This is a genomic window from Bacillus sp. FSL R5-0447, from assembly GCF_038606125.1.
Classification (GTDB): Bacteria; Bacillota; Bacilli; order Bacillales; family Bacillaceae; genus Bacillus; species Bacillus velezensis.
Map to the genome: position 1 here is coordinate 1223210 of NZ_CP152012.1, position 113472 is coordinate 1336681.

A 113472-nucleotide genomic window follows, 5' to 3' on the forward strand; every position below is an offset into this window, starting at 1 on the left:
GTTTGAGGCAAAGGGCGTGCATTGCGGTCTGCGCTATTCAAAAAAAGATCTCGGAGCGATTATCAGCGAAGCGCCTGCAGTCAGTGCAGCGGTATATACGCAGAGCCATTTTCAGGCAGCGCCGCTGAAAGTGACGCAAGCCAGCCTGAAAAAAGAGGGTGTGCTTCAGGCGGTTATCGTCAACAGCGCGATTGCCAACGCCTGTACGGGAGAACAAGGATTAAAGGACGCCTATGAAATGCGGGACGGCTTCGCGAGCCAGCTCGGCATTGAGCCGGAGCTTGTTGCGGTTTCGTCAACCGGGGTGATCGGCGAGCTTTTAGACATGAAAAAAATTCAATCGGGCATTGAACAGCTCGGTCAAGCGCCATCCGTGTCCGGAGCATTTGAAGAAGCCATTTTGACGACGGATACAGTGACGAAACAGACGTGTTATGAACTGGTGATCGGCGGAGACATCATCACGATCGGCGGAGCGGCGAAAGGCTCCGGCATGATCCACCCCAACATGGCGACAATGCTCGGCTTTGTCACAACTGACGCCGCCGTGGAAGAACAGGCGCTCAAAAACGCGCTCAGAGAGATTACGGACGTTTCATTTAACCAAATCACCGTTGACGGAGAAACATCGACGAATGACATGGTGCTTGTGATGGCAAACGGCTGCGCGGGGAATGATTGCCTGACGGAGCAGCACCCTGACTGGCCGGCTTTTAAAAAGGGATTAAAGCTTGTATGCGAAGACCTTGCCAAAGATATAGCCAGAGACGGTGAAGGAGCGACGAAATTAATTGAAGCCAGAGTCGAAGGCGCGAAAAACAACCTTGAGGCGAATATTATCGCCAAAAAAATCGTCGGCTCAAGCCTTGTGAAGACCGCCGTTTACGGCACAGACGCCAACTGGGGGCGCATCATCGGCGCAATCGGGCACAGTGCGGCAAGCGTAACGGCCGAACAAGTGGAAGTTTTCCTCGGTGGCCAGTGTCTGTTTAAACACAACGAACCTCAGCCGTTTTCGGAAACTGATGCCAAGGAGTACTTATCAGGTGATGAAATTACGATTGCAGTCCGCCTGCAGGAAGGCTCCGGCAGCGGCCGGGCATGGGGCTGTGACTTAACCTATGATTATATTAAAATCAATGCGAGCTATCGCACATAACAAAGGGGAGCGGCATGAAGAAAACGATCGTTTTTAAGTGCGGCGGCAGCGTAATCCGCGAGTTATCCGCCGATTTTTTTCAAAATGTAAAAGAGCTTATGCAATCCGGCTGGAACATTGCCGTCGTGCATGGAGGCGGTCCGGACATTTCAAGAATGCTGAAAACATTGCAGATTGAAACGGAATTTGTCGATGGACAGCGGAAAACGACCAAACCGGTGCTGGAAACAGCGGAAATGGTCTTGTCAGGGACGATCAATAAATTTTTCGTAACCGAACTCGCGAAAAACGGGCTGAAAGCCGCGGGAATATCAGGAAAGGACGGCGGTCTCCTTCAAGCATCCTATCTTAATCAAGACAAATACGGAGAAGTCGGCGAAATACAAAAAACCGATCCGTCAATCATTCACGCATTAATGAAAGAAGGCATCATTCCCGTTATCGCTCCGCTTTCCATGACAAGTGATTTCGAAACGCTGAACGTCAACGCAGACGCCGCGGCATCGGCCGTCGCTTCAGCCTTACACGCCGACAAACTTTTATTTGTCACGGATGTCGAAGGAATTATGGACGGAGAGAGCAGGCTGGATACTTTGACGCCGCAAGAGACTCACGCCCTCATAGATGACGGCGTGATTTCAGGAGGGATGATTCCGAAGGTAAACTCGGCATTATCGGCACTGAGTGAAGATGTCGAGGAAGTGATGATCGTAAACGGAAAAGGAGCGTTTTTTACCGATCAAGCCTTCCAAGGAACAAAAATTGTCAAAGAAAAGGAGAGCGTGTCATGAGCAGTCTATTTCAAACCTACAGCCGCTGGCCCATTGATATCAAAAAAGCGAAAGGGACAATTGCAGAGGATGAAAACGGAAAAACGTATCTCGATTTTATTCAGGGCATCGCCGTTTCCAATCTCGGCCATTGTCATGATGAGGTCACAGAAGCGGTGAAAGAACAGCTTGACAGTGTATGGCACGTTTCCAATCTGTTTGAAAATGATCTTCAGGAAAAAGCCGCGGCAAAGCTTGCCGAACATAGCGCGGGGGATCTCGTTTTCTTCTGCAACAGCGGGGCCGAAGCGAATGAAGGCGCCATTAAGCTTGCCCGTAAAGCAACGGGAAAGACAAAAATCGTAACGTTCCATCAATCCTTTCACGGACGGACCTATGCGGGGATGGCCGCCACCGGACAAGACAAAATCAAGATTGGTTTCGGACCGATGCTTCAAGGCTTTCACTATCTTCCGTTCAATGATCCGTCGGCATTCAGCACGCTTTCAAAAGAGGATGATATCGCCGCCGTCATGCTTGAGACGGTGCAGGGAGAAGGGGGAGTCAATCCCGCCGATCCGGAATTCATCGAAGCCTTACAGACATTTTGCAAAGACAAACAGGCGCTGCTTATCACAGACGAGATTCAAACCGGAATCGGCCGGACGGGCAAGGCATTCGGCTATGAGCATTTCGGCATCTCGCCGGACATCATCACTGCTGCGAAAGGGCTTGGAAACGGTTTTCCCGTCGGAGCCGTGATCGGCAAAAAGAAGCTTGGCGACGCCTTTACGCCGGGTACGCATGGTACGACTTTCGGCGGCAATAAACTTGCCATGGCAGCTGTGAAAGCAACCTTGGATATTGTGTTTCAGCCGGACTTTCTTCAGGCGGCGGCAGACAAAGGATCATTTTTAAAAGCGCAGCTGAACCGTGAACTGACAGGACCTTTTGTAAAAGAAATCCGCGGAAAAGGGTTATTAATCGGCATTGAATGCGCAGGTCCCGTGTCCGGCCTCATCGGAGATCTGCAGGAACGCGGGCTTCTCGTGCTTCCGGCCGGACCGAATGTCATCAGGCTGCTCCCGCCGCTTACGGTTTCTGAAGAAGAAATGCTGTCGGCCGTCAGTATGCTGAAAGCAGCGATCGAAGCGCATTCGGCAGTGAAACGGTAATTTTTTTTCGATATAAAAGTATAAAAATTCATATTTTTAATTAATTATTCATCAAGAGGTGGGCTTTAGATGAAAGGCTATTTAGTATTGGAAGACGGAACATCATTTGGCGGTGAACTTGAAAAAGAGGCCCGCTGTGTTGGCGAAGCGGTTTTTTTCACCGGAATGACGGGCTATCAGGAAGTGCTTACAGACCCGTCATATAAGGGTCAGATCGTCGTCTTTACGTATCCGCTGATCGGAAACTACGGAATTAATGAAAAAGACCTTGAAAGTAAGATTCCTCAAGTCAAGGCTGTTGCCGTCTATGAAGCGTGTGAACATTTTTCTCACCATGAAGCAGTCTCAAGCTTGAGAGAGTATTTAAATAAATGGAACATCCCGCTCTTAACCGAAGTGGACACACGGGCCGTCGTCAAAACCATCCGCTCCGGCGGCACGATGAACGCTGCCGTGTCAACAACAGGAGAAATTCCGGCAGCATCCGGAACGGAAAACCCGGCGGAGCTGGCGCAGTCTGAAGACATCACGTCAATGGGGAACGGAGACCGGCATATTGCGCTGATTGATTTCGGTTATAAAAAATCAATCGCCTCGTCACTTGTAAAGCGCGGCTGTAAAGTAACGGTCATTCCGTATCAGCAGATGAACGCTGTTTACGACATTCAGCCTGACGGAATCGTGCTCTCAAACGGCCCGGGCGACCCGAAAGCGATTGCGCCGTACATGAACCGGATTACATCATTACTCAGTGATTTCCCCGCACTCGGCATTTGCCTCGGGCATCAGCTGATTGCCCTGGCTTTCGGAGGAAATACGTATAAGCTGCCGTTCGGCCACAGGGGTGCCAACCATCCCGTCATTGACCGGAAAACGAAACGGGTGTTTATGACAAGCCAGAACCACAGCTATGTCGTTGATGAAGCATCAATTGACGAAAACGAGCTGTCCATCAGATTTCATCATGTCAATGATACATCGGTGGAAGGGCTCATTCATAAGCGCCTTCCCGTATTAAGCGTCCAGTTCCACCCTGAAGCTCATCCCGGACCGGCTGAGAGCGAGTGGATATTTGATGAATTTCTAGAGAAAGTGATACCAGCAAGGAGAGAAATCGCTCATGCCTAAAGATACAACCATTTCCAGCATATTAGTCATCGGCTCCGGCCCGATCATCATCGGCCAGGCGGCAGAATTTGATTATTCAGGAACGCAGGGCTGCATGGCTCTGAAAGAAGAAGGATACCGCGTTATTCTAGTTAACAACAACCCGGCAACGATTATGACGGATGAGGCGTTTGCCGATGAAATATATTTTGAACCGCTCACAACCGACAGCATCGAGGCCATTATTGAAAAAGAAAAACCGGACGGTCTGCTTGCCAATTTGGGCGGCCAGACGGCATTGAATTTAGCCGTTAAGCTTGAAGAAGCAGGCGTGCTGAAGAAGCATCACGTCAAGCTTTTGGGAACATCGGTGGAAACCATTCAAAAAGGCGAAGACCGGGAGCAGTTCCGCGCCCTGATGAAAGAGCTCGATCAGCCCGTTCCGGAAAGCGAAATCGTCGACAACGAAGAAGATGCCCTCCGTTTCGCCGAGTCTATCGGATTTCCGGTTATTCTGAGACCGGCGTATACGTTAGGCGGAAAGGGAGGCGGAATCGCGAAAACGAAAGAAGCGTTTCAGACGCTGATTAAACAGGCGCTGTTAGCAAGCCCGATCAGCCAATGCCTCGTCGAAAAAAGCATCGCCGGATTTAAAGAAATCGAATATGAGGTCATGCGTGACAGCAATCATACATGCATCACCGTCTGCAACATGGAAAACATCGATCCCGTCGGCGTGCATACAGGAGACTCCATCGTCGTCGCACCGTCCCAGACGTTAACGGATGAAGAATATCAGATGCTGCGTTCAGCAAGCCTGGCGATTATTTCGGCGCTGGATGTGGTCGGCGGCTGCAACATTCAATTTGCGCTGGATCCGTTCAGCAAACAGTACTATGTCATTGAAGTGAACCCGCGTGTCAGCCGCTCTTCAGCTCTCGCGTCAAAAGCGACCGGCTATCCGATTGCCAAAATGGCGGCGAAACTTGCCGTCGGCTATACGCTTGATGAACTGAAAAATCCGCTGACGGGCTCTACTTATGCAAGCTTTGAACCGGCGCTTGATTATGTCATCGTCAAATTCCCGCGCTGGCCGTTTGATAAATTTAAACATGCCGACCGCACGCTCGGAACGAAGATGAAAGCGACGGGAGAGGTCATGGCGATTGAAAGAAATATGGAAGCGGCCATTCAAAAAGCGGCGGCCTCCCTTGAGCTGAAAACGATCGGCACCCGCCTGCCTGAACTCGGCGGCTGTACGATCAATCAGCTGTGGGAATTAGCGGTAACGCCGGATGACCGGAGATTTTTCGTCGTCATGGAGCTGTTAAGCCGCGGTGAAACGATAGAAGACATCCATGCCAAAACGAAAATTGACCCGTTTTTTCTCCATGTATTCCGAAATATCATCACATTGGAAAACAAGCTGATGGAAGAAGGGGATCATCTGTCAATGCTGCTTTTAAAGCAGGCGAAGGTAAAAGGCTTCACGGATGTCATGATCGCATCTCTCACGGGAAAAACGGAAGAAGACATCCGTGCTCTCAGAAAGAAATCAGGCATCGTCCCGTCGTTTAAAATCGTAGATACATGCGCCGCTGAATTTGATGCCAAGACGAATTATTTCTACTCCACCTACCTCGGGGAAAGCGACGGAGATATCAGCCGGAAAGAGAAAAAACGCGCCCTCATCATCGGCTCAGGCCCGATCCGCATCGGTCAGGGAGTGGAATTTGATTACAGTGCCGTCCACGGCGTTCTGACCCTGCAAAAGCTGGGGTATGAAACGATTATGATCAATAACAATCCGGAAACAGTAAGCACGGATTATGAAATCGCTGACCGGCTTTATTTTGAACCGCTGACGACAGAACATATTTTGAACGTGGCGGAACATGAAAACATTGATTTTGCCATCGTCCAGTTTGGAGGGCAGACCGCGATCAATGCCGCTGAACCGCTGGAAAAAGCGGGCATTCCGCTGCTCGGAACATCCTTTGAAACCCTTGATGCGCTGGAGGATCGGGATCTGTTTTATCAGCTGCTTGATGACCTTGACCTGAAACATGCCAAAGGCGAAACCGCTTATTCAAAAGAAGAAGCAACGGAAAAAGCAAGCCGAATCGGCTACCCTGTGCTGATCCGTCCGTCTTATGTCATCGGTGGGATGGGCATGATCATCGTTGATTCAGAAGCGCAAATGTCAGAGCTGCTGGCAAATGAGGCGGGCATGCCGTATCCGATTTTGATCGATCAGTACATTACAGGAAAAGAATTGGAGATCGATCTGATTTCCGACGGACATGAAGTATTCGTGCCGACTTACACAGAGCACATTGAACGCGCCGGCGTCCATTCGGGCGACAGTTTTGCGATTCTTCCGGGTCCGTCTGTCACACCTGATATGCAGCGGAATATAAAAGAGGCCGCCGAAAAAATCGCGGTAAAACTGGCTTTTAAAGGCATCATGAACATTCAGTTTGTCATTGATGACAAAGGGGATATTCTCGTTCTTGAAGTGAATCCGCGGGCAAGCCGCACGGTTCCTGTCGTGTCTAAGGTGATGGGGGTGCCGATGATCCCGCTTGCCGCCAGATTGCTGGCCGGCGCTTCCCTTAAAGACATCAAGCCCGAGGTTCAAAATCAGCACGGAACGGCAGTGAAATTCCCGGTTTTTTCTTCGCACGCCATTCAGGATGTGGATGTAAAGCCCGGGCCGGAAATGAAGTCGACCGGAGAAGGCATGTGTGTCGCGTTTGACGCAGAAAGCGCCCTGAAAAAAATCTACGCGCACGTCTGGGAGAAAAAAGGCAGCATCTATCTGGAAGGCTGTGATGCGGAATTGGAACGTCAGGCTCAAGAGGCGGGATTTACGGTATGCAAAGATGCGTTCCCGGCATGGGCAGAGCGAAAGGATAAAGCGGTCCACATCAATTTCAATCACTCTGAAGAAGCGCGTAAACAACGGATTGAAGCCATGACGCACGGTGTGACGGTCTTTACTGAACCGGAAACCGTAAAGGCATTTTTAGCAAGCGGCTCCGGCGAACCTCAGCCTGTATCGCTCAAAGATCTTTATCAAAAGGAAGTGGCATCATGCACACAATAAAAGCGGAACACACATTAACCCATTTGTACGGCAAAGATTTTCTTTCCTTAAAAGATGTCAGCCCGTCAGACATCAATGCGCTTCTGACAGAAGCTTCATTATTAAAACAACATCCGATACAGCCGATTTTCCAAGGGAAAACATTGGCGATGATTTTTGAAAAATCTTCAACCCGCACACGTGTGTCTTTTGAAGCGGGAATGGCCCAGCTCGGGGGAACGGGACTATTTCTTTCAAGCAGCGACCTGCAGCTTGGGCGGGGGGAGACAGTCGCGGATACGGCGAAGGTGCTGTCCGGCTTCGTTGATGCCATTATGATCCGCACCTTTGAGCATGAAAAAGTCGAAGAGCTTGCCGAGCATGCTGATATTCCCGTCATAAACGGGCTGACCGACCGGTATCACCCGTGTCAGGCACTCGCGGATCTGTTAACGATACAAGAAATAAAAGGAAAATTAAAAGGAGTAAAAGCCGCCTATATCGGTGACGGAAATAATGTGGCGCATTCACTAATGATCGGCTGCGCAAAAATGGGCTGTGACATTGCGATTGCTTCGCCGAAAGGCTATGAAGTAGAGGAAGAGGCGGTAAATGCCGCAAAAGAAGCGGCGGCTGTTTCCGGAGCGAAAATCACCCTTACCGAAAATCCGCAGGAAGCGGTGCGGGATGCAGACGTGATTTACTCCGACGTCTTCACGAGCATGGGGCAGGAGGAAGAGACGCAGCAGCGGCTGCATGTGTTTGCCCCGTATCAAGTCAACGCCTCACTCGTCAGTCTCGCCAAACCCGACTATACATTTTTGCATTGCCTGCCCGCGCATCGGGAAGAAGAGGTCACGTCCGAGATTATCGACGGTCCGAACTCTGCGGTATTTCAGCAGGCGGAAAACCGGCTTCACGCGCAAAAAGCGCTCCTGAAAGCTCTTCTTTACAAACAGGATGAACAAAAAAACCGCTGAATCTCATTCAGCGGTTTTTAATATTTCTCCGCATACAAGCGCATACTACATAAAAAAGAAAAAGGAGGAAATGACGTGGGACAGCAGCATCAATTCCGCCCGGGACAAAAAGCGCCGAATAACGGTGTGTACGTTGAAATCGGCGAAACGGGAAGCATGGTCAAAAATCCGCAAAAAATCAAGCTTACGGTTGGAGAAATGTTCCCTGAAACTTCAAACCACAACAGATTGTGGACGTATCAACGAAAACCGTGAACACAAAAAAACCTGCTGAATAGCAGGTTTTTTTATTTAATGCTGGTTTGCATCCTGTTTGACAGGCATGATCTCCGCAAGAACAAAGACTAGCACCGCAATAACCACGGCAATAACGGATGATTGCTTGAAATTGTACGCCGCGCTGTTCATGGAGGCGACCAGATAACAGGCCATATGTGTTAAAAGGAACGTCCAAATAAAACCGATAATAAACCGCACGTTTCCACCTCGTCCTTCATTTTATTCTACGTTGTATCATACCATACATAAAGCGCGGGCGGAAGGTCATTTTCTCATCAAAAAGCGCGCCTGAAACTGACATGTGCCCGCCTGTCCGGCCGTCTGATGGAAAATTCGGTTCCTGTGCTTGGGATAATAGCCAAAACATAGCAGCAAATAGGAGTTTATCCGATCCGTTTTCATTCTTCTTACATATGATAGCCAATAGAGAGATTAGGAGTAAAAGGAGGCGGGCAGGCATGGGGATTACGGAAAGATTTTTCCAATTCGGATCTGAGCTGAACGTCATCCATCTGCCGTATCGGCCGAATGGCTTCTGTATCTTTATTCTGGGGGACAGAACCCACTTTGTCAGCCGGGACTCAAGCTTTTGGCTCGAACATGAAGGGAGAAACCAGCTGTTACATGTGCTGCTTGACAGAGGGTACACCATTATTAACAGCAATTTATACGGGCGGCATTGGGGTTCGGAAAAAGCCGTCCTTTACGCCAGACAGCTGATGCATTATGTGCTGAAACAAGAAACCCTCAATCCGAAAATACACTTGCTCGCAGAAGGCATGGGCGCCCTTATCGCCGATCAATTGCTGCAGTCTTCAGCGGAGCATATCCGTTCAGCCGCAATGTTAGATCCTTGTCTTGACCTTCAAGCCCATTTTGAATCAGAGAAAGAAAATAAGTTCTTTTATAAGCAGTTTCTGAGGGAAACGGCACAGAGCTTCGGTGTTTCTGAAAAAGAGGCAAGCTCACTGAGCTATCAGACCATTACCGGCTGCCGCACCCGGGCGCCGGTACATATATGGCAAAGAACGACCGGAGCGCTGTACCCGTACACCCTGCATGCGAACGCGTATAAAGAAGCCCGGGAAAAGACCGGAAGCAAGACTGATATCACGTATCACCTGCTTGAGAACCCTGCGCGTATTTACAGAGCCATCTGCCGGTTTTTCCGCAGTCATGAAAAAGACCTGTAATGAATAGAATACAACAGCCATCTCTTTTCAGAGGGCTGTTTGGCTTGTGTGTGAATGAAAAACCGGAAAGGCGGCAGATGTGATGAAAACAGCGCTGATCATTGGAGCAGATGAATTTCTCGGCCTTTCATTGTGCGAACGGTTGATGGAAGAGGGTGTGCACGTTGATGTCATTTTGGCAGAACCGGAGGACAAAACGAGGCAGCTGTATTTAGAAGAACGTTTAATGTGGCTCGCGAGAAACGGGCTTTTTCAAATAATAGATGAAATCGGTGAAAAGGAATACGATCGTATCTGCGTTCAATACGGGAGCGGGTGTCTGCCTGAAGAAAGGGCTGAGCCCTTATATTGGATTGTTTACAGTGAGGATCACGGAGACTGGGAGAAAAACGCTCAGCGGGATACAGCCAAAGCGATTATCCTTCCTCCCCTTTACGGTCCGTGGACGGGAGAAAAAGAAGATGGCGAAAGCAGGATCTTTTTAGAAGACGCGGTCTGCGGGCTGATGAATCAGCTTGAGGCTGACGGCACAGAAGATGAAAATCAGATTATTACCCTGGAAATAAAAGAAAAAACGCAAAAAACGGAAGCGGAAGAAAAAATTAAAGAATGGAAAAGACAATTTTCATCAATATTCGACATTTTTTAAGAAATACCTTCCATGTTATGTGCATTACCGCTACAATAAACGTATATCAATTATACATGTTATGAGTTTGAAAAGGGGTTGAACATGGCTTGATCACCAGGCTTGTCATGATCTTTTCTGTCCTCCTTTTATTGAGCGGATGCGCACAAACTCCGTTTAAAGGAAAAATTGAGAAGGTCGGAATGCTTTTTCCCGATACCATCAGTGACTTGGTATGGGGCACAAAAGGTTACAAAGGTTTATTAGCGATACAATCTGAATTTAACGTTGACGTTTATTATAAAGAAAATATCAGATCCGATGAAGATATTTTAAAAGCGATAGATGATTTTCATAAAAAAGGAGTCAATCTTTTATACGGGCACGGAAATGAATACGAGGAAATCTTCAATATGATCAGCAAGGATTATCCCGACATGGAATTCGTCGTCGCAAACGGAACGGCGAAAAGCGATAATGTCACAAGCGTTCATCTTATGGGAGAAGCAATGGGTTTTTTCGGGGGAATGACAGCCGCCCATATGTCAAAAACCAATGAGGTCGGCGTCATCGCCTCCTTTTTGTGGCAGCCTGAAGTAGACGGCTTTATCAAAGGGGCGAAATATGAAAAGCCTGATATCACCGTCAATACTGAATTTACGGACCACTGGGATAACGGCAATGAAGCGCTGCATCTTTACGAGAAGTTAAAAGCGGAAGGCACGGATGTTGTATATCCGGCCGGAGACGGGTATAATGTTCCTGTCATTCAGCAAATCAAAAAAGACGGGCTTTACGCCATCGGCTATGTCGCCGAACAATCGAATCTCGGCAAAAACACGGTGCTGACAAGCACGGTGCAAAACGTAGATAAAGCCTATACATTAATTGCCGAGCAATATAATAAAGGTTCGCTCAAGAGCGGAGATCACAACTTTGATTTCAGGGAAGGAGTCGTTGAAATGGGGACGTTCAGCCCTCTGGTGGACAAAGCATTTCAAGACAAAATCTCAGACCTTGTAAAAACGTATAACCGAACAAATGAACTGCCGTCAAATGAATAGAGGTGGATACACATGCAGCATGAAAAGTCTCTTGAATTTATGCAGATCGCGATGAAATACCTGCCGAAAGCAAAGGCGGAGCTTGAGAAATCCGGCATAGATCTGTCTATGGAAATGATTCAGCCGTTTATGGACCTGTTTACATCGGTCATGGCGGAAGCGTATGAGCTTGGCAGATCTGATGCCGGGGAGCTGAATAAATAAAGAGAGCCACTTTTCATGAAGTGGCTTTTCACATGATTTTTTTCTTTATAGCGGACACCATCGGCGCGAAGTCTTTAAATACGGGCTTTAATTGATCCAGAGAGTTCATGATGGACCCCAGCTGATTCATCACGTGGTTGTAATCGATCTCTTCTTCGTTTTCAGCCTGAGGCTGCTCCGGGTTTTCTTCCGGTTCTTTATCCCGGTCTCTGGAATCGCCGAACATCATTTTGGAGAAAATATCCATTGTGAAGCCTCCTTTCGTCTTCCTTTTATTCTATGAGGAGCAGCGTCCGATAGTTTAGACGAATATATTGCCAACAGAAAAAAAATAGGGTAGAATTAGTACCTGATACTAATAATTGATCATAACTAATTAGTTTTAAATTCATTATAAAAAAGGAGTCTTTTCCAATGAAAGCTGGAATTCTTGGCGTCGGCCGTTACATCCCGGAAAAAGTGCTGACAAATCATGATCTTGAACAAATGGTAGATACATCGGACGAGTGGATTCGTACGAGAACAGGTATAGAAGAAAGAAGAATCGCCGCGGAAGATATGTATTCATCCGGCATGGCCGCTGAGGCTGCGCAAAAAGCGCTTGATCAGGCCGGCATTTCCGCTGAGGAGCTTGATATGATCCTAGTGGCGACGGTTACTCCTGACCAGTCTTTCCCCACCGTTTCCTGTATGATACAAGAGAAGCTCGGGGCCAAAAAAGCGTGCGCGATGGATATCAGCGCCGCATGTGCGGGTTTTATGTACGGTATCGTAACCGCCAAACAATTCATTGAATCGCAAACATACAAACATGTCCTCGTGGTCGGCGTGGAAAAGCTCTCAAGCATTACCGACTGGGACGACCGCAATACGGCTGTGCTGTTCGGAGACGGAGCCGGAGCGGCGGTCATCGGACCGGTCAGCGACGACAGAGGCATACTGTCATTTGAGCTCGGAGCAGACGGTACAGGCGGTCAGCACTTGTACTTAGATGAAAAAGGGCATACAATCATGCATGGAAGAGAAGTATTCAAATTCGCCGTCCGGCAAATGGGTGAATCGAGTGTAAATGTCATTGAAAAAGCCGGCCTCTCCAAAGAGGACGTAGACTTTTTGATTCCGCATCAGGCAAACATCCGCATCATGGAAGCGGCACGGGAACGTTTGGAGCTTCCGGTTGAAAAGATGTCTAAAACAGTCCATAAATATGGAAACACATCCGCAGCATCCATTCCGATTTCATTAGTAGAGGAACTGGAAGCAGGCAAAATTAAAGACGGCGACGTCATCGTCATGGTCGGTTTCGGCGGAGGATTGACATGGGGCGCCATAGCAATACGCTGGGGACGATAAAAAAAGGTGAGGTGCACACAAGATGAGTAAAAAAAGAGTAGTCGTTACAGGGCTTGGAGCCCTGTCTCCGCTTGGAAACGACGCCGAAACAAGCTGGAAAAATGCAATCGGCGGCGTATCCGGAATCGGACCGATCACACGTGTGGAATCGGACGAGTATCCGGCGAAAGTAGCTGCTGAACTGAAAGATTTCAATATTGAAAATCACATGGATAAAAAAGAAGCGCGAAAAATGGACCGCTTCACGCAATATGCTGTCGTAGCCGCGAAAATGGCCGTTCAAGATGCCGGTCTGAATATCACAGACGAGATCGCGCCGAGAGTCGGCGTTTGGGTCGGGTCCGGAATCGGCGGTCTTGAAACGCTTGAATCCCAATTCGAAATCTTCCTGACTAAAGGGCCGAGAAGGGTCAGCCCGTTCTTTGTTCCGATGATGATTCCGGATATGGCGACAGGCCAAATCTCAATCGCTCTCGGAGCAAAAGGAGTCAACTCCTGTACGGTGACGGCATGTGCGACGGGAACGAACTCTATCGGTGACGCGTTTAAAGTCATTCAGCGCGGCGATGCCGATGCGATGATTACGGGCGGAACGGAAGCACCGCTGACAAGAATGTCATTTGCGGGCTTCAGCGCAAACAAAGCCCTTTCTACAAATCCTGATCCGAAAACGGCAAGCCGCCCGTTTGATAAAAACCGTGACGGCTTTGTCATGGGAGAAGGCGCGGGGATCATCGTGCTTGAAGAGCTTGAGCATGCCCTTGCCCGCGGTGCGAAAATCTACGGGGAAATTGTCGGCTACGGCTCAACGGGTGATGCCTACCACATTACCGCGCCTGCCCAAGACGGGGAAGGCGGTGCAAGAGCGATGCAGGAAGCAATCAAAGATGCGGGCATCAAGCCTGAAGAAATTGATTACATCAACGCTCACGGCACAAGCACGTACTACAATGATAAATACGAGACAAAAGCCATTAAGACCGTTTTCGGTGATCATGCGTACAAGCTTGCCGTCAGTTCGACAAAATCAATGACGGGTCATTTGTTAGGCGCTGCCGGAGGAATTGAAGCAATCTTCTCCGTCATGGCCATTAAAGACGGCATTATCCCGCCGACGATTAACATCGAAACACCTGATGAAGAGTGTGATTTAGATTATGTACCGGACAAAGCGCGCGAGCAGGATGTCAACATCGTTCTCAGCAACTCGCTCGGCTTCGGCGGACATAATGCCACTTTGATCTTTAAAAAATATCAATAATACAGTTTTTGACCGGCTGCCTGAAAAAGGTGGCCGGTTTTTTTGTGTGTGCATATGATAACAACAAGAGGAGGCGAACCGTATGAGCGTCAAGCAGACATATCAATGGATGGAAAAGGCGGCATCCGTAAATGATCTGGCTCCGCATCTTTTGCCGCTTTTTTCAGGGGCCGATAAGAAAGAGTGGAAGCCGATACTCGGGATGCTGCAAAACCACGGCATGTTCCGCCATTTGAAGGACGGCGTTAGGACCAGTAAACGGCTGAAAGAAAAAGGATGCTACAGCCATATTCAAAAGGAGGAAGCCTATTTAAAGGAGAAGTGGAACGGGCCGGACGTGCCGATCGTAGTTTTGCCCGTCGATGAACGAAACCGGAAAATCCGTCAGGAATTCGGATCAAAATCCGGTCTGGCCTTTCGGGACAAAATGTTCCTCTTTCTATCGTCGGATAGTTCCAATTCAGCTGTATCCGCCCTTATGACACATGAATATAATCACGTCTGCCGGTTAGAACATGTGACAAAGGACGAAAAAGACGAGACATTTCTTGATACAATCATGATGGAGGGGCTGGCAGAATATGCTGTATATGAGCGGTTCGGCTCAAGTCTTACGGCGGAATGGACGTCCTACTATACGCCCGAGCAGCTTGATTTTCTGTTTGAAAAAAGAGTCAAGCCGAACCTCCGCTTAACGAGAGACAGCAGAATGTTTTCCCAGCTGTTATACGGAAAAGGATACTTCCCCTCAATGCTCGGCTATGCTGTCGGATTCAATATAGTAAAAAAATATTTAACCGGCCATCAAAAAACAGTAAAAGAAGCATTGGCCATCCCTTCAAAAACCTTTCTGGAGGCAACGCTTTAATAGATTAAAAGAATGGAAATTATTTAAGGATATTACATTTATCCTAAAAAATTCTTGCATTTGTAATAATGATGTAATAATATACAACTATAAAATTTTTCGACTATTCTATATTTTGTGATAGCGAAACGTATGTTTCCCTCTGCTTCAGCGGAATGAGAAAGGGGCGTATCATGAGCACACTATTAGAAGTGAATAATTTAAAGACCTATTTTTTCAGAAAGAAACAGCCGATCCCCGCAGTCGACGGGGTTGATTTTCACATTAACAAAGGCGAAACCGTCGCTCTTGTAGGAGAATCCGGCTCGGGCAAAAGCATCACCTCGCTTTCTATTATGGGACTTGTCCAAGGCTCGGGCGGAAAAATTATGGACGGCTCGATTAAGCTTGAAGGCAGGGACCTGGCCTCCTTCACCGAAAACGAATATTGCAAAATCCGCGGAAATGACGTCTCTATGATCTTTCAGGAGCCCATGACTTCCCTGAATCCGGTGCTGACCATCGGCGAACAAATTACCGAAGTGCTTGAATACCATAAAAAAATGAATAAAAGAGAAGCGTCCAAAAAAGCCGTTGAGCTTCTGGAACTCGTCGGATTCTCCAGAGCGGAACAAGTAATGAAAGAATATCCGCACCGTCTTTCCGGAGGGATGAGACAGAGGGTGATGATCGCCATTGCGCTCAGCTGCAATCCGAAGCTTCTGATCGCTGATGAGCCGACGACGGCGCTTGATGTGACGATACAAGCCCAAGTATTGGAGCTGATGAAAGACCTCTGCAAAAAATTCGATACTTCCATTCTGCTGATCACTCACGATTTAGGTGTGGTTTCCGAAGCCGCCGACAGGGTGATCGTGATGTACTGCGGACAAGTCGTAGAGAGCGCGAGTGTGGAGGACTTATTTTTAAACCCTCTTCATCCGTATACCGAAGGGCTGTTAAACTCCATACCGGTGATAGATGGAGAGATTGATACATTAAAAGCGATCAAAGGCAGTGTCCCGACACCGGATAATCTTCCGGAAGGCTGCCGATTTGCCCCGAGGTGTTCAAAAGCGATGGACAAATGCAAAACAGGGCAGCCGGAGCTGATAACGCATGAAAGCGGCCGTTCTGTAAGATGTTTTTTATATGAGGAAGAGGGTGCCCAATCAAAATGACAGCTGCAGGCCAAGAAACGATTTTAGAGCTGAAAGACGTAAAAAAATATTTCCCGATCCGCTCCGGTTTTTTTCAAAGGAAAGTCGGTGATATAAAGGCTGTTGACGGCGTTTCTTTTTCACTGAAGCGCGGGGAGACGCTCGGCATCGTCGGTGAATCAGGATGCGGCAAATCAACGGCGGGAAGGACGATGATCCGTTTATACAAGCCGACAGACGGCCGTATTCTTTTTAAGGGTCAGGATATCTCCGGATTATCTGAAGAAAAGCTGAGAAAAAGCGTCCGCAAAAACATCCAGATGGTCTTCCAAGATCCCTTCGCATCCCTTAACCCGAGGAAAACGCTGCGTTCCATTATTAAAGAGCCGTTCCAGACTCACCATATGTACAGCATGAGCGAGCGGAACGAGCGAGTGGAGGAGCTGCTGGCGAAAGTCGGCCTTCACCCGAGCTTTGCAAACCGCTATCCGCACGAATTTTCCGGGGGACAGCGCCAGCGGATCGGGATTGCGCGGGCTCTGACGTTGAATCCCGAGCTGATTATTGCGGATGAACCCGTTTCCGCACTCGATGTCTCCATTCAGGCCCAGGTCATCAATCTGATGGAAGAACTGCAGGATGAATTCAACCTGACCTATTTGTTTATTTCTCATGATTTGAGTGTTGTCCGCCATATCAGCGACAGAGTCGGCGTCATGTATCTGGGAAAAATGATGGAGCTGACCGATAAACACGAGCTGTACGGCAATCCGCTTCACCCTTATACGCAAGCGCTTTTGTCTTCAGTGCCCGTCACGAGAAAAAAAGACGCCGTCAAGCGGGAACGAATCATCCTGAAAGGAGAACTGCCAAGCCCGGCAAACCCGCCGAAAGGCTGCGTGTTCCACACGCGGTGCCCGATGGCCAAACCTATCTGCAAGGAACAAATCCCGGCATTTGAAGAAGCCGCTCCCGGCCATTACGTCGCCTGCCATTTATATGCCTGAAATGACAAGCATCGAGAGGGGGTATGCCGGATTACATAACCAGTTTGCTGCATATATATCACAAAGGGGGAATTGATATGAAATTACGTAAAAGCGCACTGATGATGCTAAGTGTTTTTATGGCGCTCGCCATCTTCCTGTCAGCCTGCTCCGGCTCAAAATCCACAAGCAACGAATCCAAACCGGCAGGAAAACCGCAAAAAGGCGGAGATTTGGTTGTCGGGTCAACCGGGGAACCCACACTTTTTAATCCACTTTATTCTACCGATGTTGCAAGTTCTGATATTGAAGGAATGCTTTACAGCACATTATTGGAAACTGATGAGAAATTAAACGTCAAGCCGTCGCTGGCTGAAAAAGTGACAGAAGCTGACGGGGGATTAACGTATGATGTAAAACTGAAAAAAGGCGTTAAATTCCATGATGGAAAAGAGCTGACGGCCGATGATGTTGTTTTCACCTACAGCATCCCTCTTAACAAGGATTACAACGGTGAGCGTGGCTCGGGTTTTGAGTCCCTTAAATCCGTAACGAAAAAAGGAAAATATGAAATTCAGTTTAAAATGAAGAAAAAAGATGCCTATTTCTATAATGTCGTTCTCGACAGTTACGGCATTTTGCCTAAACATATATTGGGTAAGGTCCCGGTTGCTGATCTGGGAGAGAATGAATTTAACCGTAAAAATCCAATCGGCTCCGGTCCGTTTAAGTTTGTTGAGTGGAAAAAGGGCGAGTATGTCAAACTGGAAGCAAATGATGATTACTTTGGCGGCAGACCTTACCTTGATACAGTGACAGTCAAAACGATTCCTGATTCTAACGCTGCCGTGGCTCAGTTAAAAGCGGGGGATATTGATTTCTTCGTTGTGCCGGGCACAGATTTTGATACAGTTAAAACGTTTGGAAATGTGAAGGTCAAATCTGACCTTGGCTTAAACTACAGCTATATCGGCTGGAATGAGAAAAAAGAGATCTTTAAGGACAAAAAAGTGCGTCAGGCATTGACTTACGCTCTTGACAGGCAGGCAATGGTGGATCAAGTGCTGAACGGAGACGGTAAGGTAGCGGATGTTCCTGAGAGTCCGCTGTCATGGAATTATCCGAAGTCTAAAGTGCCGACATTTGATTATAATCCGAAAAAAGCAAAGCAGCTGCTAAAAGAAGCCGGATGGGAAGACCATGACGGTGACGGCTACCTTGATAAAGACGGAAAAAAATTCTCATTTGAAATTAAAACGAATCAAGGCAATAAAATTCGTGAAGATTTAGCTGTTGTCGTTCAGCAGCAATTAAAAGAAGTGGGAATCGAGGCTAAACCGCGAATTGTTGAATTCAGTGCGTTAATCGAACAGACAAGTGCCCCTAAATGGGATTATGACGCTCTTCTTCTCGGATGGAGTCTTGCAACGTTCCCGGATCAGTTCTCTATCTTCCATTCAAGCCAATCGAAAAACGGGCTGAATAATATCTGGTATAAAAACCCGAAAGTCGACAAGCTGCTTGAAGAAGCGAAGACAATTACAGACAGAAAAGAATACCAAAAGAAGTATGAAGAGATATACAAATTGATTGCTGAAGATCAGCCGTACAGCTTCTTATTCTATTACAATTACCACAGAGCGATGCCGAATAATTTACAAGGCTATGTATTCCACCCTAAAAATGACTTGTACAATATTGAAAAATGGTGGCTGGATCAAAAATAGCAAAAGCCCTGGAGAGGGAAGGAGGTTCCTTTCCTCTCTTATCCTATTTAAAAAGGGGACAAGAACATGGTTACATATATTTTACGGCGAACATTAATGTCCTTGCCGATTCTCTTAGGCATTACAATTTTGTCGTTTGCCATCATGAAAGCAGCGCCGGGAGACCCGATGTCACTTATGATGGACCCTACAATCAGTCAAGCGGACAGGGCGAAATTCATTGAAAAATACGGGCTGAATGATCCGGAACCTGTTCAATATGTGAAATGGCTGGGGAATATGCTGCAAGGGGATTTCGGGACTTCTATCGTCAAGAAAGGCACTCCAGTTTCTGAACTTATCTTATCCCGCTTACCGAATACGATTGTGCTTATGCTTTTCTCAACCCTTGTCGCTCTTCTTATTTCTATTCCATTTGGTGTTCTGTCAGCGAAGCGTCCTTATTCAAAATTGGATTACGGGATAACTGTTACTTCATTTTTAGGGCTTGCCATTCCGAATTTTTGGTTCGGTTTGATTTTAATCATGGTTTTATCTGTAAATCTGGGGTGGTTTCCCACTGGCGGAGTAAGCACTTTGAATGCTGACTTTAACATATTTGACCGATTGCATCACTTGATTCTGCCTGCTTTTGTGCTCGCCACGGCAGACATGGCAGGGATAACGAGATACACAAGATCCAGTATGCTTGATGTGTTAAAACAGGATTATATACGAACGGCGCGTGCGAAAGGATTCCGAGATAATAAAGTGATTTTTAAACACGGTTTGAGAAACGGACTTCTTCCTGTCATCACTATTTTTGGTCTGATGATACCGTCATTTATCGGGGGAGCGGTAGTGGTAGAACAGATTTTTACTTGGCCGGGTCTCGGCAAATTGTTTATTGATTCAGCCTTTTCGCGGGATTATCCGGTTATCATGGCCATGACGGTCATTTCAGCTGTTTTGGTTGTGGTGGGGAATTTAATTGCGGACATCTTATATGCGCTGGTTGATCCCCGCATTGAATATTAACAAAGAGAGGTGAGAGGTCAAATGTTACAGCCAAATACCGGCACACCCCCCAGCGAAGTAAAATTAAAGGAAAATATTCAATCCAAACCGGAAACAATGACGAAGATTTTTTTCGAAAAGTTCTTTCAAAATAAACTAGCTGTAATCGGAGCCGTTATATTAACCATCATCATCTTGTCAGCCTTATTCGCTTCGGTAATCGCTCCTTACTCTCCGGAGAGTCAATCTCTTATCAATCGTTTGAAGCCGCCGAGCTTAAAACATCTAATGGGAACTGATAAATTCGGAAGAGACATCTTTACGAGGGTTCTGTACGGGGCGCGCGTCTCCTTGCTTGTCGGATTCGCTTCTGTGATCGGCGCGATTACAATCGGGACAGTTGTCGGAGCCGTTGCCGGATATTTTAAAGGGATTGTCGATGCCGTTCTCATGAGAACCGTTGATATCGTATTATCCATACCTGATATATTTTTGCTTATTACACTTGTTACGATTTTCCAGCCCGGAATGGATAAATTAATTTTAATTTTCTCCCTTACAGGCTGGACAACAACGGCACGCCTTGTCCGAGGGGAGTTTTTATCGCTTCGTTCCAGAGAGTTTGTATTAGCTGCAAAGACGATCGGTACAAAAAATCATCACATCATCTTTTCTCATATATTGCCGAATGCGCTCGGACCGATTATTGTCTCAGCCACATTAAAGGTGGGAACGGTTATTTTGGCGGAATCTACATTAAGTTATCTCGGTTTCGGGATCCAGCCGCCGATCGCAAGCTGGGGCAATATGCTTCAGGATGCACAGAACTTTACGCTTATGATTCAGGCTTGGTGGTACCCGTTATTCCCAGGTTTGTTGATCCTTCTTACCGTATTGTGCTTTAACTTTGTCGGAGACGGGCTGCGTGATGCGCTTGATCCGAAAAATGTGAAATGATCTCCCGGACGGAACGGGAGATTTTTTTGTTGCGATGCAGTCGGAAATCCAGTTCCGTATTGCGGAAATCTCATATTGAAATGGAATAATTTATCTATCCCTTGCCTATACTGTGGACAACAGTTTTTATAAAGTGAGGGGTCGAATATGTTATTTCTTCATGATGTATGGGTCAATTGGTTTGAAGGGGAAGAAAACGGCTACAATGTATGCCATTTTCATGAATGGCGGAAGGAAGACACGGTTGAGCTTTTGGATCAGACGCCGCTGCTCAGAGTGCCGTCGGTATTATTTCATTACATAGAAAACGACTTATCAGAGCTTCCGAAAGAACTGCTTGACCAAGTCCACCAAAAGTCATACGTGCGAAAAAATCATGAGCGGACAAAGCTGGAGTATTGTTTTGTCGTGACAGACGGGATCGGCATCATTGCCGTGGATACGATCGGGTATACCATTCCGGTCAGAAAGAGCCGCCTGATTCCGAGACAGGAGCAGCTTGTTTATGAAATGGTAAAGGATGTAGAACCGGAATCGTTTCAATTTGAGCCGGCGCAATTGGAGTCTTCAAAGGAATATCACATTTTGTCATTGGCGCCGGAGCATGTCAGAGGGCTGACGAGAAAAGAGCGGCAGATCAAGCAGCTGATGTTTATGGCGCTCGACCAGCTGAAAGGGCTGAAAAACCGTGCGGAAATTGTGTATTGGTACACGGAATGGAATCCGCATATGTACGAGCAGATCAAACGGATGAGCTTTGAAGAGATTTGGGACATGCTTTACAATGAAACAATTGAAGGCTGGTCAGATAAACATCTTGCGTTTTGTGAGAATTTGATTAAAGGGCAGCCGTTTTTCGAAAAGCTTTGGGAAATGGAGCAGGAATCAAAAGTGAACTAAAAAAGAGGCGGGGATTCTCCCGCCTCTTTTCTTTATCTTCTTTTCCGTCCGAGACCCATGGCGTTTTCCATTTTCTTCACCATCTTGCCGGCCGTTTTGTTTGCGCGCGCCGCTCCTTCGTCGAGAATGCGGTCAAGTTCGTCGCTCTCAATTAATTCACGGTAGCGCTCTTGGATCGGTGTCAATGCGCCGATAACGACTTCGGCTAAATCGCTTTTGAATTCACCGTACCCTTTGCCTTCATATTTAGCTTCTAATTCTTCAATTGATGTGTTTCCTAAAATAGAATAGATCGTCAAAAGATTAGAAACGCCCGGTTTGTTTTCTTTATCATACTTTACAATGCCTTCAGAATCAGTCACGGCGCTCTTGATTTTCTTTTCGAGCTGCTTCGGCTCATCAAGCAGCGTGATGTATGCCTTTTGGTTCGGATCTGATTTGCTCATTTTTTTGAGCGGATCAGCCAGTGACATGATGCGCGCGCCTGATTCAGGAATTTTCACCTCAGGAATCGTGAAGATGTCATTGTATTTTTTATTGAAGCGTTCCGCCAGGTTGCGGGTCAGTTCAAGATGCTGTTTTTGATCTTCTCCGACCGGAACAAGATCCGTTCCGTACAGTAAAATATCGCCGGCCATCAGCGGCGGATAGGTTAACAGTCCTGACACGACGGCTTCTTTGCCCTTTGACTTATCTTTAAATTGCGTCATCCGCTCAAGCTCGCCGATATATGCGACGCATTGGAGCATCCACCCCGCCTGGGCATGAGCGGGAACCTCCGACTGGATAAAGAGGGTCGCTTTCTCGGGATCAAGTCCGACGGCCAGGTAAAGAGCCGCGAGATTGCGGATGTTCTTCCGCAGCTCAAGCCGATCCTGCGGTACCGTAATCGCATGCTGATCGACAATACAGAAGTAGCCGTTGTAGTCATGCTGCAAATCGACAAATTGTTTCATTGCGCCGATGTAGTTGCCGAGGGTAACGGAACCGCTCGGCTGAATGCCTGAAAAAATCGTTTTCTTCATATTTCTTACCTCATTTCTTAAAACATAATAAAAAAAGCCCATTCTTCCCGTAGAAAAAAGGGACGAATGAACCGTGGTGCCACCCTGATTATTCCATTACAATGGAATCGCTCGAGACGTTGGTAACGGAGGCTGCTCCGGCTGGGCCTACTAACGTTCGGTCAGCTGCTCAGAAGTCCATTCCACATCGCCCGTTACCTGCTCCCAGCACCGCAGACTCTCTTCAAACGGATGAAAATGTGTACTACTCTTCATCATCGCAATCACAACAAATGTATTTGATTGATCTATTATAAATCAATTATAGCCAAATGTCATCAGAGGAATACAAGCTTATTTCCAGTTTGCTTAAGGGCTGGAAATCCTCAAAAAGAACTGAAAATGCTTAAATGATAACGTATATCAACATTTCGTATAACGAATATTATATGTAAAAAGCAATATGAACTGGAAATTGCAATAAAAAAATTTAGTTAGGTCATGCTTTAAACTATAGAAGTGTATCACCTTTTTGACAGAAAAACTGACCAAATTTAAATATTTTAAATTGAGAAAATAGTATTGCAATAAATTATTCATTTCATTATAATGAACTTGTTCACTCTATTGTTACAGCTTCTTTACATAAAATAATCAGAAAAGACGGAACACAATTAAAGTTTAGAAAAATATTAAGTTATTTTGTCTGATATTTCTGAGTATTTAGTAGTAAAGGCTGAAAAATTTGATTAGGGGGTTAGTGCATGAAAAAGCGTTGGTCTATTGTAGGTTTGATGCTTATCTTCTCGCTTGTATTAAGTGCGTGCGGCGGATTCAGCGGCGGATCAGGCGGCGGTAAAAAAGACACAAAAGGACAGACTTCACTTAATATCAATATTAAAACCGAGCCGTTCTCACTGCATCCGGGTTTAGCGAATGATTCCGTGTCAGGAGGCGTAATCCGCCAGACTTTTGAAGGATTGACACGCGTAAACTCCAAAGGTGAGCCTGAAGAAGGAATGGCATCTAAAATTGAAACAAGCAAAGACGGAAAGACCTATACATTTACGATTCGTGACGGTGCGAAATGGTCTAACGGCGACCCTGTGACGGCGCAGGATTTTGAATATGCGTGGAAATGGGCGCTTGACCCGAACAACGAATCACAATACGCTTATCAGCTCTACTACATCAAAGGCGCTGAAGCTGCCAATACAGGAAAAGGCAAGATTGATGATGTAGGCGTAAAAGCCGTAAATGACAAAACATTAAAGGTTGAACTGAATAACCCGACACCTTATTTCACGCAATTAACTTCATTCTATACGTATATGCCGGTCAACAAGAAAATTGCTGAAAAACATAAAAACTGGAACACAAACGCGGGCGAAAATTATGTGTCAAACGGCCCGTTCAAAATGACGGCCTGGAAACACAGCGGTTCCATCACGCTCGAAAAGAACGATCAATATTGGGATAAAGACGCTGTGAAATTGAAGAAAATCAACATGGTGATGATTAACAATAACAACACCGAACTGAAAAAATTCCAGGCCGGTGAGCTTGACTGGGCAGGAATGCCGCTCGGACAGCTTCCGACTGAATCTCTGCCGACATTGAAAAAAGACGGATCTCTTCACGTTGAACCGATCGCAGGCGTGTATTGGTACAAATTCAACACAGAAGCGAAACCGCTGAACAATGTTAACATCCGTAAAGCCCTTGCTTATGCGATCGACCGCTCGTCCATCGTGAAAAATGTAACGCAGGGCGAACAGATCCCGGCCATGGCTGCGGTGCCGCCGTCAATGAAGGGATTCAAGGATAACACAAAAGGTTATTTCAAAGACAATGACGTCAAATCAGCTAAAGAATTCTTAAATAAAGGACTGAAGGAATTAGGCGTCAAGAATGCCTCTGACCTTCCGGCGATCAAACTGTCCTACAATACGGATGACGCGCATGCGAAAATTGCGCAGGCCGTACAGGAAATGTGGAAAAAGAACTTGGGCGTCAAAGTTGAGCTTGATAACTCCGAATGGAATGTTTACATCGACAAGCTGCACAGCCAGAACTACCAAATCGGGCGTATGGGCTGGCTCGGCGATTTCAACGATCCGATCAACTTCCTAGAATTGTTCCGTGATAAAGAAGGCGGAAACAATGATACCGGATGGGAAGATCCTGAGTTTAAAAAGCTGCTGAACCAATCTCAGCTTGAAACGGATCCGGATAAACGTATCGAAGAGCTGAAAAAAGCAGAAAAGATCTTTATTGACGCAATGCCGGTCGCGCCAGTTTATTTCTATACGGATCCTTGGGTGCAGGATAAAAACCTCAAAAATGTGATCTTGACAGGAACAGGCGAAGTTTACTTCAGAAATGCTTCTTTTGAATAAAAGACGGTTCTGAAAACAAAAGACCCAAGGTATATGGGGAGGATGTCCCCATATACCTTTCTTACTGATTAAGTATAAAATTGTAAAAAACATGGAGGTGTTCACCTTGCTGAAATATATCGGTAAACGATTCATTTACATGATCATCACGCTGTTTGTGATTGTGACCGCCACATTCTTCTTAATGCAGGCAGCGCCGGGCGGACCATTTTCCGGCGAAAGAAAGCTGCCGCCTGAAATTGAGGCAAACTTAAACGAACACTATGGCCTGGACAAGCCTCTTTTCGTTCAATATGTCAGCTACTTAAAATCTGTGGCGATGTGGGACTTCGGACCTTCTTTTAAATATAAAGGCCAAAGTGTTAATGATTTAATCAATTCAGGCTTCCCCGTCTCATTCACTCTCGGTGCAGAAGCTATTCTCCTCGCTTTAGCGTTCGGTGTGCTTTTCGGGGTGCTTGCTGCCCTGTACCATAATAAATGGCAGGATTATACCATTGCGATTTTAACGATATTTGGGATCTCAGTTCCGAGCTTTATATTGGCGACGATTTTGCAATATATTTTCTCAATTAAATTAGAACTGTTCCCGGTCGCAGGGTGGGAATCCTGGGCATACACCTTTCTGCCCTCTATTGCGCTCGCTTCCATGCCGATGGCGTTCATTGCCAGACTCTCCCGTTCAAGCATGATTGAAGTGTTAAACAGCGATTACATACGGACTGCAAAAGCTAAAGGACTTTCCCGTCCGTCAGTCACCGTGCGCCATGCGCTGCGAAACGCGCTTTTGCCGGTCGTGACATATATGGGGCCGATGGCGGCATCCATTTTAACGGGGAGTTTCATCATTGAATCCATTTTCGGAATTCCCGGTTTAGGCGCGCATTTTGTAAACAGCATTACAAACCGTGATTATACGGTCATTATGGGAGTTACCGTGTTCTTCAGCGTGCTCCTGCTTTTATGCGTATTAATTGTAGACGTGCTGTACGGATTAATCGATCCGAGAATCAAGCTTTCCAAAGCAAAGAAAGGAGCCTAGACCATGCAGAACATTCCTAAAAATATGTTTGAACCAGCTTCAGCTAATGCCGGCGATGCCGAAAAAATAAATAAAAAAAGCCTTTCCCTCTGGAAAGACGCCATGCTCCGCTTCCGCAGCAATAAGCTTGCGATGGTCGGGTTCGTACTGATCGTTCTTATTATTCTGATGGCGATTTTTGCGCCTGTCTTTTCAAGGTATGATTATGCCACTACCAATCTATTAAATGCGGATAAAGCGCCGTCGAAAGATCATTGGTTCGGCACGGATGACCTTGGAAGGGATATATTCGTCCGGACATGGGTGGGCGCGCGGATTTCCATCTTTATCGGTGTCGCAGCTGCCGTGCTTGATTTATTAATCGGCGTAATCTGGGGCAGCATTTCCGGATTCCGCGGCGGACGCACAGATGAAGTGATGATGCGCATCGCCGACATTCTGTGGGCTGTTCCTTCATTATTAATGGTTATTTTACTGATGGTTGTCCTGCCGAAAGGATTGCTGACCATTATCGTCGCCATGACGATCACGGGCTGGATCAATATGGCGAGGATCGTCCGCGGACAGGTGCTGCAATTAAAGAATCAGGAGTATGTGCTTGCTTCACAGACACTCGGCGCCAAAACCGGCCGGCTTTTGTTTAAGCATATCGTTCCGAACGCGATGGGCTCTATCCTCGTAACGATGACACTGACGGTTCCGACGGCGATTTTTACAGAAGCGTTTTTAAGTTATTTGGGCCTCGGCGTACCTGCGCCGCTTGCGAGCTGGGGAACGATGGCCTCAGACGGATTGCCTGCATTAACCTATTACCCTTGGCGTCTGTTCTTCCCTGCCGGCTTTATCTGCCTGGCGATGTTCGGCTTTAACGTTGTCGGCGACGGGTTAAGAGACGCGCTGGATCCTAAGTTACGCAAATAAGGAGTGATATGAGTGACACGTTTGCTAGAAGTAAAAGACTTAGCCATTTCATTTAAAACATACGGCGGAGAGGTACAGGCAATCCGCGGCGTGAATTTCCATTTGAATAAAGGAGAGACGCTGGCGATCGTGGGAGAGTCGGGTTCCGGAAAAAGTGTGACCTCCCAAGCGATTATGAAGCTGATCCCGATGCCGCCGGGCTACTTTAAAAGAGGACAGATTCTTTTTGACGGACGCGATATCGTGCCGATGTCTGAAAAAGAAATGCAGGCCATCAGGGGAAAGGACATCGGAATGATTTTCCAAGATCCGATGACCTCTCTGAACCCGACGATGAGAGTCGGCAAACAAATTACGGAAGTGCTTTTCAAACATGAAAAAATCTCAAGTGAAGCCGCGAAAAAGCGCGCCATAGAGCTGCTTGATCTCGTCGGGATTCCGATGCCCGAAAAACGGATCGGCCAATTCCCCCATGAATTTTCAGGCGGGATGAGACAGCGTGTCGTCATCGCGATGGCGCTTGCGGCAAATCCGAAACTGTTAATTGCCGATGAACCGACAACAGCGCTTGATGTGACGATTCAGGCACAGATCCTTGAGCTGATGAAAGATCTGCAAAAGAAAATTGATACGTCTATCATTTTTATCACGCATGATCTCGGCGTTGTCGCCAATGTCGCCGACCGGGTCGCTGTCATGTACGCGGGTCAGGTCGTCGAATCGGGCACGGTGGATGAAATCTTTTATGATCCGCGCCATCCGTATACGTGGGGGCTGCTTGCCTCAATGCCTAGCCTGGACAGCACCGATCAGGAAAAACTGACGGCTATCCCGGGCACGCCGCCTGATCTGACGAACCCTCCGAAAGGGGATGCATTTGCGCTCCGCAGCTCATATGCGATGAAAATTGACTTTGAACAGGAACCGCCGATGTATAAAGTGTCTGATACGCATTTTGTGAAATCGTGGCTTCTGCATCCTGATGCGCCTAAGGTCGAGCCGCCTGAAGCGGTGAAGGCTAAACTCCGTCAGCTTCCGAATACGTATCAGCATCCTGTTTTAATGAAGGAAGGTGAAAAAAATGACTGAGAAGCTTCTCGAAATCAAACACTTAAAACAGCATTTTTTCACGCAAAAAGGAACGGTAAAGGCCGTAGATGATTTGTCATTTGATATTTATAAAGGCGAAACGCTCGGCCTTGTCGGAGAATCGGGCTGCGGTAAATCAACGACGGGCCGCAGTATTATCCGGCTGTATGAGGCAACCGGCGGGGAAGTTCTCTTTAATGGGGAAAATGTGCACGGGAAAAAATCCCGCAAGAAACTGCTGGAGTTTAACCGGAAAATGCAGATGATTTTCCAGGATCCGTACGCATCTTTAAATCCGAGAATGACAGTCGCCGACATTATTGCCGAGGGAATAGATATTCACCGCCTGGCAAAAACGAAAAAAGAGCGGATGCAGCGGGTTCACGAACTGCTGGAAACGGTCGGTTTAAATAAAGAGCACGCCAACCGCTACCCGCATGAATTTTCGGGCGGACAGCGCCAGCGTATCGGAATCGCCAGAGCGCTGGCGGTTGATCCGGAGTTTATCATCGCGGACGAACCGATTTCGGCGCTTGATGTCTCGATTCAGGCGCAAGTCGTCAATTTAATGAAAGAATTGCAGAAAGAAAAAGGGCTCACTTACCTGTTTATCGCCCATGATTTATCAATGGTCAAATACATCAGCGACCGCATCGGCGTCATGTATTTCGGAAAATTGGTGGAGCTTGCGCCGGCGGATGAGCTTTACGAAAACCCGCTTCACCCATACACGAAATCATTGCTGTCCGCTATCCCGCTCCCTGATCCGGACTATGAAAGAAATCGTACGCGAAAGAAATACGATCCGTCCATTCATCAGCTGCAAGACGGAGAAAAGATGGAATTCAGAGAAGTGAAACCGGGACACTTTGTTATGTGCACTGAAGATGAATTTAAAACCTACCTATAAACGTATCATCCTCCAAGACTCAGTCTTGGAGGATTTTTTTGCGCACATTCAAGTTTATTAAGCCTGCTCCCGTTTTTCTATAATGGAAAAAAAGGGGGAGATCAGTATGAAAACCATTTTGTGCGCCATTTGTGCGGGACTGTTTATCAGTGCAGGTGCTTATCCGGCCCACGCCGCTGCGAAAGAGGAGCAGCCGCTTGTAAAAATAGCGCTGGCCGAAAAAGAACTGCCGAAATCAAATGCACGGTTCGCTTATCCGTCAGGGCTGCATTTTTCACATCCTGATAAGGTGCGGGGCATTTACGTCACAGGGCATTCAGCGGGAGGAAGCAAATTCGGGGAGCTGACAGACTTTGTGGACAAAACGGAGCTCAATACAATGGTGATTGATGTCAAGGATGACAACGGAAACCTCACCTTTAAGCCGGACGGCCATTCTGAGTATGCCAAAATCGCCAAGCCGTACATCAAAGACCCAAAAAAGATGATGAAAAAGCTGGAGGAAAAAAAGATCTATCCGATCGCGCGTATTGTCGTATTTAAAGACAGCGAACTCGCGAACAAAAAGCCGGAGTGGTCCTTTAAAGAAAAAAACGGAAGTGTCTGGAAAAACGGCCGCGGCGAATCGTTCGTCAATCCGTTTATGAAAGAAGTATGGGATTACAATGTAAAGATTGCAAAACAAGCCGTAAAGATGGGTTTTCAAGAAATTCAATTTGATTATGTCCGTTTTCCTGAAGGATTTGAAAAACGTGATGACGAACTGACATACGGACACGGCGATTACGGAAAAACAGCAGACAGCAATGTGCAAAAACGCGTTCACGCCGTCACCGATTTTGTCGGTTATGCGAAGAAAAAACTCAAGCCGTACGGCGCGGATGTGTCGGTTGATATTTTCGGCTATTCAGCCACGCTGCCGGAAGCGCCTGGGATCGGCCAGAATTTCAGCAAAATTTCAGAACAGGTCGATGTCATTTCATCCATGATTTATCCGAGCCATTGGACAAGCTATTTCGGCATTGATAAACCGGATCTTGAGCCTTACAAAGTCGTCAAAGAATACGCGAAGGTGGAACATAAAAAACTGTCTAAGCTGAAACACCCGCCTGTATCGCGTCCGTGGCTTCAGGACTTCACGGCATCATATCTCGGCAGCGGAAATTATCAAAAGTACGGAAAACGCCAGGTGGAAGACCAGGTTAAAGCGCTGCATGATGAAGGAATTGACGAATTTTTATTGTGGGACGCGGCAAACCGCTATACCAAAAACGTCGATTACACACCATTTTAAAAAAATTGAAACCATGTTAAAGGATCACACGTCTTAATAGATGTAAGATTGTTTAAACAATCGGAAATGGGGTATATCTAAAAGTGTGAAGACAACGAACCCATAAGGAGCAAATGAATGAACTGGTACGAAAAGCTGAGTGAATATTTTCCGATTGAAGAAATGAAATCAAAAGCGCATATGGAAGCTCTGTTAAAGGAGCAAAGCGATGTTTATCATAAAGAAGAGGGGCAGTACCACGTGCTGATGTATGCGGAATTTGACTCTTTCATCTTTATTGATTACCTGTTTGTGTCAAAGAAATCCAGAGGACAAGGCCTCGGAAGCAAGCTGATCGGCAGGCTGAAAAAGAAAAACAAGCCGATTCTGCTTGAGGTGGAGCCTGTTGACGAGGATGACACGGATACACAGAAACGCTTGCGTTTTTATCAAAGAGAGCATTTCAAGCACGCGCAGTCAATCGGGTATCGGCGCCGGTCATTGGCTACGAATGAAGTGAACAAAATGGAGATTCTGTACTGGTCACCTAAGACGGAATCAGAAGAAGAAATGTTTGAAGCGATGAAACAGACATATGAAAACATTCACACTTATAAAGATGAAAAATGGTACGGAGAATCATACGAAAAAACGGATGAAGTTCTCAAAGTCATTGATGAGAAAAAACGAAAAAACATTTTCGATCAGCTGAGCTAATTGAGAATGGGGAAACATCCGCCAGCCGTAAATTTGCCGGATTGACACATTTTTTTCTCAGGAGACTGTTCACACTTACTTTTTTATAGTATAATACCTATAAAGATTCCTTTTTTAAAGTTATTTCAATTTGAGAATACAACATGTTCATCCTACTAATTAGAGGAGTGAAGATTAATGGTTACATTATACACATCACCTAGCTGTACGTCATGCAGAAAAGCAAGAGCTTGGCTTGAAGAGCACGAGATTCCGTTTGTAGAGAGAAACATTTTCTCCGAGCCGTTATCAATTGATGAGATCAAGCAGATTCTGCGTATGACTGAAGACGGTACGGATGAAATTATCTCTACCCGTTCTAAAGTATTCCAGAAACTGAACGTAAATGTTGAATCTATGCCGCTTCAAGACTTATATACTTTGATCAATGAGCATCCGGGACTGCTCCGCCGTCCGATTATCATTGATGAAAAACGTCTGCAAGTCGGCTATAACGAAGATGAAATCAGACGATTCCTGCCAAGAAAAGTGCGTTCTTTCCAATTAAGAGAAGCACAGCGTCTTGCCAACTGATATAAGCTTACGATAAGCATGGAAAAAAAGCCCAAAACCATCGCGGTTTGGGCTTTTTGTTATTTTTCAGTCTGCTGGTAAATCATACTGGCGAGGATAACAAATACGACGGTCAAAATCGGCAGCGTCATTTGTATAATGCCGTGTTCTGCCATGAAAAATGACAGCTTGCTGTCTCCGGCAATCATTTCACCGCCGGTAAATGCGAGAAGGCCGCTCCCGGCGTACATCAATAAAGGCATTTTGTCCATGGCGGCATGAACGAGCTTGCTGCCCCAAATGATAATCGGCACCGAGATGAAGAGACCGATCACTACAAGTGTCAGCTCACCGTGAGAAGCGCCGGCTACTGCGATGACATTGTCAAGCGACATAAAGATATCAGCCATAACGATTGTGCGGATGGCTTTCCAAAGAGAAGAACTGCTTTTCACATGCTGCGCATCTTTCTTCTCAATCAGAAGCTGATAGCCGAGATACAATAAAAATACCCCGCCTGCGCATTGTAAAAAAGGAACATTCAATAAATAGACCGCAGCGCTCGTCAGAACGATTCTCAAGACGACTGCGATAAACGTTCCGAAGATGATCGCTTGCTGTCTTTGTTTATGGGCCAGGTTCCGGCTGGCCATCGCGATGACGACGGCATTGTCACCGCCGAGAATAAGGTCAATCCCGATAATAAGCAGAAGGGACAGCAGGTAATCGTGCGGCATGGTAACACCTCGCTTATAGATCGATTGCTTGTACAGCTAATATATGAAGCAGTGCGCTATTTATGATGGGAACCGGGAGAAAGCCTGTTTTTCGGTGTGAAAATGCTTTTTTATTTCTTTTATAACTGTTTTATCATAAAATAGAAATATAAAGAATTTGCGCTGTCCTCTATAAGGTTAAGATGTGGACGGAATGGGTAAAGTGTAGTAAAGTACTATTCATCGGGAGCTTAGATGTCCCTTCAACATCTTATAAAGAAGGGAAGGTTGGCAAAATGGAAATAGAAAGAATTAATGAGCATACTGTAAAATTTTATATGTCTTATGGTGATATTGAAGATCGCGGTTTTGACAGAGAAGAAATCTGGTACAATCGCGAGCGCAGTGAAGAACTGTTCTGGGAAGTCATGGATGAAGTGCATGATGAAGAGGAATTCGCTGTCGAGGGTCCTCTTTGGATTCAGGTTCAGGCATTGGACAAAGGACTGGAAATAATCGTAACAAAAGCCCAGCTTTCCAAGGACGGACAAAAACTCGAACTGCCGATCCCGGAAGATAAAAAACAAGAGCCGGCAGATGAAAATCTCGATGCTTTACTTGATGATTTCCAGAAAGAAGAGCAGGCCGAGAGCCGGGAAGATAAGGAGCAAAAGCTTCAGTTCACTTTGCGGTTCGATGATTTTGAGGATCTCATCTCGCTATCAAAATTGAATCTTAACGGAATCAAAACGACCCTGTATTCGTTTGAAGACCGATATTATTTATATGCAGATTTTTATGAGCAAACTGATGAAGAGGTTGAAAATCAGCTAAGCATCCTGTTGGAGTACGCGCACGAATCATCAGTCAGCATTCACCGTCTTGAAGAATACGGAAAATTGGTGATCGCTGATCATGCGTTATATACAATAAAAAAACACTTTGCATCATAACAAACCGATTTCTCTCAGCAGAAATCGGTTTTTTTTGTTCTGAATGACAGGATGAACGGCTGAAAACCGTATAACGGCTCTCATCCGCAAACAGGATTATATCTTCTTCCTGCTGAATATAACAAGATTCAGGAAAGGAGAAGATGCAACATGTTCAGTGCTGTGACTGCCGACGGACGGCTCATTCAGCTGGCCGGAAGCTATTCAAAGGAAAAAGCGGCGGAGCTGAGAAAGAAACGCTGGTTCTGCCCCGTTTGCAAAAGTGAGCTTGATATCAAACTGGGGCGGGAGAAACTGCCGCACTTCGCTCATAAAAAAAGCAGGCTGTGTCCCGGGGAATCCGAACCTGAAAGCGAATACCATCTGGAGGGAAAAAGACAGCTTTTTCTCTGGCTGAAGACACAAGGGTGCAGCGTCAGCCTGGAACCGTATCTGACTTCCGCTGGACAGCGGCCTGACTTGACGGCGGAAAGCGGAGAAGAGAGGCTGGCTTTTGAATTTCAATGTGCGAATCTTTCGGCGGACTCTTTAAAGAGCCGGACGGCAGGCCTGAAAAACGCCGGGTACCGGCCGGTCTGGATCATCGGGGCAAAACGGTTAAAACGGATGGCCGCGCAATTTTTCCGGCTTTCTGCTTTTCACTGGCAGTTCTTTGAAGTCCATTCATTTTCCTCCTTACTGTTTTACTGCCCCGACGCCCGCTCCTTTTACAGGCTGCATTCCATCACTCCGTTTTACACCGGCTATTCTTATGCCGGCTTAACCACAATCCCTCTTCACAAAGCAAACCTGAAAGACATCTGTCATCCGGAAGGGCGGCACAGCGTCAGACTTCCCTCGTGGGGACGTGCCGTAGCCGGCTTCCGCAGCAAAAGCGGGCGGTTTTTATCTGAAGATGCCGGTCTTATCCGGCGTCTTTTTTACGAAAGACATCAGGTTGCATTTCCATTTCTCCCATCTGAAGTGTTTATTCCCGTTTCAGCGGGCTTTGTGTTTGCAAGTCCCGTTTTTGTGTGGCAGAGCCATTTATACTTGCGGCTTGCGGAACTTTCTAAAAAAGGCGCGCCGATCCGATTATCCGGCATGGTTCATGATTTGCGGCAAAAAATCAGGCGTAAGGAGATTCGGATGCGGTATGGTTCACAAGATAGCCTTATCAGAATGGCGGTAAAACAATATGCTGATTTCTTATGCTTGCAGGATTTTTTAAGGGAAATTGAGAATGAAGTATATATGCCCTCATCTCAACGGAAGCTCCCTCAAACGGCAGAAGAGCTGCGCCGGAGGGATCTGCTCTTTTTTGGGGAATGAGAATGCTTCATTTCGTTCACCCTAACGTCAAGGTGGTGGCGAATGTGAGGGGCGTACAAGCATTTTGTTTTCGTTTTTTCACTGTATTATTGGTATGCTCGGTCTTATATGCCGCATATGATTTGACAAAAGGCAGTGAAAAGCCGGAAGATAATCACAACACAAGTTTTTGGAGAAACAATCGTTTTTTCAATTGGCTTGAAGTAAAGAAAACGAGGGGGATCACCATGACTGAGGAAAATAAAGCAGCACAGCTGCCTGACAGAAGTGAAGTAAAGGCAGAGCATACATGGAGACTAGAGGATATTTTTCCTAGTGATGAGGCCTGGAATAAAGAATTTCAAGCAGTTAAAGAATTAATCCCGAATTTATCTTCTTTTAAAGGCACGCTTGCTCATTCGGCTGATAATTTATACGCGGCGCTTACGGCACAGGATGAAGTGACGAACCGCCTTGGGAAACTTTATGCATACGCGCATATGCGCTCAGACCAGGATACGGGAAATTCTTTCTACCAAGGGCTGAACGACAAAGCCGCAAGCCTGTATTCCCAGGCTGCCAGCGCGACTGCTTACATTGAACCGGAAATTCTGGCGATTCAGGAGGACAAGCTGCACCAGTTTATTCTGGAAAAAGAGGAGCTTAAACTTTACTCCCATGCAATTGAAGAAATTACAAAACAGCGTCCGCACGTGCTGAGCGAACAAGAAGAGGCCCTGCTTGCGGAAGCCTCAGAAGCGCTGTCGTCGCCTTCCAATACATTCAGTGTTTTAAATAACGCCGATATTACATTTCCGTCGATTAAAGATGAAAACGGCAAGGAAACTCAAATCACACACGGCAACTTTATTAATTTCCTGGAAAGCAGCAATCGTGAAGTCCGCAAAAACGCATTTGAAGCCGTATATAAAACATACGGACAGTATAAAAACACGATGGCGACTACACTCAGCGGCACTGTGAAAAAAGATAATTTTTACGCCCGTGTGAAAAAGTATAAATCAGCACGGGAAGCGGCTTTATCCAATAACAGCATCCCTGAAGAAGTTTACGATAACCTGATTAAAACGATCAATAAACATCTTCCGTTATTACACCGTTACATTGACCTGCGGAAAAAGGTTCTCGGCCTTGATGAAGTCCATATTTATGACCTGTACACACCGCTCGTAAAAGATTCGGGAATGAAGGTCACATATGAGGAAGCGAAAGATTATATGCTCAAAGGACTTGCTCCGCTGGGCGAGGAATACGCGTCTATTTTAAAAGAAGGACTTGAAAACCGCTGGGTCGATATATACGAAAATAAAGGAAAACGCAGCGGTGCTTATTCGTCCGGTACATACGGCACGAATCCGTACATCTTGATGAACTGGCATGACAATGTCAATAATCTGTTTACGCTCGTTCATGAGTTCGGCCATTCCGTGCACAGTTACTATACGAGAAAATATCAGCCGTATCCGTACGGTAACTACAGCATTTTTGTCGCTGAAGTCGCTTCAACGACTAATGAAGCGCTGCTCGGTGAATATATGCTGAACAGCTTAAAGGATGAAAAACAGCGTCTGTACCTGCTCAACCACATGCTTGAAGGATTCAGAGGCACAGTGTTCAGACAGACGATGTTCGCTGAATTTGAGCATCTGATTCATACGAAAGCGCAGGAAGGCGAGCCGCTAACGCCTGAACTGCTGAACGAACTTTATTATGATCTGAATAAAAAGTATTTCGGTGACAACATGGTGATTGATAAAGAAATCAGTCTGGAATGGTCAAGAATTCCGCATTTCTATTACAATTATTATGTGTATCAATATGCGACAGGCTACAGTGCGGCCCAAGCGCTGAGCAGCCAGATCTTAAAAGAAGGCAAGCCTGCGGTGGAGCGCTATACCGAATTCTTAAAAGCGGGAAGCTCGGAATATCCGATCGACATACTGAAAAAAGCGGGAGTTGATATGACATCGCCTGAACCGATCGAGGCGGCCTGCAAAATGTTTGAAGAGAAACTGAACGAAATGGAAGAGCTTCTTTCGAAAGTGAACCCTTCGTAATTCAAAAAAGCCTGTGCATTAGATGCGCAGGCTTTTTCTAAAATCCCTTAAACGTTTTTCGGTGATTCAGCCGGTACAAGGCAAACAATATGGAAAGAAACAGCAGGGGAGATGTAATGTAAATCGGCAGCATGTGCATCATGGCCAGCAGATTTAAAAAGAAGAAAAACACAATCATTCCGATGATTAATACGGTGCGGAGCATTGAATTCCCTCCTTGTTTTTCATTGATATATTCTATGAAAACAAGCAGTCAGTTATGTTTTGTGACAAAAATATGAACATTAATCTTATGGCTTGTCAAAACTCGACAAGATTTGATATGATAAGGATGTGAAATTGATCACAAACAAACATTACCCCTTTGTTTGACCGTGAAAAATTTCTCCCATCCCCTTTGTTGTCGTTAAGACATATGAAACCGCGCTTATCCCGGCGCGGTTTCTTTATTTGCACAAAAAAAAGCCGGCTCCGTAAGGAATCAGCTTTTTTTAATGATCACAACAGGTGACATCCTCCTGGGTGCCGGTCAGAGACTTCCAAAACAGACCGTGCTTTGCTTCCACTCTGGCGACCTTTTTGGCGAATGCCAGTTTTTTCATTTCTTTTTCAACTTCTTCTAGACTCAAATCATAAACGAGTGCGATTTCTTTCGATGCGACAAACCGGAAATATTCAATGAAACATTCCAAAGGCGGCGTTTCAGAAGGCTTCGGTTCATCCCCGAGCATTTCGAATAAAATCTCTTCGTATACGTCATAAGAATAGTTCCCGGGAACCTTCAGCCCTTCATCATCATGCAGGCTGTTAAAGAACGTCAATGTCGGGTTGACGGTAACGTCCATTTCCGCCGCGATTTTCATATCGCACTGAAGCGCTTTTACCGCGCTTTGCGAATGGAGGTCACGCTTGAATTCTTCAACATCCAATTTCGTCTTTTCGGCAATTTCTAAAAGAACGTCTTCATCCGTAATATTCTGCTTGGAGACAAACAGGCTTTCCTGCATGCTGCGGAGAAACAGAATGCCCGCTTTTCTTCCCTGCAGTTCAGCCGCTTTTAAAGCGAGTGCGGCAAGGTAGGGCGATGAAAGAGGCTGATCCTGCTCAAGCCAAAGGCTTCCGTCACAGGGCATCCCGGAACGGTTCGCAATTTTTTCCCAAGCTTCGGCAAGAAGGTGTTTTTTCCGCTTTTGCTTATTCAGCGATGTAATGCTCGCGGAAACAATGATCCGCAGCGTAAAAAAACGTCCGTATTTGATTTTTAATTTTTTTATGGCGGGCTCCAGCGACCAGCATTCAGGACATAAAGGGTCGACAAACATGTAAATTTCGAGCGGTTTTTTTGGATGTCCGTGGCAATGGGCGAAGTATTGCTCATGCTGATAATTCGTCAATATGATCGATCCTCCGCTTCTGACTGGTTTACCATATGCCTGGCCGTCAGTTCCAGACGCCCGTACAGAAATTCACGAATATCGCCCTCCAGCCCGACCTGATCCATCGCTTTGCTCATACAGCTTAGCCACGCATCAGCCCTCTCGTCCGTAATCGGAAAGGGGAGATGCCTTGCCCTGAGCATGGGGTGTCCGTGCTCTTCAGTATAAAGAGGAGGTCCGCCCAAATACTGGGTTAAAAATTGCTTTTGTTTTCTGGCCGTTTCAGTCAAATCACTTGGAAATATCGGCTTCAGCAAGGGATGAGACGAGACACGCTCATAAAAAGTATCAACAAGTTGCGATAGAAGTTCCTCTCCAATCGCTTCATATGGTGCGTTAAACGATTGTCCCATGTTGACTACTCCTTTATATGGCTAATAGGAATCATAATTCCCATTGCGAATTTATCTTTCAGTTTTACTATCTTCAGTTACTGTATATTTTAGCAATAACATTTTATTTCTACAAACAAAGTGCCTTTCTGTCAGGCGCTTGTATTTCATATCATATCACATCGCCTTCATTCATGTGTAAGATTTCACTCCGCAAAAAAACCAGAGGGCGAAGGAAGCCTCTCTGGTTTACGCGTAATACTGTTTGGTTATGTTTTTGACATATTGCTGTGTTTCCTTAAACGGCGGAATGCCTCCGTACCGATCTACGTTGCCGGGGCCTGCGTTGTAGGCGGCTAACGCCAGAGATACATTTCCGTCGTATTTCGTGAGCATCTGCTTTAAGTACTTTGTGCCGCCCTCAGCGTTCTGGACGGGATCAAGCGGGTTTGACACCCCGAGTGATTCTGCCGTGGAAGGCATGAGCTGCATCAGTCCCATTGCCCCCGCACCGCTGACCGCTTTCGGATTAAAGCCTGATTCCTGTTTAATAACCGCGCGGATCAGCTTTTCGTCCACTCCGTATTTTTCGGCTGCTTTCTGAATGGCGCTGTCTATTGAAAAGTTTCCGGTGCTGATATCAGAAGCCGCATCCGGAGACTTGATGCCCGGGGAAGCGGTCTGTGAAGCAGCCGCGGAGCCGGATGAAACGGGAATTCTCGGTGAATATGAAGCGTGAGCGGTCCGCACACCGTTTAAAATTCCTGATTCCGGCTGCTGCCGGACGGCTGTGTCCGTATACTGGCTGAGAAGCGCGCTGAAATTTCCAAGCGGGCTTTCTGAAGATTGTCCGCCTGAAGCCGTGCTTGTATGAGAGATTGATTGCAGCGCCATTGATTGCAGCTGGAGAAGGGCCGCCCAATTCGTGATATTCACTGTGTCATTCCACCTTTTTTTGTTTCTGTTCATAAAAACGCTGGATTTTATTTTTCGTGATTCGCTCTGGGATGCCGAATTGCTTGAGCAATTGTTCAAACGCCCGTTTTCCTTCATCCCAGTCAGCAGCCTCGAATTCCAATTCAAAGTCTTCTTTCTCTAAATATCGGCTGTGATCTAAAATGATTAAGCCTTTTTCTGATTCTTTTTCCGCGCGTGCGGTCGACAGCGTCCCGAAATAGCAAATGTGTTCTGAGTTGATTCCGAGACCTTCCAGCTGACGTTTGACGGGGCCATCCGGAATCTTGAAGACGTCAAGATCAGGTGCCGCAAGCTCTTGGTGGGTTTCCAGCAGACCGACCGCGGCAGGCTCTTTTAACGTCAGAACGAACGCGCCGTCTTTTTCTCGGATGCGGAGTGCTGATTTTTTTTGTTTCAGGGAAAAATCTTTCGTGTCGAAATAATGATTGACCTGCTGTTTAAAATCATGTTCTTTCATGCAGAGTGCTTCACTCAGCTTCAGAAATTCTGATTTTGTCAGCAGGTTTTTGAATTCAATTTCTATTTCTTGGGTCATGACAGTCTTCCTTTCAGGACGAAAAATTGTATAATTCCCATTATCTCTTTAGAGGTTACGTTTATCAATATCGACCTTGATATGATAAAATAAATGCTGTACTTTGTTAAAAAAGGAGAACATTATGCAAAAGAGAATTGAAATCCAAAATGCATCATTAACAGAAGACGCGCTCCGCTTGAAGTGCGGAGAGGACTTAAGCGGAGCGGAACGCAAAGCCTCAGGTCAAATGCTTGTTGATTCCGATCACTTTGCTTTTGTATACATACTTGAATCAGCTGACTCTTTTGAATATGTCATTATAAAAGAACATATCTGGCCGGATCTGAAAGAAGCCTTAGACCAAAGAAAACCGGCGGTCCTTGAGGCCGGCGGAAAAACGGTTGAACTTTCAGGGCTGCATGAAGAACTCGATTATCTTCTTGAAAATATTAAAGATAATGCAAACTACGGAGATATGGAAGAAAAAGTGAAAAACGTATTTCTTTAGAACAGGTTCGGAATTGGGGGATGTACGATGGATGACAAACAATGGGAGCAATTTCTAGCGCCATACCGCCAGGCTGTTGAAGAATTAAAGGTGAAGCTGAAAGGCGTCAGAACCCTTTATGAGTATGAAGATGACCACTCACCGATTGAGTTTGTGACAGGCCGCGTGAAGCCGGTGGCGAGCATACTTGAAAAAGCGAGACGAAAAAGCATACCGCTTCATCAGATTGAAACGATGCAGGATATCGCGGGGCTGCGTATTATGTGCCAATTTGTCGATGATATCCAGATCGTCAAAAATATGCTGTTTGCCAGAAAAGATTTTACCGTTGTGGATAAGCGGGATTACATAGCAGAGCATAAGGAAAGCGGATATCGGTCTTACCACCTTGTCGTTTTATATCCTTTACAAACAACGTCCGGAGAAAAGCACGTTCTTGTGGAAATACAGATTCGGACGCTTGCCATGAACTTTTGGGCAACCATTGAGCATTCACTGAATTACAAATACAGCGGGAACATTCCCGAAAAAGTAAAGCTGAGGCTGCAGCGGGCCTCAGAAGCCGCATCCCGGCTCGATGAAGAAATGTCAGAAATCCGCGGAGAAATCCAGGAAGCCCAAGCGGCGTTCTCGCGAAAGAAAAAAGCGGGAGACCGCCAGTAGGAAAGGAGGGGAATGGCATGAAATTTGCCGTTTCTTCAAAAGGAGACGAGGTTTCAGATACACTGAAAAGCAAAATACAGGCGTATTTACTCGATTTTGATATGACCTTGGATGAAAAAGAGCCGGAAATCGTGATTTCCGTCGGCGGTGACGGAACGCTTCTTTACGCATTTCACAGGTACAGCGACCGTCTCGATAAAACGGCGTTTGTCGGAGTTCACACGGGGCATTTGGGTTTTTATGCCGATTGGGTTCCGCAGGAGATAGAAAAGCTCGTTCTGGCCATTGCCAAAACGCCGTATCATACCGTGGAGTATCCCCTTCTTGAGGTGATTGTCACTTATCATGATGAAGAGCGTGAGGAGCGGTATCTGGCTTTGAACGAATGTACGATCAAAAGCATAGAAGGCAGTCTCGTCGCTGACGTGGAAATTAAAGGCCAGCTGTTTGAAACGTTCAGGGGAGACGGTTTATGTCTGTCCACACCTTCCGGAAGCACGGCTTATAATAAGGCGTTAGGCGGCGCGATCATCCACCCTTCCATCAGAGCGATTCAGCTTGCGGAAATGGCATCCATCAACAACAGAGTGTTCAGGACTGTCGGCTCGCCGCTTTTGCTTCCCGATCATCATAACTGTGTCATCAAACCGAGAAACGACGTCGACTTTCAAGTCACAATTGATCATTTAACCTTGCTGCATAAGGATGTCAAGTCCATTCTATGCCGTGTGGCAAATGAAAAAGTCAGATTTGCAAGATTCCGTCCTTTTCCGTTTTGGAAAAGGGTGCAGGATTCCTTTATCGGAAAAGGCGAATAGAAAGAGGAAACGGATTGGACAACTTTTTTATCCAAAAGAACATGACTGCCCGGGAAGCCGGCATGACGGTAAAAGAATATACGGCGCAGCTCGGCATTTCAAAGCGGCTTCTCGCTGACATTAAATTTGGCGGGGGAGACCTGCTTGTGAATGGAGAGCATGTAACCGTCCGCGCCGTGTTAGCGGAAGGAGACGTGCTTAAGATTGAATTTCCGAAGGAGCATGTGAGTGAAACGCTTTTGCCTGAGCCGGTTCCTCTTGATATTCTTTATGAAGATGACCATGTGCTTGTGATCAATAAACAGCCGTATGTCTCCTCAATTCCATCAAGAGAACACCCGTCGGAGAGCATCGCTAACGGAGTGATCAGCCACTACCGAAAAAGCGGCATACAATCAACGGTTCATCTTGTCACCCGCCTTGACAGGGATACATCGGGGGCGATGCTAATCGCCAAACATCGGCTTTCCCATTCTCTTTTGTCGGCAGCGCAGAAGAAGGGGCTTGTCAGCAGGCGGTATCTCGCTGTCGTACATGGGGTCATGCTGCAGAAGGAAGGAACGGTGGACGCGCCCATCGGAAGAAAACACGACAGTATTATTGAGCGGATGGTAACGCCGGAGGGACAACGAGCGGTGACGCATTTTCAAACGGAAAAAGCGGGACATGCGTTTACGCTTGCAGCCCTGCGGCTGGAAACGGGGCGGACGCATCAAATCCGGGTGCACATGAGCTACCTCGGCCACCCGTTAGTCGGTGATACACTGTACGGCGGAAAAAATGAGGGAATTGCGCGGCAGGCTCTTCACAGTGAGCGGCTTTCATTCGTACACCCCATGACCGGAAAAACGCTCGTTTTTCACGCTCCGGTGCCTGACGATATGAAAACATTAATTGAACACATGTAAAGCCCGAACCGTTTGCCGGTTTCGGGCTTTTTTTCATGCCTGCCTTCCGTGATCCTCGCGAAATCGTGAAGCATCATAGGGCATTGAGCTTTCCACAGAGACGGTTTCATGCTCCGGAAAGCGAAAGCCTGTCAGTTGATTGCCGAAGACGCATCCTGTATCAATGTTGATTGTACGGTTGACGATCCGGGGGCGTTTTACAGGGGTATGGCCGTAAACAATCCATGCCTTGCCTTCATAAGCGGCGGCCCAGTCTCTTCTGACGGGTCTGCCGTCGGGATACGTTTCACCCGTGATATCGCCGTACAGAACAAATTCTTTTACCTTACGCGAGTATTTACCGATATCGTCAGCTTTTATGCCGGCGTGGGCGACAACGAGATCGCCATTATGTAAAATGTCATAAAGCGGCGCTGACTCATATAAGCGGATAAATTGTCTGGAGACTTCCGTTCTGTCGGCGGGAGACAGCTCTTTCAGTTCGGCTGCCGTCGTTTCCAGTCCGTGCATCACTTTTACGGGGTTTCCTTTTAAGTAACGATACAGTTTGTTGCAATGATTTCCCGGGACATAACGGACGGCTCCTTTTTCATATGCTTTTGCCACAAAACGCATCACTTCTACGGATTTTGGGCCTCTGTCCGTTAAATCCCCCGCAAAGACAAGCGTCCTGCCTTCAGAATGGACGGGCGTTCCGTCTTTCACTTCATATCCGAGCTTTTGCATTAACGCGATCATTTCGTCATAACATCCGTGTATATCGCTGATGATGTCATAAGCCATTCGTGTCAGCCTCCTTATTAACGGTTTTTTATTTATTATGGGGCTAATTCCTATACCTAATTACGCTGTTTTTGCACAAATTAAAAAAAGAATTGAAGAAATAAAGCCTTATCACTTTTTTTTCGCGTTCAGCCTTGTTAGAATATGCGTTATGTTTTTAAAAAAAAGTAAGGTTTCGCCCGCTTAAAGCGGGCTTTTATAACCCTTGTTTTAAGGAGGTATTTACGAATGGAACACACATCAGTCGCATCTTTAGTCGTCGTTCTGATCGTCGCTTTTTTGACGCCGCTCCTTTTACATCGGTTTAAGCTCAGCATCCCCGTCGTCGTCGCGGAGATCATCATGGGGCTTATTATCGGAAAAAGCGGCCTGAATCTTGTCGTTCAGGGAGACACGTGGCTGGAGACGCTGTCTGTTCTCGGCTTTATCTTTTTAATGTTTTTAAGCGGCTTGGAAATTGATTTTTCTTCATTTGAGAAAGGGAAGAAAAAACAATTCCTTCCGAACGGCAAGGAAGCGCCCAACACGTTTTCTGCCGCACTGATTATCTTTTTCGGCATCTTTATTTTATCATTGCTGCTGTCCTATGCCTTTGTATTAGCCGGTTTTATTCAAAACGCATTTTTAATGACGCTTATTATTTCGACGATATCACTCGGTGTGGTGGTCCCGACTTTAAAGGAAGAACGGATCATGAACTCCAATATCGGCCAGATCATCCTGCTTGTCGCCGTTATCGCGGACTTGGCTACGATGATTCTGCTCGCTTTCTTCTCTTCTCTTTACGGAGAAGACAGCGGAAATATGTGGCTTCTGTTGATTCTCTTTGCCGCGGGGGTCGTGCTTTATTTCTTCGGCAGGATCTTTAAACACCGTTCATTTGTGCAGTCGATGTCTAAAGGCACCGTGCAGATCGGCACGAGAGCCATTTTCACACTGATTATCGTGCTTGTCGCTTTATCGGAATCTCTCGGGGCGGAAAATATTCTCGGCGCGTTTTTGGCAGGCGTTCTGGTATCGCTTCTGTCTCCGAATAAAGAAATGGTGGAACAGCTGGATTCATTCGGCTACGGGTTTTTAATTCCGATCTTTTTCGTCATGGTCGGGGTGAAATTGGACATTTGGACGCTTTTCCAAGATCCGAAAACGTTAACGATGATTCCGCTGCTTCTGCTTGCGCTGTTTATCAGCAAGATGTTCCCGGTGTTTTATTTAAAGAAATGGTATGACAATAGAACCGTGTTTGCTACGGGCTTTTTGCTGACGTCCACGCTGTCGCTTGTTATCGCGGCGGCTACGATCGGAGAAAGGCTCCACATTATCAGCGCCAATATGTCCGGCGCGCTGACTTTAGTTGCGGTTATTGCCAGCATCATCACACCGATCGGCTTTAAGAAATTATACAAACGGCAAAGTGCGCCGCAGGAAAAAAAGCGCATTACATTTATCGGCGCCAACCAAATGACGCTTCCGGTTACGCTGGAATTGCCTGAGGAGGAATATGAAGTACGGGTCGTCCATGTGTATCAGGAAAATGCCGGGGAAACGCTTGCGGAATCCGTTTTTTCGGTTGACACGATTTCTGATTACGAGCCCGGAACGCTTGAGTCGCACGGTATTTTCAAAACGGATATTCTTGTCGTGGCGACGGGAAATGAAGATGTGAACGCCGAAATCGCCTTAATAGCGAAAGAGAAAGGGACTGAGCGTATCATCGCAAGCGTCGGCTCGGTTGAGCATGAAACAAAACTGAAAGAAGAGGGCATCAGTATTTTTTCTATCCTTCTGTCTACAAAGACGCTCTTGCGCGCATTAATTGAGGCGCCGGGCGTGATGAGCCTCCTGACGAATGAGGAGTCTTCGTTATATCAGATCAATCTGGAAAACCCGGCGTATAACGGCATCATTCTGCGGGAATTTCCGCTGATGGGCGATGTGATTTTCGTCCGGATTTTCAGAGGTGTGGACAGCATCGTTCCGCACGGAGACACGCGGCTGAAAACAGGAGACCGTCTCATCGTCACGGGCTCGCGCAACTACGTGTCGGAACTGAGAAAAATCCTTGAAACTTGACCAAATTGCAATTCGTGATAATATAGAAGGCATAACAAATAAATCAATAATCGTATGACCACTAGGGGTGTCCTTCATAAGGGCTGAGATAAAAGTGAGACTTTTAGACCCTCATAACTTGAACAGGTTCAGACCTGCGTAGGGAAGTGGAGCGGTATTTTTTTGGGGTTCCTTTTATCCATTTAAATTCCAAACCACTTTTCCGATGCGGGAAGGTGGTTTTTTTTATTTTATCAGGGGGGAAGACATAATGACATTTTCTGAAGAATGCAGACAGGCGGCTGCCGAATGGTGGGACGGAAGTTTTGTTCATCCGTTTGTAACGGGAATCGGTGACGGAAGCCTGCCGATAGACCGTTTCAGCTATTACGTGCTGCAAGATTCCTACTATTTGACGCATTTTGCAAAAGTTCAGGCGTTCGGCGCCGCATATGCCGAAGACTTGTTTACGACGGGCAGGATGGCGGGCCACGCTCAAGGGACATATGAAGCGGAAATGGCGCTGCACCGCGAGTTTACGGAGCTTTTAGGGATTACGGAAGAAGAGCGTGCGGCATTTAAACCGGCACCGACCGCCTATTCTTATACGTCTCATATGTACAGATCGGTGATGAGCGGCAATTTTGGAGAAATATTAGCTGCGCTTCTGCCCTGTTATTGGCTTTATTATGAAGTCGGCGAACACTTAAAGGAGTGCAAACCGGAGCATCCGATTTATGAAAAATGGATCGGTACATACGGCGGAGACTGGTTCAGACAGCAGGTCGAAGAACAGATCAGCCGTTTTGACGAGATTGCTGAAAACAGCACAGAGGACATCCGCGCGAAAATGAAAGAGAATTTTGTGATTTCAAGCTATTATGAATATCAATTTTGGGGAATGGCCTATCAAAAAGAAGGCTGGTCCGAGAAGGGCGGAAAAGAGGTGGAATCTTTTGGAGCTGCACGCGGTAACTGATAATCGCAAACCCGTTGCCGAGCTGGCCGAGGATATTCTTTCGATTCAGCGCGAAGTAAGCTTTATCCATATCCGTGAGCGGGATAAAACAGCGGGAGAGATCATGCAGCTTTTGTCCCTTTTGAAAAAGGGCGGTGCGGATAAGGACAAATTGATCATCAATGACAGGGCGGATATCGCGCTTTTTGCCAATATACACCGTGTTCAGCTTCCGTCCCACAGCTTTTCCGTAAAGCAGGTGCGAAGCAGATTTCCCCATCTTCATATCGGACGTTCGGTTCATTCGCTGGAAGAAGCCATCCAAGCTGAAAAGGAAGATGCGGATTATGTGGTGTTCGGCCATATATTTGAAACCGAATGTAAACAAGGACTTGAAGCAAGAGGCATCAGCCTGCTTTCAGAGATCAAACGCACGCTTTCCATCCCCGTCATCGCAATCGGCGGAATGACACTGCAGACGATCGGACACACAAAGCAGGCGAAACCGGACGGAATTGCCGTCATGTCAGGTATTTTCTCAGCTGAAAATCCTGAGGAGGCGGCAAAGCGGTATGCACGCGCGGTAAGGGAGGCCGATTATGAAGAATCACTATGATACGGCGGTGATCGGCGGCGGAATTATCGGGTGCGCCATTTCTTATGAGCTGGCGAAGACGCAGCAGAACGTTGTCTTGTTTGAAGCCGGAGAAGTCGGCCGAAAAACGACAAGCGCTGCCGCGGGAATGCTGGGCGCTCATGCGGAATGTGAAAACCGGGATGCGTTTTTTGATTTTGCCATGCACAGTCAAAGGCTGTATGAAGCGGCGGGGCAAGAGCTTGAGGAAGCTTGCGGCATTGACATCAGGCGCCATAACGGCGGAATGCTTAAACTGGCGTATACCGAAGAAGATATCGCCCGTTTACGGAAGATGGATGATCTGCCTTCCGTCACTTGGCTTTCAGCGGAAGATGCCCTTGAAAAAGAGCCTTACGCTTCAAAAGACATTCTCGGCGCAAGTTATATAAAAGACGATGTCCATGTCGAACCGTACTATGTCTGCAAAGCGTATGCAAAAGGAGCGCGGCGCTATGGCGCTGATATATATGAGCATACACAAGTCACCTCCGTAAAACGGGTGAACGGAGAATATTGCATCACAACGTCCGGCGGGGATGTCTATGCTGACAAAGTCGCAGTTGCAAGCGGGGTATGGAGCGGCCGGTTTTTCAGCCAGCTCGGCTTGGGACAGCCTTTTTTTCCTGTGAAAGGAGAATGCCTTTCCGTGTGGAATGACGATATCCCGCTGACCAAAACCCTTTACCATGATCATTGTTATGTCGTCCCGAGAAAAAGCGGCCGGCTTGTCATCGGCGCCACGATGAAACAGGACGACTGGAGCGATACGCCTGACATCGGAGGAATTGAGGCCGTCATTGCAAAAGCGAAAACCATGCTTCCCGCCATCGAACATATGAAAATAGACCGGTTTTGGGCGGGGCTCAGGCCGGGAACAAGAGACGGAAAGCCGTTTATCGGGCGGCATCCTGAAGACAGCGGCATCATCTTCGCCGCCGGCCATTTTCGGAACGGCATCCTGTTGGCACCGGCAACGGCTGAAATGGTGCGGGATATGATCCTGGAAAGACAGATTAAACAGGAATGGGAAGAAGCGTTTCGAATTGATCGCAAGGAGGCTGTTCATATATGATCCTTCAGCTGAACGGAAAACAAATTGATTGGAATCGAAAAGAGGGGACGGTTCAGGATTTGCTTGAATCGTACCAGCTTGATCAAAGAATCGTAGTTGTGGAGAGAAATAAAGAAATCATTGAAAAAAAGAATTATGAAAATACAAGTTTGTGTGACCGCGATGTCATAGAAATTGTCCATTTTGTAGGAGGCGGATGAGGATGTTAACAATAGGCGGAAAACAGTTTCAGTCAAGATTGCTGTTAGGAACGGGGAAATATCCGAGTTTTGAGATTCAGAAAGAGGCGGTGGCCGTCTCGGAATCAGATATTTTAACCTTTGCGGTAAGGCGGATGAACATCTTTGAAGAGTCTCAGCCTAACTTTCTCGAACAGCTTGATTTGTCTAAATACACGCTTCTGCCGAATACGGCCGGCGCCGCAACGGCTGAAGAGGCGGTCAGAATCGCAAGGCTTGCCAAAGCTTCAGGGCTTTGTGACATGATAAAAGTAGAAGTCATCGGATGCAGCCGGTCACTTTTGCCAGATCCGGTTGAAACGCTGAAAGCATCAGAACAGCTGCTCGAAGAGGGATTTATCGTGCTTCCGTATACGTCAGATGATGTCGTGCTCGCAAGACGTCTTGAGGAGCTCGGGGTGCATGCCATTATGCCGGGTGCTTCGCCGATCGGTTCCGGTCAGGGAATTTTAAATCCGCTGAATCTATCCTTTATCATTGAACAGGCGAAGGTGCCGGTCATTGTCGATGCCGGCGTCGGATCTTCAAAAGACGCCGCCTACGCGATGGAGCTCGGGGCTGACGGCGTGCTGTTAAATACCGCTGTGTCAGGCGCTGATGATCCGGTCAAGATGGCCCGGGCGATGAAGCTTGCCGTAGAAGCGGGCCGCCTTTCTTATGAAGCCGGGAGAATTCCGGTGAAAGATTACGGAACTGCAAGCAGTCCGCGAGACGGTCTTCCGGTATGACGGACAGATATTCCAGACAGGAGCTGTTTCAGCCGATCGGTCCCTCCGGCCAAGAGAAGCTCCGGTCGTCTCATGCCGTGATTATCGGCGCGGGTGCGCTTGGGACGGCAAGTGCGGAGATGCTTGTCAGAGCAGGGGTCGGGAAGGTAACGATCGCTGACAGAGATTATGTGGAGTGGAGTAATCTCCAGCGCCAGCAGCTTTATACCGAAGACGATGTCAGACAGGAAATGCCGAAAGCCGCGGCGGCTGAAAAACGGCTTCGATCTATAAATAGTGATGTAGAGGTCGAGGGATTTGTCATGGATGTCACTGCGGAAAACGCACCCGGATTGATTCGTGGCGCCTCCCTCATCGTGGATGCCGCCGACAACTTTGAAACAAGACTGATTGTGAATGATGCGGCTGTGCAGAAAGGGATTCCTTTTCTGTATGGCGCCTGTGTCGGCAGCTACGGGCTCTCTTTTACCGTCATTCCCGGTGTAACGCCGTGCCTTCATTGTCTGCTTGAGACATTGCCTTTAGGCGGTATGACATGCGATACGGCGGGAATCATCAGCCCGGCTGTATTGCAGACGGCCGTTTTTCAGGCAGCAGATGCGCTGAAGCTGTTAACGGGCGGATCTATCGAGCATGTTCTCCGTTCCTTTGATTTATGGAAAAATGAACGGTCAGAAATAAACGTCGCCCGTCTTAAGTCGGCTGATTGCCCAAGCTGCGGCACAAACGATTATCCGTTTTTATCCTATGAAAATCAGACAAAAGCGGCGGTTCTGTGCGGGCGGAACACGGTGCAGATCAGAGCGGGGATCTCTGAACAGTTTGATCTGCAAAAACTTGCGGGACAGCTCAGACGGACAGGGCTTGATGTTTCAGCCAACCCGTATTTAATTTCGTTTTGCAAAGACAATTTCAAGATGGTACTGTTTCGAGACGGCAGAGCATTAATACACGGCACAAGTGATATCAGCAGAGCGAAATCCTTTTATCATAAATGGATCGGATAATGCGAAAGGAGAGAAAAACATCATGAGCATATGCAAAGCATTGACGATTGCCGGATCAGATTCAGGAGGCGGCGCCGGTATACAGGCGGATCTCAAAACCTTTCAGGAGCTCGGCGTTTTCGGGATGTCAGCCATTACAGCGGTCACCGCCCAGAACACTTTGGGCGTTCATGGCATTTATCCGCTCACCCGGGAAGCGCTGGGCAGCCAGATTGACGCGGTGGCGGAAGATTTGCGGCCTGACGCTGTAAAAACGGGAATGCTGTGGAGCGCGGAAATGATTGCGGAAATTGCGGAAAAAACGGATCAGTACGGGCTTGATCATCTCATCACCGACCCCGTCATGATTGCCAAAGGAGGCGCTTCCCTGCTGCGTGAGGAATCTCAGGCCGCGTTAAAAGAGCTGTTAATTCCGCGCAGCTATGCGGTGACGCCGAATGTTCCGGAAGCTGAGGTATTGACGGGAATGGAAATCCGCACGTTTGAGGACCGGAAAAAAGCGGCCGAACGCCTTTGCAAGCTTGGTGCAAAGCATGTCATCATAAAAGGCGGACACCAGCCTGAACAGGGGAGGATCGTTGATTTATTATTTGACGGTTCGTCTTTTACCCAAATCAGTCACGCTTATATTGACACCAAACACACCCACGGAACAGGCTGCACGTTCGCAGCCGCGCTGACGGCGGAAACGGCAAAGGGGAAAAACATTCAGACCGCGTTTGAGACAGCCGTCAATTTTGTGCGGGAAGCCGTGGAACATACGCTTGGCATTGGAGAGGGACACGGCCCGACCAATCATTTTGCCTTTAAAAGGAACAGTCTGCAGACGAGATAAAAAAGAGACCGCTTCAACATCCGCGGTCTTTTTCCCATGCTTTCAATCTGGACAAGGTTATGATATGATAAAAATTAAGATCAGGTACTAAAACTATGTCTTTAAGACGATTACAGGAGGCTTTATACATATGAATTTCTCACTTGAAGGCCGCAACATCGTTGTGATGGGCGTTGCCAATAAACGCAGTATCGCATGGGGAATCGCCCGTTCGCTGCATGAAGCCGGAGCGCGCCTCATTTTCACTTACGCGGGAGAGCGCTTGGAAAAATCAGTTCATGACCTTGCGGCTACATTAGAAAGAAATGATTCCATCATCCTTCCGTGTGATGTGACAAATGACGCTGAGATCGAAACTTGCTTTGCGAGCATTAAAGAGCAGGTCGGCGTGATTCACGGCATCGCGCACTGCATCGCGTTCGCAAACAAAGAAGAGCTTGTCGGCGAATATTTAAATACGAACCGCGAAGGATTCCTGCTTGCGCATAACATCAGTTCTTACTCTCTGACAGCGGTCGCAAAAGCGGCGCGTCCGATTATGACTGAAGGCGGAAGCATCGTTACACTCACTTACCTCGGCGGAGAGCGCGTCGTTTCAAACTATAACGTAATGGGTGTGGCAAAAGCGTCTCTTGATGCGAGCGTCAGATATTTAGCCGCTGACTTAGGAAAAGAAAACATCCGCGTCAACAGCATTTCAGCAGGACCGATCCGTACGCTGTCTGCAAAAGGAATCAGTGATTTCAACTCCATCCTGAAAGAAATTGAAGAGCGCGCGCCGCTGCGCCGCACGACAACACCTGAAGAAGTGGGCGACACGGCTGCATTCTTGTTCAGTGACCTGTCAAGAGGCATCACGGGCGAAAATCTTCACGTTGATTCAGGATTCCATATTACCGCACGTTAAATAACAAGCAGTCCCTTTCAGGGATTGCTTTTTTCTTTCTTCTGATTTTAATCATTCCGTCATATAAATAAAACATGACAGAATCGGAGGGATGAAGATGTCAAAACAAAACAGAAACGCGGAAAAAAAACCGCTCATGTATATTGTTCAGGCGGATTATTCAGACACGCAATCATCAATGCAGGACATATTAATCAAAAAAAGGAAAGCGCCTCAGCTGCCGGAAGAAGAGCCGATGCATGGAAAGCGGGAGGAAGAATGTCAAACTCAGCCTGAAGGAGCAGTGGCTGTCGAACCAGAAAAGCAAGTACCTGAACAGCACAGCCGCGCAGAAGAAGCCGTTCAAGAAGTTCCGGCGCAAGCGGAGCAGGACACTGCCAAGCCCGACGCCGCTAAAAAAGAGCCTGAAGCGGTTCACAATGCCGCCCCAGAGGAAAAGGTTCCGCCAAAGCGCGTGAAAAAGCCGATGAGCAGAATGTCCATTCTTGAAAAAATTGATTTCTTAACGAAGCTGCCGCATAATATGCCGCGGACCCTTTGTCTGATAGAAGCCAACGGGAAAACCTACAGAGGCGTAATCGTCGGCAGAAAAAATAATGCGATCTTCCTGCGGACGACAAGCAACGGAGCGCCGGCAGAACTCGCAATAGACGATATTACCTCGCTGCATCCGCTTGGATTTTAACCATACAAAAAGCTGCCTGAATTCTTTCATCCGGCAGCTTATTTTTATGCTTTTTGTTTTAAGAATGTGTGCGGTTGATCAGTCTCGGGTTCAGGCAATTGATGGCGCAGAAGCTATGGAGATCGACTTCAACGCAATAGTTCGTTTTTTCTAAACGGAATACATCGCAGAGAGAGTCTTTATCTGTAAAATCAAGAATGTGCTTATGCTCGTCAAAAGCAATAAGCAGGCTTAATGTGGCACAGCCGTCACAGACCCTTTCAACTCTGAAAAAAACGGTATTAAAGCACGGACCGTTATCCAGCTCGCCGACGTTTCCGAATGCGGTGAACGGTTTCGATTTTGAGGTGAAGATGGCGAACGGCACTGTATCGCCTAATGTATAAGCCGGAGATAAAAGGTTAGAATAACAGCCTGTCGGGCAATCTTCTTCAACCGCATTTTGCAGGTCTTCAATATTTTCTACCGCTTCACGCACACAGTATGTTGTATGCTTGCTCATAATATCCCTCCTGACTTCACGTTTTAAATGGTACCGGTTTAAACGATATCGGAGAGTCAGCCGCCCGGAAGTCCGGGCGGGCTGATGATTGCATCTGTAATAGAAGGTTGGAAGGGGATTCTTCTTTAGGAAAGATGCGAATCAATGACTATCCGTGATGCTTTTTCTCTTTGTGCGGCGCAGGCCGGTTAACAAGCTCGGGTGAAAGGCACTGAATGGCGCTGAAGCAGCTCAGATCAACTTCAATGCAAAATTCTGTTTTTTCTAAACCGAAGAAATCAGGATCACAAGGATGGCAGACGCTGAGGGTGTCGCCGTGCACATCTACGGGGCGCAATACTGAAAGCGTCGCGCAGCAATCGCATAGTCTTTCTACACGAAAGAAAATGGACTCAAAGCACTGGCTGTCATCCGCAAATCCTCCGACGTTCCCGAATGTGGAGAACAATCCGCCTTTTTTATCAAATACGAGAAACGGAATGGTGTCTTTACCTGCAATCGTCGGGCTCAAAAGATTCGTATAGCATCCAGTCGGGCATTGTTCTTCAACAGCCTCTTGTTCTGCTAAAATCTTCTCGACTGCATCGCATACACAACTTTCATCTCGGCCATGGTGTTTTCCGCAGCTCATGGATTTCAGCTCCTTCTTTTAGGGTATTTGACTTTTGTCTTTAACAACATATGTACGCGAGCCTCACTTGGTGTGGGTGAACGTCTATATATTCATCATATGCGGAGAAAATAAGAAAAAGCAGAGCATTTTTAGCTCTGCTTTTTCTTTTTAGAGGACAAGGGTGATGACTAAGACAGCAATCAGTAAATTTGTCGCTGTTGAGATCAATACTGCGATATCGGCATCTACTGTTGTCACGTTTACGCCGCGGGAGTTTTCGATGAGCAGTTTTTGACGGTTGATTTGTTTGTTAGCTGTTAGCTGCAATAAGTCTTGTGCGACCAATTCAGCGATGACTCCGTCAGCGATTGAAGTGAGAGTGGCCGTTACGACTGCTGCATTAATCGCTGTCATGACTGAAGCGACTGCTTGAACGTCTGTTGACGTTACGTTGATATCACAAGAGTCTCTGATAATAATCGCTTCTTCAGAAACTTGTTTGTTGAGATTCGCTTGAGCAAGGTCTTGGTCAAGGAAGGCATTATCTTCGCCGAATCCGTTTCCGTTACAGCAAACACTGCATCTTCTGCCTTCTTTTTCTTCTTTTTCTTCTCGCGGATGTTCGCATTCAGGATCAAGTGCAACCCAAGAGTATGGTCTGCTTTCCATATCTATTCCTCCTTTTCTTTTACTAATATTAAATGAGCCGGCCCCTTACTTTGACTCAGGCATCTATCCTGATAAAAATCACTATTTTTTAGTTATTGACCGGGATTTTGGCGTCTTTGCCGGAGCTGTTCGATTAATTGTTCTCTGCGGGTTTGCGGATTGGTCTGCTGATCTTGCGCTTTTTCCTGCTCTTTTTTCTGTTTCTGGCTTTCAAGAAAAGCTTCTGTTTTTGCCTGCATGTCTTTGACTAATGCGATCAGCATTTCTTTTTCTTCATCAGGTATTTCCCGCATTTTATCTTTTGTCACGCCGTGTTTTTTGAAGACATTGCTGACAAGCACCTTTAAAAGCGGATCCACTTCTGGTAGATTTTCGAGTTCTTTTTTTAATTTTTCGTTATCTGCCATTTGTTCTCACCTCTATTTAAATATTTGAAAAGAAAGGTTAAAGGATGTCTAGTTCAGCAAAAAGTATATTTAATAATTGAAACAAAATTTGTACAAAGGCCATAATATCGTCTGCAGTCAGTGTGATTTTAATATTGCGGCTGTTCAGGACTTGAATGACGGTCCTCTTTTTTATTTGGCAATCATCCAGGATCAGCAGTTCGGTTGCTATTTGGTCGGCTGTGTCTTCATCTGCGATCGCGAGCTGTGTCGCAAGGATAATCGCCGTAGTAACTGAGGCTTGTATAGAAAGAGCGGCCGTTATATGTGTTGTATCTATTGTGACATTTTCGCAATCAATCACTTCGATCGTCTGCTCGAATTCGTTGGATAATTGTTCGTATATTTGCGGTTGCAGTGTTTCGACTTTTTCTTCAAACGACATAACCTTCACTCCTTTCTCATTCATACTTTATATAATGCAAATGAAACGCCGAGCGGAATAAGAAAAACAACTAAACCGCACCTATTTTTTTACCGGACAAGGTGCGATTCATGAAGATCAGGGTTTTCGCATATGTATAAAGAGGTCAAGTTTTGAAAAGGAGTGAACAGGTGGTTATCAATTGGCTTTCATTTATTCTGTTATCGTTTGCCGTTTTCCGGCTGGCCAGGCTTTTCGTATTTGACACCATTATGGCGCCGCTTCGGAGCCTTTTTCACGAGGAAAAAACAGAAACCGCACCCGACGGCACGACAGAAACCTACATTGTCATAAAAGGGAAAGGCATCAGGGCATTTATCGGTGAACTTCTCAGCTGCTACTGGTGTACGGGCGTGTGGTGTGCCGCCTTTTTAATTGCGGCGCAGATTGTGGTACCCGGGGCCGCGCAATGGCTGATTTTGCTGTTAGCCATAGCCGGCGCGGCCGGAATCATTGAAGCTGCGGTTTCCCGTCTTCTGCAGGAATAAGGCGGTTCCACCAGCAACTTACCGTCACTTTCGGCATAAACTGGCATATATGACATAAGGAAAGGAAGGATCACCATGAATCAATCAAGCAAACCTTCCCAACATTCTCCATACAAATCAACTGTGCATCAGCCTTACGAAAAAAAAATCAAGAAAAAAGGCTGCGGCTGCGGCCAAAAGAAAAAACCGAAATAGCCGTTTTCTAAAAAACCGGAGCTTCCGGTTTTTTTGTTTTTTGCCGAACGCCGGCCCCTGTTCGGCATAGATCATAGGAGGAGGGGATGTTATGAATATATTTGAATCATTCATAAACGGTAAATACCGCCGGCACAATCAAAACCAGCGGGAGCATGACAAATATATCTTATCTATTGAAAAACAGCTGTCTGAGTTTGATGAAGCGGGATCGCGCTTTGAGGAATGGATAGATGTGTTTGCCGCCGAAACAGAAGCAAAACTGAAGAAAAATGAGCATTCTCACTAAAATGAACGAAATCCGCACCGGCCCTATGCATTTATCCAAGCCAAACAAGTCGGCTCACATAGAGTATAGAGAGTAAAGGAGGTGCTTAGATATGGGATTCGGATATGGCGGATTCGGCGGCGGCTACGGCGGTTATGGCGGCTGCGGCGGATACGGAGGCGGCTATGTCGGAGGCGGATACGGCTCAACATTTGTTCTTGTTGTCGTATTGTTCATCCTTCTGATCATTGTCGGTGCATCCTTTTTTGGCTAAACCTTAGCAAGACCTTGGATAAGCGCGGGACCGTTCAGTCCCGTGCTTCCCTGATGTATGAAGGAGTATAGAGACGGGGCACTCGGAATTTTTTCCTTGTCTTACGGGCACATGTTCCGCTCTTTATTCATACAATATCGTATTACTCCACAAAAGGAGGCACACCATGGATAATCAATTTTTCAAAAATATTGAGAAGAAAACAGGCGTCAGCATGAAGGATGTCATGAACCTTGCAGGATCATTGCAAAATGCCAATTTCAAAGATGAAAACACGGTGAGAGGCGTCATTCAGAAGGTGTCCCAGCTGGCTAACAAGCGTGTTCCGAAAGAATTGGAAGACAAAATCGTTCAATCTATTACAAGCGGTAAAGAGAAACTTGATTTTGGCACCATTTCTAAAATGCTGAACAATAAATAGGCGTCAGCCGGCCTTGCTAAAAAGGCCTTTTTATGTGAGAAGAACCCGGCAGTGATCTGCCGGGTTCTTTATATCCTGAGTGCGCTCCGTCTGTCCGTCCGAAGAAGGGGCTCGAGAAATCTTGAGCTGCGCGCTGTTTTTCCCCGCCTGTACGCGGGACAAGATACATATAAATGCTGCATGGCCCTTGTCATTGCGACATACAGAAGCCGTCTTTCTTCTTCGAGCGGAGCGGGATCGCCCTGTCTCGCCGTCTCAAGCGCGAAGTCATGGGGGATCGAGCCGTCAGCCGCGCCTAAAATATAGACCGTATTGAATTCAAGACCTTTAGAGCGGTGAATGGTCAGCAGTTCGACGCCGTTTTCATCGGTTTTCAGATTCTCAGCGGCGCGCATATGATCGACATGCGCAAGAAAATCGGGAATGGTTTTGAATTTTTTGGCGGCCACTTTGACATCCCTGAGATCATCAGAGCCTTTTTCCAGTTTGTTTCCCTCATTGCCCCGTTTTTTTAAATACTCGGAAAAACCCATTTTGCTTTCTGCAAAGGTGATGGCTTCAACCGGCTTCATTGTCCGGATGCTTGCGAAAAACGGAACGATCTGCTTGATCTTCCCTATTTGAAAAGGCTTCAAGTCAGGCAGTTTCGTCAGTGCCTTAATCATCGTGCAATCTTCCGTGATTGACAGCGCCTTTAACGTTTGCAGGGCGGATTGCTTTAAAAATAAGGCGGGCAGCAGGTCTTTCACCGCATCCGGATCATCTTCATTCTGACTCGCATATAAGTAGGCGAGGATCTGGCGTACGATTCTGCGGCTGTAGAACGTCTGCACGCCCCGGTCGGCATGATAAGGAATCGATGATTGGTGCAGTCTTTCATAAATGGCCCGTCCGGCGCTGTTTGTCCGGTAAAGCACGGCAAAATCGTCAGGACTCGCCCCGTTTTGAATTTTCTCTTTCATATCCGAAACGATCATGGTCGCTTCTTCTTCTTCATCGTAAGGAAAAAACATCACGGGATTGTGAACGCCGTCTTTGACGGCAGAAAGTGTTTTTTCATACCGTTTTTTATTTTTCTTTACGACGGCATGAGCGCTTGAGACGATCGGATGCGGCGAGCGGTAATTTGCCGTTAAGTAAATGGTCTTTGCTGCCGGATAGTCCTTTTGAAAGTCAAGAATGAAAGACGGGCTGCTGCCGCGGAATGCATAAATGGATTGGTCGTCATCACCCACGCAGCACAGGTTATTCTCAGGGCTTGCGATCATTTGCATAATGTTGTACTGGACAGGATTGATATCTTGGAATTCATCAATCAAAATATGAGAAAATCTGTTTTGGTACTGCGCGAGAATATCAGGCCGGCTTTGAAACAGTTCATAACAGCCTTGGGCCATGTCATCAAAATCAAATTGCCGTTTTTCCCGCTTCTGCCTTTCGTAATGTTCGTAGAGCCTGTACACTTTTTTCTCCCAGTCGTCCGCAAGCGGAATGGTCTCATGGGGGAGATACGTGTTTTTCCAGCAGCCGATAAGCTGAAGCGCCTGGTCGACGGGAAACTCTTTTTCATCCAAATGTTCTTCATAGAGCGCCTTTTTCACATATTGCTCTTTTTGCCACTCCATTTTTAAAAGCTGGCTGCCGTTCCATTTTGAAGAATCATAATGATAGAGTATTTTATAGAAAAAGCTGTGGAATGTTCCTGTCACGAGACGGGAGACTTTTCCGGCTGCCAGACCGTACTCATTTGCCATCCGCTCTTTCATTTCGGCGACGGCTTTTGTCGTAAAGGTCACAAGCAGCATATTCTCAGGTGAAATGCCGAGGTGTTCAATCATATGGGCGGCGCGTGCTGTCAGCACCCTTGTTTTTCCGCTTCCTGCTCCGGCAAGCACTAATAAAGGCCCGTCCGTTTCAGTAACTGCCTTCATCTGTTCACGGTTCAGGCCGATGCCGGGGAACAAAGATGTATCAGCCGCCTCGGATGTTGGTGAAAACGGTTCGGCCGCAGGAACTTTTTTCGGGCTTTTCCATTCTGAGACGATCGGTTTCGGATTCTCTGAAATCGCTTTTCCTTTCGGCAGGCGGAACATGCCGGCTTCCTTATACTCTTCTTTTTCTTTCTCCGCTAGTGGTTCCTCGGCCGCGCATGCTTTTTCACAGGCGGTGAAGTCTCCCTTTTGCCGGTGATAAAATGCCGGCTGCTCTAAAATCGAAAGCCGCATCAAGACGGGCTGCTCACAATGTGCGCAAAAAATATTTCCTTTCTGAGCTTCTTCAAAAAGGAATTGGTAATGTTCTCTAGAATATGTATGTAAATGTATCGTTCGGTTATTCAGTCGGGCGCATTTCAAAAAGGGGTCCTCCCATTAAAAGGTGTTCATCCATTTGATAGACAAAGAATATCATAACAAAAGAACAGCGTTTCAAAAAGTAAGATTAAGGGAAATGAAAAGCGAAGGGGAGGGGTACATATGATTTATGCAGGACGGATTCAAAACCAGCAGTATTCTCAATACGCAAACCGGGCAGCGGGTTATAAGCCTGATTACGCCGGCATTACGAAAGCGGCCGCCCTCGCCAATGACAGGGTGTACAGAGAGGTGGAGCGCCGCCAGGAAAACACCGCAGCCGCAGAAAAGAAAGTACATGAGGAAAAACGTAAGCGCTCTCTTTCCCGTCTGCCGCAAATCATGGGAAAAGGCCGGTTAATAAATCAATACGTGTGAAAAAGCCCGGATATATCCGGGTTTTTTTGAGTCGTATATATAAAAGATGCGGAAAGGAATGATTCAATTTGAGAAAGCTTTCATTATGAATTGCGGGGTTATTTCTATTCGGCCTCTTTACTGCCGGAATGAAACCGGCAGACGCTGCGGAGGGCTTCGCAGCAAAAGGTGTCACTCTCACACAGCTGGCGCCGCATGTTTGGATGCATACAAGCACCGGTACGGCAGACGGAAGTCCCGTCCCTGCGAACGGATTGCTTCTTGAGACTTCCAAAGGAATCGTACTGATTGATACTCCGTGGAATGACAGTCTCACAGAGCAATTAATGACACAAATAAAAAAGCGGTTTCCCGGCAAAAGGATGACCGATGCCATTGTGACACACGCCCATGATGATCGTATCGGCGGGCTGAACACCCTGTACAAATACGGCGTAAAGGTGCACAGCACGAAGCTGACCGCCGACTTCGCCCGAGAGCAGGGATATGACCGGCCGCTCGGAGATTTGAAAAACGTGACAAAGCTGCAGTTTGGCGATATGAAAATTGAAACGTTTTATCCGGGAAAAGGGCATACGGAAGACAATATGACCGTCTGGCTGCCTGAGGATAAGCTCTTATTCGGCGGTTGCTTAATCAAGGCTTTAGAAACAAAGGAAATCGTGCCTACTCCGGGCTTTTATCCGGATAAGTGGCCGCGCGCCGTCCGCAAAGTCATGAAAAGATATCAGGACATCAGCATTGTCGTTCCGGGCCATGGCAGTCCGGGGGATGATCGTCTGCTGCCGCATACGATAAGCCTTCTGAAAGAAACGTAATAAAGAAGACCGGCGCTCCCATTACGGAGTGCCGGCTTTTTTTATCTCTTCCTGATTTTCATAAAACTGAGGAAAGCAAGTGCAAGCGCCAAAACGGTATATCCCGCTATCGGCCAAATATGCTGATGAAAGGAAGAATAATCTCCGGATATGACTTCCTGGGCCAGCTCGATCGAGTGAATAAACGGTAAGGCATAAGCGATATGTTTGAATGTGTCACCGAGCAGGCTCACCTCCATCCAAGCCCCGCCCAGAAATTGCACGAGTGTAATATAAATCGTTCCGATACCTGAAATTTGTTTGTCCGTAAACACAGCCCCTAAACATAAACCGAAGAAAACGGACATCATCGCAATCGGCAGCAAGACAGCGATACCTGCGAGAAGATTCATCCACTCGGCGGATAAACCGGCAGCAGCAGCTGCGATAAAACAAATGACGATTTGTAAAATGGCTAACGGCATCATCGGCATTGCATAACCGATGACATAATCGGCTGTTTTTAAAGGGGAAGCAAACAAACGGGTCAAAAGGGCGGTCTGTTTGTCTTTTGCGATCAGCAATGCAGAGAACATCGTAAGGAAAGCGAAACCGAAAACAATGAGTCCGGGTGCTAAATGCTGAATTTTAAAGGTATCAAGCGGCGCATTTTTTTCAATCGCCGTAAACAGAAACAATAGAATAACAGGCAGTGCGATTCCAAGGATAATAGACAGGGGGTCACGAAAAATTTCTTTGCGGTTGCGAATGGCGAAATCAAGCATAAAGACCCGCCTCCCCGTCACAAATCGCTAAAAAGGCATCTTCAAATGTAGCTGAATGAGTTTGCTTTTTCAGGGCCTCCGCCGTACCCAGTGCTTTTAAAGTCCCATTTTCTAAAATGCAAATACGATCTGCCAGGGCTTCAGCCTCTTCTAAATAGTGTGTCGTTAAAATAATCGTCATGTCACCCTTTAATGCCTCAAGATTTTTCCACAACTCGCGGCGCGAACGGACGTCCAGCCCTAATGTCGGCTCATCTAAGAAATAAATATCCGGCTTGGTGATCATTCCCATTGCGATGCTGAGCCGGCGCTGCATTCCTCCTGATAATGTTTTGGTTTTTGCTCTTTCTTTCTCTTTTAATTGAAACAATTCGAGCATCTCATCTGTTCTTTTTTTTGCTTCTTTTTTCGGAATTCCGTAGACACCGGCTATAAACTCTAAGTTTTCCCGTACGGTTAGATGAGGAGCGATAGCTGTTTCCTGCGGGGACATATTCAATTTCGGTTTTATTTTATCTAAATCAGTCAAAATACTGTGTCCAAGCACTGATGCATCACCGTCATCCGGAGAAAGGAGTCCGCAAAGCATACTGATTAATGTCGTTTTTCCGGCTCCGTTCTCACCGAGTAAAGCAAAAAATTCCCCTTTCTCAACTGAGAACTCAAGACGGTCAACGGCGGCGGTTTCTTTATAATGTTTCGTTAATTGCTTCAGCTCAATCGCGTGCATTTACTCATCCTCGCTATCTGCGTCGATTTGCTTAGCGTTTAAAATATCTTTTGCAAACTCGAAAAAGAGTTCTTGTTTAACAAGTGCGATACCTTGCTGGTCATCCCCAAGCATAAGCAGTGAATCCCCCGGATTTATATCGAAAACATCTCTTGCTTCTTTAGGAATGACAATCTGTCCTTTTGTGCCCACTTTAACAGTCCCGAATATGTGTTTTCCTTTTGGTGCCGTCATGTTTATCCCTCCGAAATATGAATTGTATTTTTTGTATGAATTGTAATACTTCGTATACTAAACATACATTAACCTTCCATAAAATGCAATAAAATTCATGAAATAGTATTATTTTCATAAAAAAAGCACTCCTGCCATATCAACAGGAGTGCTTTTGATTTTATCGTTTGTGTTCCTTTATCATTTCCAGATGGGGGATGCCCGCATCGAGAAATTCTTCGCCGGATGTGACGCGGTATCCTTGTTTTTCGTAAAACGGAACGGCCTGCGTCTGCGCATGTAAGATAAAGCTGCCGGCGCCCTTGGCTGCCGCCGCTTTTTCAAGCGCCTGCATCATGATGGCTCCGACGCCTAAAGAACGATGGCTTTTCATTACGCAGATGCGCTCTAATTTTCCACGCCCGTCTTTCAAGCGCCATCTGCCGGCTCCGACCGGCTGGCCGCCGTCATATATGACTATATGCTCTGACGTGTCTTCGAATTGATCAATCTCTTCTTCTTCCGGAACGTGCTGTTCTTTAACAAAGACCTCTTTTCTGACGAAAAAAGCGTCGTTCAGCTGTTTTTCAGTTTTTGCGATGATGGATTCCAAGCAGTTATTCTCCTCCGCCTAATAAAAATGTTTCGTACACAGTCCATGATCCGTTGTCCAGCTGATAAAGCAAGTGAAAACGGTCGATGACTTCTTCGTGGGAAATGTCCAGCATTTTCAGCTGTCCGAGTACGTCGGAATGTTCATCTGACGACAGCTTCTGGCCGACCGTGACATGCGGAACGAAGCTGTATTCCGGCTCGCCGGATAATGCTCCTGAGTAGCATTTCTCACTCAGAGATTTTAATTCCTCCGTCGGCTCTGCTTTCATATATATCACATTATTCACAGGAGAAAACGAGCTGTATTTTGTGATTTTCAGAACGAGCGGATGCGACTCTTTCGCCGTCTGTCTCAGTTGTGATACGACCTGCTCGATTTCCTGTTCTGTCGCTTCAAACGGATCTCTTACCGTCAGATGCGGCGGAATGAGCGCGTAGCTCGGGTCGTAGCGTTTCCGGTACGAATTTGCGAGATCCTGTAATTTTTTTGATGGAAATAAAACAATACCGTATTTCATGAAAGTTCCCTCCTTAAATGAATGGTTACAGCATTTTTTTCAGCGCCGGCGTGATGAGCGGCTGCCAGTAGGTCCATTTATGATCCCCGTCGAAGGTTTCATACGTGTATTCAGACTGTTTGCTTTCCAGCAGCTGTTTGAGCTCTTCGTTCGGCGCGGTGAAATCAAGAACCTGGCCGTCTGTCGTGTGAACGCCGGTTTCTTTTTCTCCGATTTGATGATAAACGGAAATCTGTTTGAGATCCTCCGACTGCCGGACGGCATCCAGCACGTGCCCGTCAACATACGGAGACTGCATGATGACGTTTCCAAACATGTTCGGATAGTCAATCGCCGTCATAAGCGAAACGGTTCCGCCGAGGGAATCCCCGATCATGGTGCGGCCGTATCCGACTTGATAAGTCGGGTATTCTTTGTCGATAAAAGGAACGAGCTCATTTGCGATGAACCGCTTATATGAGGCGAATTTAGAGCCTTCTGGATGGTATGTGTTTCTTCGCTCCCGCACATTTTTATAAGGGACGCCGATAATGATGCAGCGGTCAATTTCCCCTTTTGACATAAGCTCTTCCGCCTGCCGCCCGATTCTCCCTAATCTGAAATAATCATGGCCGTCCTGAGCGATGACCGTATGATATTTATACAGAGGGGAGAAGGTGGCGGGCAGGTAGACCAAAACGGTCATTTCCTCTTCAAGCTCATGGGAGAAAAGTTTTTTCTCATGAATGATTCCGTTTTTTGATGCCACTTCGCATTCCTCCAGGCCGCTTCTTGTCTTGATGGTTTTTTCCTATTGTACCATGAATTATTAGAAATTTCTTTCTTCAGATGCACTTCTTGCGAGAGTTCAGATAAATAAAAAGTTATTGAAATTCATTTTATAGTGCGTTAATATAGAACAATCAGAAAATACAAAACAATATTCTTATCACGAGAGGTGGAGGGACTGGCCCTTTGAAACCTCAGCAACCGGTTTGCTTTGCCGCGGGAAGGCAAAGTGCCAAGGTGCTAAATCCAGCAAGCGATTCACATGCTTGGAAGATAAGAGGAAGAGAAAAGCTCCTTCTTCTTATGAAGAGGGGGCTTTTTTATTTTTGAAAAAGGATGGTGCTTACTGATGACGCAGCATGTTGATACAAAATTAGCCCAAATCGGAAATAGAAGCGAAGAAGCAACGGGAACGGTCAGTCCGCCGATTTATCTGTCCACCGCTTATCGCCATAGAGGAATTGGAGAATCTACAGGCTTTGATTATGTGCGTACGAAAAACCCGACACGCCAGCTCGTTGAAGACGCTATCGCCGTGTTGGAAAACGGTGCGAGAGGCTTTGCTTTCAGCTCGGGAATGGCAGCCATTCAAACAATTATGGCTTTATTTAAAAGCGGGGATGAATTGATTGTATCCTCCGATTTATACGGAGGCACGTACCGTTTGTTTGAAAACGAATGGAGAAAATACGGCTTAAGCTTTATTTACGATGATTTCAGCGATGAAGACTGTTTACGCTCCAAAATAACGGAAAACACGAAAGCGGTATTTGTTGAAACGCCGACAAACCCGTTAATGCAGGAGGCGGACATTGAAAAAATCGCCCGGATTACGAAAGAAGCCGGCCTGCTTTTGATTGTGGATAATACGTTTTATACCCCGGTGCTCCAGCGTCCGCTTGAACTGGGAGCGGACATCGTCATTCACAGCGCCACAAAATATTTAGGCGGGCACAATGATCTCCTTGCCGGTCTTGCTGTCGTAAAGGATGAAGAGCTCGGCGAGATCATGTTTAATCACCAAAATGCGATCGGCGCCGTTCTTTCGCCGTTTGATTCGTGGCTTTTAATGAGAGGGATGAAAACACTCGGACTCAGAATGCGCCGTCATGAAGAAAACGCCCGTGAACTTGCGGAATTTTTAGAACAGGAAGAAGAAATCGCCGACGTGTTATATCCCGGAAAAGGCGGGATGCTGTCTTTCCGGCTGCAAAAAGAGGAATGGGTCAATCCGTTTTTAAAGGCGCTGAAAACGATCTGTTTCGCAGAAAGTCTCGGCGGGGTGGAAAGCTTTATTACATACCCCGCGACACAGACGCACATGGATATTCCTGAAGACATCCGTATTGCAAACGGCGTCTGCAACCGTCTGCTGAGATTTTCAGTGGGCATTGAACATGCAGAAGATTTGAAGCGGGATGTAAAGCAGGCATTACAGCAAGTAAAAGAGGGGGCCGTGTCATATGAGTAATCACAATTGGACGCTGGAAACCCAGCTCGTGCACAATCCATTTAAAACAGACGGAGCCACCGGAGCCGTCAGCGTCCCGATCCAGCATGCTTCCACATTCCATCAGTCTTCATTTGAAGAATTCGGGACATATGACTACAGCCGCTCAGGCACACCGACAAGAACAGCGCTTGAAGAAACGATCGCAGGTCTTGAAGGCGGAACGAGAGGCTTTGCTTTCAGCTCGGGAATGGCGGCGATTTCGACGGCGTTTCTGCTCTTATCCCAAGGCGACCATGTCCTCGTCACGGAGGATGTGTACGGCGGAACATTCCGCATGGTGACTGAGGTTCTGTCCCGTTTCGGAATTGAACATACCTTTGTCGATATGACGGACACAGAAGCGGTCGCCCGAACCATCCGCCCGAACACGAAAGCCATCTATATGGAAACACCGTCAAATCCGACGCTCGGCATCACGGATATTAAGGGCGTCGTCAAACTGGCAAAGGATCACGGCTGTCTGACATACCTTGACAATACTTTCATGACGCCTGCTCTGCAGCGTCCGCTTGATCTCGGTGTAGATATCGTGCTCCACAGTGCGACGAAATTTTTAAGCGGACACAGCGATGTGCTGTCAGGCCTTGCCGCCGTCAAGGATGAAGAGCTCGGCAATCAGCTGTATAAGCTGCAAAACTCGTTTGGAGCGGTGCTCGGCGTACAGGACTGCTGGCTCGTATTGAGAGGCTTAAAAACATTGCAGGTCAGACTGGAAAAAGCGAGCCGGACGGCTGAACGGCTCGCTGCCTTTTTTGACGGGCACCCCGCCGTCAAAAACGTTTATTATCCCGGCCTTGCCGGACACCCGGGAGCCGATACCCATAAACGGCAAGCAACCGGAGCGGGCGCCGTCCTGTCCTTTGAACTGGAAAGCAAAGAAGCCGTCAAAAAGCTGGTCGAAAATGTATCTCTTCCGGTATTTGCGGTCAGCCTCGGCGCCGTTGAATCCATTCTCTCATACCCTGCAACCATGTCGCATGCAGCCATGCCGAAAGCGGAGAGGGAAAAACGCGGCATCACAGACGGCCTTCTGCGCCTGAGCGTCGGAGTCGAAAACGCCGAAGATTTAGAACGCGACTTCGAACAGGCATTGAAAAAAATAACTCCCGCCAAAGTCAGATCATAAACGAAAAGGGCGCCGCCAATTGAGCGCCGCCCCTTTTTTTATTTTTGATAAAAAAAGTGTTGACGAACGGCTAAGCAGGATATATAATTATAAATGTCAGAGAGACAACAACATACCCAGCAACACATACATATCATGATTCCGTAGCTCAGCTGGGAGAGCGCTACCTTGACAGGGTAGAGGTCGCTGGTTCGAGCCCAGTCGGAATCATAGCCAAAACCCTTGCGCAGCAAGGGTTTTTTACTTTTTATTGAAACAGCTCTAGAGGCTTACATTATTCCAGTAAGAAGGACAAGGAAATGGCATTGATAGCTATTATGCACTGAAAACCGAAAATTTGTCAGACCGTTCCTTATGAGTTCTCCAGATAGTAACTGCGGATCGAAAACAAAGTGAAACTTGAAGCAGTATTAAAGTAATAAAAAAGTCCCTTGAATCTCAAGGGACCTAAAGTTTTAATCATCACTCTTATACCTTTGGGGGATCTTGTCTCTCCAGTCGAGTATAAGTTTTTTGAATTTTTCTGTCTCCATGGAGCTTCTATCGTTTTCATTTTCTGTATAAAGGTGTTCTATGACTGTTTGATCTTCTTTTATATATGCAATGGTTGTATTTAGTTGAATCTCATATTCTTCAGAAGAACCATCCAATACGTCTTGAATCATTTTCAAGTATTCATCAGCTTCATCTATCGAAACAATGTCTTCAATGAAATCAGAAAAGTATTCTAACCCTGCGGGGAGAACTACTCGTAAGTATCCTAAATGGTCTCTTTTACATTCAAATGAATATACCATAATAAAATCAATCATTCCCTTGGTTTTTTATATAAAGGATGTGCAGCAGCTATTGAGCCATCTTTATTAATATACATCTCTACATCTAATACAGCCGATATGGTTTAACGACTTTTTGTTCATCAGAGAGATGGCAAAAATCCCATAAAATAGGATTAGAAGAATATAAACTAAGAACCTTTATATAAACCTCTTAGATGAGAAGATATTAGTAGCATGTTAGCATAATTAAGTCCATTATTTGGGTTTTTTATATTACCCTCTTTTTCTGCAGTTTATACCACTTGAAATTACCTTTCATCAATAAATGCGGTCGAACGATTCAGTCCATGTATGGTTTGAAGACATACGGCATTTACGACCAAACATGAAAGCGAAGCTGGAAGTGAAATTGAAATTAATAAAAGAAGCCCTTCTTAAAAGAGGGCTTTTTTTCTAACTATGTTGTTTAAGGTGCTTTTTAATTTGTTCAGTGACTTGCTTAAGCCATTCTAATGGAGTTATATCATCTTCAGGAAAGTATATGCCATCCGCTGCTTCCTCTATAAATTCATTCTTGTCTTCTTCTGAATAATCACTATTTACAAACTCAGTTAGTGCTATTAAATCTCTTTCTTTTAGTTTTTGTGATGCTTCATTTAGATATTCATTAAGAGCATCTTCGGGAGATTCTATATCTTGGTGGAAATGTCCGCCGAGAAATCTAAATACAGGATCAGAAACTTTAATTTCAATCATTGCTAACCACCATCAAGAATCATTATCGTCAAATATAAGAGATGGTACGTATATTATTCTATATAACTTTCTGCTATATCAATATCATTTGTCATTTCTAGGTCAGGGTATTTTTCATCTAATTTTCTTAAACAATCAATAAGTTCTTTACTTTGCAAACTTTCAGCTAAATCTTTAAATACCTCACTGCCCCAATATAAATCTTCTTTATTACAATTTTCTAGATAGCTGATTGTATTTTCTTCGTTTTCTGAGAGTACTTCAATTATTTCATCCCAACTAGATTAAGTTTTTTTCTTTTAATTAATATATCTTTCATTTTTTTCTCTAAATTCATATTGATTCTCTTAACTAAGAAGGGCTAATATTTTCATATTGCTTTTCCTATTGTTACATCTCCATCATGGAAAAATTCAATAACATAACCAGATTCGCTGAACATGAAGGTATCTGAACCTACAGCAGTTACATCATCAATTACGTTTAAGGCGTTGTCTAAGCTGGTTTTTACACCTGGATAATCACCGTAAGCCCAAAGGAGAATAACAGTTTTATCATCTATTTTATTCTCAACTAACCATTCATCAATATCTTCAGCATAATCAATAGATCTGTGATAAGTTACTTCATCCCATTTAATTCTTCCCCATGATGTGAAGGGGAAACTTTCGCCAAGTTGTTCATGATATTTACGTGTCTCAGAAATAGTGAGGACTTCTTTGTTATCTCCAAGAGCTTCTAGACATTCTTCGTATAAGGTCATATTAACACTTCCTATTTATTTAAATGTTTTAAAAGGGATTTATAAGTATCTTCGTTTCCGTTAAAAGGTATATAATATTTCTTTGCCTTATCTCCTTTTCCATTTCTATAATCCTCAACATTTATATGGGGTCCCTTTTCGGGGTCATAATCTAATCTCCAAAGGACTTTATTATCTCCAGACATTCGGCCAGTAACTTTACCAAAGCCTGCGCTTTTAGATAAAGTACCTATAAAAGGTTTTGAATCTATTCCTAAATCACCAATTAGATTTAGCGCCTCATTTCTAGCTTGTTCATATGTGTCTACCTTTGGAAGCGCAACTTCTCTTGATTTTTTGGAAAGGCCTTTTTTAACTGTCTTGTTTTTTGATGACTTACCATTGATTGATTTAAAGAGTACACTATCTTTAGTGGAATCGGCTATTCTTTTTAGGAGTGGTGTATTCTTCACATTAATAGTATTCTCAGCATCTTGAAGGATTCCTTCTAATGCAGGAGTATACCGATTGACAGGAGATTTGTAAAACTGTTTTACAGACTTTCCGCCTTTCTTAATTGTGCCACCAGCTTTAGCAAGATCTTTAGAACCTGTTGAGACAGAGGACTTTCCGCCTTTCAATAACAGAAGACTTCCGCCCAAGTAAGTAACATAGTGCATTCGTGTATATGCATCCCCGTGAATCATCTTTTTATCCCAATCATCCTTCAATGTGTCAACCATACTTTGAAAGACACCTAGATAGTCGTATTCCAGAACAGTATCCAGAACTTTTTGAGGATCTTTGTTTAAGTTGTCAATTGTCCAACCGATATTCTGTCCGAGTTGAAGTGCTCCTTCACCGGTATCCTTGGCAAGATCGTATACACCAACAAGCAGACCTTTGGCGCCATCACCTATGATTTGCAATGCTTCTTTTCCGTTATCCATGAAAGCTTTACGCTGTTCCAGAAATGAAACAAATTCAAGCTGTTCAGGGGTGAGATTCTCATAGCCAACCTTCTTGGCGATTTCTAAGTATTCATCCGGGTCAGTTACACCATCAGCCAGCTTTTTCTTCAGATCCTTGATTTCACGCTCTTTCGCTTCTTCCTTTTTAATCGTCAAATAAGCATACGAATGTCTTGCGATCTCGCCTTTTTCTTTATGAATATCACTTTCACGGTACGCCTTGGCATTGTAGTGAAGCGGCGTGGCGCTTTTTCCTTTGCCTGTGGCGTTTAGGAGCTGCTGAAAGTCGGCTTGAATGAACTGTTCGTTCGCTTCGGTTTCTGCGTATTCTTTCGTTAAATCGTGATCAAGCTTGCCGAGTTTATGTATGGTTTCGCTTCTTTTTTTGTCAGCTGAAGAAAGCTTCTGATCTGTGCTTTCCGTTGAAAATAGATCAAGCGAGATGATGTCATCGATCTCACCGAGGATGGAGCGCATGTCCTTTTTCTGCTCTTCCATAATCGCCTTTGATTTACTAAGAGCGTGGGTGAGCTCATGCTCCAGAAATGATTCTTCCACATGCGAATTGGAAAGTCCGGCATCTTCGACCTTACCGGGAAGGCTTGTGAGAAATGCGATTTTCATATCGATCAGATCAAGCCAGCTGTCTGTGACGCCGGCGTGGTCCTTAAAAAAAGCTTTGATGTTATTTGCGCCCCGGCCTGAGAAATCATTGTCACCAAGATCAGCCATACCTTGAAACGCTTTTTTCAGGTTGACCATCTGACCGCGCAGTTTTTTATGTTCACCCGCGCGCTGCTTGGCGGCGGCCAGCAGGGTGGTTGCTTCGAAAACTTTCATGACCATATCCTTTCATACGAAATACTTTAACAAGATATTACCATGTAGGAATGAAGAAACAGAACAATGTGTGATTAAGGAGAAGAAAATGAATAATTTGACCTGAGTCTTTGTCCTTAATCTTGTGTGGTTAAGAATTTGAGAAGAGAGGCTATGGGTGAGAAACCGGAGTGCAGGGAATTACTTGGCAGTGTTCGAATTAATTGAATTGGAAAGATTAAGCGGGTTAAAAAGGTTGGAACGTATTATTAGATAATGAATTATGGTGTGTGATAGATGAAGATGTAAGATGATGGTGAGGTATTAACCGGAATTGATAGATTAACGGAAAATAATGTATAATGTACCAGGCAGCTTTGAACTCATTGAAGGTGATGAACATGAAGAAATGGAAAGTTTTTATAAGGTGAAATAATTCTGAATTAAATGAAGAGATTAAATTTGTATAAGTCTTTTTGTTCTGTCTTTATTACTGACGCCCCTTTTACTTTGCTATAATGCAACTCTAAGGCTGCAGATCGCAAATGATCGAGTGCGGTGTATGAACGGGGGCAATGATTATGGTAAACAAAATATTACGCAAAATAAATGGAGCAACAATCTTCTTTGTATTGGTTTTAGCATTTGATTTAACTGTTTTCTTAATGTCTCATGATGGTTATTACTTAAGCTTTGTAGTGGAAACAAATTATATTTTCCCTGTACTGCTTACTTTAGTCGGTTTTTTTGTGTTAGCTCGTAGATATAAAATACGGCAATTATATGTAATTTGCTTAACAATTCCAGTAGTACTTATAGTTGCATTGTTGGCGGCAACTGGTGATTCATATGGGACCATTTCTTCGCCAGCTAAAAATGTAACAGTAACCATAGAATATAGAAACGCCACCTTAGGGGAAACGAATCACTTTTACGATTTTTATGTGCATGTTCCTAGTTTATACCCTGGTTTAATGAGAAAAGTGAATAAGGACACCGTATATATTATGACCCGAAATACCGAGGGTGAAGACGACCTTGATGTGTTAGGAGTAGGTAATGCCGAATGGAAAGATAACAAAATAATTTTCCATTCAGCATATGAAAAGGCGATTGAGGTTGATTTATAGTTTTAGTCTAAATTGACGCATTTCAATGAAACAGATCGGGGGATCGCAATGAAAATTTTAAAATTTAAATTTGACGATTGGTTCTTTGAGTTACATGCAGCATTTAAAGTTAATTTGGATATCCAAACAGATTATGATATCCAGAAGGATATGCTCATGATGAGTAAAGCGATACTCAAAACAACCGGCTATACAAAGTTCTTAACCCAAGATACATATATTAGATATGAAGAAAGCAACTCAGTTTATTGTCATTATTATTTTGAAGAAACTAAGTAAATATGCATCATAAGGAACTCTAGTCTTTTTTAGGAGGAAGGTATGTCAATTTTAACAATAATTGAAATCGTGTTAGTGGCAACTGTATTAGGTTTATTTGCATGGACTTTTAAAAAAGAGAAAAATACTGATGAAGATGTATTAAATTATGCTAGATATATGATTTATTTGCTTGTAGCTGAAGTTGCATTGTATGTCGTATTTCAAATTGTTTAAGTTTATTCTAGGCAAAGAGAGATGTGAATCATGATAGATGTCTTAACTAATATCTTAAAAAATGACAGACTGGATGAATACCCATTATTTAAAAAGTTTTGCTCTCTCAAAGAAAAAGGGTTACGTAAAGAATCCCTTAATGCATTATCTTCCTTTATCGATGAAGCCAAAACGTGGGATAATCATGCACAACAGAATTTTGCTTGTTGGCTATTTGCTTTATTAGAAACATCAGATGATATTCACCATATACTTGTTCACCCTTTAGAAACGGATCTTTTAAAGCCTCTGCTTGAAGCATGGATGAAGAGTAACCCCGAAGATCCAAGACCATACAGGTGGTATGGTGTGTTTTTAAATACTGAAAATCGTGTTGATTACTTGAATAATGCACTTAGACTAGGCGGCAGTAATGAACAATTATCTTTATTAACGTTAATCGATATTCATTTGAACGCCTTGTGGTATTCATTTCATCACATATCCGAAGATTTATATCTAGGCGATATTGAAGAAGATCAAGCACTTCTTACCAAGTCCCGGCAGTTGAACAACAAGATAGAATGTCAACAAACAAGAAAAAGCAATAACGAACAGCTTAACTATTATCAAGATTTGTTGAATGACTGGTTGTTGTTTAAAGAAAAACAATCAAAGGGATTTGTTGAATGGTGTGAAAATAAGGGCAGAATCTATCCTTGGGTCAAATCTTATTATTACGAAAAATAGCAATTGCAAGCATTTTTGTTTTTTAATCGTAAGGGGGGAGATAGATTTGATGGTAGTAAGATACCTAGCTGTCCTTATTTTGTCGGCCATATGTTCTACACTGGTATATGTGATCACCCTGCATCAAGCTGAATATGTTCCTTATCTTATAATTAGCGGGATCATGTTGACATGTTATTTAATTTTTGAATTGCCATTGCAGCTTATCTTAAACCGAAAACCTAGAAGGTTCAATTTAACATATCTCTTAATATACACAGTATCTTCATTTGTTACATGGCTAATCATGGCCGTTCTCTTTGAACCTTATAATCCAATAGGGTCTATACTAGCGAGTTATGAGGTATATTTATTCAGCGTATTATTTTCTCTGATCTTTTGGCTTTGGGACTCTATTCTTGTACAAAAAGTTGTGGTTAAGTAGCTGAGCTCTAAGTAAAAACACTTTCGGAAGAGTGAGTAACTTTGAAGTGAATGGATTGAGGATAGATTGAAAAAAACATTGTTGTTGCGGAAGGCTGAGGTAAATGGGCATCAATCCTGGAAGACCTTCATCAGCAGCGATTTAAGTATGTTGAATGGAAGCGGCTTGTTTAAATTCTAAACATTTATATGTTAGTACATAAATTGTAAGATTTACTTATATCAACACGGCATGATAAAGAAAAGGGTTGTTTATGTTGAACTGGAAAAGAAATGAAAAATTTATGTTTGCAGGAACTTTAATTGCAATTTTCTTGATTTTAATATTTAGCGTCATATTTATTAAAGGAGCGAGCCATACTCCCGGTAAGGATGATGTTGCTGTTTTTGGGAAATTTGCAATCAGCAGACCGCCAGTCAACTATGATCTATATAATAAAGGCAATTCCAAGACGGTTTTAGAAAACGTTACGGGTTACTATGAATCATCTGACTCCCAAGTTTATGTGCAAAATAATACTGATTTTGTTGTGATTAATAAAGGAACATTATATGAGAAAAGATCGCTGAAGAAAGCTTCGAAAAACGATAGGGGAATGTTAAGCAGAATAAATAAATTTGAGGAAGAATAAAGAATTTATTAATCAGAAAAAAACACAAAATTTGATGTATTGAAATTATTTCTCAGAGGAGAAGTTTATGGATTTACTTAATTGGACTTACATTATATCTACAATTATAGGAGCTGCTGGGTTCATAAGTTTATTGTGGTTCTCTTATCTTAATAACAAAAGTGAAAAATAAAGCAGAGCATTGGGTTAATTTGTATATTGATTATGATGATCAAAGCTAAAGAGTAAGGGGGATTAATGATGACAGAAGACTTTTATTGCGATGAAGTATTAAGCGGAAAAACAAAAGTAAATAAAGTTTTAGAAACCGAGAATGTATTGGCGTATCATCATACAAGACCTTTTTGGCCGGTGCATATTGTTGCTATTCCTAAAAAACATATCTCTTCTTTAATCACTTTGGAAGAAGACGACAATGAACTTTTACTCGAGTTGCTGGGTGTGATTAAAAAGGTTGCGGCGAAGGTGACAAAAGAAAGTGGTTCTTGCAGGATGCTTACAAACTTAGGAGATTATCAGGATTCAAAGCATCTGCATTGGCATATAGCTTCAGGAGATCCATTGAGATAAAAGAATCCTTTTAAAGTGGAAATTATAAAATTGACCTACAGGATTTATGAAATTCCAAAGAAACTCCAAGTAGCAGTTGATTCTAAATGGCCAAAAATTGGGGATATAAAGATGAAATTGTATAATGAATTTATAAATATAGCTAAAACTCTTAATAAAGAGTTAGACATTATTCCATTATTATATGGATCTTTAGGTCTTGAGAAGGTAACTGGGTTGAACTTTTCACCAGAAGATATTGATATCCTTATTCCTGTAATATTTTTAGAGGAAAAGTGGGAAAAGCTAAAAAAAGTATGGAACTGCAAGGATATAAATTGGTTGATTTACATGAGCATGAATTTAGGAAAACGAATACTAAAATAGGCATTGCTTGCATTGAGGATTTAAAACCATTTGCAGACGTAGACTATAATAACCTAGGGGTTTTTGAAGATGACGGAGCCAAATATCATTTGCTGACTATTGATGATTACCTCAAGGTTTATAATAAGTCTTTATTAGATGGATATAGAAGAACAAAGAAGAGTAATAAAGATCAAAGTAAAATTAACATATTGAATAAACTAATACAGTATTAATTAAATATTTGTACATTATCATGGCGGCAAAATCATAAAACACTTTACTGCTCAACACCTCATCAATCCATTTTTGCATAATCTTCGTTTATTTCAGTTGTTATCCTTATACATGCTTAAAATATTCCAATCTAGAGAAAGTATATCTGTAGACGGTATGGGAATGCAGACATTTGGATTCAAAAAAGAAATATCGGCCGTATACTCAATAACCCCCTTACCATTAACTGTGAGGGGGTCTATTTTTATTTATCTTATTAATTTGGAAAATGCGTTGACTTACAATCCATATTCAAAAAGATCAATTGCTTTTAGATTCACCGTTCTTTTTGCTCCTGACAATCTTTTTGTCGACTAAATCACTTTGTTCATGTTGAATCGGTTGTTAGAACTTTATGTGATGCACCTCCTTTACAAAGCATACACACATATGAGAGGGCTGAAATTTACCCATATGAATTGGGATATGGCTGCCCAAAGGCTTGTCGCATGGAACCAACATGCGGCAACTGGTCAACAGCTTTGGAAATTTCATCCTAACAGGGAAGTGCGGCAAGCATTGGGAATATAAAGGAATATAGGCTTACAGCTATGAAGGATGTATGAAAATCCGTCAGATGGCGAAGGAAAGGCAATCTCCATGTGTCGTGACAGTTCGAATGCAGGTGTATTAAACTTCCCATTCAACCGGAGTTATGTCTGAGGGACGAAAAGACTTTTTTTGAGGAGGAAGCGGAATGATTAAATTTACACGTCCATCGCCTATGAAGAAAACATGCACGATGCACCCGGAAAAGGAATCTGTCAGATCGGTTTCGTTTACTGATTTTAACGGCAATTCTGTAACAGTAACCCTTTGTCAAATGTGTCTGGCTGAATTAAAAATGAAAGCCGCGACTGAATACAGGAGCATGACCGAGGAGCGGGCCAAACTGAATCGTTTCAAGATTGGTGATCATGTGTATTTAGAGCATTTGGGAGTCGTCAGCGAGATAAAAAACATGGAAGGCGTTCAAGTGGCAAACAGGACAGACACAGACGGAGTCCGGAAGGCTACCCCTAAGGAAATCGCAGAATACAAAAAGCAGGAGAAGCAATAACAAGGAAATTCTATCAGCGGTATTACTTACGGGAGCGGCGGCCGTTGCGCCGCCTGCTTCCGCTGCATGGTCCAGATGGCAAAATGAATCCGGGTAGAGCGGCCGTGGCTCAAGCAAGAAATCAAACGCTGTATCACATGGGTTCTTCGCGAAATATCTGCCGGAAGAAACGCTATCCATTGAAGAGTCAGGGGTGTTTTAATTAAATTTTCAGCTGATTTCCTAACTGTCACGGAAAACATCACACAGGAATTATATTGACTTTCATCCTGTTTGTAATGTTAATTAGAAGATGTATACAAAATCATTATAATGAGGAGGTCTGGATGTGAAAAATAAAGCGAGAATACAATTTGGAATATGCATTGGACTCTTATGTTTAAGCTTTACCGGTTTCAATCCTTTATTTGGCTCAGCGCATGCTGAAGCGAAATCTATAGAGGACGCAAAAATGACAAGCTGTATAACGAATCAGAAATTTGTTCAGCTTGAGAAAAAATTTGATGCCAGGCTCGGCGTTTATGCGATTGATACAGGTTCAAACAAGACAATCGCCTATCGGCCGAATGAACGGTTTGCTTACGCATCAACCTATAAAGTTCTGGCTGCAGCTGCTGTTCTGAAGAAAAGCTCAAATGAAAAACTTAATGCCATCATCCGCTACAGCAAAGACGATTTGGTTACATATTCTCCAATCACAGAAAAACACATGGATACAGGCATGAGCCTGAAAGAAATCTCAGAAGCCGCTGTCCGTTACAGCGATAATACCGCCGGGAACCTATTGCTGCAGCAGCTTGGCGGTCCCAAAGGTTTTGAAAAATCATTGAAACAGATCGGGGATCATGTAACGAAAGCTGATCGATTCGAGACGGATCTAAACTCTGCGATTCCCGGGGATCGTCGTGACACAAGCACCGCAAAAGCACTGGCAACTGACCTTAAGACTTTCGCTTTGGGTAACACTCTCACGGCTGACAAGCGCACGATTTTAACAGATTGGATGCGGGGCAACGCTACCGGCGACGAACTGATTCGGGCAGGCGCTCCTGCAGGATGGGAAGTCGGCGATAAATCCGGAGCCGGAAGCTACGGCACACGAAACGACATTGCGATCGTTTGGCCGCCTGACAGAGCCCCAATTGTTTTGGCAATCCTGTCAAACCGGTTTACGGAAGATGCCAATTATAATAATGCTCTTATCGCTGAGGCTGCAAAAGTCGCTCTTAATGCTCTTAAATAAACATTGCCGTTCATTTTTATGGACGGTTTTTTATATGTTGAGAATGCGGTAGGCCGGTTTCGTTTTTCGATAAATGTTATAATGTAAAGCCATAAAAAGATGGGAAGAGGGGGAATTTCGATGCATTACATAACGGCATGCTTAAAAATCATCAGTGATAAAGACCTTAATGAAATAATGAAAGAGTTCAAAAAACTTGAGGAAGAAACGAACAAAGAAGAAGGCTGTATTCAGTTCCATGCTTATCCGCTTGAACCATCAGAACGCAAAATCATGCTTTGGGAGATTTGGGAAAACGAAGAAGCTGTTAAAGTCCATTTTACGAAAAAACATACAAAAGACGTTCAAAAACAAGAATTAACGGAAGTAGAATGGTTAATGAAAAGCAATGTGAATGAGTAAAAGGCTTTGTCTGTTGTTGGCTGACTTTGCCGGCAACCATCATCAGTTTCATTCATTAAAACCCTTGCTGCGCAAGGGTTTTTTACTTTAAAAAGTTCTTTATATGGCAGTCTTTTTATGGGTAAGGAACAGACTTGGAATGAAGATGGCCGCAAGGATGATGACGGATACTAAGAATCCGGCATGGTAGCCTTTTAAACTGTTCGGAATCGTCGGCTGCAATTCTTGTATGACAGTTGCGGTAACGGTTGCGATCACAGCTGACCCAAAGCTGGAACCGAGGTTTTCAATCATATGAATACCGACACCTGCTTCCGGAAGCTGTTTGCTGTCAAGACCTGTATAAGCGTCACTCATTAATGGGAGCATAATTCCTCCAAAACTGGTGCCGCGGATAAATAATACGACGGAAATCCAAATCATACTTGTGTTATCGGTGATAAAAATAAGCGGGATAGATCCGATCAGCGAAAGAACAAGACTGACCGTAACCACGTATTTCGCACCGATCTTATCAATCATTTTTCCGATCAGCGGACGAGTCACGAGCATTCCGACTCCTTGAGGGATTAAAGCGAGTGCTGCTCCGGCTGCCGTGAACTGACGAATGTTTTGAAAAAACAGCGGAAGTATTAACATCGGCCCCATGATGGCAACATTCGCTAAGAACAACCCGATCGAAGATGCCAAGAAGCTCTTGTGTGCAAACAAATTCATAGGCAGCACGGTTTGGTTTTTCTTGATCTGATTATATACAAGATAAATAGCTGCTGAAACAAGACCGATGCCTGTCCATAAAATGGTGTCGCTATTGTTAAATGATGCATGATCCGCCGCTTTTGTAATACCGTACATCAATGCCGCGCTCATTAATGACAAATTGATAATCCCGAAAATATCGAGTTTACGATCTTTGTTGAATGGTTCAAAGTCTGGAATGGTTTTCATCATAAGCGGTGCAGCAATCAAAACGATGAACACGTTGATGTAAAAAATCCAATGCCATGAAGCGCCTTGGACGATGAAACCCCCAATGACAGGTCCTAAGATCGGGCCGAAGATCATAGGGGTGCTGACGATTGCCATCACTTTTCCCAGGTTTTCCGGACCTGCCGTTTTAACCAAGAGTGTTGACATAAGCGGAGTGATAATGCCGGCGCTGAATCCTTGAAGCAAACGGAAGAAGATGAAGCTGGAAACGTCACGGCTCATTCCCGCAAAAACAGAAATGACACCAAAGGCGATGACTGAGCCGATGAAGATTTTCTTACCGTTATATTTATTCATAAGCCAGCCGGATACGGGTACTGCAATCGCAAGTGCTAACATATAGCCTGTAACGGACCACTGAATGATATCCAATGTTGTGTTGAAGTCTTTGGTCAGTTTGCCGATGGCGATGTTTACCATCGTAGAGTCAAGCATTGGAGCGATTGCTCCCAGTGCAATAGCCCAGGCGGCTGTGAGAACTTCTTTTGGAAGCCGAAGTACCTTTCTTTTATGTGTTGACATAGTATTCTCCTCTCAAAATTGCTGTCTTTGTTTCCTTGTCAACAAAATAATAGAGTGGTTTTGTTTCTTTGTCAACAATAAGAGGGATATAAAAAGGCAGCCCGTTTTCATGGAGCAGGGCTGCCTATGGTTTTATTCATATTTATTCCGATTTCAAGTCTGCACCAAGTTTCTTTATTTCTGAATCCAAATGCCTGCTGTATGTTTCCACGAAGTTCAGCATCGTGTCAAATTGTTCATCAGTTACTTGTTCAAACACGATTTTGTCCCGTTCTTGAAACTCTTTGTGCAATTCCTCGTGAATTTTATAAATGACTTTTCCTTGTTCGGTAAGCCTGAAATAGATTTCTTTCTTGTTAAGCGGCTTCTGATAGCTTTCGATAAGGCCTTTATTGATAAGCTTCTTCGTTAATTTACTTATGGCGCCTCTTGTCATATAAAGGGACTCCGCAAGTTTTGTCACATTGGCGTCTTCAATTTTTTCGATGAATTCGATGCAATGCACTTCAGAAGGTTTATGCCCCTTAAGGCTTTCTTCCATCTTCAGCCTATTCAGCCACACCATCTTGTTAAAAAAGTCCCTGAAATCCGTGAGGAGCTGTTCTTTTTTGTCCATGGCCCGTCCTCCTGCTCGGTGGTGCTTACACAATATTATAAAATGTTTGTTTCTTTTTCAACAATCGTAAAGTTATGATTTAGGAACTGAGAGATAGTGCGCAGAAATAAGAAGGAGGGGGAACAGAAGAAGTATTCTATTTAAAAAGCGGCTTTTTAACCGAAACGCGGGTTTTCGGGTATTTTTCTTTCCGTATTCGTTACTTGCTCTGTTTCATAACAGGCCAACACTACAGCCTTATAAAAAAGCAGGCTGCACAATGAGCCTGCTTGAGATTCGCATCAATCATTTTCCTGTTGCGGCATCATGAAAAGCGTCGATTGCGGTTGTGTATTTCAAGACGTTTTTAGACACTTTGGCGGTTGCGCCTAATGGATACGCGTCTGACAGAACGCTGGAGTGAGCTTCGGGTTCCCAGTAAAATACGCCGATTCCTTTGCCGTTCGGAACGGCTTTCACCAGTTTTATGGTGTCTTTTATGGTCCAGTAGGAATCTTTCGGATTATTTTCATCTCCGCCCAGTTCAACCACCATGACTTCCTTGTTGTAGCGTGAGGCGATGTCATTCAAATTAGATGATAAATGGCTGGTGAGCTCCCAGTACGGCTTGCCTTCCCAATAGGGATAGAACGAAACGCCGATGATGTCGGTTTTTCCTCCGTTTTTAAAGAATTGATCAAACCACCATCTGAATAGGCTGTTGTCCGTGCCGTGTGCCAAATGGCTGATGACCTTGGTGGCCGGGCTGACGGATTTCACGGCGTCATAGCCTTTGTTCAGTAAGCCGGTCAATTTGCTGAAATCGTTCGTGCTGCCGTCGGGCAGTAAAATTCCTGAATTCATTTCATTTCCTACTTGCACCCAATCAGGGGAGATGCCGTGATTTTTAAGTTCTTTCATGACATCGTACGTATGGTTATACACGGCTGCCTGCAGCTGGCTGTTTGAATAGCCGTTCCATTGGTTCGGCTTGATCTGGTGGCCTGGATCAGCGAACACATCACTGTAATGGAAGTCAACCATTACCTTCATTCCTAACGCTTTTGCCCTTTTTGCCGCCGCAAGTACGCCCGCTTTGTCACTATAGCCGAGCATGGTCCATGTTGTCCCGTCTTTCAGCCAATAATAGCTGCTTGGCGGATTCACAAACACTCTCAGTCTCACGGCATTTATTCCGTGATCTTTAAGAATCTGCAAGGCATCTTTCTGTTTTCCGCCGTCATCCAGCCAGCGCACACCTTCGTCCTCCATTTGTTTCAGCCATCCTATATCAGCGCCATAGGCAAACGGGGCATCCGCTTTTGCTTTAGGAAACTTCTCAAAGAATGTAAAAGCAGTGAAAATGAGAGAAAGACAGATTGCGTTTATAAATACACGTTTCAATCGGTTTTTGAACATCACAATACCTCCTGATAAAAAAGATTGTTGATTGATTTCACTCTGAATGTTTCAGCTGCCATTCTCCAATAACGTCGTGAAACGCTGAAACGCCTGAATTCCTTCGGGTGTCATTTTAAAAATGCCTGCATCGGTCAGCGCGCGTAAAAATACATTCGCGGTTTCTTTTTGTAAAACAGCGGCTGCATTCTCCGGTGTCACGTCTTTATCCGCTTTGATGTTTTCAGCCCACGGAAGATGAATATCTTTGATGTCATGAGGTTCATTCAGTAAATACTTTTTCACTTCTGCCAGCTCATCTTTCAGGCGGGGAGGTAAAACGGCGAGTCCCATCACTTCAATCAGACCGATATTTTCTTTTTTGATGTGATGGACATCTTGATGCGGGTGAAAAATGCCATCCGGATAATCTTCGGAGGTGCGGTTGTTTCTGAGAGCGAGATCGATTTCAAAATCCGTTCCCCTGCGTCTGGCAATCGGGGTGACGGTATTATGGGGTTCATTTGTCTTTGCGATGATGCTGACGGTTTCGTCTGAATATTCCCGCCACTTTTCAAAAACATAGGCAGCGGCATCTGTCAGCAAATCCGGATCTTTTGCGCGAAGGCGGATCACTGATACCGGCCACTTCACGGCTTCGGCCTGAACGTCTGGAAAATGACGCATATGAAAAGGGTAGAGGGAACCCGCTTTTGCCATCGGAAACTCATGGGCGCCGCCTTGATAATGATCGTGAGAAAGAATGGAGCCTCCTACGATCGGCAAGTCTGCGTTTGATCCCGCGAAATAATGCGGGAAGATTTCCGTAATGGCCAGAAGCCTTTTGAAGCTGTCACGGCTGATGTTCATCGGCTTGTGCACGCTTGATAGAAAGATGGCATGCTCGCTGTAATACGCATAAGGAGAATATTGAAACCCCCACTGTTCTCCCGCTAAGTCAAGCCTGATGATGCGGTGATTTGAACGGGCGGGGTGATGCGGTGTTCCGGCATACCCCTCGTTTTCCATACAGAGCAGACATGTCGGATACCGGTTTTCCGGACTGTTTTTTACCGCGGCGATGTCTTTAGGGTCTTTTTCCGGTTTTGATAAATTAATGGTGATGTCCAATTCCCCAAAAGGTGTTATTGAGCGGTACACGATGTTTTTTCGAATGGCCCGCGTCTTAATATAGTCGTTGTTTTGGCTCAGTCGGTAAAAGTAATCTGTTGCTTTTTTCGGGCAATCTGATAACAATTCGCTGAACGCGGCATTGATGAGAGAAGGGGCCGGTGTGATCACGTCCATGATCCTGCTTCCCAGCATGTCTCTTTCAGCCGGCGTATCGTTAATGATTGACCGTTTTACCGCGTCTTTCACCATTTCGTCCACATAGTGAAGCCTGTTTTGTTTCTTGATATGTTTCGGTTCTGCATAATCCGGCAGTCCGAGCAGATCGAGAAGTCTGTTTCTTGTATAAATCACATCTGTTTCATTTATGTCGCCTAAGACAGTGCTTTCTTTCAGAAACCCTGCCACTGATTCAAAAATTTCAATGACCGCCGCCTCCATTTCATTTGTCCTTGTATCCGTTTGGATGTTGCCGATGCCAATTCCATGCTGACGCAATGATTTCCGATATGTCCGTTTGTTTCGGATTCCAGCCCAGAATGTTCCGCGCTTTATCGCTGGAAGCGATGAGGGTGCTTGGATCACCGGGTCTTCTTGCGGCCGCTTTTACTTTTATGTCTCTTTCGGTCACTTGCCGGGCCGCTTCCGCCATTTCTGATACGGAAAACCCGCTGCTTGATCCTAAATTGAAAATGCCGCTGTCTCCGCCGTTTTGCAAATATTCCAGAGCGAGAATATGGGCATCGATTAAATCGGAAACATGGACATAATCGCGGATGCACGTGCCGTCTTTTGTATCATAGTCAGTGCCGAATATCAAAACCTCCTCGCGCTGACCGAGCGCGGTTTGTAAAAGGATAGGGATAAGGTGGGTTTCCGGATGATGATCTTCTCCGATGGAACCGTCCGTTTTCGCGCCGGCAACGTTAAAATACCGAAGCGAGACATATTTTATGCCGCAGGCGGTTTCACACCACTTCAGCATTTTTTCTGTCATGAGTTTTGATTCGCCGTATGCGCTTTCCGGCTTTTCCGGCATGTCTTCTGTGATGGGCACTTTTTCAGGTTCGCCATATACAGCGGCGGATGAAGAAAACACAATGTGTTTCACCCCGAATTCCTGCATGACCTCCAGCGTAATTTGCGTACCGTACACATTATTATTGAAATATGAAAGAGGGTCTTTCATTGATTCGCCGACAAGGGATTGAGCGGCAAAATGGAGAACGCCTGTTACGTTCTCCTTCGCAAACACAGAGCGAAGAAACGGTTTGTCACGGATATCTCCATGGTAAAAAACTGCTTTTTCATGAACAGCTTTCTGGTGGCCTGTCTGCAGATGATCCACAACTATCGTTTTAAATCCTTTGTTTAATAATTGATCAACCGCATGAGAACCGATATAGCCGGCTCCGCCGAGAACGAGAATCGCCATGATTTATTTTTCCCTCCATTCAGCCGCGCCATCGCTTATATCCGCGATGTAGAAAGAAGCTTCAAGACCTGTCCTGCTGCGGTAGTGAGATGAAACGGCCCGGATAAAGCCGGCGGTTTCTTCATTTTCCACAATGGCTATGGCGCAGCCGCCGAACCCCGCGCCCGTCATCCGCGCTCCGAGTGCTCCTTCTTTCCAGGCTGCTTCAGCGAGTGCGTCTAATTCGTCACCGGTCACTTCATAATCATCGCGTAACGAACGGTGGGACGCATTCATCAGCTCGCCGAACGTTTTCAAATCATTCGATTTGAGAGCCTCCGCGGCTGAGAGGGTCCGCTCGTTTTCATTGACCGCGTGCCGGGCTCTTTTACGCAAAGTTTCACAGGAGAGAAGGGATTCGAGTTCGTTGAATTCTTCTGCCGTCAATTCCGCAAGTGATGCGATATTCCGATATTGCCGCAGTTCCGAGAGAGCTGCGTCGCATTCGCTGCGGCGTTCATTATATTTTGAAGCGGCCAGCTCCCGGCGCTTGTTCGTATTCATAATGACGATTTTATATCCGTTAAAAGCAGCCGGAATCATTTCGTGCTCAAGCTTATCGCAGTTTAACAGAATGGCCATGTTCTTTTTGCCTTTTTGCACTGCGAATTGATCCATAATGCCTGAATTCACGCCGATAAATTCATTTTCGACTCTTTTTCCGATAAGCGCCAGTTCAGTATCGGAAACATCCAGGCTGAATAACTTTCTTAAAATGGAACCTGTTAACATTTCAATGGAAGCGGAGGAGCTTAAACCGGCTCCGTTTGGAATCGTACCGTGAAAAAGAATATCCATTCCGCTGTCTATTTGGCCGCCGGCTTTAAGAAGGTAATGGATCATCCCCTTCGGATAATTGGCCCAGCCGTCTTCTTTTTTGTATGCTGTGGCGGAAAGATCAAGGCAGACAATGCCGCTGTCAGGAAAGTTTTCTGAGTATAACCGGATCTGGTGATCTCCGCGTTTTGCGCATACGGCATAAGTTCCGATCGTGATCGCGCAGGGAAGAACGTGGCCGCCTATATAATCCGTATGTTCCCCGATCAGGTTGATTCGGCCGGGTGCGAAAAACAGTTCTCCGTTACTTCTCTTGAAAATGTCTTCGAATCTTGATTTTAAAAGTTTGGCATCCATGATAAACCCCCGATTCTATTTTGAGGTATGCTCCAGTATGAACTGAATGGCTTTTTGTGAATTTCTGGTGAGGCTGATATATTCTGCTCCTTTCGTTGCGATGAGTTTCACTTGCAGGCGGTCCGCATCTTCTTTAATGTCATCATAATAAGAGCCGACTTGCGGAGCTAAAATGATCATATCGAAGTCTTTCATGATGTCGTAATGGGATCCGTAGGCGCCTGCTGAGGCGGTAATCGGCACGTTGTATTCTTCGGCTCCTTCTGTCAGTGCGTTCGCAAGCATGGCGCTCGTTCCCGCTCCGGCGCACAGCACTAACACATTGGTGCCGTGTTCCAAGGCGGATGAGGATTCCTGAAGATTTGTGCTGATGACGGAGGCCGCGTCTTCTGAGGCGCCGGCCATGGCGGGCTGTAATGTTTGCGGCGCGGTTTCAGGCTCGGTGTGTTGGGCTTCTTTCGCCGCTAATACTTTGTCATAAGCTTTGCAGAATGGCAGGTATATCAGGAAATCGACAATGATTAATACAGCCGTCAGCACAAAAGCCGAGAGCCCCATGCCGGTTCCGAGAATCAAGCCGGCGGGCGCCGGGGTGGCCCACGGAAGAACATACATAAAACTGTTCATTCCGATGACATCCACGAAAAATTTAAACAGACAGACATTCACCATCGGCGTTACAACAAACGGAATGAAAAAATAAGGATTTAAAATGATCGGCGCAGCAAAGAGCAGAGGTTCGTTTACTGCGAAAGACACCGGAACCGCGGATGCTTTTCCGACTGCTTTCAATTGCTTGGATTTCGCGAAAAGAAGAAAGATAAACGGAACCACAAGGGTTGCGCCGGTTCCTCCCATTGTGCCGACGAAGTTCCCGAGTCCGACGGTCAGCACGTTGGACGCCTGCTCGCCGGCATTATGAAGCTGAAGGTTCGCCTCCACATTTGCGTAAATAATAGCTGCGATGGCCGGTTCCACAATAGAAGGCCCGTGAACGCCGACAAACCAGAACAGCGCCATCATTCCCCAAATGACACAAATCCCAAGATAACCGTCTGCGGCGGTAAAAAACGGCGATAAGAGAGAGGAGAGAGCCTCTGCAAACGATACGTTCAGCGTATTCCTGATCAATAAATCAACGATCACCATGGCCAAAACGGAAAAAGCGAACGGAAAAACATCTTTAAATGTTTGTGAAATGGTACCCGGTACTTCTTTAGGCATTTTAATCGTAATATTTTTCAGCACGCAGAATCTGTAAACGTTCACTGTTATGAAAGCGGATACAAAAGCAGCTAAAAGACCTTTTGTGCCGAGGTATTCCGTGGAGAATCCGCCATCAATTTGAGTGACGCTTAAAATGAGAAACCCGACGACTGAAGCAAGCATCGCTGAAACGGGGTTGATCCCTTTGTTTTTCGGCATTTTTCGGTTCATTGATTCACTCAGGCATTTCGCACTTGTTGCCGCAACGATCAGACCGAGGGCGCCCATTGAATAGTTATAAACTTTCCAAAGCCATTCAGAAACACTTTTAGGCCAAGTGAACCCCAACACTTCCGGCACAGCGGCGGTGAGGATGAAAATGCTGGCGAATAAAATAACAGGCATGGCCGTTAAGAAGCCGTCGCGGATCGCGCCTAAATAAATGTTTCTTGAGATTTTTTCAAAAAACGGTTTTCCCTTTTCGATTTGCTTGATGATACCGTTCATTTTTCCACTCCTTATCGGCGGCTTCGGTAGAGTTCTATAAAATCCTGAATAAGATCACGGAGCAAAAGGGTTGTCATCAAGTGGTCCTGACCGTGAACGAAAATAAATCCTAATTCCATGTCCTTGCCGTCAGCTTCTTCAGCTAACATTTTCGTTTGCGCATTGTGGGCGAGGGTTAAATTTTCATCGGCGCTTTTCAATGCTGCTTCCGTGTTTTCGAAGTTTCCGGCACGGACTTCTTTCAGGACTTTCAATAAAGTGCTTCTGGCGTCGCCGGCATAGGCGACGATTTCAAAACCGAGCATCTGCAATTCTTCCTTTGTCATGAAAAAAACCTCCTAAAGACGGCACACATGATGAAAAGAGACTCTTTTCACCATGTATGATCGTTAAATGATTGTTTTTGTTTCACTTACAAGTTTGTACCAGTAGGCCGATTCTTTCGGGTACCGTTTTTGGGTGTCAAAGTCGACGTAAAAAAGACCGTAACGTTTGTTGTAGCCGTTGGTCCATGAAAATAAATCCATTAAGGACCATAAGAAGTACCCCTTTACATTGACTCCGTCGGTAATCGCTTTACTGACGGCTTCTAAATAGACTTTTAAATAGTCGATTCTTGCCTTATCCATAATGATGCCGTCTTCAAACTCATCTTTATAGCCCATGCCGTTTTCGGTAATGTACATTTTGTTATATTGTGGATAGTCCCGTTTGATGCGCATCAGCATGTCATACATGCCTTCAGGATAAATAAGCCAGTCCCAATCAGTCCGCTTCAGGCCTTCTTTGTAAATTCGTTCGCCGATTCCTTTTACTTTATAGACCGAAGTGCCCTTATCGCCCGTTCCGTTATGGTGAATAACGGTTTCTCCGTCGTACGCTTTGACGAAATGGCATTGATAATGATTGATGCCGAGATAATCATTGCGCGTTGAAGCTTTTTTCATCACGTCAAAGTCACTGTCTGAAAACTCGTATGAAGCGCCGTTTGCCTCACAGATTTCATCCAGAGCCCGCATGGTTTCCTCAGAATAATAGCCGAGGTAGGTGGCGTCGAGGAGGAGTCTCACTGATAACGCGTCATCCAGAAAACAGGCGTGACGGTCTTCTTCTGAGTCGCTGGCGGGATATTTTGTTTCCAATGAGTGGACGACACCGATTTCTCCCGGATAGCCGCCGTCTTTAAAAAGATTGACGGTCATCGCATGCGCTACCATCATGTGATGGAGGCATTGAATGACTTTTGTGATATCACTTTTAACAGATGGCGGGAAAACCCCGAGTAAATACTGGTTGGTGGCTGTGGGATAAATTTCGTTAAACGTGCTCCAATATCTGATTTCGCTGAATTCTTTAAAGCAAAACTCCGCATAGCTGACGAACGCTTCTATTGCAGCGCGGTTGAGGAAATCTCCCTGATCAAATAATCTTTTCGGTGTATCGAAATGATGCAGCGTGACAAAAGGGGTGACGTTGCGTTTATGGCATTCTGAGAAAATACGATGATAGTAATCAACACCTTCCTGATTGATTTTGCCCGTGCCGTCAGGGAAAATTCTCGTCCAGGCTATAGAAAGGCGGATGCCGTTTATTCCGAATTTTTCACATAGTTTAATATCTTCGGGAAACTGGCGGTAAAAATCACTTGCCGGATCAGGGCTGAATCTTCCCTGTTTTTCAAGAAATTCATCCCAGGCCACAGGCCCTTTGCCGCCTTCTTTTGTGGCGCCTTCCGCTTGATATGCCGCAGTCGCCCCGCCGAAAATAAAGTCATGAGGTAATTTGAGCATTACTGAATCCTCCTTCGCCAATGTGTGAATTGAAGTTTGTTAATGTTTATAATTGTTGTCTTTTGTTTAATAGTAAACGCATACATTTTTGTTGTCAATAGCTTCATAAAGAAATAACATCTGTGTTCATAGGGGTTATATAAGTTTTTCGTTGTTTTATATGTTGATTATGTTGTTTGTTAGTGTTTGTTTTTGTTGACCGGAGTGCCGCGGTGTGTTAGATTGTGTGTAAAGTTGAGGGGATGATTGAACATGTTAAAAAAAGAGCGTCTTTTAAAAATCATCGATATCGTAAACTCGCGGGGGTTTATTACGGTGAGTGATATTATCGATGAATTGGCAGTTTCTGATATGACAGTGAGAAGAGATCTGGACGAGCTGGATAAGGCCGGAAAAATCGTACGTATTCACGGAGGCGCACAGAGCATATCTTATTCCATTGATCACGAATTATCGCATAATGAAAAACTGGGTGTTCAAATGGAGGAGAAGGAGAAGATCGCGGAACTCGCAGCTTCATATGTAAATGACGGCGATACCGTTTTTTTAGGGCCCGGCACGACGATTGAACTTTTAGCCAAACACCTGCTGCATAAGCGAATCAGGATTATCACAAACAACTATCCCGTATTTGATATTTTAAAACATGGTGACACTGCCGATACCATCCTGATTGGCGGCGATTTCCGAAAAAATACCGGTGCCTTCGTCGGGCCCATAGTGAACGGCAATCTGCAGAAATTCAATTTTACGAAAGCCTTCATCAGCGCCAACGGCATACATAATGATGAGATTTCTTCTTACAGCATTGAAGAAGGGGAAGCTCATCAAATCGCGCTGAATAATTCGCGGACGAAATTTTTGCTGGCGGATAATAAAAAATTCAACCGGGAAGATTTTTACGTATTCTATAACTTGCACGATATGGACTATCTGATTACGGATGATAAAGTGATGAAAGATGTTCAAATTCATTACGAGCAATATGTAGATGTCAAAATCGCAAAAAAATAAAAAAGGCGGGCGGTTCGATGAAAGGGGTTATTTTTGATTTCAACGGCACGATGTTTCAAGATTCGCATCTGCACGAAAAAGCATGGTTTTTCATGGTGAAAAAATACGCGCCGAAAACCATTTCTGATGAAGACATTTTCGTTAATATTCACGGGAGAACAAACAGTGAAATCCTGACGTATTTTATTTCCGGCGATTTAACAAATGAAGAAATCAAGAAGCTGTCTTTTGAAAAAGAAGCCTACTACAGAGAACTATGCCTTGAAAACAAAGATGAGTTAAAGCTGACGAAGGGACTGACCGGCGTATTGAACCATCTGAAAAAATCAGAAACGCCGATGACCATTGCCACGGCTACGGTAAAGGAAAATGTCGAGTTTTACTTTGACGTCTTTCAGTTGGATCGGTGGTTTGATTTTGACAAAGTCACGTTTGATGACGGGAGCTTCCCCGGAAAACCGGCGCCGGATATTTTTCTCATCGCATCGGAAAAGTTAGGCCTCAGACCTGAAGATTGCTTAGTCATTGAAGATGCCTTTTCGGGGCTCACAGCGGCGAAAAAAGCAGGTGCAGGCAAGATTATGGCCATTGATCCGCTCGGAAAAAACCGCGCGTTATTTGAAGAAAAACAGCTGGCGGGTGACGGGATACTGACAGATTTCACCTCGTTTTTTGAGGTGATTGCCGGACATTCTGTTTGAGAGATGCAGTTGGGAGGAACCACCAAATAAACAGCCCGCCAGCAATCGGGCAATTCTTCTTGTTACAATGACCACAGGTCTTGAGAAAGAATTTGATCTTTCAATGGAAGAGATTAAAGATTTTATCAGATGGTATGATCAAAAAAGTTCTGGAATAGGCTTATCTAGATATGTTATCGAGAAGCACTATAATAATATAGGCCCTTTTCAAAATAGAAGGGACCATATTGTTTTTGGGAACATTCTTACTTTTAATGTGAGTGAGTACACTTTAGATAAATAATTACCTGTTTTCCTTCTGCAGCCCTCTTTTTAAAAAGAGGGCTTTTTTTATGAGGTGCTTATTCTTTTTCAGTTGCGCTTTTGTTTTTGTATAATGATTTTCTCATTGAAGGCGGCATTTTTTGGATCAGAAAGGTGTTCGCTTTAATTGAGATATTGGCTGAATTTATAGATTCGCAGAGATAAAGGAAGTCGTAAAAGATATGCCGTTTGCGGATTTCAGCCTGTCTTTTGAGAAGGATCATTCTTCAATGACGCTTATTTCCCCCGTACCGAAAAAAAGTGAAACACGTTCTCCTCGCTTTTCATAGGTTTTGATAAGTCCTTCCTGCCCTATAAGTTTCCAGCCTTTTTCGGCTATTTCCAATTGGTATAAACCGCTCGGACCTTCTTCTTCTTTTGCGAAACGGTATGTATAGTTTGAAACGTATTTTCCTTTTTCATATTCCTTTGTTTTAGTGTGCATAGCGAATAATGGCACCGGGAAATCAGGGTGAGAAACAGATGCTTTATATCCTCCCAAAATAAATAAGCTAAATAACAATAATATAAAAAACCACAGAATAAATTTCATAAAACCTCCTTATGTCAATTAGTCGGTGCATTTTAAAAAAAGATACACCGCATGATTGGGGTGTAAAAGCGGGTAAGAAGATAAGGAAAGGAGAGAGACGGATGGAACTTGATTTTGTGATTCGTCTGGCGGTTGCGGGTCTGCTTGGGGCTCTTATTGGATTGGAGAGAGAATTCAGGGCGAAGGAAGCCGGTTTGAGGACGCATTTTTTAGTGGCCGTCGGCAGCGCTTTGATGATGATCGTTTCCAAATACGGCTTTTTTGATTTGTTATCCAACAGCCATACGTCCTTTGATCCGAGCCGGGTGGCGGCGCAGGTCGTCAGCGGCGTCGGATTTTTAGGAGCCGGCACGATTATTTTGCAGCGGCATGTCGTGCGGGGGCTTACGACGGCCGCGGGGATTTGGGCTACGTCGGGCATCGGGCTGACGATCGGGGCAGGTATGTATGTCATCGGCATCAGCGGCACGATTTTGGCGTTAATCGGGCTTGAACTGTTAAATTTTCTGTTTAAACCGGCGGCGCATTCTTTGTCTGTCAGTTTCAGGATTGAGGAGAAAGCCGTCATGCATGATATTTTAACTTCTCTTGAGGAAAAAGGAATTCTTATTACGTCCTATGAATTGAATAAGGCGGTGCTTGAAGTGAAGGGAAGGGTGAAAAGCAAAAGCGGGAAAGCGGTGGTAATGGAAAAAGTTCAAGCCCTCCCGTATATCCTGTCGGTCAAAGTTGAATAGCAGACAGGGGAAGCCTCCTGTCTGCGGTCATTTCTTTTCAAACATTAATACCAAGGATAGAACGGGATATACGGCCGCGGATAGTATGGATATGGTCTAGGATAATAATAAGGCGGCCGCGGATAGTATGGATATGGTCTGGGGAAATAATAAGGCGGCCGCGGATAATGATATGGCACCCGTTCGTGGCTCTCGGCTGTGTATTCATGATAGAAAGGATCGTACAAGAGGAAAACCTCCTTTTCAAATGTTTGGTTCCGTTTACCTTATTCCTGTATGCCCGGTATGGTGTACGTACAACGGGCAAAAAAAAGACGCCGGTTATCATCCGGCATCTTTTTTTACACTTTCACATCAATTGAATGTCCGGCAGTCGGGTGCTGGGACGGCAGCATTTTCACTGTTTCTTCCGCCGCAGCCTGTGCTTGCTGCATGACCGTTTTTGTTAAAGCGATATTTACATTCTGCGCCAGAGATGCCTGATGCATTGCGATTGATAACGCAGGGATATCCATAGCTTCCACCTCCTTATCCCTTCATATCGGCGGCATGCTCTGATTATGAAGGAGACTGGCGGTTTCTTTTTACGGCCCATTCTAAAAATGCGGCAGCGCATACCCCGAGGGTATAGGCGAAAATGTCACTCCAGACAAATTGCCAGCCGAGGATCAGCCCGCCGAGCGTGCTGCTTCTGATTGCGTCAATCCAAGGCGCGTGATACAGCTGGCTGCATTCAATCAGACAGCAAAACGAGAGGCTCAAAAATGCGGCTGTTTCCGTCCGGATGTTCCGAAACAAAAGCCCGAATCCTGTAAAAATCATTGCCGCCCACAAGGCATCTCCTAAATAAGCGTTTATGATGCCGGGCAATAGGGCGGTGATGTATGCGGTTCTGGACAGCAAACCGAGGGCGATGATAAAAACGGTACATATTCCGTATGTCAATGGATGTCTATTCACTTCACACTGTTCCCCTTTTTTTGTACTCCCATGTATTGTAAGGAACGACGGAAAAGCTGTCTATGAAAAAACGGCCCGGGAGGCCGCTTTTTTTGCGTTATCTGGCTTTTAGGTTGACGTGGTCTGCTTTTTGGTCACTGCCGATGACGAAGCGGAGCTCATACTGCCCCGTATGGTAGACGTAATCTGTTTCGCCCGTTTTTGGCACTGTCAGGATTTTGTCAGCGCTGCCGATTTGTTTGCTTAAGACGTCAGGTGTGACGCTGCCGAGGTTTAAGCGCCGCTCGACCCCTGTTCCGAAATAGCGTATTTCCGAGATTTTTCCGTTTTTATGATAGGAAAATCCATAACCGGGGTTTCCCATGTTCCAGCTGTATAAATCAAATGGATTGCGGCTGTCTGCTTTTTGTTCCGGCTCGCCGATTTTATCGTAAACGTCCTGTCTTGTGCTTTGGTTGATTTTCAGGCCTTTCACATTTTGCGGCATTTCCCCTTTAAACGCCGATTGGTAAAGGCTGTTCACCAGTTCTTGTGCACGTTGGTTTTCCGTTTTTGAAGCGGCTGCGGCGTGGACGGGCTGTGTAACCGAAAATGCTTCTGCGCCGAATGCGCATCCCGTGAGCATCACTGCCGATAATCCCGTGGCGAGTGTTTTTTTCTTCAACATATGTGAACGCCTCCTTTTTACCGCTCATACCCGTATGTTTCCTGAGATAAACGAGATGTTTTAGTGAAAGGCCGGCTGGGAATCATAGAGGATGTATAGAGGGGTACAGAAAGGGGAAGAGAAAATGGCTGATACAAAGAAGGTTACAATCAATGGGGTTGAAATGGAAGCGCCGAACGGCCAAACCGTTTTGCAGCTTTTGAACAATAGTTCAATTGACGTGCCGCACGTGTGTTATCACCCGAGTCTCGGGCCGATTGAAACGTGCGATACCTGTATCGTCAATGTTAACGGGGAACTGGTGCGTTCGTGTTCCGCGCAAATAAAGGACGGAGATGTCATCGATACGCTTTCGTCCGATGTAAAAAAAGCGCAGATTATCGGCATGGACAACATTTTGCACAACCATGAATTGTACTGCACGGTCTGTGATTACAACAATGGGAGCTGCGAAGTACATAATACCGTAAAGGAAATGAAAATCAATCATCAAAGCATTCCGTTCGATCAAAAACCGTATCCTAAAGATGAATCAAATCCGTTTTACCGATATGATCCCGACCAGTGCATTTTGTGTGGACGCTGCGTCGAGGCCTGTCAGGACGTACAGGTAACTGAAACGTTAAGCATTGATTGGGAGCGGAAACGCCCGCGGGTCATTTGGGATCAGGATGTGCCGATCAATGAATCATCATGTGTTTCCTGCGGACATTGTTCGACGGTATGTCCGTGTAATGCCATGATGGAAAAAGGCATGGAAGGCGAAGCGGGGTATTTAACAGGCATTAACCAAGAGACGCTTCGGCCGATGATTGACATCACAAAAGGCGTCGAAACCGGATACGGATCGATTTTGGCCATATCGGACATGGAATCGGCCATGCGGGATGAAAGAATCAAGAAAACGAAAACCGTATGCACTTACTGCGGTGTCGGCTGCAGTTTTGATATATGGACGAAAGGAAGAGACATTTTAAAGGTCGAGCCTCAGGCCGAGGCCCCAGCAAATGGCATTTCGACGTGTGTGAAAGGGAAATTCGGCTGGGATTTCGTCAATAGTGATAAGCGCCTTACCAAACCGCTTATCCGGGAAGGAGACTCGTTTCGGGAGGCGGAATGGGATGAAGCGCTGCAGCTGATCGCTGATAAATTTACCGATATAAAAGAACATTTCGGCCCTGACGCACTTGCCTTTATCACATCTTCCAAATGCACGAATGAAGAATCATACGTGATGCAGAAGCTTGCAAGAGCCGTCATCGGCACAAATAATGTCGACAACTGCTCACGCTACTGCCAGTCTCCCGCCACGGCCGGATTGTTCAGAACGGTCGGATACGGCGGTGATTCAGGGTCGATTACAGATATAGAAAAAGCTGAGCTCGTGCTGATAATCGGTTCAAATACGTCTGAGTCTCACCCCGTTCTGTCCACACGCATTAAACGTTCTCATAAACTGCACGGACAGAAGCTCGTCGTCGCTGACTTGCGAAAACATGAAATGGCCGAGCGCTCCGATGTGTTTTTCCAGCCGCGTGCCGGATCAGATATTGTCTGGCTGAATGCCGTATCGAAATATCTGCTTGATCACGATCTGGCGGATACTGCATTTCTGAAGGAGAGAGTGAACGGATTAGATGAATTCGTGAAAAGCCTTGAACCTTATACAATGGAATATGCGGAAAAACATACCGGTGTGGACAAGGATACCTTAATCAAAGTGGCCCGGATGATTCATGAAGCCGGCAGCGTGTGCGCACTGTGGGCGATGGGTGTCACCCAGCATATCGGAGGAAGTGATACGAGCACGGCCATTTCCAATATGCTTCTTGTGACCGGAAATTACGGCAAGCCCGGCGCAGGCTCATATCCGCTTCGGGGCCATAATAACGTGCAGGGAGCCAGTGATTTCGGCAGTATGCCTGACAGCTTCCCCGGCTATGAAAAAGTAACGGATGAAAAAGCCCGCAAAAAGTATGAACAGGGGTGGGGAGCAGACCTGCCGAAAGAAATCGGAATGACAAATCATGAAATGATCGAAGGCATCCACTCGGGAAAACTGAAGTGTATGTATGTAAAAGGGGAAGAAATGGGGCTTGTCGACTCCAATATTAACCATGTTCATGCCGCCTTTGAAAAGCTTGATTTCTTCGTTGTGCAGGATATCTTTCTTTCGCGTACGGCCGAGTTCGCCGATGTCGTGCTTCCGGCAAGCCCGAGCCTTGAAAAAGAAGGGACGTTTACGAATACGGAACGGAGGGTGCAGCGCCTTTACGAAGTGTTTGAACCGCTGGGCGATTCAAAGCCTGATTGGCAGATCATTACGGACATCGCCAACCGTCTGGGCGCTGATTGGCACTATGAACATCCGGCAGACATTATGGAAGAAGCGGCAATGCTTTCGCCGCTCTACGCAGGCGTCACTTACGAACGTCTCGAAGGCTACAATTCACTGCAATGGCCGGTTGCAGCGGACGGAACCGATTCACCGCTTTTATTTACGGATAAGTTCCCGTTTTCAGATGGCAAAGCGATTCTATATCCCGTTCAGTGGACCGAGCCGAAAGAATTTGGTGAAGAATATGATATCCATGTGAATAACGGGCGGCTGCTCGAGCATTTTCACGAAGGGAATCTGACTTACCGGTCAAAAGGAATATCCGAAAAAACACCGGGTGTGTTCCTTGAGGTCTCGCCCGAACTCGCCGAAGAAAGAGGGCTGGAAGACGGAACGCTTGTCCGTCTGACATCACCGTACGGAAATGTGAAAGTCAAATGCGTCATCACAGACAGGGTAAAAGGCAAACAAGTCTATCTCCCGATGAACGATTCAAAAGACGCTGCCATTAACCTTTTGACAAGCAGCTATGCGGATAAGGATACCGATACACCGGCTTATAAAGAAACATCAGCGAAGATGGAGATTTTGAAAAAAGAAGGCGTTAATCCGCTTCCGAAAATCAATTTCCGTTATGGAAACCCGCAGCCGCAGATCGGTGTCCGGGTTGAGCGGAAATGGGCGCGTAAAGATTATGTATTTCCGGGAGACGCCGTAAAAAGGGGGAAACAGCAAAATGGCTAAAGCAATCAGCGGCATCCGAAAACAGACCGTCACAGAAGAAGACAAACGAAAAAAGGACTTAGAAGAGATCGAGACGGCTCTTTTACGAAATAAAGACGCGATTTTGGAATCTCTGCACATTCTTCAGCACATGAACGAGCGCGGCGTTTTGGCGCTTCTGCGCGGGCTCTTCGGCCAGGGAGACAAAGTGATGGATATCCTGGTGAAGAAGGCGAATACTCCGGAAACGGCCAATATGCTGAAAAATCTCCTGCTGTTAAGCGGCGTTCTCGGCATGCTCGATGTAAAACAGCTTGAGCCGTTTATCGTTAAAATCAATGCGGGCGTCACAAAGGCCGTCGAGGAAAAAGACAGCGGCAGGAAGACGGGGTATTTTGATATCGTCCGCGCTTTAAAAGACCCGGAAATCAACAAGGCCGTCACTCTGCTGTTTTCTTTCCTGAAAGGCATGGGCGCTGATACGGACGATATGGAAAGAAATACGCAGCCTCCTGAAGACCAAAAGCAGCACCAGAAACCGCAGACGAATGAGTGAACATATCTCCCGAGCCTGGCCGAAGGCTCGGGTTTTTTGTGCGCTTCTGCTGTTTTCTTGGGAGAAATTTCACCTCCGGATTTATGACTTTTGTTGTGTTATGTTAATAGTTCAGGTTATGAATAGAAAAAAATTGAAAATATGTGCTAGGATAAAATTCAAGGTACGTCAACTATTCAAATATGAAACAATCAGGAGTGATGAAACATGAGTAAGCTGAGGAGCACGAGACAAGCCATCCAAAGAACCCTGATGAAAGGAAAAAACGGCCTGGACGTATACAACCCTTTTCCTTGGTACGAAAAAATGAGACGGGAAAGCCCTATACACTTTGATGAAGAAACGAAGGTTTGGAGTGTGTTTTTATACGATGATGTCAAAAAAGTCATCAGTGATAAAGAGACGTTCTCAAGCCTCATGACTGATGTGAAAAGCTCGATTGCAAAGTCCATGCTGAATATGGACCCGCCGAAGCATACCCAAATCAGATCTGCCGTCAATCGCGCTTTCACTCCCCGCGTCTTGAAGGAATGGGAGCCGAGAATTAAAGACATTACCGATCATCTCCTGAAACAGGCAAAGAACAAAGGGCGGATTGATATCGTTAAAGATCTCTCTTACCCTTTGCCGGTCATAGTGATTTCAGAATTATTAGGCGTTCCGTCCGAACGTATGGATCAGTTTAAAAAATGGTCGGACATTCTCGTCAGCATGCCGAAAGATGCGAGTCCTGAAGCGGCGGAGAAAAATCAGCAGGAACGTGACCAATGTGAGGCGGAGCTGGCGGCGTTTTTTGCGGAAATAATAGAAAGTAAACGAAAAAAGCCCGGCCAAGACATTATTTCTATTTTGATAAAAGAGGAAGAAGAGGGAGAGAAGCTCACGGCAGAAGATCTGATCCCGTTTTGCAACCTGCTTTTAGTGGCGGGAAATGAAACAACGACTAATCTCATTTCAAATGCGGTTTACAGCATATTAGAAACGCCCGGCCTTTATGAAGAGCTGAGACAGGACCCTTCTCTCATCGCGCAAACGGTGGAAGAAACGCTGCGTTTTCGCGCTCCCGCTCCGTTTGTCAGAAGGACGGTCCGGCACGACACTGAACTGCGCGGACGCCGCTTGAAAAGCGGGGAGATCGTTCTCTGCTACGTTGCATCTGCCAACCGTGATGAAAACAAATTTGAGAAGGCGGGCGTATTTGATATTCATCGCCAATCGAATCCGCACCTTTCCTTCGGATTCGGCGTACACTTCTGCTTAGGCGCTCCGCTTGCCAGACTTGAAGCGGAAGCCGCGCTGAAAGGAATTGTAAAAACCTTTTCACACCTTGAGCCCGTCGGGATTGAGCCGATCCGAAACAGTGTCATGTACGGGCTGGAGTCTTTAGAAGCGGAGATAAACGAAAATGAGGGAGAAGAAAAAAGATGAGAAAAACACACATCGCCATAATTAATGTGGCCGCTCACGGTCATGTCAATCCCACGCTGCCTGTAGCCGAGGAACTTGTCAATCGCGGGTATAAAGTGACATTCGCTACGACTGAGGAATTTGAAGCTTCCGTTGCCAAAACGGGCGCCATTCCCGTTTTATACCGCACAAGCATAAAGGCGGACCCGGAGACGATAAAAGAACGGGTAAATAAAAATGACGCGTTTGTGATGTTTCTGGAAGAAGCGGTTGAAGTGCTTCCGCAGTTGGAAGAGCTGTACAAAGACGACCTTCCTGACATCGTCCTGTTTGATTTTTTAGCTCTTGCCGGAAAATTGTTTGCGGATAATGGCGGCATCCCGGCCGTAAAGTTCTGCCCGAGCTATGCAATGAATGAGTATTTTCAATTAGGAAGAGACGAAGAAACACTGGAAGCGGCCAAACAGGCGATAGAAGAATATCAGGAGCAGATTGAAAATGAACAATTGAAACGGATGACAATGGAAGAATTTTTTATGCCTGAAAAACTGAATATTGTCTTTATGCCAAGGGCCTTTCAGCCGAAACAGGAAACCTTTGATGAACGATTCTGTTTTGTGGGTCCGTCTCTTGGAGAACGCACAAATACGGGAAGTCTGGAAATTGATGCAGCCGATGACCGTCCGCTTATGCTCATCTCACTGGGAACGGCGTTTAACGCCTGGCCTGAATTTTACCGGATGTGTATTGACGCGTTTCGGGACTCGGACTGGCGGGTTATTATGTCAGTCGGCACAACAATTGATCCGGAAAGTTTTTCGGATGTCCCCGATCACTTTATCATCCGCCAGCACGTTCCTCAGCTTGATGTGCTGGAGAAAGCAAAGCTGTTCGTATCTCACGGCGGGATGAACAGTACAATGGAGGCGATGAATGCGGGTGTCCCGCTCGTTGTCGTTCCGCAAATGCACGAACAAGAGGTCACCGCAAAGCGTGTGGATGAATTGGGGCTTGGCGTGCATCTGCCGCCGAAAGAAGTCACTGCGGCCCGTTTGCAAAAAGACGTTCAGAACGTATACGGCGATAAGAACATCCTCAGCCGCGTGAAAAGCATGCAGCAGAAAATAGAAGAAACCGGCGGCCCCAAACAGGCTGTTTGCGCCATTGAAGAATTTTTGAAAACGGCGGCCGTCGAAAATTGATTGAGAAACAGGCAGCGCACCGGAAGACGGCTGCCTGTTTTGTTATATGTTTTTCTTCATGCCGCATCTCCGGCATTCCCTCAAAAATTTTCCGCCCTTCACTGAACTTTTAAACAGCGTGTAGTCGCAATTGTCACATCGGCCGCTGTGAACATCAGGATATTCATTGAACTCATAAATGACCGAAGTATCGTATCTTTTTGTCTCGAACTCTTTTTTTGTTTCCATGATTGAAAGTCCCTCCGCGAATCAAATCGTTCTGCCCGGTTAATGATACAGCAACTGCACGGGGGATTCAACGGGAGCATAGCTTGATTTTCCCGGCTGATTGCGTAACAATAATAGAAATAAATGACGGCCTGCCATAGGGCGCCCGGCATCTGAAGGGAAGAAGAAAACAGCGATGGGAAAAGGATTGAACGGGAAACGGATTGCCATCGGCGGTTCGCGGAAAACAGAAGAGATCACAAAATTAATAGAAAAGCAGGGCGGAACGGCAGTCGTCCGTTCCCTCCAAGGAACCGTATACCTGGCGGAGGATCAAATTGAACCCGACGTAAGAACATTTGCCGGGCAAAAAGCCGATTGGGTGATATTCACCACAGGCATCGGTACGGAAACGTTATTGTCGGTATCAGAAAAAATCGGTCTGAAAGAAGAATTTTTAGCGGCCGTTCATGAAGCGAAAATCGGCTGCAGAGGCTATAAAACATATGCGGCCTTAAAAAAGCTCGGCATCACGCCGCATGCCTCAGATGAAGACGGTACAACAAGAGGGCTGATCCGCTCCTTGGAACGATTTGACTTTAAAGATAAAAAAGTCATGATACAGCTTCATGGCGAAAAAGCGCCGGTCTTAACGGAGTTCCTTGAGAAAAACGGAGCGGAGGTATTCCCTGTTCTGCCGTATCAGCATATTCCGCCTGAAAGGGAGACGGTCGATAAACTGCTGGGAGAGCTGTTAAACGGAGAGGTCGATGCCGTATGTTTTACGACAGCCATTCAAGTGCGCTCTCTCTTTGATTATGCAAAAGAAAAAGGGTTCACAAAAGAATTGCAGCAGGCATTCGAAAAACATGTGCTTGCCGCCGCAGTCGGCAAAGTGACGGCTGAAGCGATCCGGGATGAAGGGGTAAAGAGGGTCCTTGCTCCGGACATTGAGCGGATGGGAGCGATGATTATTGAATTATCCCGTTACTATGAATCTCTGACCTTGTCATAAACCATCATTCAGCAGGGAAAAAAGCCTACGCTTCCCTGCTGAATTTTTTTAATTGCCAGTGTTCCGTGAAAAGGGAAGGATATGTCAAGGCGCTGAGTATGATACATGTAAGAAGAGCGGAGGCCATCGTTGTAAAAACGATCAGCAGCTGAAAGCGCACCGCCTGTATCGGATCAGCCCCCGCTAAAATCTGCCCCGTCATCATGCCGGGAAGCTGAACGAGACCCAATGTTTTCTGGCTTTCAAGCGTCGGGATCATACTGAGCTTCATACTGGACGTCAATATCTGCCGGACGGCCTGCTTAGGCGTCCCTCCGAGAGAGAGAATCAGCTGGATTTCTTCTTTCCGCAGGTCTGCTTCCGAACTGAGCCGGCTTAAAAACAGGCTTGAGAGCACCATGGAGTTTCCGATGACCATACCGCTTATCGGAATGACATATCTTGAAGTGAACGGAATGATATGCAGGGTCAGTAAAAGTCCCTGCGTCACGGTTTCCGCGATCGCCAGTGTCAGAAAAACGCGCCAAAATGAGCCGATCCGTATTTTTTTCCGTTTGGCGACATTGTGCGAAGCGGCCGTGAGCATGAGAAGCACCATTAATATGATAAACACCGGGTGATCACCGCGAAAAATCAGCGACAGCACATAGCCGATGATGAGAAGCTGAATGACGGCCCTGACGGTTGCGACGATCATATCCTTTTCGACGCCGGCTTTAAAAGATTTAGACAGGAATAAAGCGATAATGACAAATATACTTGTTAGTAACAGAGAAAGATCATTCATATCAGCACCCGCTCCCTTGTAAAAGCGCCCGGGCCTTTTCGTGTTTCGGTTCTTTAAAGAACGTTTTCGTTTCCGCGGTCTCTAAAAGCCGTCCCTCAGCCATAAACCATACTGTATCGGATAATCGTTCCGCTTGTTCAAGGTTATGGGTGATCCACAGGATCGTCAGCTGTTTTTGCCGATGGAGTTTCGTAATCAGTTTCTCAATGGTGAGAACGGATGACGGGTCCAGCGCCGATGTGATTTCATCCAGCAGCAGGATGGACGGCAGTCCGGCGAGAGTTCGCGCTAATGAGAGCTTCTGCCGCTGACCTCCGGATAATTCTTTTGCATTTCGATCCAGAAGCCCGCGCGGAAGATCTGTAAAATCTGCGAGCTCTTCAGGCGTATAGTGCTGTGCCCCGTGGAGTTTTTCTGCGAGCAGAAGGTTGTCCCGCACCGTGCCGTCCATGACGGGAGCTGATTGAAATGCAAGGCCCGCGGTTTTTCTGAGCTCTCTGATGTCCCAGTGTCTTATTTCTTTTCCGAATACAAGCACTTCCCCTTCATCAGGTGTATTCATCAGATTGCAAAGTGACAGCAATGTGCTTTTTCCCGCGCCGGAAGGCCCTATCAACGCCGTGATAGAACCTTTTTGAATATGTCCGGTTACACGGCTTAGGACATCAAAGGACGTATTGTTTTGTTCAAAGCGTTTGCCGGCTGACAGAAAAGATATTGCCGGAGTTTCTTCTTTCATACAGGATGACACCTTTCGTAAAAAATCAGGAACCGGTGAGATTGGCTGACGTTTGCTCAGCCGTTTTCTGGTCTGTCTGCCGGGAAGCGAATGTATGCATGACCATTCCCGCAATAATAATGAACAGTCCGGCAAATGAAAGAAGTGACGGAAACACCGCGGATAAAAAGACGATTTCGCCGATCAGTGCAAAAAGAACCTCTCCGGACTGCGTCGCCTCAACAGCAGCGAGCTTCTGCGGCTCATTCCTCACCATATCGGTGGCGCGGAAAAATAATACTGTTGCGATAACGCCAGAACTGAGTGCGACGATAAAGGATTGGAATGTCTGTCCCATTGAGGGAAGCCCGTCTCTATGCCAGCCGAAAGCGGCGATCAAAAGCCAAAACGGAAGGCTTGCGAGCGTCATGCCGAGCACCCGCTGAAACGTATCGAGTTTTCCGCCGTATTGTTCCAGCATTTTGCGGTTGCCGAGCGGATAGGCAAAAGCGGCAATGACGACCGGCACCACGCTGAATAGTATCGTGCGGCCGGACAGAGAACCCGCATGCTGAAGCTGAATCAGACCGGCTCCGATCAGGATGATGACGGAAGTAACCAGCGAAATCAGCGGGATCTTTTGTCTGACAGAAACCGAGCCCGCCGGTGAATGTTTTGTTTCGTAGAAAAACGGCGACAGAAGCACACCCGCGACAATTGTAATCTGCCACGTGCCGGCGATCAGCCAGCCCGGCCCATATGCCGCCGCAAACGTAATCGGGGCATAAAACAGCACGAACCCGGTAAAACTCCACTTCAGCCAAAAAAACGGTTTTTTTCGGATTTCATGCCAGAGCGGCGCCCATTTTCCTTTCGCATAAACGATCAAAAATAAAAACGGAACCATAAAAAGAAAACGCAGGGAAGAGCTCCACATCCAGCTTCCGCCGGAAAGCTCCATCGCCCTGTTTAAAATAAAGGTGACTGCAAAAAACAGAGATGCCAATATTCCGATCACGATGGCTTTCATTAAATCCCTCATTTTGACACATATTTTTTTATACTATACTATTCACCGGCAGGCTTCGCAATGGAATATGAGAAAATAGCGTTTTAACAAATGATGAATGGGAAACAGACATATACGGAGGTGAAAACAGTGCAGAAAGAGGATATTCAAGTGCTTTATTTCGAAGATGACGGCCGCATTCCGAATAACCCGAATCTTCCGCTTGTTATTTATAAAGCGGTATTTAATGAAGAAACGGTACAAAAAGCAGAGTCCGTCCTCCGCCGGCACGATTGGTCGAACAGCTGGACGGGCGGAGTATTTCCGTATCACCATTTTCACAGCACCACGCACGAAGTTCTTGTCGCGGTAAAAGGAAACGCGGTTTTGAGGTTCGGCGGGGAACAAGGAGCGGACGCCGTTCTTCAAATGGGAGACGCAGCGGTCATTCCGGCCGGCACCGGACATAAAAAACTGTCGGGCAGTTCTGATTTTACCGTGATCGGGGCTTATCCGGGCGGCCGGCAGTACGATACAAAAACGGAGAAAAATGATAGAACTTCAGAAGAAATCAGCCGTGTCCCGCTCCCGGAATGCGACCCCTTTACGGGAAAATCGGGCCCGCTTTTAAAATTGTGGGAAAAATGACAGGGGAAAAGCGGATGGTCTGTAAAAAAATAGCCTAAAAGAAACGTTATTACACCCCCGCCATATAAATAATTTCATAAACGAAACAATTCACGTTCAAATTTTGTTCAAAAAGTGTTATTATATAAGAGTAAATCAAATTGGGGTTTTTTATGTTTGCTATTTTCAGAGAGGAAAAAGAAATTTTGACTTATTCAATTGTTTTTGTTGATATAAAAATAATACTGGATATGGCAAAGTGAAAAACTGGGTAGTAAACATTTATTTTTGTAAATGATTGTGCATGAATTCACAATCTTGCTTTTTCATGCTTTTCTGCATGAAGGGGGAAAGGCTACCCTTTCCAAAAAAATCAGCATACTGCTTATAGTAAAGGAGAATCGGATATGCCAGAAACAATCGATCAAACAAATGCATCTGTCAGCCAAGGCCAACGCGATCTTATTGATCAGCTGCTAAAACCTGAAGTTCAAGAATCACTGACTGTTTTAGTGGATCAGCTTCCAAAACTGACTGAGTTAGTAAATATTTTAACGAAGTCTTATGATTTTGCACAGTCTGTAGCGACAGACGAAGTATTGAAGAGCGATACAGTGGGTGCGCTTACAGAAATTCTTGAGCCGGTGAAAGAAACAGCGAAAGAAGTGGCGGCTACTGCGATCGAAGCAAAAGACCGCGCGGATGCAAGCAATGAAACGATCGGACTTTTCGGCCTGCTGCGCATGCTGAAAGATCCTCAAGCTCAAAAGCTGTTCCGTTTTGCTAACAGCTATCTTGAAATCATGAACGAAAAACAAAAATAATCTCAGATTCAAATTGATATAAAGGACGGAGGATATACGATGTCAAAACATATTGTCATTTTAGGCGCTGGTTACGGCGGAGTTCTTTCTGCTTTAACCGTTCGCAAACATTACAGTAAAGATGAAGCACGCGTAACCGTTGTGAACAAATACCCGACTCACCAAATCATTACGGAACTGCACCGCCTTGCAGCAGGCAACGTGTCTGAACAGGCTGTTGCTATGCCGCTTGAAAAACTTCTGAAAGGAAAAGACGTCGACATTAAAATCGCAGAAGTCAATTCTTTCTCAGTTGATAAGAAAGAAGTTGCCCTTTCTGACGGTTCTAAGCTGACTTATGACGCGCTTGTTGTCGGACTTGGTTCTGTTACGGCTTATTTCGGCATTCCTGGACTCGAAGAAAACAGCATGGTGCTGAAATCTGCTGCTGATGCCAACAAAGTATACAAACACGTGGAAGACCGTGTGCGTGAATACGCTAAAACGAAAAACGAAGCTGATGCAACGATCCTTATCGGCGGCGGCGGCTTAACAGGCGTCGAGCTTGTCGGTGAGCTTGCTGACATCATGCCGAACCTTACGAAAAAATACGGCGTAGATCCGAAAGAAATCAAACTGAAATTAGTAGAAGCAGGTCCGAAAATTCTTCCTGTTCTTCCTGATGACCTTATCGAACGCGCGACAAAAAGTCTTGAAAAACGCGGCGTTGAGTTCTTAACAGGTCTTCCTGTTACAAATGTTGAAGGAAACGTTATTGATCTGAAAGACGGTTCAAAAGTCGTTGCCAACACATTTGTATGGACAGGCGGCGTACAAGGCAACCCGTTAGTCGGCGAATCCGGCCTTGAAGTGAACCGCGGCCGTGCGACGGTTAACGATTTCTTACAATCTACTTCTCACGAAGATGTATTCGTTGTCGGAGACAGCGCTGTATACTTTGCGCCGGACGGCCGTCCGTACCCGCCGACAGCGCAAATCGCTTGGCAGATGGGTGAACTTGTCGGTTACAACCTGTTCGCTTACTTAGAAGGAAAAACGCTTGAAACATTCAAGCCTGTAAACTCTGGTACGCTTGCAAGCCTCGGACGTAAAGACGCGGTTGCCATCATCGGAGCGAACTCTACTCCGCTGAAAGGTCTTCCGGCATCTTTAATGAAAGAAGCAAGTAACGTACGTTATTTAACACATATCAAAGGATTATTCAGCCTCGCTTACTAATTCTTAAGATCACACAGAAGACATTGCCGGACTTTCTCGGCAGTGTCTTTTTTTAACGGATACAATTTTCTGAAAAATAAAATAAAAATGATTGATATGTGAGAAAGAGGAAGCTAAAATAAAAAAGAACCATTTTGTTAACGTTAACATTTTTTTAAGAGGGAGGATGAAAGTATGAAAGCTTTTATGGGTGATGATTTTTTACTGGATAGTAAAACGGCCGTAAAGCTGTACCGGGAATACGCTGAAAACATGCCGATCATTGATTATCACTGTCACTTAAGCCCAAAGGAAATCTATGAAAATAAAACCTTCGCAACGATTACGGAGGCATGGCTTTACGGTGACCACTACAAGTGGCGGATCATGAGGGCCAACGGCATTGAAGAGCGCTGTATTACCGGAAACGCTTCAGATGAAGAGAAGTTTTTCGCCTGGGCAAAAACGGTGCCGATGGCGATAGGCAATCCGCTGTACAGCTGGACGCATTTAGAGCTGCAGCGCTGGTTCGGCATTTATGACGTATTGAATGAAAAAACGGCCGCGGCAATTTGGAAAAAAACGAATGAGCTCCTGCAGGGAGACGGGTTTGGCGCAAGGGATCTCATTCTGAAATCAAATGTCAAAGTCATTTGCACAACCGACGATCCTGCCGATGCGCTGACATACCACGAACTGTTGAAAGAAAGTGATTTTCCGGTTCAAGTGCTGCCCGGATTTCGGCCTGACAAAGGACTGGACATCAGCAGCCCGGGTTTTGCCGATTGGGTCCGTTCGCTGGAGAGCGCTTCCGGAATGGCTGTCACCACCTACCAATCGTATTTAGATGCGTTAGAATCCCGCGTCCGCTTTTTTCACAATGCCGGGGGAAGAGTGTCGGATCACGCATTAGATCAAATGGTTTATGCCGAGACGACCGAAGAGGAAGCGGCCCGGATTTTTGCCGCCGGATTAAGCGGAGAGCATGTATCTTTTGAAGATGAAAAGAAATTCAAAACACGGACGCTGCAATATCTTTGCGGTCTTTACGCCGAACTGGACTGGGCGATGCAGTTCCATATTAACGCGTTAAGAAATACCAATACAAATAAGTTCAGCAGCCTCGGTCCTGATACGGGATATGACTCAATTAATGATGAACGTATCGCAAAACCGCTTGCCCGGCTGTTAGATTCCGCCGAAAAAAAGCGGCAATTGCCTAAAACGATTTTGTATTCTTTGAATCCGAATGACAACTATATTATCGCCAGCATGATCAACAGCTTTCAGGATGGGAAAACACCGGGGAAAATTCAATTCGGCACAGCCTGGTGGTTCAATGACACGAAAGATGGAATGCTCCAACAAATGAAAGCGTTATCAAACATGAGCCTGTTCAGCCGTTTTATCGGGATGCTGACGGATTCAAGAAGTTTCCTGTCCTATCCCCGCCATGAATACTTCAGGCGGCTTGTCTGCACGCTGATCGGCGGCTGGGCGGAACAAGGCGAAGCGCCTTACGATATGGAGCTTTTAGGAAAGATTGTCGAGGGGATTTGTTACCGGAATGCTGAGGAATATTTCCGCTTTTAAAAAATGGAATGAAAGAGGTGGCCTATGAGTAATGTGCCTGTCGTGACAGCACCTGCCGCAAAAGTGAAGGAGCATAAGCTGAGTCTGAAAGAAAAAGTATCCTATGGTTTTGGAGATTTTGGGAACGGATTTATGTTTGATCTCGGGCAGATCTATTTGCTGAAGTTTTTCACAGATGTCGCAGGCATTCCGGCAGCGTTCGCCGGCAGTATTTTTTTGGTCAGCAAGCTGTTTGCGGCTTTGACTGATCCGATTGTCGGCTCGGCCATTGACTACAGAAAAAAGATCGGACCCCGGGGGAAATTCAGGCCGTACTTATTATTCGGAAGTATTATTCTTGCGGTCATGACCGTATTGATTTTTGTGTCACCGGACGTGAGCGTCACCTGGAAGCTTGTGTACGCCTATGCTTCTTACATGCTGTGGGGGATCGCTTATTCTTTCGTCAATATTCCGTACGGCTCCCTCGGCGCGGCCATTACACAGGATGCGGAGGACAGAACGGCGCTTTCCGCATTCCGCCAGATAGGCTCCCTCGGCGCGCTGCTCATTACAAGTGTCATCGTCATCCCGATTCTTGTTCATTTTGATAACGTTCACATCGGCTACCCGGCAGTCATGGGAATGATGGCCGTAATCGGAATCGCGGGATTTATGATCTGCTACCGAAACTGCAAAGAAAGAATTATCGTCCGTGAAGCGCCGAAAGAAAAGCTGTCCGTCATGTCGGTTTTCAAATGCTTTATCGGCAACAAACCGCTTCTGACCGTCGTTTTCATGACGATTTTCTCAATATCGGCATACAACATTAAATCCGCTATGCTTGTTTACTTCGCCCAGTACAATCTCAACAATGCGGAGCTGATGTCCTACATGAGTTTTATCATCATCGGTTCTTCATTTTTAGGTGTTTTGTTTATGCCGAAACTCGTCAAACATTTCGGAAAAAAGCAAACGGTGATGATCGGTTTTGCCGTCAGCGCCGCGGCTGATGCGCTGAATTTCTGTCTGCCGTCAAACGTATTTATCTTTACGGCGTTAGCGAGCATTGCTTTTATCGGGATCAGCATACCAAACGGCATTACGTGGGCGCTTGTGTCGGACATTATTGATTACGGAGAATGGAAGACGGGTGAACGGAAGGAGGCGACGACATATTCGCTTTTCAACTTCTCCAGAAAACTCGCCCAATCTTTATCAGGTTTTCTTTCAGGCATCGGGCTGAGCGTTATCGGCTATATCCCGAATGCATCTCAGACAAAAGGCACGTTAATCGGGATTAAAGGGCTTCTGCTGCTGTACCCGGCTTTCGCTTTAGCGTGCGCCATGCTGATTATCGGTTTAATGTATAAACTGACGGACCGGCAGCATGCCGAGCTCGTTCAGGACTTACATCATGCAAAACCTTAACTTTAGTGATTTTATGGACTGTCCGTTAATGGTACAATAGAAATAAATGACAGCATACAGAAAGAAAGGAAAAACGATGGTAACCATAAAAGATATCGCAAAACTCGCCAACGTATCCCACACAACCGTATCCCGGGCACTTAACGGCAGCCCCTACATTAAAGAGCATACAAAACAGAAAATATTAGAGCTCGCTTCACAGCTGAATTACACACCGAATGTAAATGCAAAAAGCCTTGCCATGCAAAAGTCCCATACGATCGGGCTGTTTTTTACAAGCATCACAAACGGAACCTCACACAGCTTTTTTTCCGATACCATCAAAGGTGTAAACCGCACAATCAGTGAGGAATACAATTTGTTCGTCCGCGCGATTGACGACCTGAAAAGCTTTGAAACCATTACGCCCATGAGATATGACGGAATCATTTTAATGAGCCAAAGCGACAGTGATAATTCATTTATTTATCATATCCGCGAGAAAAACATCCCGCTTGTCGTGCTGAACCGGGATATTGATGACCGGAGCATCACGAATATCCTGTCAAACGATAAAGAAGGCTCCAGACAGGCGGTCGACTGCCTGATCGCAAACGGACACAGAGATATCGCGATCATTGAGGGAAAGGAAGGATTCAGGTCAACTTCTCAGCGGAAAGAAGGCTATTTGACATCTTTAATTGATCATTCTATTCCGATTAAGCATGAATACAGTGTAAAAGGCCGCTATGATATGGAAAGCGGCAGTCAGGCGATGGAAAAACTCTTGGCGCTTCAATCACCGCCTACGGCTGTTTTTTGTTCAAACGATGATATGGCGATCGGGGCGATGAACGCCATTTTCGCCAAGGGCCTGAACGTTCCGGAAGATATATCCGTTATCGGGTTTGATGACATCGGCATTTCCCAATACATGACGCCGAGGCTTTCGACAGTAAAACGCCCGGTTGAAAACATCAGCATACTCGGCGCAGAGAAGATTTTGGCGCTAATCGCCGACCCGGATACGGCGGCGGAAAAAATATACGAAAACACCGAGGTGATGATAAGAGATTCCATTAAAAAACTCACATAACGGCCCGTCTGATTATCCGGGTTTTCGAACTGTAAAATGTTAACGTGTGCATAAATACAGAAGGAGGCGGACAGCTTGCGGCAGCTGAATAAAAAGATGTGCGGCGAATACATTCAATATCCTGAAAAAGTCCTTCAGTTCGGTGAAGGCAACTTTTTGCGGGCTTTCGCTGACTGGCAGATCGATCAATTGAATCAATTGACGGATTTTAACGGAAGCGTGGTCGCCGTACAGCCGAGAGGCTCTGAGAAAATCAAACGTTTAAACGAACAGGACGGTTTATTTACGCTTTTTTTGCAGGGGATAAAGGACGGAAAACCGGCTGAAGAACACACGATCGTCAAATCCATCAGCCGCGGCATTGATCTTTTTTCTGACTATGATTCCTTTAAACGGCTGGCAGCACAAGAGGATCTTCGTTTTATCATTTCCAATACGACGGAAGCGGGAATTACGTTGGAGAAAGGCGACCGGCTTGAGGATAGACCTCAAAAAACATTCCCCGGGAAATTAGCGGCGTTCCTTTATTTCCGCTATAAGGCATTTGCGGGTGACGCCGAGAAAGGGTGTATAGTGCTTCCATGTGAACTGGTCGAAGAAAACGGACGGAAACTGAAGGCGGCCGTGCTTCAATATGCCGGGCTGTGGGAGCTGGAACCTGATTTTACTCAATGGATTCATGACGCGAACATCTTCTGCAATACCCTCGTGGATCGGATTGTTCCCGGATTTCCTGTTGATACCGCGGAAGAACTTACCGATTTTCTCGGATACGAAGACCGTCTGCTTGTGGTTGGTGAGCATTATTATTTGTGGGTGATAGAAGGGCCGGAACAGCTTCAGAATGAGCTTCCTTTTGCTGAGGCCGGGCTGAACGCACTGATCACATCTGACCTTACGCCTTACAGGACAAAAAAGGTGAGAATCTTAAACGGCGCTCACACGGCATTGGCGCCAGTGGCTTTACTATACGGACTGCAAACCGTCCGGGAAGCGGCTGAGCACGAGGTGACGGGCAGATTCATCGAAGAGCTGATCAATGAAGAAATCCTCCCTGTGCTGCAAATGGAGGGTGTCACCCAATACGCGGCAGACGTGTTACAGCGGTTTAAAAACCCTTATATCCACCATTATCTGCAAAGCATTACCCTTAACGCCGCCGCGAAATTCAAAACAAGAAACCTGCCGACGCTGAGGGCTTATATCGAACAGGAGGGCCGGCTACCTGAGAAGCTGGTATTTTCGTTCAGCGCCATGATCTATTCATACTGGAACGGACCGAACAAACCGGCAGACGGCGAGGAGGTTCTTAACCGTTTTCAAATGGCGCGGTCCCGTTGCAAAGATGATATGTTTCAAGCGGCATCTGCCATATTAGGAGAAGAGCGATTGTGGGGGAAGAATCTGAATCATCTTCCGGGGCTGACTGAACGAACGGCTTTTTTTCTGTCTGTCATTCATAAGCGGGGTATGAAGCATGCGTTACATGAATGCTGCGGAAAAAAGGGGGAAGTGAAATGAAAGAGGTCATAAAAATCCATAAAAACGATAACGTGCTTCTCGCCATGCGCCATTTTAACAAAGGAGAGCGGCTGCATACAGACGGACTGACGATTGAAGTGAAGGACCCTGTCAAGCGGGGGCATAAAATCGCGCTGCAAACCATTGAAGAAAACGGCAGCATCATTAAATACGGTTTTTCGATCGGGCGTGCGACAAGGCGGATTTCGGCCGGCGAGCATATTCATGCCCATAATCTGCAAACGAATTTATCCGATGTGCAAGAATACACGTATTCACCGCGCTTCGAGGACAATCCTTTTACAAATGAGAACCGGACATTTAAAGGTTACAGAAGAGAAAACGGTACATTCGGCGTCCGGAATGAACTGTGGATCGTGCCTACAGTCGGCTGCATAAACGGCGTCGCTGAGAAAATCCTGCAGCGCTTCGTAAAAGAGACGAAAGACATTGCGCCCTTTGATAATGTGCTGGTTTTAAAGCATCAATACGGATGCTCCCAGCTTGGCGATGATCATGAGAATACGAAACAAATGCTGATAAACGCCATCCGCCATCCAAATGCGGGCGGTGTGCTGGTTTTAGGGCTCGGCTGTGAAAATAATGAGCTGGCGGCGATTAGGGAAACCCTTTCTGAAGTGAACGGAGATCGTGTGAAATTTCTCGAATCACAAGCTGTCACAGATGAAATTGAAGCGGGGACTGCGCTTCTTAAAGAGATACATCTTACGGCAAAGGGAGATAAACGTGAGGAGATTCCGCTGTCAGAATTGAGCATCGGATTGAAATGCGGCGGGTCGGACGGTTTTTCCGGCATTACGGCAAACCCTTTATTAGGGAGATTTTCAGACTACTTGATTGCACAGGGAGGGAGCACGGTCTTAACGGAGGTGCCTGAGATGTTCGGCGCTGAGACGATTCTCATGCAGCGCGCGGCGAGTGAAGAAGTGTTTCATAAAACAGTCCGATTGATCAATGATTTCAAGCAATATTTTATGAAGCACGAGCAGCCGATTTATGAAAACCCGTCACCAGGGAATAAGGAAGGCGGCATTTCAACGCTCGAAGACAAGTCGCTCGGCTGCACCCAAAAAGCCGGTCTTGCACCGGTTTCTGATGTGCTGACATACGGTGAAACACTGAAAACAAAGGGATTGACACTGCTCAGTGCGCCCGGCAATGATTTAATCGCTTCTTCAGCGCTCGCCGCGGCGGGCTGTCACATCGTTTTGTTTACAACCGGAAGAGGCACGCCGTTCGGCACATTTGTCCCG

Annotated in this window: 122 protein-coding genes, 1 tRNA gene, 4 pseudogenes, 2 riboswitches and 1 other annotated feature (2 of these 130 only partly in view); of the genes and pseudogenes, 82 read left to right on the forward strand and 45 right to left on the reverse strand. The window is 45.7% G+C overall.

Annotation, left to right across the window (positions count from 1 at the left end):
* From argJ to NYE68_RS06390, 7 genes are all read left to right on the forward strand, one after another.
* A protein-coding gene (gene argJ, locus NYE68_RS06360; protein ID WP_324635950.1) for a bifunctional ornithine acetyltransferase/N-acetylglutamate synthase crosses the window boundary here: on the forward strand, positions 1-1159 show its 3' portion. Its footprint begins 59 nt before the window's first position; only the last 1159 of its 1218 coding nucleotides appear in the window; its start codon lies off the left edge, out of view; its stop codon occupies positions 1157-1159.
* 14 nt (positions 1160-1173) lie between these two features.
* Positions 1174-1950, forward strand: a complete 777-nt coding sequence (gene argB / locus NYE68_RS06365) for an acetylglutamate kinase (RefSeq protein ID WP_015417199.1) — start codon at positions 1174-1176, stop codon at positions 1948-1950.
* Positions 1947-3104 (forward strand): acetylornithine transaminase, encoded by a 1158-nt coding sequence (locus tag NYE68_RS06370; RefSeq protein ID WP_053573554.1) that lies wholly within the window; start codon positions 1947-1949, stop codon positions 3102-3104. The genes argB and NYE68_RS06370 overlap by 4 nt, the downstream gene beginning before the upstream one ends.
* Positions 3105-3173: 69 nt before the next feature.
* Positions 3174-4232, forward strand: coding sequence for a carbamoyl phosphate synthase small subunit (locus NYE68_RS06375; RefSeq protein ID WP_007409132.1), 1059 nt, complete (start codon positions 3174-3176; stop codon positions 4230-4232).
* A complete protein-coding gene (locus NYE68_RS06380) occupies positions 4225-7320 on the forward strand; it encodes a carbamoyl phosphate synthase large subunit (protein WP_039252018.1) in 3096 nt (1031 codons plus the stop codon). Before NYE68_RS06375 ends, NYE68_RS06380 begins: the two co-directional genes overlap by 8 nt.
* Complete coding sequence (argF, locus tag NYE68_RS06385) at positions 7308-8279, forward strand: ornithine carbamoyltransferase (RefSeq protein ID WP_039252015.1); 972 nt, start codon at positions 7308-7310, stop codon at positions 8277-8279. Before NYE68_RS06380 ends, argF begins: the two co-directional genes overlap by 13 nt.
* Before the next feature lie 75 nt (positions 8280-8354).
* Positions 8355-8534 (forward strand): YjzC family protein, encoded by a 180-nt coding sequence (locus tag NYE68_RS06390; RefSeq protein ID WP_003155070.1) that lies wholly within the window; start codon positions 8355-8357, stop codon positions 8532-8534.
* Positions 8535-8570: 36 nt separating this feature from the next.
* Here the strand turns inward: NYE68_RS06390 and NYE68_RS06395 are convergent, their stop codons facing one another.
* Positions 8571-8756: a YjzD family protein gene (locus tag NYE68_RS06395; protein WP_003155069.1), complete on the reverse strand. Its 186-nt coding sequence runs from the start codon at positions 8754-8756 to the stop codon at positions 8571-8573.
* A 260-nt stretch (positions 8757-9016) separates the two neighbouring features.
* Here NYE68_RS06395 and NYE68_RS06400 point away from each other — a divergent pair, with 260 nt between their 5' ends.
* The 4 genes from NYE68_RS06400 (at position 9017) to NYE68_RS06415 (ending at position 11647) form a co-directional block, all read left to right on the forward strand.
* Positions 9017-9751, forward strand: a complete 735-nt coding sequence (locus NYE68_RS06400; RefSeq protein WP_094032933.1) for a hypothetical protein — start codon at positions 9017-9019, stop codon at positions 9749-9751.
* Between the two features lie 82 nt (positions 9752-9833).
* Positions 9834-10400, forward strand: coding sequence for a hypothetical protein (locus NYE68_RS06405; protein ID WP_251248637.1), 567 nt, complete (start codon positions 9834-9836; stop codon positions 10398-10400).
* A gap of 89 nt (positions 10401-10489) precedes the next feature.
* Positions 10490-11443, forward strand: a complete 954-nt coding sequence (locus NYE68_RS06410) for a BMP family ABC transporter substrate-binding protein (RefSeq protein WP_015417205.1) — start codon at positions 10490-10492, stop codon at positions 11441-11443.
* 12 nt (positions 11444-11455) lie between these two features.
* Positions 11456-11647 (forward strand): ComZ family protein, encoded by a 192-nt coding sequence (locus NYE68_RS06415; protein ID WP_047477800.1) that lies wholly within the window; start codon positions 11456-11458, stop codon positions 11645-11647.
* Between the two features lie 28 nt (positions 11648-11675).
* On the opposite strand, the gene NYE68_RS06420 is transcribed toward NYE68_RS06415, so the two are convergent.
* Entirely contained in the window at positions 11676-11894 is a 219-nt protein-coding gene (locus tag NYE68_RS06420; protein ID WP_007409123.1) for a hypothetical protein, read from the reverse strand.
* 167 nt (positions 11895-12061) lie between these two features.
* Between NYE68_RS06420 and NYE68_RS06425 the strand changes: the two genes are divergently transcribed.
* The 9 genes from NYE68_RS06425 (at position 12062) to NYE68_RS06465 (ending at position 21834) form a co-directional block, all read left to right on the forward strand.
* Positions 12062-13000 (forward strand): beta-ketoacyl-ACP synthase III, encoded by a 939-nt coding sequence (locus tag NYE68_RS06425; RefSeq protein WP_007409122.1) that lies wholly within the window; start codon positions 12062-12064, stop codon positions 12998-13000.
* Positions 13001-13022: 22 nt separating this feature from the next.
* A complete protein-coding gene (gene fabF, locus NYE68_RS06430; RefSeq protein WP_015417206.1) occupies positions 13023-14261 on the forward strand; it encodes a beta-ketoacyl-ACP synthase II in 1239 nt (412 codons plus the stop codon).
* An 82-nt stretch (positions 14262-14343) separates the two neighbouring features.
* Positions 14344-15129, forward strand: a complete 786-nt coding sequence (locus NYE68_RS06435; protein WP_061046904.1) for a DUF2268 domain-containing protein — start codon at positions 14344-14346, stop codon at positions 15127-15129.
* Positions 15130-15302: 173 nt separating this feature from the next.
* The gene (locus NYE68_RS06440; RefSeq protein WP_025284553.1) at positions 15303-16289 is read left to right on the forward strand and encodes an ABC transporter ATP-binding protein; all 987 of its coding nucleotides are present in this window, start codon (positions 15303-15305) and stop codon (positions 16287-16289) included.
* Complete coding sequence (locus tag NYE68_RS06445) at positions 16286-17275, forward strand: dipeptide ABC transporter ATP-binding protein (protein ID WP_003155053.1); 990 nt, start codon at positions 16286-16288, stop codon at positions 17273-17275. Before NYE68_RS06440 ends, NYE68_RS06445 begins: the two co-directional genes overlap by 4 nt.
* Positions 17276-17352: 77 nt before the next feature.
* Positions 17353-18981 (forward strand): peptide-binding protein, encoded by a 1629-nt coding sequence (locus NYE68_RS06450; RefSeq protein WP_324635946.1) that lies wholly within the window; start codon positions 17353-17355, stop codon positions 18979-18981.
* Between the two features lie 66 nt (positions 18982-19047).
* Complete coding sequence (locus tag NYE68_RS06455; RefSeq protein WP_003155051.1) at positions 19048-19998, forward strand: ABC transporter permease; 951 nt, start codon at positions 19048-19050, stop codon at positions 19996-19998.
* Positions 19999-20019: 21 nt separating this feature from the next.
* Positions 20020-20934: an oligopeptide ABC transporter permease gene (opp4C, locus tag NYE68_RS06460; protein ID WP_007409117.1), complete on the forward strand. Its 915-nt coding sequence runs from the start codon at positions 20020-20022 to the stop codon at positions 20932-20934.
* Between the two features lie 147 nt (positions 20935-21081).
* Positions 21082-21834: a YjbA family protein gene (locus NYE68_RS06465; RefSeq protein WP_007409116.1), complete on the forward strand. Its 753-nt coding sequence runs from the start codon at positions 21082-21084 to the stop codon at positions 21832-21834.
* Positions 21835-21866: 32 nt separating this feature from the next.
* Here the strand turns inward: NYE68_RS06465 and trpS are convergent, their stop codons facing one another.
* Complete coding sequence (trpS, locus tag NYE68_RS06470; RefSeq protein ID WP_015417209.1) at positions 21867-22859, reverse strand: tryptophan--tRNA ligase; 993 nt, start codon at positions 22857-22859, stop codon at positions 21867-21869.
* Positions 22860-22914: 55 nt separating this feature from the next.
* Positions 22915-23126, reverse strand: a binding site (T-box leader).
* A 476-nt stretch (positions 23127-23602) separates the two neighbouring features.
* On the opposite strand from trpS, the gene NYE68_RS06475 reads away from it, so the two are divergent.
* The 8 genes from NYE68_RS06475 to spx all read left to right on the forward strand — a co-directional run bounded on the left by NYE68_RS06475 (position 23603) and on the right by spx (position 31762).
* Complete coding sequence (locus NYE68_RS06475) at positions 23603-25237, forward strand: peptide ABC transporter substrate-binding protein (protein ID WP_014417416.1); 1635 nt, start codon at positions 23603-23605, stop codon at positions 25235-25237.
* A 106-nt stretch (positions 25238-25343) separates the two neighbouring features.
* A complete protein-coding gene (locus NYE68_RS06480; RefSeq protein WP_003155043.1) occupies positions 25344-26279 on the forward strand; it encodes an ABC transporter permease in 936 nt (311 codons plus the stop codon).
* A 3-nt stretch (positions 26280-26282) separates the two neighbouring features.
* On the forward strand, positions 26283-27200 hold the full coding sequence (oppC, locus tag NYE68_RS06485) for an oligopeptide ABC transporter permease OppC (RefSeq protein WP_007409113.1): 918 nt from the start codon (positions 26283-26285) through the stop codon (positions 27198-27200).
* A gap of 12 nt (positions 27201-27212) precedes the next feature.
* Complete coding sequence (locus NYE68_RS06490; protein WP_015417211.1) at positions 27213-28289, forward strand: ABC transporter ATP-binding protein; 1077 nt, start codon at positions 27213-27215, stop codon at positions 28287-28289.
* Positions 28282-29199 (forward strand): oligopeptide ABC transporter ATP-binding protein OppF, encoded by a 918-nt coding sequence (gene oppF / locus NYE68_RS06495; protein ID WP_012117283.1) that lies wholly within the window; start codon positions 28282-28284, stop codon positions 29197-29199. The genes NYE68_RS06490 and oppF overlap by 8 nt, the downstream gene beginning before the upstream one ends.
* Positions 29200-29305: 106 nt before the next feature.
* Entirely contained in the window at positions 29306-30493 is a 1188-nt protein-coding gene (locus tag NYE68_RS06500; protein ID WP_076982893.1) for a putative glycoside hydrolase, read from the forward strand.
* A gap of 117 nt (positions 30494-30610) precedes the next feature.
* Positions 30611-31189, forward strand: a complete 579-nt coding sequence (locus NYE68_RS06505) for a GNAT family N-acetyltransferase (RefSeq protein ID WP_007409110.1) — start codon at positions 30611-30613, stop codon at positions 31187-31189.
* A 177-nt stretch (positions 31190-31366) separates the two neighbouring features.
* Positions 31367-31762 carry a transcriptional regulator Spx gene (spx, locus tag NYE68_RS06510; RefSeq protein WP_003155034.1) on the forward strand — a complete coding sequence of 132 codons (396 nt, stop codon included), beginning with the start codon at positions 31367-31369 and terminating at the stop codon, positions 31760-31762.
* Positions 31763-31821: 59 nt separating this feature from the next.
* On the opposite strand, the gene NYE68_RS06515 is transcribed toward spx, so the two are convergent.
* The gene (locus tag NYE68_RS06515) at positions 31822-32478 is read right to left on the reverse strand and encodes a TerC family protein (protein WP_007409109.1); all 657 of its coding nucleotides are present in this window, start codon (positions 32476-32478) and stop codon (positions 31822-31824) included.
* Between the two features lie 275 nt (positions 32479-32753).
* On the opposite strand from NYE68_RS06515, the gene mecA reads away from it, so the two are divergent.
* From mecA to pepF, 3 genes are all read left to right on the forward strand, one after another.
* Positions 32754-33410, forward strand: coding sequence for an adaptor protein MecA (gene mecA / locus NYE68_RS06520; protein WP_003155032.1), 657 nt, complete (start codon positions 32754-32756; stop codon positions 33408-33410).
* A 150-nt stretch (positions 33411-33560) separates the two neighbouring features.
* Positions 33561-34721 (forward strand): competence protein CoiA family protein, encoded by a 1161-nt coding sequence (locus NYE68_RS06525; RefSeq protein WP_040238274.1) that lies wholly within the window; start codon positions 33561-33563, stop codon positions 34719-34721.
* Between the two features lie 227 nt (positions 34722-34948).
* Positions 34949-36778 carry an oligoendopeptidase F gene (gene pepF, locus NYE68_RS06530; protein ID WP_007409107.1) on the forward strand — a complete coding sequence of 610 codons (1830 nt, stop codon included), beginning with the start codon at positions 34949-34951 and terminating at the stop codon, positions 36776-36778.
* A 37-nt stretch (positions 36779-36815) separates the two neighbouring features.
* Here the strand turns inward: pepF and NYE68_RS06535 are convergent, their stop codons facing one another.
* From NYE68_RS06535 to NYE68_RS06555, 5 genes are all read right to left on the reverse strand, one after another.
* Complete coding sequence (locus NYE68_RS06535; protein ID WP_003155026.1) at positions 36816-36983, reverse strand: hypothetical protein; 168 nt, start codon at positions 36981-36983, stop codon at positions 36816-36818.
* Positions 36984-37269: 286 nt separating this feature from the next.
* Positions 37270-38172 (reverse strand): protease adaptor protein SpxH, encoded by a 903-nt coding sequence (spxH, locus tag NYE68_RS06540; protein WP_039251990.1) that lies wholly within the window; start codon positions 38170-38172, stop codon positions 37270-37272.
* Positions 38169-38567 (reverse strand): thiol management oxidoreductase, encoded by a 399-nt coding sequence (locus NYE68_RS06545; RefSeq protein WP_003155023.1) that lies wholly within the window; start codon positions 38565-38567, stop codon positions 38169-38171. The genes spxH and NYE68_RS06545 overlap by 4 nt, the downstream gene beginning before the upstream one ends.
* A gap of 228 nt (positions 38568-38795) precedes the next feature.
* A complete protein-coding gene (locus tag NYE68_RS06550) occupies positions 38796-39482 on the reverse strand; it encodes a lytic transglycosylase domain-containing protein (protein WP_225045732.1) in 687 nt (228 codons plus the stop codon).
* 4 nt (positions 39483-39486) lie between these two features.
* Positions 39487-40059, reverse strand: a complete 573-nt coding sequence (locus NYE68_RS06555) for a CYTH domain-containing protein (RefSeq protein ID WP_014417426.1) — start codon at positions 40057-40059, stop codon at positions 39487-39489.
* 124 nt (positions 40060-40183) lie between these two features.
* Between NYE68_RS06555 and NYE68_RS06560 the strand changes: the two genes are divergently transcribed.
* From NYE68_RS06560 to NYE68_RS06575, 4 genes are read left to right on the forward strand one after another with little or no spacing between them, the layout of a single operon-like run.
* A complete protein-coding gene (locus NYE68_RS06560; RefSeq protein WP_012117290.1) occupies positions 40184-40549 on the forward strand; it encodes a hypothetical protein in 366 nt (121 codons plus the stop codon).
* Between the two features lie 27 nt (positions 40550-40576).
* Complete coding sequence (gene yjbM / locus NYE68_RS06565; protein ID WP_003155019.1) at positions 40577-41212, forward strand: GTP diphosphokinase; 636 nt, start codon at positions 40577-40579, stop codon at positions 41210-41212.
* Positions 41213-41229: 17 nt separating this feature from the next.
* Positions 41230-42030, forward strand: a complete 801-nt coding sequence (locus NYE68_RS06570; RefSeq protein WP_003155018.1) for an NAD kinase — start codon at positions 41230-41232, stop codon at positions 42028-42030.
* 14 nt (positions 42031-42044) lie between these two features.
* Positions 42045-42938: an RluA family pseudouridine synthase gene (locus NYE68_RS06575; RefSeq protein WP_113766350.1), complete on the forward strand. Its 894-nt coding sequence runs from the start codon at positions 42045-42047 to the stop codon at positions 42936-42938.
* A gap of 33 nt (positions 42939-42971) precedes the next feature.
* Here NYE68_RS06575 and prpE read toward each other — a convergent pair whose 3' ends face one another.
* A complete protein-coding gene (gene prpE / locus NYE68_RS06580; RefSeq protein ID WP_007409101.1) occupies positions 42972-43721 on the reverse strand; it encodes a bis(5'-nucleosyl)-tetraphosphatase PrpE in 750 nt (249 codons plus the stop codon).
* 228 nt (positions 43722-43949) lie between these two features.
* Here prpE and NYE68_RS06585 point away from each other — a divergent pair, with 228 nt between their 5' ends.
* The 10 genes from NYE68_RS06585 (at position 43950) to NYE68_RS06630 (ending at position 52841) form a co-directional block, all read left to right on the forward strand.
* Positions 43950-45794 carry a monovalent cation:proton antiporter family protein gene (locus NYE68_RS06585; protein WP_015417217.1) on the forward strand — a complete coding sequence of 615 codons (1845 nt, stop codon included), beginning with the start codon at positions 43950-43952 and terminating at the stop codon, positions 45792-45794.
* Between the two features lie 53 nt (positions 45795-45847).
* Positions 45848-45956, forward strand: a riboswitch (TPP riboswitch).
* Positions 45957-46044: 88 nt separating this feature from the next.
* On the forward strand, positions 46045-46752 hold the full coding sequence (gene tenA, locus NYE68_RS06590) for a thiaminase II (RefSeq protein ID WP_015417218.1): 708 nt from the start codon (positions 46045-46047) through the stop codon (positions 46750-46752).
* A complete protein-coding gene (gene tenI / locus NYE68_RS06595; protein ID WP_324635945.1) occupies positions 46730-47347 on the forward strand; it encodes a thiazole tautomerase TenI in 618 nt (205 codons plus the stop codon). Before tenA ends, tenI begins: the two co-directional genes overlap by 23 nt.
* Positions 47331-48440, forward strand: a complete 1110-nt coding sequence (gene thiO, locus NYE68_RS06600; protein ID WP_324635944.1) for a glycine oxidase ThiO — start codon at positions 47331-47333, stop codon at positions 48438-48440. The genes tenI and thiO overlap by 17 nt, the downstream gene beginning before the upstream one ends.
* Positions 48437-48640: a sulfur carrier protein ThiS gene (gene thiS / locus NYE68_RS06605; protein ID WP_003155008.1), complete on the forward strand. Its 204-nt coding sequence runs from the start codon at positions 48437-48439 to the stop codon at positions 48638-48640. Before thiO ends, thiS begins: the two co-directional genes overlap by 4 nt.
* Positions 48637-49407, forward strand: coding sequence for a thiazole synthase (thiG, locus tag NYE68_RS06610; RefSeq protein WP_007610655.1), 771 nt, complete (start codon positions 48637-48639; stop codon positions 49405-49407). The genes thiS and thiG overlap by 4 nt, the downstream gene beginning before the upstream one ends.
* Positions 49404-50414 (forward strand): thiazole biosynthesis adenylyltransferase ThiF, encoded by a 1011-nt coding sequence (gene thiF, locus NYE68_RS06615; protein WP_012117298.1) that lies wholly within the window; start codon positions 49404-49406, stop codon positions 50412-50414. The genes thiG and thiF overlap by 4 nt, the downstream gene beginning before the upstream one ends.
* Before the next feature lie 22 nt (positions 50415-50436).
* Complete coding sequence (thiD, locus tag NYE68_RS06620; RefSeq protein WP_052827264.1) at positions 50437-51249, forward strand: bifunctional hydroxymethylpyrimidine kinase/phosphomethylpyrimidine kinase; 813 nt, start codon at positions 50437-50439, stop codon at positions 51247-51249.
* A 130-nt stretch (positions 51250-51379) separates the two neighbouring features.
* Positions 51380-52156, forward strand: a complete 777-nt coding sequence (gene fabI, locus NYE68_RS06625) for an enoyl-ACP reductase FabI (RefSeq protein ID WP_003155001.1) — start codon at positions 51380-51382, stop codon at positions 52154-52156.
* A gap of 97 nt (positions 52157-52253) precedes the next feature.
* Positions 52254-52841 carry a CotO family spore coat protein gene (locus tag NYE68_RS06630; RefSeq protein ID WP_094032349.1) on the forward strand — a complete coding sequence of 196 codons (588 nt, stop codon included), beginning with the start codon at positions 52254-52256 and terminating at the stop codon, positions 52839-52841.
* Between the two features lie 58 nt (positions 52842-52899).
* Here the strand turns inward: NYE68_RS06630 and cotZ are convergent, their stop codons facing one another.
* From cotZ to NYE68_RS06655, 5 genes are all read right to left on the reverse strand, one after another.
* Positions 52900-53343 (reverse strand): spore coat protein CotZ, encoded by a 444-nt coding sequence (cotZ, locus tag NYE68_RS06635; RefSeq protein ID WP_007409091.1) that lies wholly within the window; start codon positions 53341-53343, stop codon positions 52900-52902.
* 148 nt (positions 53344-53491) lie between these two features.
* Positions 53492-53974 carry a spore coat protein CotY gene (gene cotY / locus NYE68_RS06640; RefSeq protein ID WP_007409090.1) on the reverse strand — a complete coding sequence of 161 codons (483 nt, stop codon included), beginning with the start codon at positions 53972-53974 and terminating at the stop codon, positions 53492-53494.
* 150 nt (positions 53975-54124) lie between these two features.
* Positions 54125-54625, reverse strand: coding sequence for a spore coat protein (locus NYE68_RS06645; protein ID WP_020955644.1), 501 nt, complete (start codon positions 54623-54625; stop codon positions 54125-54127).
* A 92-nt stretch (positions 54626-54717) separates the two neighbouring features.
* Positions 54718-55032 carry a hypothetical protein gene (locus tag NYE68_RS06650; RefSeq protein ID WP_015239584.1) on the reverse strand — a complete coding sequence of 105 codons (315 nt, stop codon included), beginning with the start codon at positions 55030-55032 and terminating at the stop codon, positions 54718-54720.
* A 37-nt stretch (positions 55033-55069) separates the two neighbouring features.
* A complete protein-coding gene (locus NYE68_RS06655) occupies positions 55070-55456 on the reverse strand; it encodes a spore coat protein (protein WP_003154992.1) in 387 nt (128 codons plus the stop codon).
* 170 nt (positions 55457-55626) lie between these two features.
* Here NYE68_RS06655 and NYE68_RS06660 point away from each other — a divergent pair, with 170 nt between their 5' ends.
* From NYE68_RS06660 to NYE68_RS06675, 4 genes are all read left to right on the forward strand, one after another.
* Positions 55627-55983: a DUF1360 domain-containing protein gene (locus tag NYE68_RS06660; protein ID WP_061861361.1), complete on the forward strand. Its 357-nt coding sequence runs from the start codon at positions 55627-55629 to the stop codon at positions 55981-55983.
* Between the two features lie 286 nt (positions 55984-56269).
* On the forward strand, positions 56270-56467 hold the full coding sequence (locus NYE68_RS06665) for a hypothetical protein (RefSeq protein WP_012117306.1): 198 nt from the start codon (positions 56270-56272) through the stop codon (positions 56465-56467).
* Between the two features lie 91 nt (positions 56468-56558).
* Positions 56559-56720, forward strand: coding sequence for a YjcZ family sporulation protein (locus NYE68_RS06670; RefSeq protein WP_007610678.1), 162 nt, complete (start codon positions 56559-56561; stop codon positions 56718-56720).
* Positions 56721-56886: 166 nt separating this feature from the next.
* Positions 56887-57141, forward strand: a complete 255-nt coding sequence (locus NYE68_RS06675; RefSeq protein WP_003154986.1) for a stage VI sporulation protein F — start codon at positions 56887-56889, stop codon at positions 57139-57141.
* A 68-nt stretch (positions 57142-57209) separates the two neighbouring features.
* Here the strand turns inward: NYE68_RS06675 and NYE68_RS06680 are convergent, their stop codons facing one another.
* Complete coding sequence (locus NYE68_RS06680; protein WP_224463095.1) at positions 57210-59495, reverse strand: ATP-dependent helicase; 2286 nt, start codon at positions 59493-59495, stop codon at positions 57210-57212.
* Positions 59496-59615: 120 nt separating this feature from the next.
* Between NYE68_RS06680 and NYE68_RS06685 the strand changes: the two genes are divergently transcribed.
* Both NYE68_RS06685 and bla (NYE68_RS06690) read left to right on the forward strand, forming a co-directional pair.
* Entirely contained in the window at positions 59616-59870 is a 255-nt protein-coding gene (locus tag NYE68_RS06685; protein ID WP_020955647.1) for a hypothetical protein, read from the forward strand.
* A gap of 128 nt (positions 59871-59998) precedes the next feature.
* A complete protein-coding gene (gene bla, locus NYE68_RS06690; protein ID WP_324635943.1) occupies positions 59999-60688 on the forward strand; it encodes a subclass B1 metallo-beta-lactamase in 690 nt (229 codons plus the stop codon).
* A 41-nt stretch (positions 60689-60729) separates the two neighbouring features.
* Here bla (NYE68_RS06690) and NYE68_RS06695 read toward each other — a convergent pair whose 3' ends face one another.
* The 6 genes from NYE68_RS06695 to NYE68_RS06720 form a co-directional block, all read right to left on the reverse strand.
* The gene (locus NYE68_RS06695) at positions 60730-61452 is read right to left on the reverse strand and encodes an ABC transporter permease (RefSeq protein WP_324635942.1); all 723 of its coding nucleotides are present in this window, start codon (positions 61450-61452) and stop codon (positions 60730-60732) included.
* A complete protein-coding gene (locus NYE68_RS06700; protein ID WP_007409079.1) occupies positions 61445-62182 on the reverse strand; it encodes an ABC transporter ATP-binding protein in 738 nt (245 codons plus the stop codon). Before NYE68_RS06700 ends, NYE68_RS06695 begins: the two co-directional genes overlap by 8 nt.
* Positions 62183-62416 carry an AbrB/MazE/SpoVT family DNA-binding domain-containing protein gene (locus tag NYE68_RS06705; RefSeq protein WP_003154973.1) on the reverse strand — a complete coding sequence of 78 codons (234 nt, stop codon included), beginning with the start codon at positions 62414-62416 and terminating at the stop codon, positions 62183-62185.
* Between the two features lie 160 nt (positions 62417-62576).
* Positions 62577-63008, reverse strand: coding sequence for a GNAT family N-acetyltransferase (locus NYE68_RS06710; protein ID WP_324635941.1), 432 nt, complete (start codon positions 63006-63008; stop codon positions 62577-62579).
* Positions 63009-63012: 4 nt separating this feature from the next.
* Positions 63013-63528: a YjcG family protein gene (locus tag NYE68_RS06715; RefSeq protein ID WP_021494998.1), complete on the reverse strand. Its 516-nt coding sequence runs from the start codon at positions 63526-63528 to the stop codon at positions 63013-63015.
* A gap of 25 nt (positions 63529-63553) precedes the next feature.
* The gene (locus tag NYE68_RS06720; RefSeq protein ID WP_007409075.1) at positions 63554-64276 is read right to left on the reverse strand and encodes an esterase family protein; all 723 of its coding nucleotides are present in this window, start codon (positions 64274-64276) and stop codon (positions 63554-63556) included.
* A 174-nt stretch (positions 64277-64450) separates the two neighbouring features.
* Positions 64451-64576, forward strand: a riboswitch (SAM riboswitch).
* A 69-nt stretch (positions 64577-64645) separates the two neighbouring features.
* On the opposite strand from NYE68_RS06720, the gene NYE68_RS06725 reads away from it, so the two are divergent.
* The 3 genes from NYE68_RS06725 (at position 64646) to NYE68_RS06735 (ending at position 67145) form a co-directional block, all read left to right on the forward strand.
* Positions 64646-65767, forward strand: a complete 1122-nt coding sequence (locus tag NYE68_RS06725) for a methionine biosynthesis PLP-dependent protein (RefSeq protein WP_015417234.1) — start codon at positions 64646-64648, stop codon at positions 65765-65767.
* Positions 65760-66935 carry a cystathionine beta-lyase gene (gene metC / locus NYE68_RS06730; protein WP_324635940.1) on the forward strand — a complete coding sequence of 392 codons (1176 nt, stop codon included), beginning with the start codon at positions 65760-65762 and terminating at the stop codon, positions 66933-66935. Before NYE68_RS06725 ends, metC begins: the two co-directional genes overlap by 8 nt.
* Before the next feature lie 137 nt (positions 66936-67072).
* Positions 67073-67145, forward strand: a tRNA-Val gene (locus NYE68_RS06735).
* A 245-nt stretch (positions 67146-67390) separates the two neighbouring features.
* Here NYE68_RS06735 and NYE68_RS06740 read toward each other — a convergent pair.
* The 5 genes and pseudogenes from NYE68_RS06740 to NYE68_RS06760 form a co-directional block, all read right to left on the reverse strand.
* On the reverse strand, positions 67391-67747 hold the full coding sequence (locus tag NYE68_RS06740) for a tRNA-Val4 (protein ID WP_324635939.1): 357 nt from the start codon (positions 67745-67747) through the stop codon (positions 67391-67393).
* 420 nt (positions 67748-68167) lie between these two features.
* Entirely contained in the window at positions 68168-68470 is a 303-nt protein-coding gene (locus NYE68_RS06745) for a contact-dependent growth inhibition system immunity protein (protein WP_324635938.1), read from the reverse strand.
* 53 nt (positions 68471-68523) lie between these two features.
* Positions 68524-68807, reverse strand: a pseudogene (locus NYE68_RS06750) (hypothetical protein).
* Between the two features lie 33 nt (positions 68808-68840).
* A complete protein-coding gene (locus tag NYE68_RS06755) occupies positions 68841-69233 on the reverse strand; it encodes a hypothetical protein (RefSeq protein ID WP_061861370.1) in 393 nt (130 codons plus the stop codon).
* Positions 69234-69244: 11 nt separating this feature from the next.
* Positions 69245-71023, reverse strand: a complete 1779-nt coding sequence (locus tag NYE68_RS06760; RefSeq protein WP_324635937.1) for a T7SS effector LXG polymorphic toxin — start codon at positions 71021-71023, stop codon at positions 69245-69247.
* A gap of 560 nt (positions 71024-71583) precedes the next feature.
* Between NYE68_RS06760 and NYE68_RS06765 the strand changes: the two genes are divergently transcribed.
* From NYE68_RS06765 to NYE68_RS06820, 12 genes and pseudogenes are all read left to right on the forward strand, one after another.
* Complete coding sequence (locus tag NYE68_RS06765; protein WP_064116066.1) at positions 71584-72132, forward strand: hypothetical protein; 549 nt, start codon at positions 71584-71586, stop codon at positions 72130-72132.
* Between the two features lie 48 nt (positions 72133-72180).
* Positions 72181-72411: a hypothetical protein gene (locus NYE68_RS06770; RefSeq protein WP_039251891.1), complete on the forward strand. Its 231-nt coding sequence runs from the start codon at positions 72181-72183 to the stop codon at positions 72409-72411.
* Positions 72412-72453: 42 nt separating this feature from the next.
* On the forward strand, positions 72454-72627 hold the full coding sequence (locus tag NYE68_RS06775; protein WP_175406755.1) for a hypothetical protein: 174 nt from the start codon (positions 72454-72456) through the stop codon (positions 72625-72627).
* A 30-nt stretch (positions 72628-72657) separates the two neighbouring features.
* Positions 72658-73356, forward strand: a complete 699-nt coding sequence (locus NYE68_RS06780) for a hypothetical protein (protein ID WP_094032356.1) — start codon at positions 72658-72660, stop codon at positions 73354-73356.
* Between the two features lie 49 nt (positions 73357-73405).
* Positions 73406-73780 carry a UPF0715 family protein gene (locus NYE68_RS06785; RefSeq protein WP_324675430.1) on the forward strand — a complete coding sequence of 125 codons (375 nt, stop codon included), beginning with the start codon at positions 73406-73408 and terminating at the stop codon, positions 73778-73780.
* Positions 73781-74033: 253 nt separating this feature from the next.
* Entirely contained in the window at positions 74034-74411 is a 378-nt protein-coding gene (locus tag NYE68_RS06790; protein WP_264101503.1) for a hypothetical protein, read from the forward strand.
* 237 nt (positions 74412-74648) lie between these two features.
* Positions 74649-74981 carry an HIT domain-containing protein gene (locus tag NYE68_RS06795; RefSeq protein ID WP_324635935.1) on the forward strand — a complete coding sequence of 111 codons (333 nt, stop codon included), beginning with the start codon at positions 74649-74651 and terminating at the stop codon, positions 74979-74981.
* Between the two features lie 111 nt (positions 74982-75092).
* Positions 75093-75562 (forward strand): annotated as a pseudogene (locus NYE68_RS06800) (hypothetical protein).
* 438 nt (positions 75563-76000) lie between these two features.
* Positions 76001-76140 (forward strand): annotated as a pseudogene (locus NYE68_RS06805) (hypothetical protein); the annotation flags it as partial.
* Positions 76141-76299: 159 nt separating this feature from the next.
* Complete coding sequence (locus NYE68_RS06810; protein WP_064107888.1) at positions 76300-76662, forward strand: hypothetical protein; 363 nt, start codon at positions 76300-76302, stop codon at positions 76660-76662.
* A gap of 322 nt (positions 76663-76984) precedes the next feature.
* Complete coding sequence (bla, locus tag NYE68_RS06815) at positions 76985-77905, forward strand: class A beta-lactamase (protein ID WP_094032357.1); 921 nt, start codon at positions 76985-76987, stop codon at positions 77903-77905.
* A 99-nt stretch (positions 77906-78004) separates the two neighbouring features.
* Positions 78005-78307, forward strand: coding sequence for a putative quinol monooxygenase (locus NYE68_RS06820; RefSeq protein ID WP_223252784.1), 303 nt, complete (start codon positions 78005-78007; stop codon positions 78305-78307).
* Positions 78308-78406: 99 nt separating this feature from the next.
* On the opposite strand, the gene NYE68_RS06825 is transcribed toward NYE68_RS06820, so the two are convergent.
* The 9 genes from NYE68_RS06825 to lacG form a co-directional block, all read right to left on the reverse strand.
* Positions 78407-79819 (reverse strand): MDR family MFS transporter, encoded by a 1413-nt coding sequence (locus NYE68_RS06825; protein ID WP_324635934.1) that lies wholly within the window; start codon positions 79817-79819, stop codon positions 78407-78409.
* Positions 79820-79961: 142 nt separating this feature from the next.
* Positions 79962-80435, reverse strand: a complete 474-nt coding sequence (locus NYE68_RS06830; RefSeq protein WP_012117330.1) for a MarR family transcriptional regulator — start codon at positions 80433-80435, stop codon at positions 79962-79964.
* Positions 80436-80720: 285 nt separating this feature from the next.
* A complete protein-coding gene (locus NYE68_RS06835; protein ID WP_094032359.1) occupies positions 80721-81833 on the reverse strand; it encodes a glycosyl hydrolase 53 family protein in 1113 nt (370 codons plus the stop codon).
* A 51-nt stretch (positions 81834-81884) separates the two neighbouring features.
* On the reverse strand, positions 81885-83384 hold the full coding sequence (gene galT / locus NYE68_RS06840; RefSeq protein WP_324636979.1) for a UDP-glucose--hexose-1-phosphate uridylyltransferase: 1500 nt from the start codon (positions 83382-83384) through the stop codon (positions 81885-81887).
* Position 83385: 1 nt separating this feature from the next.
* Positions 83386-84378, reverse strand: coding sequence for a UDP-glucose 4-epimerase GalE (gene galE, locus NYE68_RS06845; RefSeq protein WP_324635933.1), 993 nt, complete (start codon positions 84376-84378; stop codon positions 83386-83388).
* A 3-nt stretch (positions 84379-84381) separates the two neighbouring features.
* The gene (locus NYE68_RS06850) at positions 84382-85551 is read right to left on the reverse strand and encodes a galactokinase (RefSeq protein ID WP_033574544.1); all 1170 of its coding nucleotides are present in this window, start codon (positions 85549-85551) and stop codon (positions 84382-84384) included.
* A gap of 15 nt (positions 85552-85566) precedes the next feature.
* On the reverse strand, positions 85567-87264 hold the full coding sequence (locus NYE68_RS06855) for a PTS lactose transporter subunit IIBC (RefSeq protein ID WP_064107875.1): 1698 nt from the start codon (positions 87262-87264) through the stop codon (positions 85567-85569).
* Positions 87265-87275: 11 nt separating this feature from the next.
* Positions 87276-87590 carry a PTS lactose/cellobiose transporter subunit IIA gene (locus NYE68_RS06860; protein WP_007407323.1) on the reverse strand — a complete coding sequence of 105 codons (315 nt, stop codon included), beginning with the start codon at positions 87588-87590 and terminating at the stop codon, positions 87276-87278.
* A 63-nt stretch (positions 87591-87653) separates the two neighbouring features.
* A complete protein-coding gene (gene lacG / locus NYE68_RS06865; RefSeq protein WP_053573471.1) occupies positions 87654-89054 on the reverse strand; it encodes a 6-phospho-beta-galactosidase in 1401 nt (466 codons plus the stop codon).
* Positions 89055-89306: 252 nt separating this feature from the next.
* Between lacG and NYE68_RS06870 the strand changes: the two genes are divergently transcribed.
* Together NYE68_RS06870 and NYE68_RS06875 are read left to right on the forward strand one after the other, a co-directional pair.
* A complete protein-coding gene (locus NYE68_RS06870) occupies positions 89307-90068 on the forward strand; it encodes a DeoR/GlpR family DNA-binding transcription regulator (RefSeq protein WP_140957284.1) in 762 nt (253 codons plus the stop codon).
* A 17-nt stretch (positions 90069-90085) separates the two neighbouring features.
* Entirely contained in the window at positions 90086-90769 is a 684-nt protein-coding gene (locus NYE68_RS06875; protein WP_060675165.1) for an HAD family phosphatase, read from the forward strand.
* A 523-nt stretch (positions 90770-91292) separates the two neighbouring features.
* Here NYE68_RS06875 and NYE68_RS06880 read toward each other — a convergent pair.
* Positions 91293-91625 (reverse strand): hypothetical protein, encoded by a 333-nt coding sequence (locus NYE68_RS06880; protein ID WP_039251852.1) that lies wholly within the window; start codon positions 91623-91625, stop codon positions 91293-91295.
* A 101-nt stretch (positions 91626-91726) separates the two neighbouring features.
* On the opposite strand from NYE68_RS06880, the gene NYE68_RS06885 reads away from it, so the two are divergent.
* A complete protein-coding gene (locus NYE68_RS06885; RefSeq protein WP_324635932.1) occupies positions 91727-92362 on the forward strand; it encodes an MgtC/SapB family protein in 636 nt (211 codons plus the stop codon).
* An 86-nt stretch (positions 92363-92448) separates the two neighbouring features.
* On the opposite strand, the pseudogene NYE68_RS06890 reads toward NYE68_RS06885, so the two are convergent.
* From NYE68_RS06890 to NYE68_RS06905, 4 genes and pseudogenes are all read right to left on the reverse strand, one after another.
* Positions 92449-92589 (reverse strand): annotated as a pseudogene (locus tag NYE68_RS06890) (hypothetical protein); the annotation flags it as partial.
* A 114-nt stretch (positions 92590-92703) separates the two neighbouring features.
* Positions 92704-92877, reverse strand: a complete 174-nt coding sequence (locus NYE68_RS06895; protein ID WP_007407314.1) for a YjfB family protein — start codon at positions 92875-92877, stop codon at positions 92704-92706.
* Between the two features lie 43 nt (positions 92878-92920).
* Positions 92921-93322 (reverse strand): DUF2809 domain-containing protein, encoded by a 402-nt coding sequence (locus tag NYE68_RS06900; protein WP_020955665.1) that lies wholly within the window; start codon positions 93320-93322, stop codon positions 92921-92923.
* 97 nt (positions 93323-93419) lie between these two features.
* On the reverse strand, positions 93420-93989 hold the full coding sequence (locus NYE68_RS06905; protein ID WP_015417262.1) for a YjgB family protein: 570 nt from the start codon (positions 93987-93989) through the stop codon (positions 93420-93422).
* Positions 93990-94113: 124 nt separating this feature from the next.
* On the opposite strand from NYE68_RS06905, the gene fdhF reads away from it, so the two are divergent.
* The 4 genes from fdhF (at position 94114) to NYE68_RS06925 (ending at position 100215) form a co-directional block, all read left to right on the forward strand.
* Positions 94114-97071: a formate dehydrogenase subunit alpha gene (gene fdhF / locus NYE68_RS06910; protein WP_324635931.1), complete on the forward strand. Its 2958-nt coding sequence runs from the start codon at positions 94114-94116 to the stop codon at positions 97069-97071.
* Complete coding sequence (locus NYE68_RS06915; protein WP_012117344.1) at positions 97064-97606, forward strand: DUF1641 domain-containing protein; 543 nt, start codon at positions 97064-97066, stop codon at positions 97604-97606. Before fdhF ends, NYE68_RS06915 begins: the two co-directional genes overlap by 8 nt.
* Positions 97607-97813: 207 nt before the next feature.
* Positions 97814-99034, forward strand: a complete 1221-nt coding sequence (locus NYE68_RS06920; RefSeq protein WP_021494048.1) for a cytochrome P450 — start codon at positions 97814-97816, stop codon at positions 99032-99034.
* Entirely contained in the window at positions 99031-100215 is a 1185-nt protein-coding gene (locus NYE68_RS06925; protein WP_014417501.1) for a macrolide family glycosyltransferase, read from the forward strand. Before NYE68_RS06920 ends, NYE68_RS06925 begins: the two co-directional genes overlap by 4 nt.
* A gap of 42 nt (positions 100216-100257) precedes the next feature.
* Here the strand turns inward: NYE68_RS06925 and NYE68_RS06930 are convergent, their stop codons facing one another.
* Positions 100258-100443, reverse strand: a complete 186-nt coding sequence (locus tag NYE68_RS06930; protein ID WP_110124656.1) for a hypothetical protein — start codon at positions 100441-100443, stop codon at positions 100258-100260.
* A 175-nt stretch (positions 100444-100618) separates the two neighbouring features.
* Here NYE68_RS06930 and NYE68_RS06935 point away from each other — a divergent pair, with 175 nt between their 5' ends.
* Positions 100619-101437, forward strand: a complete 819-nt coding sequence (locus NYE68_RS06935) for a uroporphyrinogen-III synthase (protein ID WP_021494045.1) — start codon at positions 100619-100621, stop codon at positions 101435-101437.
* A 25-nt stretch (positions 101438-101462) separates the two neighbouring features.
* On the opposite strand, the gene fetB is transcribed toward NYE68_RS06935, so the two are convergent.
* Genes fetB through NYE68_RS06950 form a run of 3 tightly spaced genes read right to left on the reverse strand, consistent with a single transcriptional unit; the run spans position 101463 to position 103972 of the window.
* A complete protein-coding gene (gene fetB, locus NYE68_RS06940; protein ID WP_053285041.1) occupies positions 101463-102224 on the reverse strand; it encodes an iron export ABC transporter permease subunit FetB in 762 nt (253 codons plus the stop codon).
* A 1-nt stretch (position 102225) separates the two neighbouring features.
* Positions 102226-102963: an ATP-binding cassette domain-containing protein gene (locus NYE68_RS06945; protein ID WP_053285040.1), complete on the reverse strand. Its 738-nt coding sequence runs from the start codon at positions 102961-102963 to the stop codon at positions 102226-102228.
* Positions 102964-102988: 25 nt separating this feature from the next.
* Complete coding sequence (locus NYE68_RS06950) at positions 102989-103972, reverse strand: multidrug resistance efflux transporter family protein (protein WP_053285039.1); 984 nt, start codon at positions 103970-103972, stop codon at positions 102989-102991.
* A 129-nt stretch (positions 103973-104101) separates the two neighbouring features.
* Here NYE68_RS06950 and NYE68_RS06955 point away from each other — a divergent pair, with 129 nt between their 5' ends.
* From NYE68_RS06955 to NYE68_RS06990, 8 genes are all read left to right on the forward strand, one after another.
* The gene (locus NYE68_RS06955) at positions 104102-104599 is read left to right on the forward strand and encodes a cupin domain-containing protein (protein WP_014417507.1); all 498 of its coding nucleotides are present in this window, start codon (positions 104102-104104) and stop codon (positions 104597-104599) included.
* A 386-nt stretch (positions 104600-104985) separates the two neighbouring features.
* Positions 104986-105402, forward strand: a complete 417-nt coding sequence (locus tag NYE68_RS06960; protein ID WP_003154908.1) for a DUF1641 domain-containing protein — start codon at positions 104986-104988, stop codon at positions 105400-105402.
* Positions 105403-105441: 39 nt separating this feature from the next.
* A complete protein-coding gene (locus NYE68_RS06965) occupies positions 105442-106620 on the forward strand; it encodes an NAD(P)/FAD-dependent oxidoreductase (RefSeq protein ID WP_014417508.1) in 1179 nt (392 codons plus the stop codon).
* Positions 106621-106794: 174 nt separating this feature from the next.
* On the forward strand, positions 106795-108192 hold the full coding sequence (gene uxaC / locus NYE68_RS06970; protein ID WP_324635930.1) for a glucuronate isomerase: 1398 nt from the start codon (positions 106795-106797) through the stop codon (positions 108190-108192).
* A 24-nt stretch (positions 108193-108216) separates the two neighbouring features.
* Entirely contained in the window at positions 108217-109602 is a 1386-nt protein-coding gene (locus NYE68_RS06975; protein WP_015417272.1) for an MFS transporter, read from the forward strand.
* A 76-nt stretch (positions 109603-109678) separates the two neighbouring features.
* The gene (locus NYE68_RS06980; RefSeq protein ID WP_007407297.1) at positions 109679-110677 is read left to right on the forward strand and encodes a LacI family DNA-binding transcriptional regulator; all 999 of its coding nucleotides are present in this window, start codon (positions 109679-109681) and stop codon (positions 110675-110677) included.
* Between the two features lie 75 nt (positions 110678-110752).
* Positions 110753-112198, forward strand: a complete 1446-nt coding sequence (locus NYE68_RS06985) for a tagaturonate reductase (RefSeq protein ID WP_095284740.1) — start codon at positions 110753-110755, stop codon at positions 112196-112198.
* Positions 112195-113472, forward strand: the 5' portion of a protein-coding gene (locus tag NYE68_RS06990) for an altronate dehydratase family protein (RefSeq protein WP_033574555.1). It continues 216 nt past the right edge of the window; the window shows 1278 of its 1494 coding nt (coding positions 1-1278); the start codon lies at positions 112195-112197; its stop codon lies beyond the right edge, outside the window. The genes NYE68_RS06985 and NYE68_RS06990 overlap by 4 nt, the downstream gene beginning before the upstream one ends.

Excerpts from the sequence above, each read along its gene's own strand:
- NYE68_RS06830 (WP_012117330.1), bottom strand. The coding sequence starts at position 80,435 with ATGGACAAAAAAGAACAGCTCCTCACGGATTTCAGGGACTTTTTTAAC.
- NYE68_RS06445 (WP_003155053.1), top strand. The coding sequence starts at position 16,286 with ATGACAGCTGCAGGCCAAGAAACGATTTTAGAGCTGAAAGACGTAAAA.
- NYE68_RS06760 (WP_324635937.1), bottom strand. The coding sequence starts at position 71,023 with ATGAAAGTTTTCGAAGCAACCACCCTGCTGGCCGCCGCCAAGCAGCGC.
- NYE68_RS06675 (WP_003154986.1), top strand. The coding sequence starts at position 56,887 with ATGGATAATCAATTTTTCAAAAATATTGAGAAGAAAACAGGCGTCAGC.
- NYE68_RS06650 (WP_015239584.1), bottom strand. The coding sequence starts at position 55,032 with ATGGCAGATAACGAAAAATTAAAAAAAGAACTCGAAAATCTACCAGAA.
- NYE68_RS06825 (WP_324635934.1), bottom strand. The coding sequence starts at position 79,819 with ATGTCAACACATAAAAGAAAGGTACTTCGGCTTCCAAAAGAAGTTCTC.
- NYE68_RS06645 (WP_020955644.1), bottom strand. The coding sequence starts at position 54,625 with ATGGAAAGCAGACCATACTCTTGGGTTGCACTTGATCCTGAATGCGAA.
- NYE68_RS06670 (WP_007610678.1), top strand. The coding sequence starts at position 56,559 with ATGGGATTCGGATATGGCGGATTCGGCGGCGGCTACGGCGGTTATGGC.
- NYE68_RS06895 (WP_007407314.1), bottom strand. The coding sequence starts at position 92,877 with ATGGATATCCCTGCGTTATCAATCGCAATGCATCAGGCATCTCTGGCG.
- NYE68_RS06765 (WP_064116066.1), top strand. The coding sequence starts at position 71,584 with ATGGTAAACAAAATATTACGCAAAATAAATGGAGCAACAATCTTCTTT.
- NYE68_RS06915 (WP_012117344.1), top strand. The coding sequence starts at position 97,064 with ATGGCTAAAGCAATCAGCGGCATCCGAAAACAGACCGTCACAGAAGAA.
- NYE68_RS06905 (WP_015417262.1), bottom strand. The coding sequence starts at position 93,989 with ATGTTGAAGAAAAAAACACTCGCCACGGGATTATCGGCAGTGATGCTC.
- NYE68_RS06685 (WP_020955647.1), top strand. The coding sequence starts at position 59,616 with ATGATTTATGCAGGACGGATTCAAAACCAGCAGTATTCTCAATACGCA.
- NYE68_RS06705 (WP_003154973.1), bottom strand. The coding sequence starts at position 62,416 with ATGACGGCACCAAAAGGAAAACACATATTCGGGACTGTTAAAGTGGGC.
- NYE68_RS06420 (WP_007409123.1), bottom strand. The coding sequence starts at position 11,894 with ATGGATATTTTCTCCAAAATGATGTTCGGCGATTCCAGAGACCGGGAT.
- NYE68_RS06715 (WP_021494998.1), bottom strand. The coding sequence starts at position 63,528 with ATGAAATACGGTATTGTTTTATTTCCATCAAAAAAATTACAGGATCTC.
- NYE68_RS06950 (WP_053285039.1), bottom strand. The coding sequence starts at position 103,972 with ATGAAAGCCATCGTGATCGGAATATTGGCATCTCTGTTTTTTGCAGTC.
- NYE68_RS06790 (WP_264101503.1), top strand. The coding sequence starts at position 74,034 with ATGTTGAACTGGAAAAGAAATGAAAAATTTATGTTTGCAGGAACTTTA.
- NYE68_RS06925 (WP_014417501.1), top strand. The coding sequence starts at position 99,031 with ATGAGAAAAACACACATCGCCATAATTAATGTGGCCGCTCACGGTCAT.
- NYE68_RS06740 (WP_324635939.1), bottom strand. The coding sequence starts at position 67,747 with ATGATTGATTTTATTATGGTATATTCATTTGAATGTAAAAGAGACCAT.
- prpE (WP_007409101.1), bottom strand. The coding sequence starts at position 43,721 with ATGGCTTATGACATCATCAGCGATATACACGGATGTTATGACGAAATG.
- NYE68_RS06535 (WP_003155026.1), bottom strand. The coding sequence starts at position 36,983 with ATGCTCCGCACCGTATTAATCATCGGAATGATTGTGTTTTTCTTCTTT.
- argF (WP_039252015.1), top strand. The coding sequence starts at position 7,308 with ATGCACACAATAAAAGCGGAACACACATTAACCCATTTGTACGGCAAA.
- spx (WP_003155034.1), top strand. The coding sequence starts at position 31,367 with ATGGTTACATTATACACATCACCTAGCTGTACGTCATGCAGAAAAGCA.
- metC (WP_324635940.1), top strand. The coding sequence starts at position 65,760 with ATGAGTAATCACAATTGGACGCTGGAAACCCAGCTCGTGCACAATCCA.
- galT (WP_324636979.1), bottom strand. The coding sequence starts at position 83,384 with ATGGAGGCGGCGGTCATTGAAATTTTTGAATCAGTGGCAGGGTTTCTG.
- NYE68_RS06980 (WP_007407297.1), top strand. The coding sequence starts at position 109,679 with ATGGTAACCATAAAAGATATCGCAAAACTCGCCAACGTATCCCACACA.
- lacG (WP_053573471.1), bottom strand. The coding sequence starts at position 89,054 with ATGCTCAAATTACCTCATGACTTTATTTTCGGCGGGGCGACTGCGGCA.
- NYE68_RS06770 (WP_039251891.1), top strand. The coding sequence starts at position 72,181 with ATGAAAATTTTAAAATTTAAATTTGACGATTGGTTCTTTGAGTTACAT.
- NYE68_RS06475 (WP_014417416.1), top strand. The coding sequence starts at position 23,603 with ATGAAAAAGCGTTGGTCTATTGTAGGTTTGATGCTTATCTTCTCGCTT.
- thiD (WP_052827264.1), top strand. The coding sequence starts at position 50,437 with ATGAGCATATGCAAAGCATTGACGATTGCCGGATCAGATTCAGGAGGC.
- NYE68_RS06405 (WP_251248637.1), top strand. The coding sequence starts at position 9,834 with ATGAAAACAGCGCTGATCATTGGAGCAGATGAATTTCTCGGCCTTTCA.
- NYE68_RS06820 (WP_223252784.1), top strand. The coding sequence starts at position 78,005 with ATGGGAAGAGGGGGAATTTCGATGCATTACATAACGGCATGCTTAAAA.
- NYE68_RS06400 (WP_094032933.1), top strand. The coding sequence starts at position 9,017 with ATGGGGATTACGGAAAGATTTTTCCAATTCGGATCTGAGCTGAACGTC.
- NYE68_RS06775 (WP_175406755.1), top strand. The coding sequence starts at position 72,454 with ATGTCAATTTTAACAATAATTGAAATCGTGTTAGTGGCAACTGTATTA.
- NYE68_RS06665 (WP_012117306.1), top strand. The coding sequence starts at position 56,270 with ATGAATATATTTGAATCATTCATAAACGGTAAATACCGCCGGCACAAT.
- NYE68_RS06785 (WP_324675430.1), top strand. The coding sequence starts at position 73,406 with ATGGTAGTAAGATACCTAGCTGTCCTTATTTTGTCGGCCATATGTTCT.
- NYE68_RS06370 (WP_053573554.1), top strand. The coding sequence starts at position 1,947 with ATGAGCAGTCTATTTCAAACCTACAGCCGCTGGCCCATTGATATCAAA.
- NYE68_RS06875 (WP_060675165.1), top strand. The coding sequence starts at position 90,086 with ATGAAAGGGGTTATTTTTGATTTCAACGGCACGATGTTTCAAGATTCG.
- NYE68_RS06560 (WP_012117290.1), top strand. The coding sequence starts at position 40,184 with ATGCAAAAGAGAATTGAAATCCAAAATGCATCATTAACAGAAGACGCG.
- NYE68_RS06455 (WP_003155051.1), top strand. The coding sequence starts at position 19,048 with ATGGTTACATATATTTTACGGCGAACATTAATGTCCTTGCCGATTCTC.
- NYE68_RS06440 (WP_025284553.1), top strand. The coding sequence starts at position 15,303 with ATGAGCACACTATTAGAAGTGAATAATTTAAAGACCTATTTTTTCAGA.
- NYE68_RS06975 (WP_015417272.1), top strand. The coding sequence starts at position 108,217 with ATGAGTAATGTGCCTGTCGTGACAGCACCTGCCGCAAAAGTGAAGGAG.
- NYE68_RS06380 (WP_039252018.1), top strand. The coding sequence starts at position 4,225 with ATGCCTAAAGATACAACCATTTCCAGCATATTAGTCATCGGCTCCGGC.
- fetB (WP_053285041.1), bottom strand. The coding sequence starts at position 102,224 with ATGAATGATCTTTCTCTGTTACTAACAAGTATATTTGTCATTATCGCT.
- NYE68_RS06700 (WP_007409079.1), bottom strand. The coding sequence starts at position 62,182 with ATGCACGCGATTGAGCTGAAGCAATTAACGAAACATTATAAAGAAACC.
- NYE68_RS06505 (WP_007409110.1), top strand. The coding sequence starts at position 30,611 with ATGAACTGGTACGAAAAGCTGAGTGAATATTTTCCGATTGAAGAAATG.
- NYE68_RS06375 (WP_007409132.1), top strand. The coding sequence starts at position 3,174 with ATGAAAGGCTATTTAGTATTGGAAGACGGAACATCATTTGGCGGTGAA.
- NYE68_RS06850 (WP_033574544.1), bottom strand. The coding sequence starts at position 85,551 with ATGGATGCCAAACTTTTAAAATCAAGATTCGAAGACATTTTCAAGAGA.
- thiF (WP_012117298.1), top strand. The coding sequence starts at position 49,404 with ATGACGGACAGATATTCCAGACAGGAGCTGTTTCAGCCGATCGGTCCC.
- fabI (WP_003155001.1), top strand. The coding sequence starts at position 51,380 with ATGAATTTCTCACTTGAAGGCCGCAACATCGTTGTGATGGGCGTTGCC.
- oppF (WP_012117283.1), top strand. The coding sequence starts at position 28,282 with ATGACTGAGAAGCTTCTCGAAATCAAACACTTAAAACAGCATTTTTTC.
- uxaC (WP_324635930.1), top strand. The coding sequence starts at position 106,795 with ATGAAAGCTTTTATGGGTGATGATTTTTTACTGGATAGTAAAACGGCC.
- NYE68_RS06515 (WP_007409109.1), bottom strand. The coding sequence starts at position 32,478 with ATGCCGCACGATTACCTGCTGTCCCTTCTGCTTATTATCGGGATTGAC.
- NYE68_RS06920 (WP_021494048.1), top strand. The coding sequence starts at position 97,814 with ATGAGTAAGCTGAGGAGCACGAGACAAGCCATCCAAAGAACCCTGATG.
- galE (WP_324635933.1), bottom strand. The coding sequence starts at position 84,378 with ATGGCGATTCTCGTTCTCGGCGGAGCCGGCTATATCGGTTCTCATGCG.
- NYE68_RS06880 (WP_039251852.1), bottom strand. The coding sequence starts at position 91,625 with ATGAAATTTATTCTGTGGTTTTTTATATTATTGTTATTTAGCTTATTT.
- NYE68_RS06725 (WP_015417234.1), top strand. The coding sequence starts at position 64,646 with ATGACGCAGCATGTTGATACAAAATTAGCCCAAATCGGAAATAGAAGC.
- cotY (WP_007409090.1), bottom strand. The coding sequence starts at position 53,974 with ATGAGCTGCGGAAAACACCATGGCCGAGATGAAAGTTGTGTATGCGAT.
- NYE68_RS06795 (WP_324635935.1), top strand. The coding sequence starts at position 74,649 with ATGATGACAGAAGACTTTTATTGCGATGAAGTATTAAGCGGAAAAACA.
- NYE68_RS06870 (WP_140957284.1), top strand. The coding sequence starts at position 89,307 with ATGTTAAAAAAAGAGCGTCTTTTAAAAATCATCGATATCGTAAACTCG.
- NYE68_RS06885 (WP_324635932.1), top strand. The coding sequence starts at position 91,727 with ATGGAACTTGATTTTGTGATTCGTCTGGCGGTTGCGGGTCTGCTTGGG.
- NYE68_RS06545 (WP_003155023.1), bottom strand. The coding sequence starts at position 38,567 with ATGGGACAATCGTTTAACGCACCATATGAAGCGATTGGAGAGGAACTT.
- NYE68_RS06935 (WP_021494045.1), top strand. The coding sequence starts at position 100,619 with ATGGGAAAAGGATTGAACGGGAAACGGATTGCCATCGGCGGTTCGCGG.
- thiO (WP_324635944.1), top strand. The coding sequence starts at position 47,331 with ATGAAGAATCACTATGATACGGCGGTGATCGGCGGCGGAATTATCGGG.
- fabF (WP_015417206.1), top strand. The coding sequence starts at position 13,023 with ATGAGTAAAAAAAGAGTAGTCGTTACAGGGCTTGGAGCCCTGTCTCCG.
- NYE68_RS06855 (WP_064107875.1), bottom strand. The coding sequence starts at position 87,264 with ATGAACGGTATCATCAAGCAAATCGAAAAGGGAAAACCGTTTTTTGAA.
- NYE68_RS06415 (WP_047477800.1), top strand. The coding sequence starts at position 11,456 with ATGCAGCATGAAAAGTCTCTTGAATTTATGCAGATCGCGATGAAATAC.
- NYE68_RS06860 (WP_007407323.1), bottom strand. The coding sequence starts at position 87,590 with ATGACAAAGGAAGAATTGCAGATGCTCGGTTTTGAAATCGTCGCCTAT.
- NYE68_RS06555 (WP_014417426.1), bottom strand. The coding sequence starts at position 40,059 with ATGACCCAAGAAATAGAAATTGAATTCAAAAACCTGCTGACAAAATCA.
- thiS (WP_003155008.1), top strand. The coding sequence starts at position 48,437 with ATGATCCTTCAGCTGAACGGAAAACAAATTGATTGGAATCGAAAAGAG.
- NYE68_RS06585 (WP_015417217.1), top strand. The coding sequence starts at position 43,950 with ATGGAACACACATCAGTCGCATCTTTAGTCGTCGTTCTGATCGTCGCT.
- tenA (WP_015417218.1), top strand. The coding sequence starts at position 46,045 with ATGACATTTTCTGAAGAATGCAGACAGGCGGCTGCCGAATGGTGGGAC.
- NYE68_RS06630 (WP_094032349.1), top strand. The coding sequence starts at position 52,254 with ATGTCAAAACAAAACAGAAACGCGGAAAAAAAACCGCTCATGTATATT.
- argB (WP_015417199.1), top strand. The coding sequence starts at position 1,174 with ATGAAGAAAACGATCGTTTTTAAGTGCGGCGGCAGCGTAATCCGCGAG.
- pepF (WP_007409107.1), top strand. The coding sequence starts at position 34,949 with ATGACTGAGGAAAATAAAGCAGCACAGCTGCCTGACAGAAGTGAAGTA.
- NYE68_RS06525 (WP_040238274.1), top strand. The coding sequence starts at position 33,561 with ATGTTCAGTGCTGTGACTGCCGACGGACGGCTCATTCAGCTGGCCGGA.
- cotZ (WP_007409091.1), bottom strand. The coding sequence starts at position 53,343 with ATGAGCAAGCATACAACATACTGTGTGCGTGAAGCGGTAGAAAATATT.
- NYE68_RS06425 (WP_007409122.1), top strand. The coding sequence starts at position 12,062 with ATGAAAGCTGGAATTCTTGGCGTCGGCCGTTACATCCCGGAAAAAGTG.
- opp4C (WP_007409117.1), top strand. The coding sequence starts at position 20,020 with ATGTTACAGCCAAATACCGGCACACCCCCCAGCGAAGTAAAATTAAAG.
- NYE68_RS06780 (WP_094032356.1), top strand. The coding sequence starts at position 72,658 with ATGATAGATGTCTTAACTAATATCTTAAAAAATGACAGACTGGATGAA.
- NYE68_RS06570 (WP_003155018.1), top strand. The coding sequence starts at position 41,230 with ATGAAATTTGCCGTTTCTTCAAAAGGAGACGAGGTTTCAGATACACTG.
- yjbM (WP_003155019.1), top strand. The coding sequence starts at position 40,577 with ATGGATGACAAACAATGGGAGCAATTTCTAGCGCCATACCGCCAGGCT.
- trpS (WP_015417209.1), bottom strand. The coding sequence starts at position 22,859 with ATGAAGAAAACGATTTTTTCAGGCATTCAGCCGAGCGGTTCCGTTACC.
- NYE68_RS06695 (WP_324635942.1), bottom strand. The coding sequence starts at position 61,452 with ATGCTTGATTTCGCCATTCGCAACCGCAAAGAAATTTTTCGTGACCCC.
- NYE68_RS06960 (WP_003154908.1), top strand. The coding sequence starts at position 104,986 with ATGCCAGAAACAATCGATCAAACAAATGCATCTGTCAGCCAAGGCCAA.
- bla (WP_324635943.1), top strand. The coding sequence starts at position 59,999 with ATGAAACCGGCAGACGCTGCGGAGGGCTTCGCAGCAAAAGGTGTCACT.
- oppC (WP_007409113.1), top strand. The coding sequence starts at position 26,283 with ATGCAGAACATTCCTAAAAATATGTTTGAACCAGCTTCAGCTAATGCC.
- NYE68_RS06655 (WP_003154992.1), bottom strand. The coding sequence starts at position 55,456 with ATGTCGTTTGAAGAAAAAGTCGAAACACTGCAACCGCAAATATACGAA.
- NYE68_RS06965 (WP_014417508.1), top strand. The coding sequence starts at position 105,442 with ATGTCAAAACATATTGTCATTTTAGGCGCTGGTTACGGCGGAGTTCTT.
- NYE68_RS06435 (WP_061046904.1), top strand. The coding sequence starts at position 14,344 with ATGAGCGTCAAGCAGACATATCAATGGATGGAAAAGGCGGCATCCGTA.
- NYE68_RS06930 (WP_110124656.1), bottom strand. The coding sequence starts at position 100,443 with ATGGAAACAAAAAAAGAGTTCGAGACAAAAAGATACGATACTTCGGTC.
- NYE68_RS06500 (WP_076982893.1), top strand. The coding sequence starts at position 29,306 with ATGAAAACCATTTTGTGCGCCATTTGTGCGGGACTGTTTATCAGTGCA.
- NYE68_RS06450 (WP_324635946.1), top strand. The coding sequence starts at position 17,353 with ATGAAATTACGTAAAAGCGCACTGATGATGCTAAGTGTTTTTATGGCG.
- NYE68_RS06465 (WP_007409116.1), top strand. The coding sequence starts at position 21,082 with ATGTTATTTCTTCATGATGTATGGGTCAATTGGTTTGAAGGGGAAGAA.
- NYE68_RS06945 (WP_053285040.1), bottom strand. The coding sequence starts at position 102,963 with ATGAAAGAAGAAACTCCGGCAATATCTTTTCTGTCAGCCGGCAAACGC.
- NYE68_RS06810 (WP_064107888.1), top strand. The coding sequence starts at position 76,300 with ATGATTAAATTTACACGTCCATCGCCTATGAAGAAAACATGCACGATG.
- fdhF (WP_324635931.1), top strand. The coding sequence starts at position 94,114 with ATGGCTGATACAAAGAAGGTTACAATCAATGGGGTTGAAATGGAAGCG.
- thiG (WP_007610655.1), top strand. The coding sequence starts at position 48,637 with ATGAGGATGTTAACAATAGGCGGAAAACAGTTTCAGTCAAGATTGCTG.
- NYE68_RS06755 (WP_061861370.1), bottom strand. The coding sequence starts at position 69,233 with ATGACCTTATACGAAGAATGTCTAGAAGCTCTTGGAGATAACAAAGAA.
- NYE68_RS06835 (WP_094032359.1), bottom strand. The coding sequence starts at position 81,833 with ATGTTCAAAAACCGATTGAAACGTGTATTTATAAACGCAATCTGTCTT.
- mecA (WP_003155032.1), top strand. The coding sequence starts at position 32,754 with ATGGAAATAGAAAGAATTAATGAGCATACTGTAAAATTTTATATGTCT.
- NYE68_RS06745 (WP_324635938.1), bottom strand. The coding sequence starts at position 68,470 with ATGATTGAAATTAAAGTTTCTGATCCTGTATTTAGATTTCTCGGCGGA.